Source organism: Bosea sp. 685 (assembly GCF_031884435.1).
GTDB lineage: Bacteria > Pseudomonadota > Alphaproteobacteria > Rhizobiales > Beijerinckiaceae > Allobosea.
In genome coordinates, this window is sequence record NZ_CP134779.1 from 1,294,363 (window position 1) to 1,402,573 (window position 108,211).

Annotated in this window: 119 protein-coding genes and 2 pseudogenes (2 of these 121 running past the window's edge); 56 read left to right on the forward strand and 65 right to left on the reverse strand. The window is 65.7% G+C overall.

The features are described from left to right. A protein-coding gene (locus tag RMR04_RS07215) for an AAA family ATPase (RefSeq protein WP_311913792.1) crosses the window boundary here: on the reverse strand, window positions 1–131 show its start. It extends 892 nt beyond the left edge of the window; the window shows 131 of its 1,023 coding nt (coding positions 1–131); it begins with the start codon at window positions 129–131; the stop codon falls past the left edge of the window. Window positions 132–366: 235 nt separating this feature from the next. Between RMR04_RS07215 and RMR04_RS07220 the strand changes: the two genes are divergently transcribed. The 4 genes from RMR04_RS07220 to RMR04_RS07235 are packed head-to-tail and all read left to right on the forward strand — an operon-like array spanning window position 367 to window position 3,142. After that, window positions 367–957 (forward strand): DUF1285 domain-containing protein, encoded by a 591-nt coding sequence (locus tag RMR04_RS07220; protein WP_311913794.1) that lies wholly within the window; start codon window positions 367–369, stop codon window positions 955–957. After that, window positions 954–1,613, forward strand: a complete 660-nt coding sequence (locus RMR04_RS07225; RefSeq protein ID WP_311913795.1) for a CoA pyrophosphatase — start codon at window positions 954–956, stop codon at window positions 1,611–1,613. Before RMR04_RS07220 ends, RMR04_RS07225 begins: the two co-directional genes overlap by 4 nt. Before the next feature lie 21 nt (window positions 1,614–1,634). Next, window positions 1,635–1,892 (forward strand): DUF6111 family protein, encoded by a 258-nt coding sequence (locus RMR04_RS07230; protein WP_311913796.1) that lies wholly within the window; start codon window positions 1,635–1,637, stop codon window positions 1,890–1,892. Further along, a complete protein-coding gene (locus RMR04_RS07235) occupies window positions 1,889–3,142 on the forward strand; it encodes a CCA tRNA nucleotidyltransferase (protein ID WP_311913798.1) in 1,254 nt (417 codons plus the stop codon). Before RMR04_RS07230 ends, RMR04_RS07235 begins: the two co-directional genes overlap by 4 nt. A 1-nt stretch (window position 3,143) precedes the next feature. Here RMR04_RS07235 and hemF read toward each other — a convergent pair whose 3' ends face one another. Together hemF and RMR04_RS07245 are read right to left on the reverse strand one after the other, a co-directional pair. Then, complete coding sequence (gene hemF / locus RMR04_RS07240) at window positions 3,144–4,013, reverse strand: oxygen-dependent coproporphyrinogen oxidase (RefSeq protein ID WP_311915762.1); 870 nt, start codon at window positions 4,011–4,013, stop codon at window positions 3,144–3,146. A gap of 34 nt (window positions 4,014–4,047) precedes the next feature. After that, window positions 4,048–4,593, reverse strand: coding sequence for a tRNA (cytidine(34)-2'-O)-methyltransferase (locus RMR04_RS07245; RefSeq protein ID WP_311913799.1), 546 nt, complete (start codon window positions 4,591–4,593; stop codon window positions 4,048–4,050). 118 nt (window positions 4,594–4,711) lie between these two features. Here RMR04_RS07245 and RMR04_RS07250 point away from each other — a divergent pair, with 118 nt between their 5' ends. From RMR04_RS07250 to RMR04_RS07285, 8 genes are all read left to right on the forward strand, one after another. Beyond that, window positions 4,712–6,577, forward strand: a complete 1,866-nt coding sequence (locus RMR04_RS07250; protein WP_311913801.1) for an ABC transporter ATP-binding protein — start codon at window positions 4,712–4,714, stop codon at window positions 6,575–6,577. A 222-nt stretch (window positions 6,578–6,799) separates the two neighbouring features. Beyond that, window positions 6,800–7,351 (forward strand): ubiquinol-cytochrome c reductase iron-sulfur subunit, encoded by a 552-nt coding sequence (gene petA, locus RMR04_RS07255; RefSeq protein ID WP_311913802.1) that lies wholly within the window; start codon window positions 6,800–6,802, stop codon window positions 7,349–7,351. Between the two features lie 56 nt (window positions 7,352–7,407). After that, window positions 7,408–8,691, forward strand: coding sequence for a cytochrome b (locus RMR04_RS07260; RefSeq protein WP_311913804.1), 1,284 nt, complete (start codon window positions 7,408–7,410; stop codon window positions 8,689–8,691). A gap of 7 nt (window positions 8,692–8,698) precedes the next feature. Next, complete coding sequence (locus RMR04_RS07265; protein WP_311913805.1) at window positions 8,699–9,580, forward strand: cytochrome c1; 882 nt, start codon at window positions 8,699–8,701, stop codon at window positions 9,578–9,580. 153 nt (window positions 9,581–9,733) lie between these two features. After that, window positions 9,734–10,612: an S-methyl-5'-thioadenosine phosphorylase gene (locus RMR04_RS07270; RefSeq protein WP_311913806.1), complete on the forward strand. Its 879-nt coding sequence runs from the start codon at window positions 9,734–9,736 to the stop codon at window positions 10,610–10,612. Window positions 10,613–10,686: 74 nt separating this feature from the next. Next, entirely contained in the window at window positions 10,687–11,214 is a 528-nt protein-coding gene (locus tag RMR04_RS07275; RefSeq protein WP_069692795.1) for an adenine phosphoribosyltransferase, read from the forward strand. A 4-nt stretch (window positions 11,215–11,218) separates the two neighbouring features. Next, on the forward strand, window positions 11,219–12,325 hold the full coding sequence (gene mtnA / locus RMR04_RS07280) for an S-methyl-5-thioribose-1-phosphate isomerase (RefSeq protein ID WP_311913807.1): 1,107 nt from the start codon (window positions 11,219–11,221) through the stop codon (window positions 12,323–12,325). Beyond that, the gene (locus RMR04_RS07285; protein ID WP_311913808.1) at window positions 12,322–12,966 is read left to right on the forward strand and encodes a class II aldolase/adducin family protein; all 645 of its coding nucleotides are present in this window, start codon (window positions 12,322–12,324) and stop codon (window positions 12,964–12,966) included. The genes mtnA and RMR04_RS07285 overlap by 4 nt, the downstream gene beginning before the upstream one ends. A gap of 16 nt (window positions 12,967–12,982) precedes the next feature. Here the strand turns inward: RMR04_RS07285 and RMR04_RS07290 are convergent, their stop codons facing one another. Then, the gene (locus RMR04_RS07290) at window positions 12,983–13,411 is read right to left on the reverse strand and encodes a hypothetical protein (RefSeq protein ID WP_311913809.1); all 429 of its coding nucleotides are present in this window, start codon (window positions 13,409–13,411) and stop codon (window positions 12,983–12,985) included. A 225-nt stretch (window positions 13,412–13,636) separates the two neighbouring features. On the opposite strand from RMR04_RS07290, the gene RMR04_RS07295 reads away from it, so the two are divergent. Then, entirely contained in the window at window positions 13,637–13,831 is a 195-nt protein-coding gene (locus RMR04_RS07295) for a hypothetical protein (protein WP_311913811.1), read from the forward strand. A gap of 33 nt (window positions 13,832–13,864) precedes the next feature. On the opposite strand, the gene RMR04_RS07300 is transcribed toward RMR04_RS07295, so the two are convergent. From RMR04_RS07300 to RMR04_RS07320, 5 genes are all read right to left on the reverse strand, one after another. Beyond that, window positions 13,865–14,881 (reverse strand): MaoC family dehydratase, encoded by a 1,017-nt coding sequence (locus RMR04_RS07300; RefSeq protein ID WP_311913812.1) that lies wholly within the window; start codon window positions 14,879–14,881, stop codon window positions 13,865–13,867. Window positions 14,882–14,983: 102 nt separating this feature from the next. After that, window positions 14,984–15,157, reverse strand: coding sequence for a hypothetical protein (locus tag RMR04_RS07305; RefSeq protein ID WP_311913813.1), 174 nt, complete (start codon window positions 15,155–15,157; stop codon window positions 14,984–14,986). A 123-nt stretch (window positions 15,158–15,280) separates the two neighbouring features. Further along, a complete protein-coding gene (gene ychF / locus RMR04_RS07310) occupies window positions 15,281–16,378 on the reverse strand; it encodes a redox-regulated ATPase YchF (protein WP_311913814.1) in 1,098 nt (365 codons plus the stop codon). Window positions 16,379–16,383: 5 nt separating this feature from the next. Beyond that, on the reverse strand, window positions 16,384–16,833 hold the full coding sequence (locus RMR04_RS07315) for a PIN domain-containing protein (protein WP_311913817.1): 450 nt from the start codon (window positions 16,831–16,833) through the stop codon (window positions 16,384–16,386). Further along, on the reverse strand, window positions 16,823–17,059 hold the full coding sequence (locus RMR04_RS07320) for a hypothetical protein (RefSeq protein WP_311913819.1): 237 nt from the start codon (window positions 17,057–17,059) through the stop codon (window positions 16,823–16,825). Before RMR04_RS07320 ends, RMR04_RS07315 begins: the two co-directional genes overlap by 11 nt. A 146-nt stretch (window positions 17,060–17,205) precedes the next feature. Here RMR04_RS07320 and RMR04_RS07325 point away from each other — a divergent pair, with 146 nt between their 5' ends. Further along, window positions 17,206–17,802, forward strand: coding sequence for a DUF5666 domain-containing protein (locus RMR04_RS07325; RefSeq protein WP_311913821.1), 597 nt, complete (start codon window positions 17,206–17,208; stop codon window positions 17,800–17,802). Between the two features lie 24 nt (window positions 17,803–17,826). Here the strand turns inward: RMR04_RS07325 and pth are convergent, their stop codons facing one another. The 7 genes from pth to RMR04_RS07360 all read right to left on the reverse strand — a co-directional run bounded on the left by pth (window position 17,827) and on the right by RMR04_RS07360 (window position 23,013). After that, window positions 17,827–18,441: an aminoacyl-tRNA hydrolase gene (gene pth / locus RMR04_RS07330; protein WP_311913822.1), complete on the reverse strand. Its 615-nt coding sequence runs from the start codon at window positions 18,439–18,441 to the stop codon at window positions 17,827–17,829. 167 nt (window positions 18,442–18,608) lie between these two features. Continuing rightward, a complete protein-coding gene (locus RMR04_RS07335) occupies window positions 18,609–19,229 on the reverse strand; it encodes a 50S ribosomal protein L25/general stress protein Ctc (RefSeq protein ID WP_311913823.1) in 621 nt (206 codons plus the stop codon). A gap of 142 nt (window positions 19,230–19,371) precedes the next feature. Continuing rightward, complete coding sequence (locus tag RMR04_RS07340) at window positions 19,372–19,893, reverse strand: GNAT family N-acetyltransferase (RefSeq protein ID WP_311913826.1); 522 nt, start codon at window positions 19,891–19,893, stop codon at window positions 19,372–19,374. After that, the gene (locus tag RMR04_RS07345; RefSeq protein ID WP_311913828.1) at window positions 19,890–20,453 is read right to left on the reverse strand and encodes a VUT family protein; all 564 of its coding nucleotides are present in this window, start codon (window positions 20,451–20,453) and stop codon (window positions 19,890–19,892) included. Before RMR04_RS07345 ends, RMR04_RS07340 begins: the two co-directional genes overlap by 4 nt. A gap of 7 nt (window positions 20,454–20,460) precedes the next feature. After that, window positions 20,461–21,207, reverse strand: coding sequence for a 7-cyano-7-deazaguanine synthase QueC (gene queC, locus RMR04_RS07350; RefSeq protein WP_311913830.1), 747 nt, complete (start codon window positions 21,205–21,207; stop codon window positions 20,461–20,463). A 16-nt stretch (window positions 21,208–21,223) separates the two neighbouring features. Further along, window positions 21,224–22,168: a ribose-phosphate pyrophosphokinase gene (locus RMR04_RS07355; RefSeq protein ID WP_311913832.1), complete on the reverse strand. Its 945-nt coding sequence runs from the start codon at window positions 22,166–22,168 to the stop codon at window positions 21,224–21,226. A gap of 266 nt (window positions 22,169–22,434) precedes the next feature. Then, complete coding sequence (locus RMR04_RS07360) at window positions 22,435–23,013, reverse strand: hypothetical protein (protein WP_311913834.1); 579 nt, start codon at window positions 23,011–23,013, stop codon at window positions 22,435–22,437. Window positions 23,014–23,349: 336 nt separating this feature from the next. Between RMR04_RS07360 and RMR04_RS07365 the strand changes: the two genes are divergently transcribed. The 7 genes from RMR04_RS07365 (at window position 23,350) to RMR04_RS07395 (ending at window position 29,262) form a co-directional block, all read left to right on the forward strand. Next, window positions 23,350–23,619, forward strand: coding sequence for an accessory factor UbiK family protein (locus RMR04_RS07365; protein ID WP_069692782.1), 270 nt, complete (start codon window positions 23,350–23,352; stop codon window positions 23,617–23,619). A 370-nt stretch (window positions 23,620–23,989) separates the two neighbouring features. Beyond that, the gene (locus tag RMR04_RS07370) at window positions 23,990–24,496 is read left to right on the forward strand and encodes a type III secretion system chaperone family protein (protein WP_092167281.1); all 507 of its coding nucleotides are present in this window, start codon (window positions 23,990–23,992) and stop codon (window positions 24,494–24,496) included. Window positions 24,497–24,622: 126 nt separating this feature from the next. Next, window positions 24,623–25,444, forward strand: coding sequence for a pyrroline-5-carboxylate reductase (proC, locus tag RMR04_RS07375; RefSeq protein WP_410492209.1), 822 nt, complete (start codon window positions 24,623–24,625; stop codon window positions 25,442–25,444). A gap of 66 nt (window positions 25,445–25,510) precedes the next feature. Next, a complete protein-coding gene (locus tag RMR04_RS07380; RefSeq protein WP_311913840.1) occupies window positions 25,511–26,254 on the forward strand; it encodes a TetR/AcrR family transcriptional regulator in 744 nt (247 codons plus the stop codon). Window positions 26,255–26,358: 104 nt separating this feature from the next. Further along, on the forward strand, window positions 26,359–28,323 hold the full coding sequence (locus RMR04_RS07385) for a methyl-accepting chemotaxis protein (protein ID WP_311913842.1): 1,965 nt from the start codon (window positions 26,359–26,361) through the stop codon (window positions 28,321–28,323). Window positions 28,324–28,325: 2 nt separating this feature from the next. Next, window positions 28,326–28,679: a tRNA-binding protein gene (locus RMR04_RS07390; protein WP_310148717.1), complete on the forward strand. Its 354-nt coding sequence runs from the start codon at window positions 28,326–28,328 to the stop codon at window positions 28,677–28,679. A 49-nt stretch (window positions 28,680–28,728) separates the two neighbouring features. Further along, a complete protein-coding gene (locus RMR04_RS07395; protein ID WP_311913844.1) occupies window positions 28,729–29,262 on the forward strand; it encodes a GNAT family N-acetyltransferase in 534 nt (177 codons plus the stop codon). Between the two features lie 222 nt (window positions 29,263–29,484). On the opposite strand, the gene RMR04_RS07400 is transcribed toward RMR04_RS07395, so the two are convergent. Next, window positions 29,485–30,396, reverse strand: coding sequence for a pyridoxamine 5'-phosphate oxidase family protein (locus tag RMR04_RS07400; protein WP_311913845.1), 912 nt, complete (start codon window positions 30,394–30,396; stop codon window positions 29,485–29,487). 5 nt (window positions 30,397–30,401) lie between these two features. Next, window positions 30,402–31,025, reverse strand: coding sequence for a glutathione S-transferase (locus RMR04_RS07405; protein ID WP_311913847.1), 624 nt, complete (start codon window positions 31,023–31,025; stop codon window positions 30,402–30,404). Window positions 31,026–31,123: 98 nt separating this feature from the next. On the opposite strand from RMR04_RS07405, the gene RMR04_RS07410 reads away from it, so the two are divergent. Both RMR04_RS07410 and RMR04_RS07415 read left to right on the forward strand, forming a co-directional pair. After that, window positions 31,124–31,798, forward strand: a complete 675-nt coding sequence (locus tag RMR04_RS07410; RefSeq protein ID WP_311913849.1) for a LysR family transcriptional regulator — start codon at window positions 31,124–31,126, stop codon at window positions 31,796–31,798. Further along, window positions 31,792–32,031 (forward strand): LysR substrate-binding domain-containing protein, encoded by a 240-nt coding sequence (locus RMR04_RS07415; RefSeq protein ID WP_311913850.1) that lies wholly within the window; start codon window positions 31,792–31,794, stop codon window positions 32,029–32,031. The genes RMR04_RS07410 and RMR04_RS07415 overlap by 7 nt, the downstream gene beginning before the upstream one ends. 166 nt (window positions 32,032–32,197) lie before the next feature. Here RMR04_RS07415 and RMR04_RS07420 read toward each other — a convergent pair whose 3' ends face one another. Together RMR04_RS07420 and RMR04_RS07425 are read right to left on the reverse strand one after the other, a co-directional pair. Further along, entirely contained in the window at window positions 32,198–32,890 is a 693-nt protein-coding gene (locus RMR04_RS07420; RefSeq protein WP_311913852.1) for an alpha/beta hydrolase, read from the reverse strand. Window positions 32,891–33,018: 128 nt separating this feature from the next. Beyond that, the gene (locus RMR04_RS07425; protein WP_311913854.1) at window positions 33,019–33,942 is read right to left on the reverse strand and encodes a transcriptional regulator GcvA; all 924 of its coding nucleotides are present in this window, start codon (window positions 33,940–33,942) and stop codon (window positions 33,019–33,021) included. Window positions 33,943–34,046: 104 nt separating this feature from the next. On the opposite strand from RMR04_RS07425, the gene RMR04_RS07430 reads away from it, so the two are divergent. After that, window positions 34,047–34,271, forward strand: coding sequence for a DUF1127 domain-containing protein (locus RMR04_RS07430; RefSeq protein WP_311913855.1), 225 nt, complete (start codon window positions 34,047–34,049; stop codon window positions 34,269–34,271). Between the two features lie 131 nt (window positions 34,272–34,402). On the opposite strand, the gene RMR04_RS07435 is transcribed toward RMR04_RS07430, so the two are convergent. The 3 genes from RMR04_RS07435 to RMR04_RS07445 all read right to left on the reverse strand — a co-directional run bounded on the left by RMR04_RS07435 (window position 34,403) and on the right by RMR04_RS07445 (window position 37,217). Beyond that, window positions 34,403–35,692 carry an ATP-binding protein gene (locus tag RMR04_RS07435; RefSeq protein ID WP_410492254.1) on the reverse strand — a complete coding sequence of 430 codons (1,290 nt, stop codon included), beginning with the start codon at window positions 35,690–35,692 and terminating at the stop codon, window positions 34,403–34,405. Window positions 35,693–35,856: 164 nt separating this feature from the next. After that, window positions 35,857–36,585 carry a response regulator transcription factor gene (locus RMR04_RS07440; protein ID WP_311913857.1) on the reverse strand — a complete coding sequence of 243 codons (729 nt, stop codon included), beginning with the start codon at window positions 36,583–36,585 and terminating at the stop codon, window positions 35,857–35,859. A gap of 113 nt (window positions 36,586–36,698) precedes the next feature. Further along, window positions 36,699–37,217 (reverse strand): MarR family winged helix-turn-helix transcriptional regulator, encoded by a 519-nt coding sequence (locus tag RMR04_RS07445; RefSeq protein WP_410492210.1) that lies wholly within the window; start codon window positions 37,215–37,217, stop codon window positions 36,699–36,701. Window positions 37,218–37,407: 190 nt separating this feature from the next. Between RMR04_RS07445 and RMR04_RS07450 the strand changes: the two genes are divergently transcribed. Continuing rightward, window positions 37,408–38,295 carry a branched-chain amino acid aminotransferase gene (locus RMR04_RS07450; protein ID WP_069692769.1) on the forward strand — a complete coding sequence of 296 codons (888 nt, stop codon included), beginning with the start codon at window positions 37,408–37,410 and terminating at the stop codon, window positions 38,293–38,295. Window positions 38,296–38,456: 161 nt separating this feature from the next. Here RMR04_RS07450 and RMR04_RS07455 read toward each other — a convergent pair whose 3' ends face one another. The 5 genes from RMR04_RS07455 to uvrC form a co-directional block, all read right to left on the reverse strand. After that, complete coding sequence (locus RMR04_RS07455; RefSeq protein WP_311913861.1) at window positions 38,457–39,527, reverse strand: DUF1176 domain-containing protein; 1,071 nt, start codon at window positions 39,525–39,527, stop codon at window positions 38,457–38,459. Window positions 39,528–39,539: 12 nt separating this feature from the next. Next, window positions 39,540–39,995, reverse strand: coding sequence for a molybdenum cofactor biosynthesis protein MoaE (locus tag RMR04_RS07460; RefSeq protein WP_311913863.1), 456 nt, complete (start codon window positions 39,993–39,995; stop codon window positions 39,540–39,542). 160 nt (window positions 39,996–40,155) lie between these two features. Then, window positions 40,156–40,407: a molybdopterin converting factor subunit 1 gene (gene moaD / locus RMR04_RS07465; RefSeq protein WP_311915766.1), complete on the reverse strand. Its 252-nt coding sequence runs from the start codon at window positions 40,405–40,407 to the stop codon at window positions 40,156–40,158. 26 nt (window positions 40,408–40,433) lie between these two features. Next, a complete protein-coding gene (pgsA, locus tag RMR04_RS07470; protein ID WP_311913865.1) occupies window positions 40,434–41,045 on the reverse strand; it encodes a CDP-diacylglycerol--glycerol-3-phosphate 3-phosphatidyltransferase in 612 nt (203 codons plus the stop codon). 66 nt (window positions 41,046–41,111) lie between these two features. Then, entirely contained in the window at window positions 41,112–43,241 is a 2,130-nt protein-coding gene (gene uvrC, locus RMR04_RS07475) for an excinuclease ABC subunit UvrC (protein WP_410492211.1), read from the reverse strand. Between the two features lie 227 nt (window positions 43,242–43,468). Here uvrC and RMR04_RS07480 point away from each other — a divergent pair, with 227 nt between their 5' ends. Next, on the forward strand, window positions 43,469–43,798 hold the full coding sequence (locus RMR04_RS07480; protein ID WP_311913869.1) for a hypothetical protein: 330 nt from the start codon (window positions 43,469–43,471) through the stop codon (window positions 43,796–43,798). Between the two features lie 88 nt (window positions 43,799–43,886). Here the strand turns inward: RMR04_RS07480 and RMR04_RS07485 are convergent, their stop codons facing one another. After that, window positions 43,887–44,279: a RidA family protein gene (locus RMR04_RS07485; protein WP_311913870.1), complete on the reverse strand. Its 393-nt coding sequence runs from the start codon at window positions 44,277–44,279 to the stop codon at window positions 43,887–43,889. A gap of 161 nt (window positions 44,280–44,440) precedes the next feature. Between RMR04_RS07485 and RMR04_RS07490 the strand changes: the two genes are divergently transcribed. After that, entirely contained in the window at window positions 44,441–45,457 is a 1,017-nt protein-coding gene (locus RMR04_RS07490; RefSeq protein WP_311913871.1) for an NADP-dependent oxidoreductase, read from the forward strand. Between the two features lie 33 nt (window positions 45,458–45,490). Here RMR04_RS07490 and RMR04_RS07495 read toward each other — a convergent pair whose 3' ends face one another. Continuing rightward, window positions 45,491–45,910: a type II toxin-antitoxin system VapC family toxin gene (locus RMR04_RS07495; protein ID WP_311913872.1), complete on the reverse strand. Its 420-nt coding sequence runs from the start codon at window positions 45,908–45,910 to the stop codon at window positions 45,491–45,493. Continuing rightward, entirely contained in the window at window positions 45,907–46,146 is a 240-nt protein-coding gene (locus RMR04_RS07500; protein ID WP_311913873.1) for a FitA-like ribbon-helix-helix domain-containing protein, read from the reverse strand. Before RMR04_RS07500 ends, RMR04_RS07495 begins: the two co-directional genes overlap by 4 nt. A gap of 146 nt (window positions 46,147–46,292) precedes the next feature. Between RMR04_RS07500 and lgt the strand changes: the two genes are divergently transcribed. The 5 genes from lgt to RMR04_RS07525 all read left to right on the forward strand — a co-directional run bounded on the left by lgt (window position 46,293) and on the right by RMR04_RS07525 (window position 50,412). Next, the gene (lgt, locus tag RMR04_RS07505; protein WP_311913875.1) at window positions 46,293–47,153 is read left to right on the forward strand and encodes a prolipoprotein diacylglyceryl transferase; all 861 of its coding nucleotides are present in this window, start codon (window positions 46,293–46,295) and stop codon (window positions 47,151–47,153) included. Next, window positions 47,150–48,241 carry a class I SAM-dependent methyltransferase gene (locus RMR04_RS07510; protein ID WP_311913877.1) on the forward strand — a complete coding sequence of 364 codons (1,092 nt, stop codon included), beginning with the start codon at window positions 47,150–47,152 and terminating at the stop codon, window positions 48,239–48,241. The genes lgt and RMR04_RS07510 overlap by 4 nt, the downstream gene beginning before the upstream one ends. Window positions 48,242–48,357: 116 nt before the next feature. Next, window positions 48,358–49,122, forward strand: a complete 765-nt coding sequence (pgeF, locus tag RMR04_RS07515; RefSeq protein WP_311913878.1) for a peptidoglycan editing factor PgeF — start codon at window positions 48,358–48,360, stop codon at window positions 49,120–49,122. A 103-nt stretch (window positions 49,123–49,225) separates the two neighbouring features. Further along, window positions 49,226–49,510, forward strand: a complete 285-nt coding sequence (locus RMR04_RS07520) for a hypothetical protein (RefSeq protein ID WP_311913880.1) — start codon at window positions 49,226–49,228, stop codon at window positions 49,508–49,510. Window positions 49,511–49,782: 272 nt separating this feature from the next. Next, on the forward strand, window positions 49,783–50,412 hold the full coding sequence (locus RMR04_RS07525; protein ID WP_311913881.1) for a 2-hydroxychromene-2-carboxylate isomerase: 630 nt from the start codon (window positions 49,783–49,785) through the stop codon (window positions 50,410–50,412). A 94-nt stretch (window positions 50,413–50,506) separates the two neighbouring features. Here RMR04_RS07525 and RMR04_RS07530 read toward each other — a convergent pair whose 3' ends face one another. Both RMR04_RS07530 and RMR04_RS07535 read right to left on the reverse strand, forming a co-directional pair. Further along, window positions 50,507–51,253, reverse strand: a complete 747-nt coding sequence (locus tag RMR04_RS07530) for an SDR family oxidoreductase (RefSeq protein ID WP_311913882.1) — start codon at window positions 51,251–51,253, stop codon at window positions 50,507–50,509. Then, window positions 51,246–52,043: a glycosyltransferase family 2 protein gene (locus RMR04_RS07535; protein ID WP_311913884.1), complete on the reverse strand. Its 798-nt coding sequence runs from the start codon at window positions 52,041–52,043 to the stop codon at window positions 51,246–51,248. Before RMR04_RS07535 ends, RMR04_RS07530 begins: the two co-directional genes overlap by 8 nt. 375 nt (window positions 52,044–52,418) lie before the next feature. Here RMR04_RS07535 and RMR04_RS07540 point away from each other — a divergent pair, with 375 nt between their 5' ends. Then, on the forward strand, window positions 52,419–53,093 hold the full coding sequence (locus RMR04_RS07540) for an outer membrane protein (protein WP_311913886.1): 675 nt from the start codon (window positions 52,419–52,421) through the stop codon (window positions 53,091–53,093). A gap of 210 nt (window positions 53,094–53,303) precedes the next feature. Here the strand turns inward: RMR04_RS07540 and RMR04_RS07545 are convergent, their stop codons facing one another. The 4 genes from RMR04_RS07545 to RMR04_RS07560 all read right to left on the reverse strand — a co-directional run bounded on the left by RMR04_RS07545 (window position 53,304) and on the right by RMR04_RS07560 (window position 56,032). Beyond that, a complete protein-coding gene (locus RMR04_RS07545) occupies window positions 53,304–53,909 on the reverse strand; it encodes a glutathione S-transferase (RefSeq protein WP_311913888.1) in 606 nt (201 codons plus the stop codon). Between the two features lie 44 nt (window positions 53,910–53,953). Then, a complete protein-coding gene (locus tag RMR04_RS07550; protein WP_311913890.1) occupies window positions 53,954–54,805 on the reverse strand; it encodes a 23S rRNA (adenine(2030)-N(6))-methyltransferase RlmJ in 852 nt (283 codons plus the stop codon). 76 nt (window positions 54,806–54,881) lie between these two features. Beyond that, entirely contained in the window at window positions 54,882–55,553 is a 672-nt protein-coding gene (locus RMR04_RS07555) for a ribonuclease T2 family protein (protein ID WP_311913892.1), read from the reverse strand. A 17-nt stretch (window positions 55,554–55,570) separates the two neighbouring features. Next, the gene (locus tag RMR04_RS07560; RefSeq protein WP_311913894.1) at window positions 55,571–56,032 is read right to left on the reverse strand and encodes a hypothetical protein; all 462 of its coding nucleotides are present in this window, start codon (window positions 56,030–56,032) and stop codon (window positions 55,571–55,573) included. Window positions 56,033–56,210: 178 nt separating this feature from the next. Between RMR04_RS07560 and RMR04_RS07565 the strand changes: the two genes are divergently transcribed. Further along, entirely contained in the window at window positions 56,211–56,846 is a 636-nt protein-coding gene (locus RMR04_RS07565; protein ID WP_311913896.1) for a pyridoxamine 5'-phosphate oxidase family protein, read from the forward strand. Between the two features lie 64 nt (window positions 56,847–56,910). Here RMR04_RS07565 and RMR04_RS07570 read toward each other — a convergent pair whose 3' ends face one another. Beyond that, on the reverse strand, window positions 56,911–58,011 hold the full coding sequence (locus RMR04_RS07570) for a TRAP transporter substrate-binding protein (protein ID WP_311913898.1): 1,101 nt from the start codon (window positions 58,009–58,011) through the stop codon (window positions 56,911–56,913). Between the two features lie 104 nt (window positions 58,012–58,115). Then, on the reverse strand, window positions 58,116–59,249 hold the full coding sequence (locus RMR04_RS07575; protein WP_311913899.1) for an iron-containing alcohol dehydrogenase: 1,134 nt from the start codon (window positions 59,247–59,249) through the stop codon (window positions 58,116–58,118). Between the two features lie 140 nt (window positions 59,250–59,389). Between RMR04_RS07575 and RMR04_RS07580 the strand changes: the two genes are divergently transcribed. After that, on the forward strand, window positions 59,390–60,091 hold the full coding sequence (locus RMR04_RS07580) for a FadR/GntR family transcriptional regulator (RefSeq protein WP_311913901.1): 702 nt from the start codon (window positions 59,390–59,392) through the stop codon (window positions 60,089–60,091). On the opposite strand, the gene RMR04_RS07585 is transcribed toward RMR04_RS07580, so the two are convergent. Further along, the gene (locus RMR04_RS07585) at window positions 60,078–60,995 is read right to left on the reverse strand and encodes a DMT family transporter (RefSeq protein WP_311913903.1); all 918 of its coding nucleotides are present in this window, start codon (window positions 60,993–60,995) and stop codon (window positions 60,078–60,080) included. The two genes, RMR04_RS07580 and RMR04_RS07585, sit on opposite strands and share 14 nt — an antisense overlap. Before the next feature lie 147 nt (window positions 60,996–61,142). Here RMR04_RS07585 and RMR04_RS07590 point away from each other — a divergent pair, with 147 nt between their 5' ends. Together RMR04_RS07590 and RMR04_RS07595 are read left to right on the forward strand one after the other, a co-directional pair. Beyond that, window positions 61,143–61,505, forward strand: coding sequence for an ArsR/SmtB family transcription factor (locus RMR04_RS07590; protein WP_311913904.1), 363 nt, complete (start codon window positions 61,143–61,145; stop codon window positions 61,503–61,505). Next, complete coding sequence (locus RMR04_RS07595) at window positions 61,486–62,040, forward strand: SRPBCC family protein (protein ID WP_311913905.1); 555 nt, start codon at window positions 61,486–61,488, stop codon at window positions 62,038–62,040. Before RMR04_RS07590 ends, RMR04_RS07595 begins: the two co-directional genes overlap by 20 nt. A gap of 143 nt (window positions 62,041–62,183) precedes the next feature. Here the strand turns inward: RMR04_RS07595 and RMR04_RS07600 are convergent, their stop codons facing one another. After that, entirely contained in the window at window positions 62,184–62,747 is a 564-nt protein-coding gene (locus RMR04_RS07600; RefSeq protein WP_311913906.1) for a TetR/AcrR family transcriptional regulator, read from the reverse strand. A gap of 120 nt (window positions 62,748–62,867) precedes the next feature. On the opposite strand from RMR04_RS07600, the gene RMR04_RS07605 reads away from it, so the two are divergent. After that, on the forward strand, window positions 62,868–63,524 hold the full coding sequence (locus RMR04_RS07605; RefSeq protein ID WP_311913907.1) for a glutathione S-transferase: 657 nt from the start codon (window positions 62,868–62,870) through the stop codon (window positions 63,522–63,524). 314 nt (window positions 63,525–63,838) lie between these two features. Here the strand turns inward: RMR04_RS07605 and RMR04_RS07610 are convergent, their stop codons facing one another. The 4 genes from RMR04_RS07610 to RMR04_RS07625 form a co-directional block, all read right to left on the reverse strand. Next, window positions 63,839–64,369, reverse strand: a complete 531-nt coding sequence (locus tag RMR04_RS07610) for a winged helix DNA-binding protein (protein WP_311913908.1) — start codon at window positions 64,367–64,369, stop codon at window positions 63,839–63,841. 97 nt (window positions 64,370–64,466) lie between these two features. After that, entirely contained in the window at window positions 64,467–65,456 is a 990-nt protein-coding gene (locus tag RMR04_RS07615; RefSeq protein ID WP_311913909.1) for a TRAP transporter substrate-binding protein, read from the reverse strand. Between the two features lie 35 nt (window positions 65,457–65,491). Next, window positions 65,492–66,808 carry a TRAP transporter large permease gene (locus RMR04_RS07620; RefSeq protein WP_092167224.1) on the reverse strand — a complete coding sequence of 439 codons (1,317 nt, stop codon included), beginning with the start codon at window positions 66,806–66,808 and terminating at the stop codon, window positions 65,492–65,494. Window positions 66,809–66,812: 4 nt separating this feature from the next. Next, complete coding sequence (locus RMR04_RS07625; protein WP_311913910.1) at window positions 66,813–67,412, reverse strand: TRAP transporter small permease; 600 nt, start codon at window positions 67,410–67,412, stop codon at window positions 66,813–66,815. Window positions 67,413–67,598: 186 nt separating this feature from the next. Here RMR04_RS07625 and RMR04_RS07630 point away from each other — a divergent pair, with 186 nt between their 5' ends. Then, window positions 67,599–71,198 (forward strand): hydantoinase B/oxoprolinase family protein, encoded by a 3,600-nt coding sequence (locus tag RMR04_RS07630; protein ID WP_311913911.1) that lies wholly within the window; start codon window positions 67,599–67,601, stop codon window positions 71,196–71,198. Between the two features lie 48 nt (window positions 71,199–71,246). On the opposite strand, the gene RMR04_RS07635 is transcribed toward RMR04_RS07630, so the two are convergent. Next, window positions 71,247–72,041, reverse strand: coding sequence for a class I SAM-dependent methyltransferase (locus tag RMR04_RS07635; RefSeq protein ID WP_311913913.1), 795 nt, complete (start codon window positions 72,039–72,041; stop codon window positions 71,247–71,249). Window positions 72,042–72,154: 113 nt separating this feature from the next. Between RMR04_RS07635 and RMR04_RS07640 the strand changes: the two genes are divergently transcribed. Continuing rightward, on the forward strand, window positions 72,155–72,850 hold the full coding sequence (locus RMR04_RS07640; RefSeq protein ID WP_311913915.1) for an SDR family oxidoreductase: 696 nt from the start codon (window positions 72,155–72,157) through the stop codon (window positions 72,848–72,850). Window positions 72,851–72,868: 18 nt separating this feature from the next. On the opposite strand, the gene RMR04_RS07645 is transcribed toward RMR04_RS07640, so the two are convergent. Further along, window positions 72,869–73,486: a LysE family translocator gene (locus tag RMR04_RS07645; protein WP_311913916.1), complete on the reverse strand. Its 618-nt coding sequence runs from the start codon at window positions 73,484–73,486 to the stop codon at window positions 72,869–72,871. 91 nt (window positions 73,487–73,577) lie between these two features. Between RMR04_RS07645 and RMR04_RS07650 the strand changes: the two genes are divergently transcribed. Continuing rightward, window positions 73,578–74,162 carry a GNAT family N-acetyltransferase gene (locus RMR04_RS07650; RefSeq protein WP_311913918.1) on the forward strand — a complete coding sequence of 195 codons (585 nt, stop codon included), beginning with the start codon at window positions 73,578–73,580 and terminating at the stop codon, window positions 74,160–74,162. 120 nt (window positions 74,163–74,282) lie between these two features. On the opposite strand, the gene RMR04_RS07655 is transcribed toward RMR04_RS07650, so the two are convergent. Further along, a complete protein-coding gene (locus RMR04_RS07655) occupies window positions 74,283–75,224 on the reverse strand; it encodes an IS110 family RNA-guided transposase (RefSeq protein WP_311909627.1) in 942 nt (313 codons plus the stop codon). A gap of 326 nt (window positions 75,225–75,550) precedes the next feature. Beyond that, window positions 75,551–76,408 carry an alpha/beta fold hydrolase gene (locus tag RMR04_RS07660; RefSeq protein ID WP_311913920.1) on the reverse strand — a complete coding sequence of 286 codons (858 nt, stop codon included), beginning with the start codon at window positions 76,406–76,408 and terminating at the stop codon, window positions 75,551–75,553. Between the two features lie 112 nt (window positions 76,409–76,520). Here RMR04_RS07660 and dapB point away from each other — a divergent pair, with 112 nt between their 5' ends. From dapB to RMR04_RS07680, 4 genes and pseudogenes are all read left to right on the forward strand, one after another. After that, window positions 76,521–77,324: a 4-hydroxy-tetrahydrodipicolinate reductase gene (dapB, locus tag RMR04_RS07665; protein ID WP_311913921.1), complete on the forward strand. Its 804-nt coding sequence runs from the start codon at window positions 76,521–76,523 to the stop codon at window positions 77,322–77,324. A 155-nt stretch (window positions 77,325–77,479) separates the two neighbouring features. Further along, the gene (locus RMR04_RS07670; RefSeq protein ID WP_311913923.1) at window positions 77,480–79,147 is read left to right on the forward strand and encodes a methyl-accepting chemotaxis protein; all 1,668 of its coding nucleotides are present in this window, start codon (window positions 77,480–77,482) and stop codon (window positions 79,145–79,147) included. 72 nt (window positions 79,148–79,219) lie between these two features. Then, a pseudogene (locus tag RMR04_RS07675) lies at window positions 79,220–80,310 on the forward strand (ATP-dependent RecD-like DNA helicase). 61 nt (window positions 80,311–80,371) lie between these two features. After that, complete coding sequence (locus RMR04_RS07680) at window positions 80,372–82,330, forward strand: esterase/lipase family protein (protein ID WP_311913925.1); 1,959 nt, start codon at window positions 80,372–80,374, stop codon at window positions 82,328–82,330. A gap of 24 nt (window positions 82,331–82,354) precedes the next feature. Here RMR04_RS07680 and RMR04_RS07685 read toward each other — a convergent pair whose 3' ends face one another. Both RMR04_RS07685 and RMR04_RS07690 read right to left on the reverse strand, forming a co-directional pair. Beyond that, the gene (locus tag RMR04_RS07685) at window positions 82,355–83,119 is read right to left on the reverse strand and encodes an anti-sigma factor (RefSeq protein WP_311913926.1); all 765 of its coding nucleotides are present in this window, start codon (window positions 83,117–83,119) and stop codon (window positions 82,355–82,357) included. Further along, on the reverse strand, window positions 83,116–83,679 hold the full coding sequence (locus RMR04_RS07690) for a sigma-70 family RNA polymerase sigma factor (RefSeq protein ID WP_311913927.1): 564 nt from the start codon (window positions 83,677–83,679) through the stop codon (window positions 83,116–83,118). The genes RMR04_RS07685 and RMR04_RS07690 overlap by 4 nt, the downstream gene beginning before the upstream one ends. A 198-nt stretch (window positions 83,680–83,877) precedes the next feature. On the opposite strand from RMR04_RS07690, the gene RMR04_RS07695 reads away from it, so the two are divergent. The 3 genes from RMR04_RS07695 to RMR04_RS07705 all read left to right on the forward strand — a co-directional run bounded on the left by RMR04_RS07695 (window position 83,878) and on the right by RMR04_RS07705 (window position 87,644). Beyond that, the gene (locus RMR04_RS07695; RefSeq protein ID WP_311913929.1) at window positions 83,878–84,672 is read left to right on the forward strand and encodes a DUF4394 domain-containing protein; all 795 of its coding nucleotides are present in this window, start codon (window positions 83,878–83,880) and stop codon (window positions 84,670–84,672) included. A 207-nt stretch (window positions 84,673–84,879) separates the two neighbouring features. Then, window positions 84,880–86,376: a DUF1800 domain-containing protein gene (locus RMR04_RS07700; RefSeq protein ID WP_311913930.1), complete on the forward strand. Its 1,497-nt coding sequence runs from the start codon at window positions 84,880–84,882 to the stop codon at window positions 86,374–86,376. A gap of 5 nt (window positions 86,377–86,381) precedes the next feature. Next, window positions 86,382–87,644, forward strand: coding sequence for a DUF1501 domain-containing protein (locus RMR04_RS07705; RefSeq protein ID WP_311913932.1), 1,263 nt, complete (start codon window positions 86,382–86,384; stop codon window positions 87,642–87,644). A gap of 153 nt (window positions 87,645–87,797) precedes the next feature. On the opposite strand, the gene leuD is transcribed toward RMR04_RS07705, so the two are convergent. The 6 genes from leuD to RMR04_RS07735 all read right to left on the reverse strand — a co-directional run bounded on the left by leuD (window position 87,798) and on the right by RMR04_RS07735 (window position 91,567). Next, on the reverse strand, window positions 87,798–88,400 hold the full coding sequence (leuD, locus tag RMR04_RS07710) for a 3-isopropylmalate dehydratase small subunit (protein WP_311913933.1): 603 nt from the start codon (window positions 88,398–88,400) through the stop codon (window positions 87,798–87,800). 33 nt (window positions 88,401–88,433) lie between these two features. Then, window positions 88,434–89,066 carry a LysE family translocator gene (locus tag RMR04_RS07715; RefSeq protein WP_311913934.1) on the reverse strand — a complete coding sequence of 211 codons (633 nt, stop codon included), beginning with the start codon at window positions 89,064–89,066 and terminating at the stop codon, window positions 88,434–88,436. Between the two features lie 20 nt (window positions 89,067–89,086). Further along, on the reverse strand, window positions 89,087–89,560 hold the full coding sequence (locus tag RMR04_RS07720) for a metallopeptidase family protein (protein WP_311913935.1): 474 nt from the start codon (window positions 89,558–89,560) through the stop codon (window positions 89,087–89,089). Continuing rightward, window positions 89,560–89,805, reverse strand: a complete 246-nt coding sequence (locus tag RMR04_RS07725; RefSeq protein WP_310148310.1) for a hypothetical protein — start codon at window positions 89,803–89,805, stop codon at window positions 89,560–89,562. Before RMR04_RS07725 ends, RMR04_RS07720 begins: the two co-directional genes overlap by 1 nt. A 25-nt stretch (window positions 89,806–89,830) precedes the next feature. Continuing rightward, on the reverse strand, window positions 89,831–91,249 hold the full coding sequence (leuC, locus tag RMR04_RS07730; protein ID WP_311913937.1) for a 3-isopropylmalate dehydratase large subunit: 1,419 nt from the start codon (window positions 91,247–91,249) through the stop codon (window positions 89,831–89,833). Window positions 91,250–91,390: 141 nt separating this feature from the next. Further along, window positions 91,391–91,567, reverse strand: coding sequence for a hypothetical protein (locus RMR04_RS07735; RefSeq protein WP_158516284.1), 177 nt, complete (start codon window positions 91,565–91,567; stop codon window positions 91,391–91,393). A gap of 173 nt (window positions 91,568–91,740) precedes the next feature. Between RMR04_RS07735 and RMR04_RS07740 the strand changes: the two genes are divergently transcribed. Next, window positions 91,741–92,139: a hypothetical protein gene (locus RMR04_RS07740; protein WP_311913938.1), complete on the forward strand. Its 399-nt coding sequence runs from the start codon at window positions 91,741–91,743 to the stop codon at window positions 92,137–92,139. A 426-nt stretch (window positions 92,140–92,565) separates the two neighbouring features. On the opposite strand, the gene RMR04_RS07745 is transcribed toward RMR04_RS07740, so the two are convergent. After that, on the reverse strand, window positions 92,566–93,039 hold the full coding sequence (locus RMR04_RS07745; RefSeq protein WP_311913939.1) for a GNAT family N-acetyltransferase: 474 nt from the start codon (window positions 93,037–93,039) through the stop codon (window positions 92,566–92,568). Window positions 93,040–93,179: 140 nt separating this feature from the next. Then, on the reverse strand, window positions 93,180–93,575 hold the full coding sequence (gene rplS / locus RMR04_RS07750; protein WP_311913940.1) for a 50S ribosomal protein L19: 396 nt from the start codon (window positions 93,573–93,575) through the stop codon (window positions 93,180–93,182). A gap of 348 nt (window positions 93,576–93,923) precedes the next feature. On the opposite strand from rplS, the gene RMR04_RS07755 reads away from it, so the two are divergent. Together RMR04_RS07755 and RMR04_RS07760 are read left to right on the forward strand one after the other, a co-directional pair. Further along, window positions 93,924–94,712 (forward strand): SDR family NAD(P)-dependent oxidoreductase, encoded by a 789-nt coding sequence (locus RMR04_RS07755; protein ID WP_311913941.1) that lies wholly within the window; start codon window positions 93,924–93,926, stop codon window positions 94,710–94,712. A 9-nt stretch (window positions 94,713–94,721) separates the two neighbouring features. Further along, window positions 94,722–95,087 carry a GatB/YqeY domain-containing protein gene (locus RMR04_RS07760; protein WP_311913942.1) on the forward strand — a complete coding sequence of 122 codons (366 nt, stop codon included), beginning with the start codon at window positions 94,722–94,724 and terminating at the stop codon, window positions 95,085–95,087. Window positions 95,088–95,180: 93 nt separating this feature from the next. On the opposite strand, the pseudogene RMR04_RS07770 reads toward RMR04_RS07760, so the two are convergent. Further along, window positions 95,181–96,082: pseudogene (locus RMR04_RS07770) on the reverse strand (LysR family transcriptional regulator). Between the two features lie 95 nt (window positions 96,083–96,177). On the opposite strand from RMR04_RS07770, the gene RMR04_RS07775 reads away from it, so the two are divergent. From RMR04_RS07775 to RMR04_RS07790, 4 genes are all read left to right on the forward strand, one after another. Beyond that, window positions 96,178–96,897: an SDR family oxidoreductase gene (locus tag RMR04_RS07775; RefSeq protein ID WP_311913943.1), complete on the forward strand. Its 720-nt coding sequence runs from the start codon at window positions 96,178–96,180 to the stop codon at window positions 96,895–96,897. 288 nt (window positions 96,898–97,185) lie between these two features. Further along, window positions 97,186–99,264, forward strand: a complete 2,079-nt coding sequence (locus RMR04_RS07780; RefSeq protein ID WP_311913944.1) for an elongation factor G — start codon at window positions 97,186–97,188, stop codon at window positions 99,262–99,264. Between the two features lie 167 nt (window positions 99,265–99,431). After that, window positions 99,432–101,138, forward strand: a complete 1,707-nt coding sequence (locus tag RMR04_RS07785; protein ID WP_410492255.1) for an AMP-binding protein — start codon at window positions 99,432–99,434, stop codon at window positions 101,136–101,138. A 110-nt stretch (window positions 101,139–101,248) separates the two neighbouring features. After that, window positions 101,249–102,361: a sulfite oxidase gene (locus RMR04_RS07790; protein WP_311913946.1), complete on the forward strand. Its 1,113-nt coding sequence runs from the start codon at window positions 101,249–101,251 to the stop codon at window positions 102,359–102,361. 344 nt (window positions 102,362–102,705) lie between these two features. Here RMR04_RS07790 and mtaB read toward each other — a convergent pair whose 3' ends face one another. Together mtaB and dapF are read right to left on the reverse strand one after the other, a co-directional pair. Next, window positions 102,706–103,980: a tRNA (N(6)-L-threonylcarbamoyladenosine(37)-C(2))-methylthiotransferase MtaB gene (gene mtaB, locus RMR04_RS07795; protein ID WP_311913947.1), complete on the reverse strand. Its 1,275-nt coding sequence runs from the start codon at window positions 103,978–103,980 to the stop codon at window positions 102,706–102,708. Next, the gene (gene dapF / locus RMR04_RS07800) at window positions 103,980–104,864 is read right to left on the reverse strand and encodes a diaminopimelate epimerase (RefSeq protein ID WP_311913949.1); all 885 of its coding nucleotides are present in this window, start codon (window positions 104,862–104,864) and stop codon (window positions 103,980–103,982) included. The genes mtaB and dapF overlap by 1 nt, the downstream gene beginning before the upstream one ends. A gap of 141 nt (window positions 104,865–105,005) precedes the next feature. Between dapF and RMR04_RS07805 the strand changes: the two genes are divergently transcribed. Continuing rightward, the gene (locus tag RMR04_RS07805; RefSeq protein ID WP_311913951.1) at window positions 105,006–105,869 is read left to right on the forward strand and encodes a GyrI-like domain-containing protein; all 864 of its coding nucleotides are present in this window, start codon (window positions 105,006–105,008) and stop codon (window positions 105,867–105,869) included. A gap of 159 nt (window positions 105,870–106,028) precedes the next feature. On the opposite strand, the gene RMR04_RS07810 is transcribed toward RMR04_RS07805, so the two are convergent. From RMR04_RS07810 to RMR04_RS07820, 3 genes are all read right to left on the reverse strand, one after another. After that, window positions 106,029–107,087, reverse strand: a complete 1,059-nt coding sequence (locus RMR04_RS07810) for an MBL fold metallo-hydrolase (protein WP_311913952.1) — start codon at window positions 107,085–107,087, stop codon at window positions 106,029–106,031. A gap of 90 nt (window positions 107,088–107,177) precedes the next feature. Further along, the gene (locus RMR04_RS07815) at window positions 107,178–107,777 is read right to left on the reverse strand and encodes a class I SAM-dependent methyltransferase (RefSeq protein WP_311913954.1); all 600 of its coding nucleotides are present in this window, start codon (window positions 107,775–107,777) and stop codon (window positions 107,178–107,180) included. Between the two features lie 18 nt (window positions 107,778–107,795). Beyond that, on the reverse strand, window positions 107,796–108,211 hold the 3' portion of the coding sequence (locus RMR04_RS07820) for a LysE family translocator (RefSeq protein WP_311913955.1). Its footprint extends 211 nt past the window's final position; only the last 416 of its 627 coding nucleotides appear in the window; its start codon lies off the right edge, out of view — the gene reads right to left on this strand; its stop codon occupies window positions 107,796–107,798.

The window sequence follows — 108,211 nt, forward strand, 5'->3', positions numbered from 1 at the left end:
CCGAAGATGACCTGGCCGATTTCCGTGCGCGCCGCGCCGATGGCGCCGAGCGCGGCCTCGGCCGCCTCGACGATGCCGGTGTCGAGATTGATCGGCGGGTTGCTCTCCGCCGCACGGACTTGCGCCACCATGTCGATCTCCTTCACCCTTGTCGTCGCAGCTTGCGTCTTCTTGTCCCGGCGTCTTCGCTTCCGGCCCGTCTTGAACCCACAAGGCCTTGAGCCGTTGAGTGTGGACGGGTCGCCATGCCGGCTCAAGGGGCCCGATGGCGCAGTGCACATAAACTCCGCTTCACGATTATGTGGAGTTCAAGGCAAAGAACGCGATGCAACCAATATGCCGCATGCGGCGCAGCCGGGGTTTTCGATGACAGAATCAGCCTCCGCCATGGACCGGCTGCTGAGTTCGCTGCGCGACGGCAAGAGCCGCGGACTGCCGCCGGTCGAGCGCTGGAATCCGCCTTTCTGCGGCGATATCGACATGCGCATCGCTGCCGACGGCACCTGGTTCTATCTGGGAACGCCGATCGGACGGCCTGCTTTGGTCAAGCTTTTCTCTTCCGTTCTGCGTAAGGACGGCGCTGATTACGTTCTCGTGACCCCGGTCGAGAAGGTCGGGATCACGGTCGAGGACGCGCCTTTCCAGGCCGTCGAGATGGCGGTGGATGGCGAGGGGGAAGGGCGCTCGCTGGCGTTCCGGACGCAGGTCGATGACCTCGTGAGCGCGGGGCCCGGCCATGCGATTCGCTTCGAGCGCGCGGCCAAGGGCGGGCTCAAACCCTATATCCACGTCAGGCGCGATCTCTGGGCGCGGGTGACGCGGGCCGTGACCTATGACCTGCTCGCGCTCGGCGAGGTGCGTGAGGTCGACGGCTTAGCGATGTTCGGCGTGGCTGCTGGCGGTGCGTTCTACCCGGCCGTGCCGGCCAGTGAGATTGAGGATGGCGAGGCGGAATGACGGCGTTGAACCTGACAGCGGATGCGTTCGCGGCGCTGGCGCGCGAACGGTTGCGCCACGAGCCGCCTGCGCTTGGCGACCTCATCAGCCGTTTGCGCGGCGACCATGAGATGCAGCCCGAAGACCTGCAGTCCGAGCCGTTTGCCATGCCCGACGAGGCGACCGTGATACAGGCGGCGGTGCTGATCGGCATCGTGGCTCGCCCGGAAGGGCCGACTGTGCTGCTGACACGGCGCGCGGCGGCGTTGCGCAGCCATTCCGCGCAGATCGCCTTTCCCGGTGGGCGGGTCGATGCCGTCGATGGCTCGCCGGTGGTCACGGCGCTGCGCGAGGCGGAAGAGGAGATCGGCCTGCCGCGCCAGCAGGTGCGGACGCTCGGCTTTCTCGACGCCTATCTGACCGGCACCGGCTATCGCATCGTGCCGGTGGTCGCGCTGATCGAGCCGCCATTCTCGCTGACGATCAACCGGCATGAGGTCGATGAAGCCTTCGAGACGCCGCTCGCCTTTCTGCTCGACCCCGCCAATCACCATCGCGAGGGACGCCTGTGGGAGGGCCGCCATCGCACCTACTATGCGATGCCGTTCGGGGATCACTATATCTGGGGTGCAACCGCTGGCATGATCCGCAACCTTTACGAACGGCTCGCCGGCTGACCTGACTGGGAAGAAACGCCGATGCTGCGTTCGCTGATCGAGGAGTTCCTGCTCTTCGTCCTGCCTTTCTGCGCCTTTGCGGCTTATCTCGTGCTCAGGCGGCGCAATCCGTTCGATGTCGAGCATTGGAGCCCGCATCTGTTCCGGCTCTCTGTATTGGGGCTTGCCCTGGGTATCGCCTTCTTCTTCGTCGCCGGATGGATCGCGCCGCGCAACCGGGGCGCCTATGAGCCGCCGCATATGGAAAACGGCGAGCTTGTACCGGGACGGTTCAAATGAACGATGCGGCGACAAGGCGGATCGCGGCCTTCCTGGCGCGGCCCGCCGTTGCCGCCGTGCTCGCGGCGCTGAACCCTAAGGACGAGGAGACCCGCATCATCGGCGGGGCCGTCAGGAATCTTCTGCTCGATGAGCCCGTCGGCGATGTCGATCTCGCCACCACGGCGCTGCCGCAAGAGACGATCCGGCTTGGGCGAGCGGCAGGCTATAAGGCGGTTCCGACCGGCCTCGAGCATGGGACGGTGACGCTCGTCCGCGACGGGGCGAGCTTCGAGGTGACGACGCTCAGGCGCGATGTCGAGACCGATGGGCGCCGCGCCAAGGTCGCCTTCGGGCGCGACTTCGCTGAGGATGCGCTGCGGCGCGATTTCACCATCAACGCGCTGGGCCTTGATCGGCATGGCGGCCTTCACGACTATGGCGAGGGGCTGGCGGATCTCGCCGCGCGGCGCATCCGTTTCATCGGTGATCCGGCCGAGCGCATCCGCGAGGATTACCTGCGCATCCTGCGCTTCTTCCGGTTTCATGCCCGCTATGGACATGGGGGCCCCGATCCGTTGGGGCTCGCGGCCTGCATCTTGGGGCGCGCAGGGCTGGAGGGGCTGTCGCGGGAGCGCGTGCGGGCTGAGTTGCTGAAGCTGCTGGTCGCGCCCGGCGCGGTCGGTGCCGTCACAGCGATGGCCAGAGCGGGGCTGTTGATGCCGCTCATCGGCGGCGTGCCCTATCTGTCGCGTTTTGCGGCGACCGTGGGTGGGGATGCGGAGGCGGGAAGGGAGGCGCAGCTCTGCCCTACCTTCCGGCTGGCGGCTCTGGCTGTCGCTGTCGGCGAGGACGCGCTCCGGCTGCGCGAGCGGTTGCGCCTCTCGAATGAGGAGTTCGACAGGGTCGAGCGCATCGCGGCTGCGCTTGAGGCGCTATCGGGGCGTGCCGTTTCGCCGACGATCGCAACCTTGCGTCGCTTGGCGCAGCGGATTGGTGCCGATGCCGTGGCCGCAGGGCTCGTCCTCCTCACGGCGAGTGCCGGAGAGCTGAGGGGGGAGGAAGCGCAGGCGCTGATCGCCGATCTCGACCGGACGCCGCCTTTCCTGCCGAGCGGTCGAGACGTGCTGGCCTGTGGCGTCCCGGCGGGGCCAAAGGTCGGGCGGGTGTTGGAGGCGGCGCGGAGCGCCTGGATAGAGGCGGGGTGCCCGGCCGGACAGGTGGAGCAGGCGGCTTTCGTCTATCGCGCGATCTCCGCCCTAGCCGGCTAGCTCACGGCCATCGGACGGTCGGCGGCAGCGATGAGAGGATCGAGTCGACATTGCCGCCGGTCTTCAGCCCGAAGATCGTGCCGCGGTCATAGAGCAGGTTGAACTCGACATAGCGGCCGCGCCGGACCTGCTGCTCGTGGCGGTCTTCTTCCGTCCAGGGCGTCGCCATATTGGCGCGCAGGATGGCGGGATAGGCGCCGAGAAAGGCTTCGCCGACCGCTTGCGTGAAGGCGAAATCGCCCTCCGGTTCGCCCGACCAGACATAGTCGTAGAAGATGCCGCCGATGCCGCGCGGCTCGTTGCGATGCTTCAGGAAGAAATACTCGTCGCACCATTGCTTGAAGCGGGGATAGTCGGCGATGGGCGCGAAGCGCTCGCAAGGGGCGCGCATCGCGGCGTGGAAGGCGATCGCATCCGGGTCTTCCTGCGAGCGTCGTCGGACCAGGACCGGGGTGAGGTCCGCGCCGCCGCCGAACCAGGGTTTCGTCGTCACCACGAAGCGCGTGTTCATGTGCACGGTCGGCGCATGCGGATTCCAGGGATGGGCGATCAGCGAGACGCCCGTCGCATGGAAGCGCGGATCCTCGGAGGCGCCCGGGATCTGGCCGGCGAATTCAGGCTGGAAGGTGCCATGGACGGTCGAAACATGGACGCCGACCTTCTCGAAGACGCGACCCTGCATCACCGACATGACGCCGCCGCCACCCTCAGTGCCGTCATGATTCCTGCGCTGCCAGGGCGTGCGCACGAAGCGTCCCGGGGTCGAGGCCTCGGGCGGGAAAGGGCCGGTCGCCTCGTCCTCGATCGCCTCGAACGCGGTGCAGATACGGTCGCGCAGGCTGGCGAACCAGGTGGCCGCGCGCGGCTTCATGGCTTCGGCGAACGCGATCGATTCCGCCAGGGTTTCAGCCTCGTATTCGGTCATGCTCGTCACCGTCGTCGCAGGATTTCATCAAAGAGGAGAGGGTTCCCCGCGCCGTTTCTGGCGATGGCGTTGGATAGCCACCGACCTGCCGCAAGGCTTCGCCCAGAACGATGGCGGCCGCAACCGCGACGTTGAGCGAGCGCAAGCCGGAGCGCATCGGCACATGCACGCTCGCCTCGGCCGCCGCATAGACCTCCGGCAGGACGCCGGCCGACTCCCGCCCGACCATGACGATGTCGCCCGGCTGGAAGGCGAAGGCAGTGTGCGTGTTCGCGCCGTCGGTCTCGGCCAGGATCAGGCGGTGGCCGGCCGCCCGCCGCCAGGCGTCGAAGGCGGCGAAGGAATCATGGCGCGCGATCGCGGCGCGTTCGAGATAATCCATGCCCGAGCGCCGGAAATGCCGATCCGAGACGTCGAACGCCGCGGGCTCGACGATGTCGACCGTGACGCCGAGACAGGCGCAAAGCCGGATCATCGTGCCGGCATTCTGCGGGATGTCGGGCTGGTAGAGGGCAAGGCGCAACATGGCTGCTGTCATGGGCTGGCGGCGCGACATGCGTCAAGGACGCTGGCCTTTGCCGCGAGCACGTCCCATATCGGTTCAAGATTTCGACGCCAATCCGGCCCAAAGGAGCGGGCACACCATGTTTGCCGCCTTGTTCCGCTATCTCGAAACCCGCATCGATGTGTTCGCGTCCTTCGACGAGCGCGAGACGCCGCCGCGTGGCGTGTGGCCCTTCATGTGGCACCACATCAAGGGCGTGAAGGGCTGGATGGCCCTGATCATGCTGACGGGGCTCGCCTTCAGCGGCATCGAGGCGTTGATGTATCTGATGGTCGGCTGGTTCGTCGATCTCCTGGCGACGCAGTCGCCGCAGACGATCTGGAGCGATCATGGCTGGCTTCTGGCCGGCGCGGCCTTCCTGCTCGTCGTCGTTCGGCCGATCGTCTATTTCGCCAATCACGCCATCGTCGACCAGGTCGTGGTGCCGCAGATCACCAACCAGATCCGCTGGCGCAACCATGTCTATACGCTTGGCCACGCGCTCTCCTATTTCCAGAACGATTTTGCCGGGCGCCTCTCGGCGCGCGTCATCCAGGCCGGGCAATCGATCCGCGGCGCGACGATCGAGGTCATCGACGACCTCTGGTACGCGTTGATCTTCGTCACGGTGGCGCTCGGCTTCTTCGGCAAGACCAGCCTCTGGCTCGCCTTGCCTGTGGTTGCCTGGATCGCGGCCTATGTCGCGCTGCTGATTTATTTCGTGCCGCGTGCGAAGAAGCGCTCCGAGGCCAATTCGCTCGGGCGCTCCTCGACGACGGGGCGCATCGTCGACGCCTACACCAATATCCTCACGGTCAAGCTGTTCGCACGCGCCGATGCCGAGCGCTCATCTGTGCGTGATTCGCTGACGCGCTGGAATGCCTCCTTCCTGCATCTCTCGCGCCTGATCACCGGTGTCAGCGTCATCCTGCAGACGATGAACAGCTTGCTCGTCGTGGTGACGGCGGGCTTGAGCCTCTGGCTCTGGAGCAATAGCGAGATGACGCCGGGCGCGGTTGCCGCCGCGATCGGCCTCGTGCTGCGGCTGGTGCAGATGTCGGGCTGGCTGATCCATCTCGTGCGCGGCGTCTTCGAGAATATCGGTTCCGTGCAGGAAAGCATGGAAACGATCGCCAAACCCCACGACCTGACCGACGCGCCCGACGCCGTGCCGCTCGTCGTGGACAAGGGCGGTATCCGCTTCGATCATGTGCGCTTCAATTATGGCCGTCAGGGCGGGCTCTTCGAAGACCTGACGCTCGACATCAAGCCGGGTGAACGCATCGGTCTCGTGGGCCCCTCAGGCGCCGGGAAATCGACGCTGGTGAACTTGCTGCTCCGGCTCTATCCGGTCGCTGGCGGGCGCGTCCTGATCGACGGCCAGGATATCGCGCTGGTGACCCAGGACAGCTTGCGCGCGCAGATCGGCATGGTGACGCAGGACAATTCGTTGCTGCATCGCTCGATCGGCGACAACATCGCCTATGGCCGCATCGGCGCGACGGAAGGCGAGATCACTGCTGCGGCCGCGCGCGCCTCGGCCCATGATTTCGTGCAGGGCCTCAGCGATCAGGACGGCCGCCAGGGCTTTGAATCGCGCGTCGGCGAGCGCGGCGTCAAGCTCTCGGGCGGGCAGCGCCAGCGCATCGCGATCGCCCGCGTGCTGCTCAAGGATGCGCCGATCCTGATCCTGGACGAGGCGACCTCGGCGCTCGATTCGGAGGTCGAGGCGACGATCCAGGAACAATTGACCAGCCTGATGCAGGGCAAGACGGTGATCGCGATCGCGCACCGGCTCTCCACGATCGCCGCGCTCGACCGTCTGATCGTGCTCGATCAGGGCAGGATCGTCGATTCCGGCAGCCATGCCGAGCTGGTGGCGCGGGGCGGGCTCTATGCCCGGCTCTGGTCGCGGCAATCGGGCGGGTTCCTGGCCGCCGCCGATCCCGAAATGGTTTCTGTCTGAGGCTGCGCGCCGTCGCCTCCAGCCGCGCTTCGCAAGAGGGTGGGGCGAGCGCACTGCAACAGTAGACTTCGTCCAAACTGCATGCCAAAGAGCGCGACAGTGACGTGCCGTCGCATTGCGGCGGTAACGGGACGCCCGTAAGACCGGATTCAGGCGATAATTTCGAGTCATTCCAGACTCGGATGAATTGCCGGGCCAGAGCGACTTGCAGAGGATTGGATCGTGGCGCACGCGACCGATACGACATCGACCGAAACCACTCGCCGCGACTTCCTCATTCTAGCGACCGGCGCGGCCGGCGTAGTCGGCTTGGGCGCCGTTGTCGTGCCGCTGGTCAGCCAGCTTGCCCCCGACGCGCAGACGATCGCCGCCGGCGCGCCCATCGACGTCGATCTGGCGCCCGTGGCCGAAGGGCAGGGCATCAAGGTGACGTGGCGCGGCCAGATCATCTTCATCCGCAATCGCACCAAGAAGGAAATCGACGAGGCGCTTGCCGTCGATATCACCACGCTCCGCGACCCGCAGACCGACCAGGCGCGGACCAAGCCGGGTCACGAGAAATATCTCATCGTCTACGGCAAGTGCACCCATCTGGGCTGCATTCCCTCGGGCACCGCCTCGGGCGAGCCGAAGGGCGACTATGACGGCTGGGTCTGCCCCTGCCACGGCTCGCACTACGATTCCTCTGGCCGTATCCGACGCGGTCCCGCGCCGCTGAACCTGGGGCTGCCGCCCTATGCGTTCACGACTGACACCAAGATCAAGATCGGCTGACACATGCGCAGCCTGTCGCCTTACCTCGAATACGAGACAGCCCCGAGGCATTCCTCATGAGTGGTCATAGCTCCTACGTTCCGAAGTCGGGCATCGAACGCTGGCTGGATGTGCGCCTGCCGATCGTGCGGCTGCTGCATGATTCGGCCGTGTCCTACCCGACGCCGCGGAACCTGAATTATTTCTGGACCTTCGGCGGCATCCTGACCTTCATGCTGGTGGCGCAGATCGTCACCGGCATCATCCTGGCGATGCACTACACGCCGCTGTCGAGCGTTGCGTTCAATTCCGTCGAGCACATCATGCGCGATGTGAACTATGGCTGGCTGCTGCGCTACCTGCACGCCAACGGCGCTTCGATGTTCTTCGTCGCCGTCTATGTCCACATCTTCCGCGGGCTCTATTACGGCTCCTACAAGGCGCCCCGCGAGGTGCTCTGGATCCTCGGCGTGATCATCTTCCTGCTGATGATGGCGACCGCCTTCATGGGCTACGTCCTGCCCTGGGGCCAGATGTCGTTCTGGGGTGCGACGGTCATCACCAACCTGTTCTCGGCGCTGCCGGTCATCGGCGAGACGATCGTGGCCTTCCTCTGGGGCGGTTATTCGGTCGACAATCCAACGCTGAACCGCTTCTTCTCGCTGCACTACCTGCTGCCGTTCATGATCTTCGGCGTAGTGATCCTGCACATCTGGGCGCTGCATGTCGTCGGGCAGAACAACCCGACTGGCGTCGAGGTCAAGAACGTCGCCAAGGACACCGTGCCGTTCACGCCCTATGCGACGATCAAGGACATCTTCGCGATGGTGTGCTTCACCTTCGTGTTCTCCTATTTCGTCTTCTACCAGCCCAATTTCATGGGCCATGCCGATAACTACATCCCGGCCAACCCGTCGGTGACGCCGCTGCATATCGTGCCGGAATGGTACTTCCTGCCGTTCTACGCGATCCTGCGCGCCATCCCCGACAAGCTCGGCGGCGTGGTCGCCATGGGCTCGGCCATCGTGGTGCTCGCCTTCCTGCCCTGGATCGACACCTCCAAGGTCAAGTCGATGAGCTATCGCCCGATCGCGCGGCAGCTCTTCTGGGCCTTCGTGGCGGTCTGCATCGGCCTCGGCTATCTCGGCGCCATGCCGGCCGAGGGCGGCTATGTCACCGCCTCGCAGATCTTCACGGTGCTGTATTTCGGCTTCTTCGTCGCCCTGTTCATCATCGGCCTGTTCGAGCGGCCACAGCCGCTACCGAGTTCGATCGCCGACTCCGTGCTGGACACGCTGAAGGGTGGCTCGGGAGCGCGCCTGGCCACCGCCACCGCTTCAGAACCGAACGCCAAGGGCTGACGAAACCATGACGACCACTTCGTTTCGCCTGGCTTTCGCCGGCCTCGCTGCGGGCCTCTCGCTCTCCCTGACGATCTCGTCGGCGCTCGCCGCCGAAGGGCGCGTCGAGCCGCCGGCGCAGCGCTGGTCCTTCTCCGGGCCTATCGGCAAGTTCGACCGCGCCCAGCTGCAGCGCGGCTTCAAGGTGGTGAAGGAAGTCTGCGCCAACTGCCATTCGATGAACCTGATCCCGCTGCGCACGCTCGCACAGCCTGGTGGCCCGGAGTTCACGACCGGCCAGGTGGCGGCGTTGGCTGCGACCTATACGGTCAAGGACGGGCCCAACGAGCAGGGCGAGATGTTCGATCGGCTGGGCCGCCCCGCTGACCGGTTCCCATCGCCTTTCCCGAACGAACAGGCTGCTCGCGCGGCCAATGGCGGCGCCTACCCGCCGGATTTCTCGGTGCTGGCCAAGGCGCGCACCTATGAGCGCGGCTTCCCGCGCTTCATCTTCGACATCTTCACCCAATATCAGGAGCAGGGGCCCGACTACATCCATGCCCTGCTGACCGGCTACAAGGATGCGCCGCAGGGCTTCCCGCCGCTGCAGCCAGGGCAGAACTACAACGAGTACATGCCCGGCCATCTGATCGCGATGCCCAAGCCGATTTCGGACGGGCAGGTCGAGTATCCCAAGGGGCCGGACGGTAAGTCACCAGTGCCGGAGACAGTCGATCAGTATGCCAAGGATGTCTCGGCCTTCATGGTCTGGATGGCCGAGCCGCATCTCGAGACACGCAAGCGTATCGGATTGCAGGTGATGGCCTTCCTGCTGATCTTCGCGGGGCTGCTCTACTACACCAAGAAGAAGGTCTGGGCGCGCATGCCCGACGGTTCGCCGCTTCACTGAGCGGTCCGCGACAATCAGGAAAGGCCCCGGTGACGGGGCCTTTTTCATTATGGTGGGTTACGTGTCGGCTGCCCGGTTGTCGTCACAACCGTCATACAAAGCTGATCTGTCCTGCATATTGGGGCCGTACCGTCTGACATCGAGGAAGCACGCATGAGCGAAGCCGTTCTGGGAATCATCGGCGGATCGGGCATCTACGATCTGCCGGGCCTGACCGATCTGCGCGAGGAGCGCATTGAAAGCCCCTGGGGCGAGCCTTCCGACGCCCTGCGGATCGGCTATATCGGCAAGACCAAGATCGTCTTCCTGCCGCGCCATGGCCGTGGCCACGCGATTCCTCCCTCCGAGATCAATTACCGCGCCAATATCGACGTGCTGAAGCGCGCCGGCGTCACCGATCTCGTCTCGCTTTCGGCCTGCGGCTCCTACAAATCGGAGCTTTATCCCGGCCTGTTCGTCCTGGTCGACCAGTTCGTCGATCGCACGTCGCGGCGCGAGAGTTCCTTCTTCGGCAAGGGCTGTGTCGCCCATGTCTCCTTCTCGCATCCGGTCGGCCCGGTGCTGCAGGCACGTATCGCCGACGCCGCCACAGCGGAGGATCTCGCCTTCGTGCGTGGTGGCACGCTGGTGACGATGGAAGGCCCGCAATTTTCGACCTATGCCGAATCCCTGACCTATAAGGGCCTCGGCTATGATCTGATCGGCATGACTGCGATGCCCGAGGCCAAGCTCGCCCGCGAGGCCGAGATCACCTATGCGACTGTAGCAATGGTCACGGATTTCGACTGCTGGCATCCCGAGCATTCGATCGTCGACGTCGCCTCGGTGATCGCGGTGCTGCATGGCAATGCCGAGAAGGCGCGCCGGCTGGTGGCGCGGCTGGCGCAGGACTTTCCGGCGGAGCGCGAGCCCTGTCCGGCCGGCTCGCACAACGCGCTCGAACACGCCATCATCACCGCGCCGGACTATCGTGACCCGGCCTTGCTGGCGAAGCTCGATGCGGTTGCCGGGCGGGTGCTCAAGGCCGGCTGAGCTGTGCGCTCTTGACGTCGGGCCTCTGAGGCCCGACCAAGACGGCGCTGCCATTCCGTTCGAGACGGTCTTTCATGAACCTCGCTGATACGATCCGCGCGATTCCGGACTATCCCAAGCCCGGCATCATCTTCCGTGACATCACCACGCTCTTGGGCGATGCGCGCGCCTTTCGCCGTGCCGTGGACGAGCTGGTCCAGCCTTTCGCCGGGCTGAAGATCGCCAAGATCGCCGGCATCGAGGCGCGCGGCTTTATTCTCGGGGGCGCGGTCGCGCATCAGCTTTCGGCCGGCTTCATCCCCGTGCGCAAGAAGGGCAAGCTGCCGCATGAGACGGTCAGCGTGACCTATCAACTCGAATACGGCACCGACGAGATCGAGGTGCACAAGGACGCGGTCAAGCGCGGCGAGCGCGTGCTGCTGGTCGACGACCTGATCGCGACCGGGGGCACGGCGGAGGGGGCGGTCAGCTTGCTCTCCAGCCTGGGCGCCGAGGTCGTGGCTGCCTGCTTCATCGTCGATCTCCCGGATCTGGGCGGTGCCGACAAGGTCAGGCGGCTCGGCGTGCCGGTGCGCACGCTGGTCTCCTTCTCCGGACATTGAGCCCATGAAGATCCACGGCCAGCCCTATCGCACGATCTGGCTTGCACAGGATGGCTGGCGTGTCTGCGTCATCGACCAGACCAGGCTGCCCTTCCGTTTCGAGACGGTGACGCTGGGTTCCGTCGAGCAGGCGGCCGACGCGATCCGAACGATGATCGTGCGCGGCGCGCCCTTGATCGGTGCGACGGCAGCCTATGGCGTGGCGCTGGCGATGCGGAGCGATCCGTCCGATGCCGCATTGGAAGCCGTGCTGGCGCTGCTGGGCGCGACGCGACCGACCGCCGTCAACCTGCACTGGGCCTTGAACCGCATGCACATCCGGCTCGTCGGCCTGAAGCCCAGGGTGCGTGCCCAGGCAGCGTATACCGAGGCTGCCCTGCTTTGCGATGAGGACGTCGCGCTCTGCCGGTCGATCGGCGACCATGGCCTGCCGCTGATCCGCGAGATCGCGTCGCGCAAGCCTGCCGGCGAGCCGATCAATATCCTGACCCATTGCAATGCCGGCTGGCTCGCCACCGTCGACTGGGGCACGGCGCTGGCGCCGATCTACCGCGCTCATGATGCTGGCCTGCCCGTCCATGTCTGGGTCGATGAGACCAGGCCACGCAACCAGGGCGCGGCGCTGACGGCTTATGAACTCGGCGCTCATGGCGTGTCCCATAGCGTGATCGTCGACAATGCCGGCGGGCACCTGATGCAGCGCGGGCAGGTCGACATGGTCATCGTCGGCACCGACCGCACGACCGCGACCGGCGATGTCGCCAACAAGATCGGCACCTATCTCAAGGCGCTCGCGGCGCATGACAATGGCGTGCCCTTCTATGTCGCGCTACCTTCGCCGACGATCGACTGGAGCCTGCATGATGGTTTCAGCATTCCGATCGAGGAGCGCGCGGCGCGCGAGGTCACGCATCTTTCAGGCCTGGATGAGGCTGGCGAAGTTGCTTCGTTCCGCGTCGTTGCGCCCGGCAGCCCGGCGGTGAATCCCGCCTTCGACGTCACGCCCGCCCGGCTCGTGACCGCGCTGATCACCGAGCGCGGCGTCGCGCCGGCTACAGTCGAGGGGCTGGCCGCTCTCTTTCCGGATCTCGCGCGCGGAGCCGCAGCATGAACGAGGCAGATCTGCGCGCGGAGATCGTCGCGGTCGCCCAGGCGATCGACAAGGCCGGCTTCTGCCCGTCGAAATCCGGCAATGTCTCGGCGCGTTTTGGGGATGGCCTGCTGATCACGCCATCGGGCCTGCCCTATGCGCAGACGACGCCCCAGGACCTGATCCATCTCTCGCTTGAGGGGGCGGTCCTCGGCGGGGCGCGCAAGCCCTCTTCGGAATGGCCGTTTCATGTCGAGATCTACAAGGCGCGGCCCGATGCTCAGGCGATCGTGCACACGCATTCGCCGCGCGCGACTGCGCTCTCCTGCACGCGGCGCGGCATCCCGGCCTTTCACTACATGATCGCGCTCTGCGGCGGGGCCGATGTCCGCTGCGCGCCTTACGCCACCTTCGGCACGCCGGAACTGGCGCAGAACGCGGTCAGAGCTCTGGAGGGTCGCAAGGCGGTCCTGCTCGCCAATCACGGCGTCATCGCGCTGGGCGGGTCGCTTGCGGGCGCGCATCAGATCGTGGCGGAGGTCGAGAACCTCGCCGGGCAGTATCTCGACATCCTGGCGGCGGGGCTGGAGCCTGTCATCCTCGACGAGGCCGAGATGGCGCGGGTGAGCGCGAAATTCGCAGGCTACGGCAAGGTCGGCTGACGTCCGTCATCCGGCTTTAGCGCGACAGCTCGGTGCGCAACGCCGCCGAGATGAAGGGGTTCCTGTTCAGGTTAGCCCACATCTCCGGCTCCGCTTCGCGGGCGTAGCGGTTGAAGGTCACGATTGTCCAAGGCTGGCTTGGAGCAAATGATGTGCCGCGCGCCGGTGACACCACCCCGTCGCTCGCCGCCTGCTTGTCGATCTGCTGCATGCGGAAGATCCAGAAGGCGAGCGTCGTGTCGAAGATACCCTCTCGGCTGATGGGCAGGGATTTCCCCTTGATGCCGAATTGCTTGACCTTGGGATGCCGCTGAAACATGACGCAGAGCGTATTCAGCAATTCGACATCGGTTTGAAGGTTGGGCTCATTGAAATTCGGGCCGACACGGTTGGTTACATTCCAGATGAAGGGTAGCGTTCCCTTGAGCAGCAGTTTCTGCGCCATCGTTCAAACCCCAAGGACCGCGTCACGGATCTTAAATCTCCTATGAAGAAGGATGATTGCCAAGCGTAAAACGTTAGGCCAAGGCCGGCATCAGGCCCTGTGCGCGATGCGTGTCTGACTATCGCCGCCCGGCAACGGGAACAAGCCTGGCCGCTCCGGCGTCCTTTGCCCGAACGCTTGTCACGGACCGTGGCGTGCGGCGCAGAGATGGATGGAGACCAACCGATGTCTGATACGGAAATGGCGCTGGATGACCGCATTGCCCTGGCCCGCCGCAACATCTCGGAGCTGACGGATCAGGCGACGAGTGCCTCGGGAGCGGCAGCGGAAGAACGCTTGGCCGACCGGATCAACGAACAGCAGGATTTGCTCGATCGGTTGCTGCAGGAGCGTGAGGCGCTGGCAAAAAAGAAGGGCTGATCGCCTGCCAGCTGCGTTGCCGTATGTGCTGGTTCAGGCTGGTGATTTGCGCTCCACGAAGGCGCAGCCGTCGAAGCTGAAGACCTCTTCGCCATGCTGGTTCACCCCGGTGTTGTGGTGGAAGAACAGGCCCCATTGCGGGCGCGAGGCGCTGGTGCGCTTGTCGGTGATCGCGGAGTGATAGGTGATGCGGTCGCCGACGAAGACCGGCTTCGACCAGCGCAGGTTGTTGAAGCCGGGCGAGGGGCCAAGGCGCGGTGCCGTCTCGGGGAGGCTGGCCGCGATCTGGCGCTTGCGATGGGCGACCATCGCCGCCATCCAGACCGAGCCGGTATGCCAGCCCGACGCGGCAAGGCGCCCGAAGGAGCTCTTGGCAGCGGCTTCCGCATCCATGTGGAAGGGCTGCGGATCGAAGGAGCGGGCGAAGCCGACGATCTCTTCATCCGTGAACAGGAAGCTGCCGAGTTCGTGGCTGCTGCCGATCTCCATCTCCTCGAAGAAACGCGCCGGCTCGTTCTCCCCGCGAGGCTCTTCGAGCGGGCTTTCGACGGCTGGGCGGACATAATGCGGGGGATGGGCCAGCCAGTTGCCGGGATGCGGCGTGACGGATGAACCGCGACGACCGAACATGATCCAGTTGGTCTGTTCGAGCACGGGTTCGTCGCGCTGGTTCAGGAGCTCGAAGCGGAAGCGCACCAGCCCCATCTCCGGCCGTGAGCGCGAAGCCTTGCTTTCGAGCACGGTGCGGCGCGCGCTCAATCTATCGTCCGGCTTGACCGGCCGCAGCCATTTGACCTCTTCGATGCCGGGCGCGCCCATCGCGGTCGAGCCGAGCAGGACGTTTTCCGCGATCAGCCGCATCAAGAGCGAACAGCTGTGCCAGCCCGAGGCTATCAGGGTTCCGACGAAGCTCTGCTTGGCGGCGATTGGGTCGGTGTGGAAGTCCTGGGCGTCATAGCGCGAGGCATAGGCGATGATGTCGGATTGCGAGACACTGAGGCTGCCGGCCTGCGCCGTCTCGCCCGCAATGAAATCCTCGAAGCAAATCATGAAGCGCGACCCTCGGCTTGCAATGTGCCGAGGGTGTATCACGTCAAAGCCGGGGCGGAAGTCCCGTCCGCGCAAAGGTTGCGCTCAGTTTGCGCGCGCCGGTCACAGATGCCGGGGTTGATGCTTCGTATCGGTTTCATCGTCCCGGCGCCCGGTGACCAGCCAGATGATCAGGCCGAATGCCACGCCCAGGCCAAGGACTAGTTCGTTGGAGGCCATTGCCAGGACACCGGCAAAGCCGCTCGCTGTTTCGAACACGGTCTCGAGAGTGTCCATTGGAACCTCCCTTGCTGCGTCCATCAGATATCGGCCTGCCGAAGAGGCAATTCAACTTACAGTTTCGTCATCTTTCATGAGCGGGGCGCATAGCTGCCCCGCCCGCCGGTCCGGGAAGCCGGCTCAGTTGGCGAAACGGAAATGCAGCACGTCGCCGTCGGCGACGACGTATTCCTTGCCTTCGAGCCGGAATTTTCCGGCCTCGCGCGCCCCGGCCTCGCCCTTGTTGGCGATGTAGTCGGGATAGGCGATCGTCTCGGCGCGGATGTAGCCCTTCTCGAAATCGCTATGGATCACGCCGGCGGCGGCGGGGCCCTTGGTGCCCTTCTCGATCGTCCAGGCGCGGGCTTCCTTTGGGCCGACGGTGAAGTAGGTCACGAGGTCGAGCAGGGTGTAGCCGGCGCGGATGACGCGGTTGAGGCCAGGTTCCCCCAGGCCCACTGCCTCCAGATAATCCTTCTGGTCGGCTGCCGGCAGCACGGCGATCTCGCTCTCGATCTTGGCCGAGACCACCACCGCAACGGCGTTCTCCTCGGCGGCGCGGGCCTTGACCAGCTCGGAGAAGGCGTTGCCTTTGTCGGCGCTCGCCTCCTCGACGTTGCAGACATAGAGCACGGGCTTGGAGGAGAGCAGGCCGAGCGTCTCGAAGGTCTTGCGCTCGTCGGCTGCGACCTGCACCAATCGGGCAGGCTTGCCCTCGCGCAGCAGCACGAGGCAGCGATTCATCAGATCGGCCAGTTCCTTGGCTTCCTTGTCGCCGGTCTTGGCCTTCTTCTCCAGCGGCAGCACGCGTTTCTCGAGGCTTTCGAGATCGGCGAGCATCAATTCGGTCTCGATGATCTCGATGTCGTTGATCGGCGCGACCTTGCCCTCGACATGGGTGATGTCGCCATCCTCGAAGCAGCGCACGACATGGGCGACGGCGTCGCATTCGCGGATATTGGCGAGGAACTGGTTGCCGAGGCCTTCGCCTTTCGAGGCGCCGCGCACCAGGCCGGCGATGTCGACGAAGGTCAGCCGTGTCGGGATGATCTCCTTCGAGCCCGCAATGGCGGCGAGCTGCTCAAGCCGGTCGTCGGGCACGGCAACGTCGCCGACATTGGGCTCGATCGTGCAGAAGGGATAGTTCGCGGCTTGTGCCGCCGCCGTCTGCGTCAGCGCGTTGAACAGGGTCGACTTGCCGACATTCGGCAGGCCGACGATACCGCATTTGAAACCCATGATGGTCAGTTCGCTTTGAAGAAGGCGTCGGGATCGACGCGGAAGGGGTTGATGATCGTCAGATCGCCATAGCGGGTCTCGTGGCCCATGTCTTCCGACAGGAAGTAGCGGCAGCCCTCGGCGGTGGCCCAGGCGAGCAGCAGGCAATCAAACCATTGGTAGCCAAGGCGCTGGCGAACCGACCAGGCGAGCGCGACATGCGAGGCTTGGAGGCCGGATTCGCCGAAGCGCCGCAGTTCGTCGACCCGACTTCTGGCGGTGGCCAACGGCACGGATTCGTTGCGAAGGACCCAACGGGTCAATTCGTTCAGGACTTGCAGATTAACGATGAGTCGACCACCGACGGCCAGTTCCCGGAGCCACCGCACGGCGACTGCGCGCTTTTCTCCCGCGTTCTCGTCGCGCGCATAGATCAGCACATTGGTGTCGACGAAGACGCGGCCTTCAGCGATCATAAATCTGGTCACGCGTCGGAGCGTTGCCGTTCTCGTCGGTGAGATTCCAGAGCGGGCCAGCGAGGAAACGTTCCAGCGCCGCTGCATCGGCGCGCGTCTCGTCGGGGCCGATCTGACGGTCGAGCAGCGCGCCGACGAATTTCGACATGCTTTTGCCCTCTCGCGCTGCCGCCATACGCAGGCGCGCGAATGTCTCTTCGGGCAGGGTTACGGTCAGGTTCTTCATTTCAAAGCTCTGCAGACACGGATATCGTGTTTCCGTGTTTCCGTGTCAACATTGCGCTTTGGTGTTGGTCACGCGAACGTGCATGGCTGCATGGTTTCTGCCGGTGCAGGAATGCTCAGCCACGTTTCGATCCGACGGATAATCCCATGCGTTCTCTCGCTGCTGCCTGCGTTGTTCTCGGCCTCACCGTCGCGGCACAAGCCCAATCGCCGACGACGCGCGTCCGGGGTACGGTCGAACGGGTCGAGGCTTCGGCCTTGAGCCTCAAGACCCCGGCAGGGGATGCCGTCATGGTTGCCCTGGCGCCGGGCTATGCGGTCGGCGGCGTGGTCAAGGCCTCCGTCGCCGACATCAAGAAGGGCGGCTTCATCGGTGTCGGCGCGCGGCCGCAGGCGGACGGGTCGCTGCTCGCCGTGCAGGTCTTCATCTTTCCCGAGGCGATGCGCGGCACCGGCGAGGGCCACAGGCCCTGGAGCGTCCTGCCCGAATCGACCATGACCAACGCCACGGTGGCGGAGACTGTGTCCCGCGTCGACGGCGCCAATATCGTGCTGAGCTATCCCGGTGGCGAGCAGAAGGTGACGATCACCGCCGACGCCAACATCATCATGGCGGCGCCGGCGCAGGTCTCGGATCTCGTGCCCGGCGCGCAGGTGGCGATGAGCGCCGTGAAGCAGGCCGATGGCAGCCTGAGCGCCAACCGCATCACGATCGCCAAGGCCGGCGCGCAGTTGCCGCTGTGACGGGCTGAGGCCTCGCCCCCCGATCTATTCGGGGGTCTTTTCGCCAAGCCGCTTCACTGACGCATGGCCGCGCGCATCCATGAAGAGATGCACCTTGTTCTGGAAGCCGGCATCGTCATGGGCGGCGAGCAATGTCGCATTGTCGGCGCAGGCAATGCAAAGATCCTCGACCCAGGGCTGCTCGGCCTTGCCGAAATCGTTCAGCACATAGGCGTGGACGAGCTCCTTGAGGCCGGGATGGCCGATGCCCATCCGCACACGGCGATACTCGTTGCCGATCGCGGCCGTGGTCGAACGCAGGCCGTTATGGCCGGCATTGCCGCCGCCGAGCTTCATGCGCAGCTTGGCAGGGGCGAGGTCGAGCTCGTCATGGAAGACGATGACGTCCTCAGGCGCGACCTTGAAGAAGCGCGCCGCCTCGCCGATCGCGCGGCCGGATTCGTTCATATAGGTCTGCGGCTTGAGCAGAATGACCTTTTCGGAGCCGATCGTCGCTTCGCAGGCTTCGGCCTGAAAACGTGCGCGCCAGGGCGATGCGCGATGCGCGCGGGCGATCGTCTCGACCGCCATGAAGCCGATATTGTGGCGGTTGCGGGCATAGCGCGCGCCTGGATTGCCGAGGCCGGCGAAAATCAGCATGGGGCATTTCCAGCGTCAGAGCGTGATGCCAAACCGAAGGCCCGCGTCAGCAAATAGCGGGAGCCGGCTTTCGGACAATATCCGGCTCTAGTGCAGTTTCAGGGCCTCAAACGCAAAACGGCCGGGCAAGCCCGGCCGCCATGCATGCCTCACGGCAGGGAGTGGACTCAGGCCGCCGGCTTGGCGGCGGCGTCAGCCGCCTCGGCCGCATCGGCTTCCTCGTCGACCGACGGCGGCACGATCGTGACCAGCGTCAGATTCTCGCGCGAGGTCAGCGAAACGCCGGCCGGCAGCTTGAGGGCATCGACATGGATCGAATCGCCGATATTGAGACCGGCCACCGAGATCTCGAGGAATTCGGGGATGCTCTCGGGAGAGACGTCGATCTCGACGGCATGCTCGACAATCTGCATCGCGCCGCCAGCCTTGAGGCCGGGGCAGGCGTCCTGGCCGACGACGTGGACCGGCACTTCGACCTTGATGGTCTGGCCCGCCGCGACGCGGAGGAAATCGACATGGATCGGGAAATCCTTGACCGGGTCGAGCTGATAGTCGCGCGGGATGACGCGCGTCTTCTTGCCGTCGACGCTGACTTCGAACAGCGTGGTCAGGAAATGTCCGGCATAGATCAGGAGGCGGGTCTTGTTGGCGTCGAGAGCGATGGCTTCGGGAGCAGCGCCCCCACCATAGATCACGGCAGGTGTAAGGCCTTGACGACGAACTGCACGGGCGGCCCCCTTGCCGACCTGTGCGCGCGCCGAAGCCTCGATTTGCTTCACGGCGGTCATGATTTTAGTCCTTGCTTCAAATGACAAGGCCGCCAGTTGGCGGCCTCTTTCGGTTCGCGCCCGTGCCTCCAAGGGTGTCAGTCGGGCGCTGGCAGGCTCATAAGGGAAAAGGGCGGAGAGGACAAGCCTGCGGCCGCACTTGTCACGATGGCGGAAGGGCGCGCGCGAAGGTCATGATGGCGGCTGTTCCCGAGAAACCGTCTGCGAGTTCGATGGCTTCGTCGCCATTGTGCCGAAAGCCTCGCCCCTCATAGAACGCAATGGCCCATGGACTTGATCTCAGAGCTCTTGCTTCAAGTATCGAAACCAAAGCCAGATCGGCGATAACGGCCGACAGAAGCCGTGTCCCGAGACCTAAGCGCTGCTGTCCCGGATCAACATACATGCCCCAAAGAAAGGCCTTTTGGCCTCGTTCCGCGGCGATCGCGGTTCCTACGAGCCGCTCTCCGCATAGAGCGCAATAGCCTCGTTCGCCATTGCCAGGCAGCATGCCGGAAAGGCCCTTCCGATCAAGCCCCGACAGCATGGCGTCCAGCACCTGCGATCCAAGACTTGATCCGTAGGTGCTCGTCCAAACGTATCGCCAAAATGCCAGAAGCCGCTCTTCGTCGCCGCGCTCGATAGAACGTATGCGGATATCGTCTACTGGCGTCAGTTCTCTCAAGCCGGCATCAACCCCAGCCGCTCATCGCGGCGGCGCAGCAGATGCATCAACGGCAGCGCGAACAGCACCATCCAGGCTTTGCCGATGATCTGGCCGGCGACGAAATCCAGGCTGCCGAAGGCGAGCCAGAGGAAGACGATGCTGTCGACGATGAGACCGACAACGCTCGAGGCGACGACGGCGGTGACGAAACGGCGGCGCTGAAGCGGCGTATAGACCGCGAAATCCGCCAGCTCGGAGATGAGGAAGGCGGCGACCGAGGCGACGACGATGGCGGAGGGGGCGAGGAAGGCGGAGATCGCGGCGCCGACGGCGATCGCGCCGAGGCCGGCGACGGGGCCGAGCCGGCGCTGGACGATGTCGCGCAGCACGAGCGCCAGGCCGATCATCAGCACGCCGCTCGGTGCGGCGATGCCGGGCGCGACCGGCACGAGGCAGGGGCCATTGGGCACGCAGACCGTGCCGAGATTGCCGATCAGCCAATTCGCGGCGGGGATGGTGAGAGCGAAGAGGGCGAGGGCAACGAGACCCTCGGTGCGGCGCTGCTGGTCAAGTGTCATGGCTTGGTTAAGTATCCTGGCTTGGTCCGGTGTCGTCTGGAGAAATCAGATAGGCAGAGTAGCCGTTGGCGCGCAATTCGCAGGCCGGGCAATGGCCGCAGCCATGGCCCCAGGCATGGCGCGTTGCCCGGTCGCCGAGATAGCAGCTATGGCTGTCCTCGACCACCAGATCGAGCAAGGGCTGTCCGCCGAGCGCCTTGGCCAGAGCGAAGGTCTGCGCCTTGTCGCGCCACATCAGCGGCGTGTGCAGCACGAGCCTGCGGTCGAGTCCAAGGCCGAGCGCGACCTGCATCGCCTTGATGGTGTCGTCGCGGCAGTCGGGATAGCCGGAATAGTCGGTCTCGCAGACGCCGAGCACGATGTGCCTGCAATCGCGGCGATAGGCCAGCGCCGCGGCGAAGGAGAGGAAGATCAGGTTGCGGCCCGGCACGAAGGTGGTGGGAAGCCCGGTCTCAGCGAAGGCGATCTCGGTCTCGCGCGTCAACGCCGTATCGGAGATCGCGCCCAGCGCCTTGAGGTCGATGAGATGATCTGGGCCGAGCCGTTCCGAATGGAGCGTGGACAGGGCGGGCAGCTTGTCGCGAATGGTCTGCCGGCATTCCAGCTCGACGCGATGGCGCTGGCCGTAGTCGAAGCCGACGGTCTCGACGCTGGCGAAGCGCTCCAGCGCCCAGGCGAGCGCGACGGTCGAATCCTGGCCGCCGGAGAACAGCACGAGCGCCCGGCTTTCACTGGCTGAGGCCGTTGTCGCCATCAGACCACTCCTTGCCTCAGTCGAACAGGCTGGAGACGCTCGATTCACTCGCCGTGCGCTCGATCGCCTCGCCCATCAGCGAGGCGATCGAGATGACGCGGATATTGCGCGCCACCTTCACGGCCTCGGTCGGCAGAATGGAATCGGTGATCACCAGTTCCTTGAGCTTGGAGTTGGCGATGCGCGCCACCGCGCCGCCCGACAGCACGCCATGGGTGATGTAGGCGTAGACTTCCCTTGCGCCCTGGTCGAGCAGCGCTTCGGCGGCGTTGCAGAGCGTGCCGCCGGAATCGACGATGTCGTCGAGCAGGATGCAAGAGCGCCCCTCAACCGAGCCGATGATGTTCATCACCTCGGATTCACCGGGGCGGTCGCGGCGCTTGTCGACGATGGCCAGCGGCGCGTCGATGCGCTTGGCGAGGGCACGAGCGCGGACCACGCCGCCGACATCGGGCGAGACCACCATGGCGTTCTTCCAGTCGAGCCGCTCCTTGATGTCGCGCGACATCAGGGGGGCGCCAAACAGGTTGTCGGTCGGGATGTCGAAGAAGCCCTGGATCTGGCCGGCATGGAGATCGAGCGTCAGCACGCGGTCGACGCCGGCATGGGTGATCAGGTTGGAGACGAGCTTGGCCGAGATCGGCGTGCGGCCGGACGCGCGGCGGTCCTGCCGCGCATAGCCGAAATAGGGGATCACCGCCGTGATGCGCCTGGCCGAAGAGCGGCGCAGTGCGTCGGTGATGATCAGCAACTCCATCAGATGGTCGTTGGTCGGGAACGAGGTCGACTGGATGATGAAGACATCCTGGCCGCGCACATTCTCCTGGATCTCGACGAAAACCTCCATGTCGGCGAAGCGCCTGACGGAGGCCTTGGCGAGCGGAATGCCGAGATGCGCGCAGATCGCCTCCGCGAGCGGCCGGTTGGAATTGCCGGCGACGACTTTGATCGAAGAGGGCATGCCGGGGCGCACCGTTTGAGACTTGGCTGGGCTGGACCAGCACGAAGCTGGCTCATTTCGCAGGGCTCATAACAGCGAGATGACAGCGAGTCGACCGCTGCACTGCAACAGAAGCGTGCAAAACCGCCTATCCGTGGGTACTTCATCACGATTGCGCCGCGCCAGGGTCGCTCAAGCCTCTGGCCGAGGCGCGGTCGCAACTCGACCGTCAGCGCAATATCAGGATCTAGCTGGCGGAGGCGGAAGGCGCCGAGCCCGCCCGAATTCTAGAGCTTTTTGCCGCCCGTTGCCGAAGCGGTCTTCGCTCCTGCGGCCGTCTTGGCTCCCGCGGCCGTCTTGCCCTTGGTCTTGTCGCTGGGATTTAGCGCCTCCACTGCGGGCGCCGTCACCAGGAAGCTCGCGATCGCATCCATGGATTCGGAGGCTGCCTTGGCGACGATGGTCTGGTCGAGGCCGGCCCAGGGATCGTCGCCGCCGCCACGCTTGCCGAGGCTCTCGCCCTGGACGCGCTGGGCCCGCTTCTTGCCCGCATCATAAACATCCCAGACGAAGGCGAGCGAGGTCTGGCCATCCTCTGTCGGCTGTGCCGTGAGGTAGCCGCGCACCCGGAAGCGGGCGGGCTTGTCGCCGGGCACGATCTCCATGCTGCGCTCGGCTGCCGCTTCGCCGAGCAGGCCGGCAAAGCGTGTCGTCACCGAATCGGGTGCGCCGGTAATGCTCTGAACCGAGACGGGCACGCCGGGCGCATCGACCCGCTGCCGTGCCGCCGTCGTGGTTTCCTGGCAGCCCGCGAGTGCAAGCGCTGCCACCGGCCCCAGGACGAGGCCGCTCAAACGTTGGATCATGACGCCTCCGCTCGGTTGGTTCGAGCTTGGATTGCTGTTCCCTGCGCCGCAGGTTGTAAGCTCAACGGATGGCGAGGTCCAGTTCGGGGAGATTCAGGGCCTCAGTGCGGTTTTCGCCCGTGAAACAGACCCGTCCCAGGCGTGTCGCCGGCCCGGGTGTCGAATCGATCAGAGCCCTGTGAGGCGGTTCCGAGGCGGGCCGATCTCGTCGTTGAGAGCTCGGGCGGATGCGGCATAGCGGTCGGCATGGGGCGGTGCGCGAAAGATTGCGGGTTTTGCCCTTGTCGCCCATATGTGGGCCAGCGCGGGCTGAAAGGCCCCTTTTCGGAGAGCCCCATGGTCACCACCAGCAACCGCTTCCTCGACGACATCGCCCGTCTCGCCACGGATGCCGCCGGCGCGGCCCAGGGCGTGCGCCGCGAGGTCGAGACCGTCGTGAAGACGCAGATCGAGCGCCTGCTGCGCGATATGGATGTCGTCACCCGCGAAGAGTTCGAGGCTGTGCGCGAGATGGCGCTGCTGGCGCGCGAGGAAAACGACAAGCTGGCGCAGCGCCTCGCCGCGCTGGAGGGCAAGAAGGCCAAAAGTCCTGAAGCCAAGTCCTGAGCCTGGTCCTGAAGCCAAGTCCTGAGCCAGGCCCTGAGGTCTCGCCTTGAGCGTTTCGCGTCCTGCGTGCCGTTAGGTCGCGCCATCCACAACCATGTGCTGTGGACAGGCGCGGCCGGGTCTTGAGCCGCGCCCCCGAATCCGGGGAGCTTCACGCCGTGTTGGGAGCGTCACAGCGCCTGCGCTATCGTCGAGGAAGAGAGTTGATTCGACGGTCGGTCCCGCGCCTCGGGGTCTGCCGCCGGAAACGGGGCGCAGACCAGCGCGCTCCGGCAGTCGGGTTGTGTCCGTTGCGCTTTCCAGTCGCCGTGTTCCCGTTCTCGAACGTGTCGGACCGCTTGAGCGGATGTCGACAGTTGGACCTTAGGGCATGATGGATCTTGACCTGGACGCTGAACTCGACCGGCCTTCCAACCCCCTCGACCTGATCGAACGCTTAGCCGCTCTCAACAACTGGACCTTCGACCGTGACAGTGACGACGAACTCTCCGTCGCGGTCACGGGCGGCTGGGCCGATTACCACGTCGCCATCACCTGGCTCGCCGAGGTCGAAGCGATCCATATCGCCTGCGCCTTCGACCTGAAGGTGCCCGATCGCCGCCGGGCCGAGGTGCTGCAGCTCGTCAGTCTCGTCAACGAGCAGCTCTGGCTCGGCCATTTCGACCTCTGGAGCTCGGAAAACGTGGTGATGTATCGCCACGCTCTCCTGCTCTCGGGCGGGGCGGAGCCGACCGACGAGCAGGCCGCTGCGCTGATCAAGGCGGCGATCGACGCCTGCGAGCGCTACTTCCAGGCCTTCCAGTTCGTCGTCTGGGCGGGAAAGACGGCCAAGGAAGGCCTCGAAGGCGCGATGCTGGAGACGGTCGGCGAGGCCTGAGCTTTCGGGCCGTGTGCGTCATGGCCGGGCTTGACCCGGCCATGACGCGACGAGAAGGCTGTCCTGTAGGAGATTCTCGGGGCAAGCCCGAGAATGACATTGCCTTTGACCCGCGAGAGAATGCCCATGTCCAGCTCGTTGCCGCAAACCCTCGTCCTCATCGGTGCGGGCAAGATGGGGGGCGCGATGCTGGAAGGCTGGCTGCGCATCGGCATGAATCCGGCCGGCATCAGCCTGATCGACCCCAAACCCTCCGACGAGATGGTGGCGCTCGCGACCGAGAAGGGCATGGTGCTCAACCCCGCGGCCGGCGCCATCGCCCCGGCCGAGGTCGTGGTGCTCGCGACCAAGCCGCAGATGCTCGATACCGCAGCACCCGCCGTCCAGGCCTTCATCCATCCCAGGACGCTGCTGATCTCGATCCTCGCCGGCAAGACGCTGGGCGATCTCGCCGCGCGCCTGCCGAACGCGAACGCGCTGATCCGCGCCATGCCGAACCTGCCGGCCTCGGTGCAGCGCGGCGCCACGGCGGCGGCTCCCGGCCCCGGCGTCAGCGCGGCGCAGCGGGCGATGGCCGACGCGCTGCTCGGCAGCATCGGCAAGGTCGAGTGGCTCGACAATGAGAACCTGATCGATGCCGTGACAGCCGTCTCCGGTTCGGGGCCGGCCTATGTCTTCCATCTCGTCGAATGCCTGGCGGCGGCGGGGGCGGCGGCGGGCTTGCCGCCCGAGATCGCCGAGAGGCTGGCGCGCGCCACGATCGAGGGGGCGGGCGAGATGCTGTTCCAGTCATCGCTTTCGCCTGCGACCCTGCGCCAGAACGTGACTTCGCCGGGCGGGACCACGGCTGCGGCCCTCGAGGTCCTGATGGCCGATGACGGGCTCAAGCCCCTGATGGGCCGGGCGGTGGCTGCCGCTAAACGTCGCGCCGAGGAGCTTTCGGGCTGATCGGCCTTTCAACGGTCGCGATCGGGGCCTAGTTTTATCCGATCGCGTCGCGAGAGGAGATCTCCTATGGCCCGCAAACCCGTTTCCCCGACATCCGAAACCGCAGCACCTCCGAGCGATCCGCGCAAACGGGCGATCGAGGCGCTGATGCGTCTTTCCGCCGATCGCGCCTGGAGCGAGATCGAACTCGGCGACATCGCCACGGAGGCGGGCCTGCCGCTCGCCGGTCTGCGCAGCCTCTTCCCCTCGAAGCTCGCCATGCTCGGCGGGCTGACACGTCTCGTCGATGACGCCGTGCTGGCGGGCTCTTCCGACGATCTCGCGGGCGAGCCCATCCGCGAGCGGCTCTTCGACCTCGTGATGCGCCGGCTCGACGCACTCGCACCCTATAAGACGGGTCTGCGCCGGATCATGCCGGCCATCCGGCGCGATCCGCTGACGCTTGCGGCCCTCAACCGCGGTGCGGTGAATTCCTGGCGCTACATGCTCGCCTCGGCCGGCATCCCGACCGAGGATGCGCTTGGCGGTCTGCGCGTGCAGGGCGCGGTGCTGTTGATGGCGCGCGTCGGCGAGACCTGGCTCGGCGATGACGAGCCCGAGCTCTCGCGGACGATGGCGCGGCTTGATCGCGAATTGAAGACGGCGGGTGCGATCATGGCGCGCGTCGAGGACGTCCACAGGCTCACCGCGCCGCTGCGCGGACTGGCCCGGGCGCTCTGCTCAGGCAAGCGGCCACATATCCGCCGCCGGGAACGCAGCGAGGAGCGCCAGCGCGGCGGCGATGCCGAGGATTACGCGCCCGCGATCTGAGGCCTGCCGGAAACATGGCGAAAACGAGGCATCGTTAAGCGGCCCTTAGCCATTTCACGCAAGTGTGGGGAATCTCACTTTGCGCGGGGGGCGCGGTGTCGCCGATGAAGAAACTTGCCATGTTGTCGATCGGCCGCTCCTTCGGGCTGGTCGCGATCCTCGCCGCCATCATCGCCATCGGCAGTGTGAGCTTCACGCTGTTCGAGGCGCGCAAGGAGATGATCAATCTCAAGCGCGCCGAGATGAAGAATGCGGTCGAAGCCGCAGCCTCTACGGTCAACAGCTATCTCGCGCGCGCCGAGAAAGGCGAGCTGAAGGAGGCCGATGCCAAGAAGATGGCGATCGACGCGATCTCCAGCGCCCGCTTCGACAACGGCAACTACTATTTCGTGATCAATTTCGACAACATCAGCGTCTCGCATGCCAACAAGAAGATCGAGACGACGGACATGTCGCCGCTCAAGGATGCGACCGGCAAGTTCTTCGTCAAGGACATGATCGAATTGGCCAAGACGAAGGGCGCCGGCTTCATCGACTATGGCTGGACGAAGCTGGGCGACAAAGAGCCTTCGCTCAAGATTTCCTATGTCATCGCCGTGCCGAAATGGCAGTGGGCGATCGGCTCTGGCCTGCATGTTCACGATGTCGATGCCGCCTTCAACAGCGTGATCGGCGATGTCGCCAAGGTGCTGGTGCCGCTCGGCCTTGTGATGCTCGGCGTCGTGATTTTCCTCAGCCGCCGTGCCTCGGGCATGCTCGCTTCGACCGCCAAGACGATGAACGGCCTTGCCGCCGGCGATCTGCAGGCCGCGATCGCGCATCAGGAACGGTCCGACGAAGTCGGTTCGATGGCGCGTGCGCTCGTCGTGTTCCGCGACGCCGGCCTAGCCAAAGCCGGGATGGAGGCCGACAAGACCCGCGTCGAAGCGCAGGCCAATGCCGAGCGCGACGCGGCCGACAGCGAACGGCGGCACAATGAAGCCGAACGCGCCGAGGCGTCCAGGACGCAGGAGGGTGTCGTCCAGGCGCTCGGCGCCGGGCTTGAGCGGCTCGCCGAGGGCGACCTGACCTACCGGATCAACGAGGCCTTCAGCGCCGACTACGCCAAGCTGAAGGACGATTTCAACGCCGCCATTGCCAAGCTGCAGGAGACGATGCGGCAAATCGCGACCAATACCGAGAGCATGAAGGCGGGCTCGGTCGAGATCAGCCAGGCGGCCGACGACCTCGCCGGGCGCACCGAGCAGCAGGCCTCTTCCGTCGAGGAAACCGCGACGGCGCTGGACGAACTGACCGCGACCGTGCGCCAGACCGCCGAGAGCGCTCGCCTTGCCAGCCAGGCAACGAGCCAAGTCAAGACCGAGGCCGAGCAGTCGACCTCGATCGTGCGCGACGCGGTGCACGCCATGGGCGGCATCGAGAAGTCGGCCGACGAGATCTCGCAGATTGTCGGCGTCATCGACGAGATCGCCTTCCAGACCAATCTGCTCGCGCTGAATGCCAGCGTCGAGGCGGCTCGCGCCGGCGATGCCGGCAAGGGCTTTGCCGTCGTCGCCTCCGAGGTGCGTGCGCTGGCGCAGCGCTCGGCCGAGGCGGCCAAGGAGATCAAGGGCCTGATCTCGGCCTCGAATATCGAGGTCGAGAAGGGCGTCACGCTGGTCGGCCAGACCGGTGGCGCGCTGCAGCGCATGGCCGAGGAGATCACGCGCGTGACCTCGCTGGTCGCCGAGATCGCCAGCGCGGCGCAAGAGCAGGCGGCCGGCCTCCAGGAGGTCAACTCCGCCGTCAACGAAATGGACCAGGCGACGCAGCAGAACGCCGCCATGGCCGAGCAATCGACCGCCGCCGCGCATTCGCTCTCGCAGGAGGCGGACAAGCTCGGCGGGCTCGTGGCGCGCTTCCAGCTCGGCGGCGATGTCAGCGGGCTCAAGGCCATGGCCAAGACGATGCAGGCGGCAGTGGCCGCCGCACCGCGCGCGGCAGTACCCAGGCCCGCGCGGACCACAGGCGCCGCTGGGGCGGCGACCATGTCAAAACGCGACCATGACAAGGCTTGGGAGGAATTTTGAGCATCTCTTCGGAACCCGCCGCCACGATCGGCTTCGACGATTTCCTCAAGGTCGACATTCGTGTCGGCACGATCGTCGAAGCCGCGCCCTATCCCGAGGCACGCAAGCCGGCGATCAAGCTCGTGATCGATTTCGGCGGCACGATCGGGCTGAAGAAATCTTCGGCCCAGATCACCAAGCATTACCGACCGGAGGATCTGCCCGGCCGGCAGGTCCTCGCGGTGGTGAACTTCCCGCCGCGCCAGATCGGCAAGTTCATGTCCGAGGTCCTGACGCTCGGCGTGCCGGACGCCGATGGCGAGGTCGTGCTGCTCGCGCCGACCCTGGCCGTGCCGGATGGCGGGCGGCTATATTGAGCCTGCAGCGCGGTTCTGCAGGAAAGGCGCGATCTTGCTTGAAAGTCACATGTCGGAGCATTCGCAGCAGCATGAGGCCGTGGCCTCCCGCCGGTCCAGCCGCCTCGTGCTGCGTATCCCGCGGCCTGACGATCTCGATTTCGTGGTCGCGCTCTTCCAGCGGCCCGAGCTTGTGGCGCATCGCCCGCATCCGGCTCCCGACACGCCCGCGGCCAGCGCCGAGCGTCTGGCCCGCGACATCGCGCATTGGCGGCAGCATGGCTTCGGGCGTTGGGCGATCGAGCAATCGGGAACGCCGATCGGCTTCGGCGGTCTGACGGTGAAGCCGGGCGTCGACAGCCTGAACCTGTCATACCACCTTGACCCCGCTTCCTGGGGGCAGGGCTTTGCCTCAGAGTTCGTGGCGGAGGCTCTGGCGGTCGCGTTCGGCCCGCTGCGGGCCGGCCGTGTCATTGGGCTGGTGCGTCCGGCCAATCCGGCCTCGCGCCGCGTGCTCGAGAAATCCGGCTTCATCTTCGAGCGCGAGATCATGCTCGACGGTGCACCGACGCAGCAATTGGCGCGGTATCCGCAGGCGGATTGAAGCGGGCGATGACGTCTAGTCTGGCGATGCTCACCTGAACCACGCCGTCATTCCGGGGCAGGCCGCAGGCCTGAGCCCGGAGCCCAGAACCGATGCGCTTGATCGTTGAGGCTCGCCATACGAGCGCGTTATCGAAAACCCGTATCGGTTCTGGGTTCCGGGCTCTTCGCTGACGCGAAGCCCCGGAATGACGGCTGCGGTCCCGAGCAAAGCCAGCGCGCTCTAAGCCCAGATGCCGGTCCCAAGCGTGGTCGCGGCCGGTTCAGGCGGCGACCAATGCAGCGGCAGCGCGGCGTGACGCCGCCAGCCACTGGTGACATGCAGGCGCCAGATCCGCTCGGCGCCGGTCAACCGCGTGACCTCGAGCCCCGACCAGACGATCTCGACGCGGCCCTGAAGCTGCAGCATCGCGCCGTTCTCGAAATCGATGAAGAGCAGCGAGGCGCGGGGATCGCGCAGCAGATTGCCGAGCGTGTTGAAGTAATTGTTGCCGGCGAAATCCGGCACGCTCAGCACCTCGCCATCGATGCCGACGAAGCCCGGCCTGCCACCGCGATGCGAGATGTCGAGGCCGCCAAGCTTGCGAACCTCGCTCGTGCTGGCGACGAAGAAGGTGTCTGAACGGCGGATCAGGGCGCGCGCCGCGTCATCGAGCTGCGAGATGATCTCGGTCGAGCCGCCTGCCGCATGCTCGACCGCTTGCGGCGTCCGGGCCTGGATGTATTTGGCGCAGTTGCCGAAGCTCTGCCTCACCGCGACCGAGAAGCCGCCGGGATCGCGCGCCGTGATCAGGCCGTTGGCGCGGTTGCGCCGGCGCGTCGGGAATTCGAGGCCGAGCAGACCGATCGGCTGGCCCGGCTTGAGGTGAAGGGCGGCGGGATCATCCAAAGCGGGGAGGGCGCGGATCGAGAGCGTCGTCGGTGCCGGGCTGCGGATGAAGCCGGGCTCGCCGCTCAGCACGGTTGCGATCGGATGGCCCGTTTCGTCGCCAAGCGCGGCGAAGAGCAGCGGCAGCTGCCCGAAGAAGATGCGGTGCTGTTCCGGCATCAGGTCGCGGATGCCGGCACCGCGAGAACCCGCTCCGGCGAGGGCCTGCGCCTCAAGCTCACCTGGATGGAAGGGCGTGCCGTCCATGGCGCTCAACTCGCCTTGGGCAAGGGCGAGGCGGGCATCGCCTTGAAGAAGGGCAGCGCCTCGATCCGGGCAATCCAGCCCCGCAAGGCCGGATAGGGCGCCAGCGATATGCCGCCCTCCGGTGCATGCGCGACATAAGAAAAGCAGGCGAGGTCGGCGAGCGTCGGGTGATCGGCGGCAAGGAAATCGCGCCCAGTCAGGTGCTCCTCCATGAAGCCGAGCAGCTTGCTGGCGATCCGGCCGGCGCGCGCGGGGTCGTCGACCACGCCGAATTGCGCGATCAGGCGGGCACTGCCCGGCCCATGCATGACCTCGCCCGCGGCGATTGAGAGCCAACGCTGCACTTGCGCCGCCGCGACCGGTTCCTCCGGCAGCCATTGGCTGCCCGCGCCATAGCGCTTGGCGAGATAGACCATGATCGCGTTGCTGTCGCAGAGCGTCAGCGTGCCATCCTGCAGCACCGGGATCTGCTGCAGCGAGTTCAGCTTGCGGAAGGCGTCGCCGCGGCGGATGTCGGCGGGTGCGGCGGCAAGCTCAAAGGGCAGGCCGAGCGCCAGCAGTAGCAACTCGACGCGATGGGCATGGCCGGAGAGCGGTGTGCCGTGGAGAACGATCCGGGGGTGTGTCATCGGAACCTCGCTGAAGAACGGCCCGAATGTGATCGTTTCGGCTTCAGGCGAAAATCCGCTATCCATTGACTTCAGAATTTCACAAACTGGAACAATCCGTGGATCGTCTCGACGAGCTTGCGATCTTCGTCGCCATCATCGATGCCGGCAGTCTTGCGGAGGCGGCGCGGCGCTTACGCCGCTCGCGTCCGGCCGTGACGCGCGCGCTTGCCGGGCTCGAGGAGCGTGCCGGCGCCAGGCTGATCGCTCGCACCACCCGCCAGCTCACGCCGACGGAGGCCGGGCAGGAGCTGGCGGTCGCGGCGCGGCGCATGCTGGCGGATTACGAGGGCGCGTTGGGCGGCGTGGCGTCGGCGCCGGTTCGCGGCTTGTTGCGCGTGACCGCGCCGCTTGCCTTCGGGCGGCGGCATGTGACGCCGCTGGTGGCGGAATTCCTGGATCTGCATCCCGAGGTGCGGGTCGAGCTCGTGCTGGCCGATCGCAATCTCGATCTGATCGAGGAGGATCTGCACGTCGCGCTCCGGATCGGGGCGCTGCCCAACTCGCGATTGGTCGTGCGCAAGGTCGGCGAGGTCAGGCGCGTGCTGGTGGCGGCGCCAAGCTACCTGCAACGCCGACCCCCGCCCAAGCGTCTTGCCGACATCGCAGGGCACGACATCATCGCCAGTGTCGGCGCCGGCAGCGATCTGGTCTGGCGTTTTGGGGGAGGGGGCGGTCCTCGCGCATCGCGATCACGCCGCGCCTCATCATCAACGAGGTCGAGGCGGTGCTGATCGCGGCGCGCGCCGGGCGTGGCCTGGCGCGGTTGCTGTCCTATCAGCCGGCCGACGATCTGGCGGCCGGCGTGCTCGTTCGTCTGCTACCGGAATTCGAGCCGCCGCCGTCACCGGTCCAGCTCGTGGTGCCGAGCGGCCAGCGCCTGGCGCCGAAGGTGCGCGCCTTCATTGATTTCGCGGCTTCCCGCCTGCTGCATTTGAGCGTCATCCGGCCGGAGCACGGCCATTGACGCCGCGACCTCCGGCTCTCATCTAAAAGTGAGAGCAGGATCAATGCGAAAAACCGGTGCCCGCTTTTTCGCATCCTGCTCTAGCTTTTTGTTTTGACGCGTTTCCCCCGCGCAAACGCTTCGCGTTTGCGCGGGGGAAACGGTATCCACTGCGCTCGAAAACGCTCTAACGCAGCGATCCCGCAAAACCCGTGATCGCGGAGACGACGGCGCCTTCGCGGCCGATGAAGCCGTGATAGGCGCGCGCCTGGCAAGGATCGCCCGTCGAGGTGCCGCCATCGATCCAGACCGTCCTGGCGCGGTTGCCGGCCCAGCTCTGGAAGGGCGCGACTGAGTCCGCCAGCGTCAATCGGCAGCTATCCTGGCGATGATGCACGACCAGCGTCGGCGGCAGGCGCGCGGGATCGCCCAGCGTGGCGCGGACATCATCGAGCATCGACGAGACGAAGACGACACCGTCGGGCCGCGACGCGAGCAGGCCTGGAACCTTGAGCGAGCCCCGGCTCATCGCGACGACGATGACGCGCGGCGCGATGCTGCGCATCAGCTCGACCGCCTTGCTCGGGTCGGCGTCGCCATCGACGAGAATGCTGGCAATGCCGCTGCGGGCATAGGCGCCGCGCATGCGCACGATCCAGTTGCCTTGCCGGGCGACATCGCCGCCGCTGCTTATGCCGACATAGCCGTCGCCGCCGGTCAGCAGGATAAGCCCGGCCCTGGCCTTGCCGGCGGGCTTGTTGAGCAAGGCTCGTCCGCCGCCGAACAGGCCGCCGCCGAGTTCGACAACCTCTTCGGCCGAAGCGGTGCAGGGCAGCGCTAGCAGCAGCGCCGAGAGCAGGAGCATCTTCGTCGTCGCCATCATCCGTTCCCCCTGTCCCCGATCGGGAAGCTGTGGTTCGCTCACCGGAAGCCATGATGCGACGAGGTGAGGCCGGACGCTACTGCCATTCGAAGCGTTAGCCGTGGTCGACTGGCTGCCCGCAGTGATCAGCGCAAATCGGCGTGCTTGGCGGCCTCTTCGCGGATCCAGCCGCGGAACGCGGCGATTGCGGGCCGCTCCGCGGAGGCCTCGGGGCAGACCACATAATACTGGAAGGAGCTCTGCAACTGTTGCGGAAACGGGCGAATAAGGCGCCCGGCGTCGAGATAGTCGCCGATCAGGGCGCTCGTCGCCAGCGCGATGCCCTGGCCGGAGGCTGCCGCCTGCAAGGCGAGGAAGGTGTGCGAGAAGCGCGGGCCGTGTGTCGCGTCGATGTCGTCGACACCGGCGAAGGCGAGCCATTTTGGCCAGGTGACGTAGTCCGGGATGCCCTCCGCATGCTCGTGCAGCAAGATGTGGTGGCGCAGATCCGAGGGCTGTCGCAGCGGGCGGTCCGGATCGTTGAGCAGCGCCGCGTTGCAGACGGGAAAGAAACTCTCCGCCATCAGCAGTTCCGAGTGCAGGCCCTGGTAGCCCCCGGGCCCGTAGCGGACCGCCACATCGACGTCCTCGCGCGCGAAGTCGGTCAGGTGGAGCGAAACCGAGATGCGAACCTCGAGCTCGGGATGGCGCTGCTTGAGCGTGCCGAGTCGCGGGATCAGCCAGCTCAGGGCGAAGCTTGGCATGGTGCTGACCGTCAGGACGTTCGACGCATCGGGCCGCAGCGCCCGCGCCGTGGCCTCGTCGAGCTGGTCGAGTAATTGTGAGATCGAGGCGGCATAGCGCTGTCCGATCCCCGTCAGCGCGATGCCCTTGCTCGGCAGCCTGACAAACAGAGGCCGCCGGAGCCAGGCTTCAAGCGCCTTCACCTGCTGGCCGACTGCGCTGGCGGTGACGGCGAGCTCGTCGCCTGCCCGCTCATAGTTGAGGTGTCGTGCTGCGGCCTCGAAGGCGCGCAAGGAAGTGAGGGGCGGGAGTTGGCGGCGGGTCATCGCATGGCCAAGTTTTGCTTGGGCTGGGGCGAAGAACTTCTCATTTGCTTACAGGCTCCACAACCCCCAATTTACGGGCGGGAAATCTATCACAGGAGGCCGCCATGCCGGCCATGATCGCCACAGAAAATCTTGCCTTCGCCACACACCGCATCACGCACGGGCTTTCCGGCCTGTTCCTGCGCATAGAGGATTGGCTCACGGCGCGGGCCAGCGCGCGAGCGCTCTACCGCATGGACGATTTCGCGCTCTCGGACATCGCGCTGTCGCGCAGCGATGTGGAGCGGGTGAACGAGACGGCCCGCTGGGCGTTCTGGCGCCGCCGGTAGCCGCGGGCCCGGCTACCGCGAGACATACAAGAATAACAGATCGTCCCGGCTGCCGTCGGGACGATCTTGCGTTTGCTGACAGGCTTCCGGAGATGATCTGCCGGGGCGCATAGCGCCCTAACAGCCTCTGGTCAGACGGGCAGCCGTACCGTCGCCCGCAATCCGCCCAGACCCGAATCCGCCAGGATGATGTCGCCGCCATGGGCGCGGGCGATGTCGCGGGCGATGGCGAGGCCGAGCCCCGTACCGCCGCTGTCGACATTGCGGGCCTCGTCCAGCCGGAAGAAGGGGCGGAAAACCTCCTCGCGCTGCTCGGGCGCGATGCCTGGGCCGTCATCCTCGACCATCACGATCAGGTAGCGCGCGTCATGCGTAGCGCGGATGGCGATGCGGTCGCCGAAGCGGGCGGCGTTGGAGACGAGGTTGGTCAGCAGGCGGCGAAAGGCGTCGGGCCGGATCACGACGAGCGGGTCGCCGACGACCTCGAGCTCGGTCTGGTGGCCCTGCCTTTCGGCGTCGAATTTCAACTCCTCAAGCAGAGCGCGGATGTCGGTTTCGACCGCCGCTTCGCCGGCGTCGCCGCGCGCGAAGGCGAGATAGTCCTCAAGCATGCGGCTCATTTCATCGACATCCTTCTCCAAGGCGTCGATTTCGGTCGAGCGCTCAAGAAGTGCGAGCGAGAGCTTGAAGCGGGTCAGGATGGTGCGCAGGTCGTGGCTGACGCCGTTCAGCATCGTCGTGCGCTCGCCGATGGAGCGTTCGACGCGGCGCTTCATCTCGATGAAGGCGTTGCCGGCGCGGCGGACCTCGCGCGCGCCGCGCGGGCGAAACTCGGCGTCACGGCCCTTGCCGAAGGCCTCCGCCGCATCGGCCAGCTTGAGGATCGGCCGGATCTGGTTGCGCAGGAACAAGACCGCGATCGTCAGCAGGATCAGCGAGGTGCCGAGCATCCAGAGCAGGAAGATGTGGCTGTTCGAGGCATAGGCCGAGTTGCGCCGCGTCAGCACGCGCATCACATTCTTGCCGAGCTTGATCCTGATCTCGATCAGACTGGAGCGGCCGACCGTGTCGAGCCAGAACGGCCGCGCCACCTGCTGGCTGAGCTCGGTCGAGAGCGCGTTGTCGAGCAGCGAGAAGAAGGGCCGCGGGCCCGGCGCCGGCAGATCGGAATCGGGCAGGATATCGACATCCATGCCGAGCCTGTCGGCTGCGATACGTGACAGGATCGTGGTGTCGGCGTCCTGCGGATAGCTCTCATAGACGTCGATCAACATGGCGATGTCGGCTGAGACGGCCGAGGACAGGCGCTGCGTCACGGTCTGCCAATGCCGCTCCATGAAGACATAGGCGATGACGGATTGCAGCAGAACGACCGGTGCGATGACGATGACCAGCGCGCGCGGATAAAGCCCCTTGGGCATGTAGCGCGCGACGCCGTGCAGCGGCCGGCCGGCGGCCTTCAGGATCGGTTTCAGCGTGCTGCGCAGGCTGGCGCGCCAGCGCGCCCACGCCGCCAGCGCCCGGTTCAGGCCCAGCCCTGCCGCCCGGGTCAGGCGCGACCGGCGATCGGCGGGCTGCACGGGTGTCACGCGCGATCCGTTACGAGACGATAGCCGACGCCGCGCACGGTTTGCAGATAAAGCGGATCGGCGGGGTCGCGCTCGACCTTGCGGCGCAGACGGTTCATCTGCACGTCGACGGTGCGGTCATTGGCGGCGCTGCCCTGGGCGGCGAGCTGCTCGCGCGGCACGACCTCGCCGGCGCGCTCGGCCAGTGCGGTCAGGATTTCGCGCTCGCGCTCGGTCAGGCGGATCATCTCCTCGCCCTTGTGCAGATCGCCGCGCGCCAGCCCGTAGACGAAGGGGCCGAAGCGGACGAAATCCGGGCGCGTCGCGGATTGCGCGGCATCGACGACGATGCTGCGCTTGAGGATGTTGCCGAGCCGCAGCAGCAATTCACGCGGCTCGAAGGGCTTGGCGAGGTAGTCGTCGACGCCGAGTTCTAACCCGTTGATGCGGTCCTTGCTGTCGGCGCGAGCGGTCAGCATCAGGATCGGGATGGCGGAATCGGAGCGGAAGCGCTTGGCGAAATCGAAACCGTTCTCGCCCGGCATCATGATGTCGAGCACGATGGCGTCGAAGACGAAGCTGGTCAGCCGCGTATCGGCTTCCGCGGCGCTGGCCGCGGTGGTGATGCGGTAACCATTGTCGCCGAGGAAGCGGCCCAGCAAATCGCGCAGGCGGCGGTCGTCATCGACCACGAGGATATGGGGCGCTTCGTCGGGGAGCGGTTGTCGCGCGCTGGCGGCGGCCATCGGCTGTTCACATCCTTGTTTTCGGGCCGGAACGGCGCCCGGCATGCCGGTCAGGCCATCCTTCTGGCACGCCATGGTGACGCTGGCGTGTTGCTGGCCCGCGGCCCCCTCGCTCATCGAGGCTTGGCGAGGAATCCCAGCACTTTGTGGCGTTCCGACGCGTCGATCAACCCCGCGAGATAGCGTGCGACGATTGGGGCAGCCTCGGGACCGACGCCGTCGAGTGCGGCGTTGATGCGCTTGGCCTGCAATTGCACCAGGCTGAGTGCGAGTTTCTCGCCCGCCGGCGTGCTGTGGAGATGGCGCTGGCGCTTGTCCTGGACGCCGGTGCGCTGCTCGACATAGCCGGTCTCGACCAGCTCCTTGAGGACACGGTTCAGGCTCTGCTTGGTGATCTGGAGGATGTCGAGCAGTTCGGCGATCGTGAGGCCCGGCCGGCGCAGAACGAAATGCAGTACGCGATGATGGGCCCGTCCGAAGCCGTATTCGGACAGGATGCGGTCGGGATCGCCGACGAAATCGCGATAGGCGAAGAACAGCAATTCGATCAGATCGAAGGGCACCTCTTCGGTCATTGCCGGGGCTTTGGCCGGGTCGATCGGTCGAGCATGCGTGTCCGTCACCAGAAGCATCTCCGCTATACGTCAGTGATGTTGACATATCTCAGACGTAAGATTACCGGTCAAGCGTGCACGGCGACGGAATATGTCGCAATAGGCCGCTGTCGCGCATTTTTCGGTCCGGACTTGCGCGCTTTGCGCCGTTGTGGCGGTGTTTGGTCGAACCGGACGTTCAAAATCGGATGTGCAAGAGGAGCACCCCATGTCAGTCATTCCTTTCGACCAGCGCGACGGCGTCATCTGGTTCGACGGCAAGCTCGTGCCGTGGAAGGATGCCAAGGTGCACGTACTGACCCATGGGCTGCATTACGGCTCCTGCGTGTTCGAGGGCGAACGCTCCTATGACGGCGTCATCTACAAGGGCACCGAGCATTCGCAGCGCTTCCACAAATCGGCCGAGATCATGGATTTCACGATCCCTTATTCGGTCGCCGAGCTCGACGCTGCCAAATATCTCTGCCTGAAGGAAAACGGGCTGAAGGACGCCTATATCCGTCCGGTCGCCTGGCGCGGCTCGGAGATGATGGCGGTGTCCGGCATGAACAACACGATCCATACCGCGATCGCGGTCTGGGAGTGGCCGAGCATGTTCGACATGGCGCAGAAGCTGAAGGGCGTGCGCCTCGACGTGGCGACCTATCGCCGGCCCGATCCGGCCTGCGCCCCGGTCCATGCAAAGGCGGCGGGCCTCTACATGATCTGCTCGCTGTCGAAACATAAGGCCGAGCGTGCCGGCTATGCCGATGCGATGATGCTGGATTGGGAAGGCAATGTCGCCGAATGCACCGGCGCCAACATCTTCTTCATCAAGGACGGCGTGGTCCACACCCCGCTGGCCGACCGCTTCCTCAACGGCCTGACCCGCCAGTCGGTGATCGAGCAGTGCAAGAAGCGCGGCTTCGAGGTGGTCGAGCGCCGCATCCGCCCGGAAGAGCTGGAGAGCTTCAACGAGTGCTTCATCACCGGCTCGGCTGCCGAGGTGACGCTGGTCTCCGAGATCGGGCCTTACTCCTTCATCACCGGCAATATGGGCAAGGTGATCATGGAGGATTATTCTGCCGCGGTCAGGCCGCAGTCCAAGGCGGCGTAAAGGCTGCAAGCCTCAAGCACGACCGTCATGCCCGCCTTGTGGCGGGCATCCACGTCTTGAACGCGGACTTCGAAGACGGAAGACGTGGATGGTCGGGACAAGCCGGACGATGACGGGGTTGGCTCGACAATGCCGCTTGGCCCCACCGGCATGCAGCCGATCTACTTGGCGACCTTCACTTCGCTGCGAAACAGCGTGATCCAGTCGTCGCCGATCAGACCCTTGCATTCGTCCATCGCCTGGAACGTGGCCAGCACGAAGCTTGACCCGGTCCAGGCATAGCTGCCGCTGGCGCCGCAATCGCCTATGCCCCGGCCCTTGCTGAAGAAGCTGACCTGCCCGCTGGCGGGGTCGAACGCGGCGTTGACGAGGAGATTGTCCTTGCCGCCGTCGAGCTGCGGAAACACGGCCTTGCGCGCCTTGGCGACATCCATGCCCGGCACGATCCAGAAGCCCGTCGAGAGATTATAGGCGCCACGCGAGCAGAGCAGGCCGACGAGCCGTGTCGCTGCATCCAGCGGCCAGGCGTTCTCGGTATCGTCTACATCCTCGGGATTGTCCTCGCAGGCGTCGGGATCGAGCTGCTTCAGCTGCTTGCGCAGCGCCACGGTCAGCGCCTTCGCCGCCTTGGGCGGGATGGCGGGCAGAGCCGATCCCTTCGCCGTGATGACGGGCAGCGCCGGCGCGGCCGGGATGGCCGTGCCTGGACCTTTGCGGACCAGCGCTGAAGTGGTGTTGAGCCTTCCCTGCTGCTCGTCGATCCAGAGCATCGCGGCGACTGAGCCGGCGAGCGAGACGCCATAGCTCTTGCCGGAGAGCCTCACTGTGAGCTTGGCGCCTTTGCGCGCAGCCGAGATCAGCGCCTCGGTTTCCATGGGCGAGAGCGCGATCGTCGCGTTCTCTTCGTCGACTATCGCGGCTGTGAGGCGCTTTCCGGCCGCGGGGAAGGGCGCGCCGTCGATCGCGAGATCGGCCGCCAGCGGGGCTTTCAGCTTTTCGCTCCGGACCTTGATCGCGAGGTTTGCGGTGCCATCCGGCCCGGCCGGCCGTTCGAGCTTGAGGAAGGCAATCTGTTCCTCTGCCTCACCCGGCAGGGACAAGGCCGTGCAGCTCTTGACGTTGTCGCAACCGGCAACCCAGTCGCGGAATGTTTTGCTCGCCGGGTCGGCGGCCCAGGCAGCGCCTGACAGCAGCAGAGCGAGAGCCAGCCCTCCAGCCAAAGAATGTCCCAACCGAACCATATCCTAGTCCCAGCGTTGCGCTGCGGTGTCGTCTTCCGCCTTGGCCTCGACCCAGCCGCCGACCGTGCCGTCGACCAGATGCTCGCGTTTCCAGAATGGTGCGCGGGTCTTGAGATAATCCATCAGGAACTCGGCCGCCTCAAAAGCGGCGCGGCGATGGGCGGAGGCCGCAATCACCAGCACGATCTGCTCGCCCGGCGCGACCAGCCCGTGGCGATGGATCGCAACGAGGCCCCGGAGCGGCCAGCGCCCCGCCGCCTCCTCGGCGACGCGGGCGATCTCGGCCTCAGCCATGCCGGGATAATGCTCCAGCTCGAGCGCCTTCAGTCGCCCGCCCTCGTCGCGGCAGAGCCCGGCGAAGCTGACGACGGCGCCGATATCGCTGCGGCCGGCCGTGAGCGCCGCGATCTCGGCCGAGAGATCGAAATCCTCGCGCTGGATGCGGATGACGGGCGTCATGGCTCCACCTGTCATTCCGGGGCCGCGCGCAGCGCGGAACCCGGAACCCATGACTGGGCGTAGTGGATTGGATTGCGCATCGACAGAGGCTCACCCGGTCGTGGGTTCCGGGTTCGCGCCTTCGACGCGCCCCGGAATGACAATGGGGCGGCGCGCACCATCATCCCCCCGTCATCGGCGGGAAGAAGGCGATTTCGCTGGCGCCAGTGATCACCGCATTCGGCTTGACGTGGTGGTGGTCGATCGCGGCGCGCACGATCGCCTCGTTCTCGAAAGCGGCCTCGTAGCCCTCGTCGCGGGTCTTCAGCCAGCGCACCAGATCGGCGATCGTCTCCGTACCGGCAGGCGGCGCGACGGTCTCCTCGGAGACACCAATGCGCTCGCGAACCCAGGCGAAATAGACCAGCTTCACAGTGCGAGCCTGGGTTGGCGCTTGCGTCATGGCGTGCGCGTATCTTCCTCGACGAGGTGGCGGATGCCGGCGTTGAAATAATCCCAGCCGGTATAGATCGTCAGTCCGGCCGCGATCCAGAGCATGACGATGCCGATCTGCGTATTGTGAGGCAGCACCGTGTCGCCCGCGGGGCCGGCGACGAGGAAGCCGAGCGCCAGCAATTGCGTTGCGGTCTTCCATTTCGCGACCCTGCTGACGGGCACGCTGACTTTCAGCTCCGCCAGGAATTCGCGCAGGCCCGAGACCAGGATCTCGCGGCAGAGAATGACGATCGCGGCCCAGATCGCCCAGCCCTTGATCGTCTCGGTATGGACCAGCATCAGGAGCAGGGCGCAGACGAGCAGCTTGTCGGCGATGGGATCGAGCATGCGGCCGATCGCCGATTGCTGGCTCCAGGCGCGTGCGATCCAGCCGTCGAGATAGTCGGTGACGGCTGCCAGCACATAAACGGCGAGTGCGATCCAGCGGACCCAGTCGTCCTTGGGCCAGAACAGCAGGCCGACCAGCGCCGGAATCGCCAGGATCCGGCCGTAGGTCAGGAGGTTTGGCAGCGACCAGGGGCCCCGCCGCCTTATGGCTTCTGGAAGAATCGTCACGGGCACCACCAAAGCAGTGCGGTTGTGACAGCGTCAACACGCAAGGATGCGAGGTCGCAAATACGTTCAAGCATCATGAAAGAATTCATGCACGGCCTTCGCGGTGGCGGCGTTGACGCCGGGGGTGCGCATCAGGTCGTCGAGCTTGGCGCGCTGGATCGCCTTCACCGTGCCGAAATGCAGCAAAAGCGCGCGTTTGCGCGAGGGGCCGATGCCGGGAATCTCGTCGAGCGGGTTCGTCATCGTGTCGCGCTTGCGCTTGGCCCTGTGGGTGCCGATGGCGAAACGGTGCGCCTCGTCGCGCAGCCGCTGGATGAAATAGAGCGCGGGATCGCGCGGCGGCAGCTTGAAGGGCTCGCGGCCGGCCATGAAGAAGGTCTCGCGCATGGCGTTGCGGTCGGCGCCCTTGGCGATGGCGACGAGCGGAATGTCGGTTGCGCCGAGCTCGGCCATGATTTTCCGCGCCGCTTCGAACTGCCCCTTGCCGCCGTCGACGATGACGAGATCGGGGCGGGAGGGGAAGGCGATGTCGTCGGCCTCATCCTCCCGCGCCGCTTGTTGGGGCGCTTCCCTTCCCCCTTGTGGGGAAAGGAGAGGGATGGGGGGCGTACCGCTTGGTGAGCCCTCGCCAAGCGGTACGCCCTCCACCTCCAGCTCCTCCCCACCAGGGGGAGGAGAGTCGGTCGAGGTTGTCGGATTCGTACCCGCTTCCTTCGCCAACCGCGCGAACCGCCGCTGCAGCACCTCGCGCATCATGCCGAAATCGTCGCCCGCGATGGTGTCGGCCGAGATGTTGAAGGTGCGGTAATGGCTCTTCATGAAGCCGTCCTTGCCGGCGACGATCATGCCGCCGACCGCATTAGTGCCCATGATGTGCGAGTTGTCGTAGACCTCGACGCGGCGCGGGGGCTTCTCGATGCCGAAGGCGGCGCCCAGCGCCGCCAGCAGCGATTGCTGGCCGGCATTGTCGGCGAGCTTGCGGGAGAGCGCCTCGCGGGCATTCTTCTGGGCGTGGGCGACGAGATCGTATTTCTCGCCGCGCTTGGGTGCGGCGACCTCGACCTTGCGGTTGGCGCGGGTCGAGAGCGCCTGGGCGATCAGCTCGATCTCCTCGACAGGGTGGGAGAGCAGCACGAGGCGCGGCGGCGGCTTGTCGTCGTAGAACTGGCTGACCACGGAGGCCAGGACCTCCGCCGGGGTCAGGCTCTTGTCGGCGCGCGGAAACAGCGCCCGATTGCCCCAGTTCTGGTGGTTGCGGAAGAAGAAGATCTCGACGCAGAACTGCCCAGCCTGCTCGTCGATGGCGAAGACGTCCGCCTCTTCGACATCTTGCGTGTTGATGTCCTGCCCGGCCTGCACGGCCGAGAGCGCCGCGAGCCGGTCGCGATAGCGCGCCGCCTTCTCGAATTCGAGCTCCTCGGCAGCCTCCTGCATGCGGGCGGACAAGGTCTGCTTCACGGTCGATGAGCGCCCCGACAGGAAATCGCGGGCCTGGCTGGCGAGGCCCTGATAGTCGGGGATCGAGATCTCCCCAGTGCAGGGTCCGGAGCAGCGCTTGATCTGGAAAAGCAGGCAGGGTCGGGTGCGGTTCTCGTAGAATGAGTCGGTGCAGGAGCGCAGCAGGAAGGCTTTCTGGAGCGCATCGATGGTGCGCGTCACCGCCCAGACCGAGGCGAAGGGGCCGAAATAATCGCCCTTGCGCTGGCGCGAGCCGCGATGCTTGGCGATCTGCGGCGCCTCGTGGTCGCCGCTGAGCAGGATATAGGGGAACGACTTGTCGTCACGCAGCAGCACATTGTAGCGCGGCCGCAATTGCTTGATCAGGTTGGATTCGAGCAGCAGTGCCTCGGCTTCGGTGCCGGTGGTGACGAACTCCATATTCGCCGTCTCGGCGATCATGCGCGCGACGGCGTTGGTGTGGGCCATGCCGCGGGCATAGGCCGTGACCCGGTTCTTCAGGTTCTTGGCCTTGCCGACATAGAGCACCTCGCCGGCACGATCGAACATGCGGTAGACGCCGGGCTTGCCCGGCAGATGCCTGGCGAAGCCGGCGATCACCTCGATGCCGTGCTTTAGCGCGCCGGGAGTTGCCTCTGTGAGATCAGCCGCAGGCGCGGGAAGCGGGAGGCTTTCCTCCTCATCCTCCATCTCGGCATCCGGCAGGTCGTCTGGACGTTCGCGATTCATGCCACGCATGTAGGACGTGATGCGGGTTTCGTCATGTCAGGAGCGTGCGATTCTCGATTTCGGCGGCCGACCCTTCGAGAGATTGCATTGAGGCATCGCCTGTCCCAAAAGTCGATTCCGGGCTGGTTCCCAGGCTCGGAGCGCCAAAGAAGCATGGGGCGATCCTCTCCGTCGTCATTGGCCGATATAAGGCCGGTCGATTCCTCAGCTTCGAGACAGAACGGAAAGCTCAGCTCATGTGGCAAGATCTCAAGGCGCGGCTGGGTGGCCTTGTCCTCATCGCACTCGGGCTGGGCCTGGGCTGGTACTTCGTCCTGGGGCCGCTTCAGGAAGCTCGGCAGGGCGTGCCGGAAGTGCGGTATTTCCTCAAGATCTTCGCGATCGTGCCGCTTTGCATCATCTGCGGACTGGGTTTCGTCCTGTTCGGGGAGAGGCTCAAATATGCCGACGCTTCACGTCAGAACCTGACCGCGACCGGCTGGTTCATGTTCGTGCTCATCGCGGTGGCGACCGCGGCCGGCTTCTGGTGGTTCAAGGAGCAGTTCGCGGCGCTCGGCTATCGCTGAGCGTTGAAGAACGAATGGCCGCCTCGCCCATGCGGGCGGCCAAATCCAGGCGACAGGCTTCAGCAAGCAGACAGATCCAACGGCGCGCTCACACTGCGGCGATGCAGTCGATCTCGATGTCGAACGGCCCGAACCAGGCCGGCACGCAGAGAAAGATGCGGGCTGGCGGGTCCTTGGGAAAGTAGCGCGCATAGACCGCGTTCACGGCCGCGAACTGTTCGACTGAGGTGCAATAGACATTGCATTTCAGCACATTCTCCAGCGACGAGCCGGCGGTTTCGAGACAGAGTTTCATCTGGTCCAGGACGATCTCGGTCTGGCGTTCGACCGAGGCCTGGAGGATCTCGCCGGTCGCCGGATCGAAGGGCGGAATGCCGGAGAGATAGAGCGTGTCGCCATGGCGGACCAGTGTCGAGACCGGCACCTTCAGGCGCTCGCCCCAGCTCGAGAACGGTTCGACGCGGATGATTTCTCGTTTCATGGGGCGGCTCCGAGCCTTGCTTTCGGGGGTGTCTTGCGTTCGGGGAATTCTTGCGTTCCGGGGTATCTTGCGTTCCGGCGCTGTTGTGCAGAGCTTAGAGGAAACCGGCGTCGTTGCGACGCCGAACGCTACGGCCTGCGCCGAAGGATGGGAGATCGATCATGACCGCAGAGGACAACCAGCGCATCGTTCTGGCCTCCCGCCCCACCGGCCGGCCGCGCCCGAGCGATTTCCGGCTTGAGCACGCCGCGATTCCTACGCCGGCTGACGGACAAGTGCTGTTGCGTATCCTCTATCTCTCGCTCGACCCCTATATGCGCGGGCGGATGAGCGCTGCGAAATCCTACGCCGCGTCCGTCGAGATCGGCCAGGTCATGGAAGGCGGCACGGTCGCGGAGGTGCTGGAGAGCCGCCATCCCGACTTCAAGCCCAGCGATATCGTGCTCTCCCATTCCGGCTGGCAGTCCCATGCGGTGGCTGGCGGCCCTCATCTGCGCAAGCTCGATCCCACTGTGGCGCCTGTTACGACAGCGCTGGGTGTGCTCGGCATGCCGGGTTTCACCGCCTATGCCGGCCTTTTGACGATCGGCCAGCCCAAGCCGGGCGAGACCGTGGTCGTGGCGGCGGCGAGCGGGCCGGTCGGCTCTGCCGTCGGCCAGATCGCCCGGATCAAGGGCGCTCGCGCCGTGGGCATCGCCGGCGGCGAGAGGAAATGCGCCTTCATCCGCGAGACCTTCGGCTTCGATGCTGTCATCGATCACAGCGCTCCCGATTTTGCGGCGCAACTGGCGGCGGCCTGTCCCGGTGGCGTCGACGTCTATTTTGAGAATGTCGGCGGCAAGGTCTGGGACGCGATCTTTCCGTTACTGAATACGTTTGCCCGGATCCCGGTCTGCGGCCTTGTCGCCCAGTACAACAGCGAGGGCGATTTCGAAGGACCCGACCGGCTGCCGGTCGTCATGCGCCAGGTGCTGTCCAAAAGCCTGACGATCCGTGGCTTCATCCAGCGCGAATTCGTCGCGCAGCGCCCGGCTTTCGAACAGGAGATGCCGCGCTGGATCGCTGACGGCGCGTTGAAATACAAGGAGGACATCGTCGAGGGGCTGGCCAATGCGCCCGAGGCCTTCATCGGCCTGCTCGAGGGTCAGAATTTCGGCAAGCTGATCGTCAAAATTTGAGAGCCGCCCGACGGGACATCTCTCAAGCGACCTTCATATCGTCCACGGATTGACTACAGGCACGCCAGCCGCTTCGAAGCGGGTGGTGTCGCGCGTTGCAACGGTCAAACTGTGAGCTGCCGCGATCGCCGCGATGTAGCCATCGACGGTGGCGATCGCCTTGCCGTTCGCGCGCGCCTTTGCGCGCAGGGATGCGTAGGCGCTTGCGGCTGAGATGTCGAAAGCCAGAATGCGGCCCTCGAACAGAGGCAATACGTCCCGCTCCAACCGTGTCTGAAGCTGGCTCCTGCGCCGTCCGGCGGGAAGCGCAGCAATCCCGAACAGAAGCTCCGCGAGCCCGATTGCCGACAGGCAGAGCGTTTCGATGGCCTGCGCATCGAGCCAGCGCAGCACTGCTGGGTCTGGGTTTGCCTTGAGCGGCTCGGAGACGACGTTGGTGTCGAGCAAGATCATTCGAAGCGCATCGGCTCGGAGATCGATCTGTCTCGAAGGCCATCCGTTTCGAAACCGCCAATCTCCTGGCCGATCTCGGCGAGTAACGAGCCGAGCTTGACGGGGGCGGGCGAACTGACCGCGGCATCGAGAATGAGCCGAATCTCCGCTTCTGTGCTGCGGCCGTGACGAGCCGCCCGCAGTTTCAGCGCCCGGTGGGTTTCCGCAGAGAGCTGGCGAACGGTGACGGATGGCATTGTCAGCATCCTTTCCGATAATATCAATGCTATCATTATATCATCAATGATTGCATTGTCGATCCCACTATCCTGGGCGCGGCCCCCTTGACCCTGCCTCATTCAGATGGCCATCAACATCCGCCCGTCCACCGGACCCTTTGCCCATGCCCGTCTTCGCCATTCCCTTCCCGGTGATCGACCCGGTTGCGCTGTCGATCGGCCCGCTTACGGTGAAGTGGTACGGGCTCGCCTATGTCGCGGGTCTGCTCGGCGGCTGGTGGTATTCGCGCCGGCTGGTCTCGGCTGATCCGCTTTGGGCCGGGAGGTCGCGGCCGAAGGCGGAAGAGCTCGACGACATGATATTGTTCGTGGCGCTCGGTGTCGTGCTCGGTGGGCGGCTCGGCTTCGTGTTGTTCTACGATCTGCAGCGCTATCTCTCCCGCCCGCAGGACATCATCGCGATCTGGCAGGGCGGCATGTCCTTCCATGGCGGACTGCTTGGAGCGGCGACCGGCCTGTGGCTGTTTGCGAAACGGCGCGGCTATCCGGTGCTGGCGATGTTCGATCTCGCCTCCGCCGTCGTGCCGATCGGTTTGTTCCTCGGCCGCATCGCCAATTTCATCAATGCCGAGCTTTGGGGGCGGCCGGCGCCCGGGCTGCCCTGGGGCATGGTCTTCCCCAATGCCGGGCCGCTGCCGCGCCATCCGAGCCAGCTCTACGAGGCTTTTGCGGAGGGCCTGCTGCTGTTTATCCTGCTCGCGCTGGTCGTGAGGCTTGGCGGCTTGAAGCGGCCGGGGCTGGTCGCTGGCGTCTTCGGCATGGGCTATGCGGTTGCGCGCATCGTCTGCGAGTTCTTCCGCGAGCCCGATCCGCAGCTCGGCTTCCTGTTCGGCGGCAATGTCGACGCGCTGAGTGGCGGCGTCACCATGGGCATGCTGCTCTCGCTGCCGCTCTTCCTCGCCGGACTCGCGCTGGTGCTGCGGGCGAGGCGCGCCCATCAGACGTCAGCCGGCTCTAGCGCGTGAGTGCGCTCAAGGCCGAGCTTGCCGGCCTGATCCGTGAGGAGGGACCGATCAGCGTCTCGCGCTACATGGCGCTCTGCCTCGGCCACCCCAGCCATGGCTACTATATGAAGCGCGATCCCTTCGGCGCGCAGGGTGATTTCACGACCGCGCCCGAGATCAGCCAGATGTTCGGCGAGCTGATCGGGCTCTGGGCGGCGCATGTCTGGCAAGCGATGGGCGCGCCGGCCTCGCTGCGATTGATCGAGCTCGGGCCGGGGCGCGGCACGCTGATGGCCGACGTCCTGCGCGCGACGAAAATCGTTCCCGGCTTTCGCGAGGCTGCCTCTGTCCACCTCGTCGAGACCAGCCCGGCGTTGCGCGAAGTGCAGGCGCGAACACTGGCAGGATTGGCCGCACCGGTCTGGCATGACGGCATCGCGACGGCGCTGGATGGCCCGGTGCTCGTCCTCGCCAATGAATTCCTCGACGCACTGCCGCTCGACCAGTTCGTGATGACGCCGCAGGGCTGGCGCGAGCGTCTGGTCGGGCTCGATGCAGCGGGCGAACTGGGCTTTGGCCTGTCGACGGTCGACGCCGGGCCGTCGCCGGCTGCGCCGCAGGGCGCGTTTCTCGAGCAGCCGCTTGCGGCGCTCGATATCGTCGCAGTGCTTGCCCGTCATCTTGCCGAGGCAGGCGGGGTGGCGCTGCTGATCGATTATGGCTCAATCCGGTCCGGCTTTGGCGACACGCTCCAGGCGATGAAGAGCCACGCCTTCACGCCGCCGCTCAGCGAGCCGGGCGAGGCCGATCTTACCGTCCATGTCGATTTTGCGCGTGTGGCGCAGGCCGGCCTGTCGTCGGGCGCAGCGGCGCATGGTCCTGCGACCCAGCGTGATTTCCTGCTGGCGCTGGGCTTGGGCGCGCGCGCGCAGGCGCTGTCGCACAAGGCCAGCCGCGACCAGGGGGCGGCGATCTCTGCCGCTTTCGACCGTCTCACCGAACAGGGCGCGACCGGCATGGGCGAATTATTCAAGGTTTTGGCGCTATCGCATCGGAACCTGCCGCCGCTGCCCGGATTTGACCTTCATCGGCTGCCAGAGCAGGCCTGAAGCCCGCTGCCCTAGAGCTCACTCTTCGATGAGAGACGGATTCAGATTTTGGATGGGATCACTCTGTGGTTCCATCCAAAATCATCCGGCTCCAGCAGATGCAACCGGATCCGACGATGTTCATCACCTCCCCCGATCTCGCCAATGAAACCGGCATCCGCCACGCCTTCTTCACCCGCGAGGGTGGCGTCTCGACCGGGATCTTCGCGTCGCTGAATGGCGGTCTGGGCTCGTCGGACGAGCCTGCGGCCATCGTCGAGAACCGGGCGCGCATGGCGGCCCATCTCAAGGTCGCGCCCGATCATCTGGTCAGCCTCTACCAGGTGCATTCGGCCGATGTTGAGGTCGTGACCGGTCCCTGGCCGGGCGAAAAACCCAAGGCGGACGCGATGGTGAGCGCGGCCCATGGCGTTGCGCTCGGGGTGTCGAGCGCCGATTGCGGGCCGATCCTCTTCGCCGATAGCGAGGCGCGCGTCATCGGCGCGGCGCATTCCGGCTGGAAGGGCGCCTTCACCGGCGTCGTCGCCGCGACGGTGACGGCGATGGAGAAGCTCGGGGCAAGGCGCGAGCGCATCCTGGCCGTGCTTGGCCCGACGATCAGCGCCAAGGCCTATGAGGTCGGTCCCGAATTCGTCGAGCGCTTCAAGGCCATGAATCCGACCTATGCGCGCTTCTTCGCGGCCTCGGAGCGGCCGGCCCACGCCATGTTCGATCTGCCCGCCTTCATCGGGCTTCGGGCGCAGGAAGCCGGCATCGGCCGCTTCGTCGATCTCGGCCTTTGCACCTATAGCGACGAGCAGCGCTTCTTCAGCTATCGCCGCACGACTCACCGCTCGGAGGCGGATTATGGCCGGTTGATTTCGGCGATCACGCTCGATTGACCGGTAAGGGCGAGTATTTTCCCTTGTTTCGATCAGGAGTTGCATAGATTCGCGGACGGAGTCATCGTTCCCGTGCCACGTGGGGTGGCATCTTGGGGGGAACATGGAACAGATCTTGATGAACCTCGTCGCCGGAGCCATCGGCGGAAACGCAGCGGGCAAGGCCACTCCGACCTTCGATCTCGGCACATTGGGCAATACCATCTCCGGCCTCGTCGGCGGCGGCGTCCTCGGCCAGATCATTCCGCTCGTCCTGCCAGCCCTCGCAACGGCGGTGCAAGGCGGCAGCTTCAGCGTGGGCAGCATCGTCACCAACCTGATCGCCGGCGGCGCCGGCGGCGCCATCCTGACCGCCATCATCGGCGCAGTGAAGAACAAGGCGGCCTGAGCCGCCTGCGGCGGCTGGTCTGGCGGGCTGCCGCTGGAAAGATACGAGGCTGATTTTATCCGACACGAGAGCAATTTCCGATCCGATTGGATCGGAAATTGCTCTTTTTACGCGTTTTCTTCACGCGAACCGGTAGCCACTTCGCTCGAAAACGCTCTAACGCAGCAAGGGCGCGCTCCCAGAGTCCATAACAGCCTCTCGATTGGGCGCGCCCTTGTTTCGTCGTACCGAAGGATCGTAGCTTCGTTTGCCTCCAACGAGTTGAGACAAGCATGCCCCGCTCCATCGATTATTATTTCACGCTGCTCTCGCCCTGGACCTATCTCGGTCACTCCGCTTTCGTCGCGATGGCGCGGCGGCATGGCTGCACGGTCGTGTACAGGCCGACGCCGCTGCGCATGGTTTTCGACGAGACCGGCGGCCTGCCTTTGCCGAAGCGTCATCCGGTGCGCCAGCGCTATCGCATCCTCGAACTCCAGCGCTGGCGCGAAAAGCGCGAGCTGCCGCTGGTGCTCTATCCGCAGCATTTCCCATTCGACGTCTCGCTGGCGGACCGGGTCGTGATCGCGATTCGGGAAGCGGGGGGCGATCCTTCCGTTTTCGTGGGAGAGGTGCTCGCCGGCGTCTGGGCGCGGGATGAGGATTTGTCGCAGCGGGATCTGATCGCCGGTATCGCCGATGCGGCGGGCTTCAATGGTGCCGCTCTGCTTGAGACCGCCGACAGCGAGGCCGTGCTTCAGATCTATGCGGCGACGATCAACAGCGCCATCACCGCTGGCGTCTTCGGCGCGCCGAGCTATGTGCTGGATGGCGAGGTGTTTTGGGGGCAGGACCGCCTCGAATTGCTGGACGATGCCTTGAGTAGCCAGCGCGCGGCCTATCGCGACGATGCGCAGGTCTGAATCCGTCTCTCATTATGTGATAGAGAACGCGTTGTCCGATCAGGTTGCATCGCAACCTGATCGGCGCGTGCCCTAGCGGCGCGCGGGCGGATGCTCAGCTGACGATATCGGGCGTACGCCAGCCGAGATGCTGGCCGGCGTCGACCGCGATCATCTGTCCGGTCACCGAGCGTGCCCGGGCGAGGTAGAGCACGGCCTCGGCGATCTCCGCCGCGTCGACCTTGTGCCGGAGCAGGGTTCCGGCGATCTCCGCTTCCATCAGCGCGGCGCCATCATGCGAATTGGGCAGGGTCGGGCCGGGGCCGACGGCGTTGACGCGGATATGCGGCGCCAGCGCCTGAGCCATGGTCTGCGTCGCCGTCAGCAGGGCGGCTTTGCTCAGGGTGTAGGAGTAATATTGCGGCGTCAGTTTCCAGACGCGCTGGTCGATGATGTTGATGATCGCGCCATCGGTCCCGGCGGGCAGGCGGTTGGCCATTGCGCCGGCGAGCACCGAAGGCGCGCGCAGATTGATCGAGAACTGCCGGTTCCAGGTCGGCACGTCGATGGTGCGGACATCGTCGAGCAGGAAGCTTGATGCGTTGTTGACGAGCAGGGTGACCGGGCCGAGCACCGCCTCTACCGCTGGCAGAATCGCTTCGACAGCAACGGGATCGGCAAGGTCGGCGGGAATCACACAGGCCTGGACGCCTTGTGCCACCAGGCTGGCGGCCAGCGCGTCCGCCTCCTCGCGTGCGCTGCTGCAATGGATCGCGACGACATAGCCCGCCTCCGCCAGGCGCTCGACGATGGCGCGGCCGATCCGCTTCGCGCCCCCGGTGACCAGTGCGACCTCAGCCATCGCGGCCATCCGCGGGTTTCGTTGAGGCGCGACGTTGCAGCCGCCGCTCCCAATGCTTGGCGACGCGGAGATAACGATAGAAGGCGTAGTTCATCGCCGTCATGAAGCCGTAGACGCCGCGCAGCGCATGGCGACGGCCGATATAGGCCTTGATGAAGTTGGCGGGAAATTCTGCGACGAGCCGGAACACGGACAAGGTCGCGTTGCGCCGGTCGAGATCGTCGGCCTGCGCGTCGCTATAGCCGTTGAGCTTGTCCATCTGCTCGCCGAGCGACCGGACGGAATAGTGATGCACCGTGCCCTTCAGCCGCGCGACGCGGGCATCCGGCGCAAGATCGACGCGGTCATGGACCGGTGAGGGCGAATAGCGGCCCTTCGCCTTGCGGTAGAGCCGCACCGGCGAAAGCGCGTAAGCGAAGCGATGCGGCGCGGGCTCGCCGGGGAAGATCTCAGCGATGCGCAGCTTATAGGCGTCGGCGGCGGGCTGGCCCTGGCTGAAGAGCTCCGCGATCTCGGTCGCGAGATCGGCCGGCACGACTTCGTCGGCATCGAGATTGAGCAGCCAATCATGGCGGCAGAGATCCTCGGCGAAGCGCTTCTGCGGGCCGTAACCCGGCCAGGGATTAAAGACGACGCGCGCGCCGAGGCCTTCGGCGATGGCCTGGGTGCCGTCTGTCGAGCCGGAATCGACCACGAGGATGTCGTCGCTCAGCGCGCGAACAGCCTCAATTGTCCGTGCGATGCGATCGGCCTCGTCGCGCGTGATGATGAAAATCGAAAGAGGCGGCACCCGCGGTATCTCATTCTGTGATTGGTCGTTTCCGGCTTAAGCACGCGTCGCCGATACCGGCAAGCGGGTCGGTGAGAGCCCTGCGCCAGGAGCAGTGGAACCTTACGACAAGACCGGCGCTATGCGTTTGGAAGGGTGGGGCGTTTCAAAAGTGTATTAGTATTCAATTTACTATTCAGCGTGCTTTAACAGTGATTAATCTGGATTAATGCTTTTGCCGTAGTCATCCCCATTCGTGCCGCATTTCTGCCTCGGTCTGCAAGCCTGATGTGCTTCCAACGCAACAGACAAAGGCGCGGGATCGTCTTATATACGGTTCATCGAATTCACCCGCCGCGCCTCAAGCCGGCACTAGCGACGACTAAGGAGTATACCATGAAGAACTATCTGCTTTCGAGCGTCGCGGCTCTGGGCCTCGTCGCCGCCGGCGCCGCCTCCGCCGCTGACCTGCCGTCCCGCAAGGGCCCGGTCGTTGCCCCGATCTACGCTCCGATCTTCACCTGGACCGGCTTCTACGTCGGTGTGAACGCCGGCTACGGCTTCGGCAACTATGACGTCAAGGGCGCCGCCACCAACACGCTCGGCGATCCCGATGGCTTCGTCGGCGGTGGTCAGATCGGCTACAACTACCAGATCGGCCAGATCGTTCTCGGCCTCGAGACCGACCTGCAGTACTCGGACATGAAGTCCAGCCGCGTGAACACGATCGGCGGCACCAACAAGGGCGAGCTCGAGTACTTCGGCACCGTCCGCGGTCGCGTCGGCTATGCCATGGACCGGTTCCTGCCCTACGTCACCGGCGGTTTCGCCTATGGCCAGAACAAGATCACGGTCAGCGGTCTCGGCCTCTCCACCTCCGACGACGCCACGCATTACGGCTACACCGTCGGTGCTGGTCTGGAATACGCCTTCACCAACAACCTGACCGCCAAGGTCGAATATCTCTACACGGACCTCGGCGAGAAGCGCTACTTCACCAACGCTGGCGTCGGCACCAAGGTCAGCAACGACTTCTCGGTCATCCGCGCCGGCCTGAACTACAAGTTCTAGTCTCAATCCCCTCACGGGGCTTGATGAACCCGGTGGCTTCGGCCACCGGGTTTTTTGTTGTCTGGAGCGCTGTCGTGTTCGGGCTTGCGTCATCCTGACACGCGCCTCGGAAGGCGAGGGTCTAAGACGGAAAACGCGCCGTCATCCCGGATGACAGCGCGTTTTCAGCAGAAGACAGGCCGCGTTTGCGGCGCCGAGTCGCGGGGTCGTTCAGCCCTTGAAGCGGGTCGCCTCGAAGGCCGGCACCTTCGCCGCGAAGGCATCGAGCCAGGCGACAAGCGCCGGATACTCGGCGCGCCATGTCCCGGCGAAGCGCAGATCGAGATAGCCGAGCGCGCAGGCGAGCGCGATCTCGCCGATGCGCGGCCGGTCGGGATAGGCGGGAGGCGTGACTTCCAGGGCGATGAGCGCCCGCGAGACCTTGCCCGCCTGATTGGCGACCCATGCCGCGTTGCGGCCTTCCTCGGGACGGAAGCGGGTCTCATAGACTTGCAGCAGCGCCGCGTCGCAGATGCCGTCGGCCAGCGCCTGCAGGCGCTGTTGCGGGAACCTGGCCTCACCGGCCGGGATGATTTTGCCGCCACCGGCGAGATGGTCGAGATAGTCGACGATGACGCGCGAATCAAACAGCGTCGTGCCGTCCTCCAGCACCAGCGTCGGGATCTTGCCGAGCGGGTTCTGCTGGCGCAGCGGGTCGGCCGGGTCGTTGGTGTCGGCGGCGACGATCTCGATTGTGTCCATCAGGCCGAGTTCGAGCGCGGCGATCTTGACCTTGCGGCCGAAGGGAGAGGCGGGCGAGGAGCGCAAGGTCAGCATCGGTCGTATCCTGGTCGTGGGAGAAAGGCAGGCAAAGGGGTTGGTCAGCCGTCCGGGCGGATCGGCTCGCAAAGGTAGCGTGGGCTCGGCCCCTGCGCGAGACGTTCGGTCAAGGCAGGCAGCAAAATCGCGGCCTCCTCCGCCAGTTTCCAGGGCGGATTGACGACGAGCAGGCCCGTCGCGCTCAGGCCTCCGGCGGCTTCGGGGCGATCGACATCGATCTCGAGGCGCAGCAGCCGCCCGATGCCCGCAGCCAGGATGGCGCTGGTGAGATTGGCGACGGCGACGCGGTCCTTGACCGGATACCAGAGCGCATAGATCCCGTTGGGCCATTTGCGGTGAGCGGCGATGAACTCCGCCTCCAACGTCGCGAATTCGTCCTTCTCCTCGAAGGGCGGGTCGATCAGCACGAGGCCGCGTCGTTCCTTCGGCGGCACATTGGCGCGCAGGACGTTCCAGCCGTCGATCGCCAGCGCCTTGCAGCGCGAATCGCGCCCGAGTACGGCGGCGAGCTTCTTATGCGTGTGCTCGTGCAGTTCGGCTGCGATCAGACGGTCGTCGGCGCGCATGGCGTGGCGGCAAAGCCAGGGCGAGCCGGGATAGGCGTCCGCGCCATAAAGCGCGCGCGCTCCGGCAAGCGCATTGCGCCAGGGCTTCAGCAGCTCTTCGACGGCCGGCGATAGCGGCGAACGGTCGATCCGGGCGACGCCGTCCTTCCACTCATGGGTGCGCAGCGCTTCTTCCGAGCCGAGATCGTAGCGGCCGGCTCCGGCGTGGGTGTCGATGACGCGATAGGGCGTGTCCTTGGCGTTCAGATGCGCCAGGATGCGTGTCAGCATGACATGCTTGAGGACGTCGGCGAAATTTCCGGCGTGGAAGCCGTGACGATAGTTCATCGCGCGCTCTTACGCGGGTTTTGCGTCCGTGTCAGCGCCAGTGAGATCGTCGGCTTCGCCTCCTCGCAATGACGACTCAGCGCGGCGCGACGACAGTGATGTCGCGGGTGCGGCAGCCGGAACGATCGACCTCCTGGCAGGTCTGGAAATTGCGCAGATCCTTGCTGAAGCAGATGCGCACCTCCTGCAGCACGCCGCGCTTGCAGCCGACCGACATCATATCGGTGCGCAAGCCCGGATTGGCGGCCACAAAAGCGCGCTCGATGTCGAGCGCCGTCCAGTTCTGGTCGCTATCGGCTTTCGCCAGGGTGGGCGGGATCGCGACCTTGTCGCGGGCGCGGCGGATATCGGCGAAATAGTCGCTCGGGCTCGAGCCCGAGCAGGTGCCGTGCTTGCGCCATTCATAGCGGGCGAGGCTTTCGCTCGGGAATAGGCCTTGCGCCTGGTCGAACACCATGCGCGACGGGGTGCGGCCGGACGGGCCGCAATCGCTGGGGTAGCCGCGCTCATATTGCGGCCACAGGCCATGCACGACGAAGCGCAGATTGGCGCCGCTGGCGCATTGCTCGCGATTGCGGTCGCTGCCGCCGTCGAGTTCGCAGAAGCCCGGCGACCAGGACAGCGCCAACACATAGAAATCGAAATCGCCAGGCTCGGCGCCGCGGTTGTTGCGGCCTTGCGCCAGTGCCGGCAGGCCAGAAAGAATCAGGCCGGTAAGGAGCGTGGCGATGAGGCGCAGCATGGTCATGGCGCGCGGTCAGCCGTTCAGGGCCGCGCCATCTTGCAGTCCGGCGCATAGGAGCGATGCCGGTCGAGCCCGTTGACACACCAGTTGACGTTCCAAGTGTAGCCGAACAGGCCGAGGCTCTGGCGCACGGAATAATCGACGCGGTGCAGGCTGCCATCGTTCAGCGCGACGCGCCCGGTGCAGAAGCGGCGCGGGATGAAGTCATCGCCCCAGGGCCTGAAGGCGACAGGCGCGATGCGGTCATAGGTCACGACCTGGAGCGGCCCCCAGAACTTGGCCTCGCGCGAGTTGAACCAACTGCTGAGCTGGCCCAGCACCGCAGGATCCTCGCAGGCCGGCAGATTGCCGTCCATCGGGATGACACGGTTCTCGGCGATGTCGGACGGCGCGACATGCCGGCGGCTCGATGCCTCGGCAGGCAGTACAGCCGTCAGGCAAGCGAGAGAGAGCAGGGCGGTTCGCAGCAAAGCGCGGCGCATGGGAGCAAAGCCTCGTGCAGGTGGGCGAGATTATGGTGCACGATGGCTGGCGGCGGAGTCGGGGTCAAGGCGCTCGCATGCGCATTGGGCCTGCTGGGCATGCGCTGTTGCATTTCGATCCGGTCTGGCGCGGCCGGGCCGGATCGTGGCAACTTCGTCAAGTGCGCAGGAGGATGGAATGACCGCGACCTTCGATGATCCCACGGCCCGGATCGAGGATCCGGCCGAGTTGCGGAGCCATGTGGGAGCGGTCGCTCCGCTCGCCGAACGCAAGGTCTTGAATCATCTCGACCAGTTCTGCCGCGACTTCATCGCGCTCTCGCCCTTTCTCGTGCTGGCGAGCGCGGACGAGGCCGGGCGCGCCGATGCCAGCCCGCGCGGTGATGCGCCCGGATTCGTCCGCGTGCTGGACGACAACACCCTGCTGATCCCGGACCGGCGCGGCAACAATCGGGTCGACAGTTTCGCAAACATCCTGTCGGCGGCCGGCGTCGGCCTGATCTTCATGGTGCCGGGCATCAGCGAGACCTTGCGCGTGAATGGACCGGCACGGGTGACGCGCGACCCGGCGCTGCTGGAGCCGTCGACGGTTCAGGAACGGCCACCGACGACCGGGCTCCTGGTCGCGGTCGAGGAGGCATTCTTCCATTGCGGGAAGGCGCTGATCCGCTCGAAGCTCTGGGACCCGGCATCGCAGGTCGAGCGCGGCAGCTTCCCGACGCTTGGCCGCATCGTCGCGGAGCAGACCAAAGTGATCGGAGTCGCGGAGCTGGAGGCGACCCTGGACGAGGGTTATCGCACCCGGTTGTATTGAGGGATGCCGGACGAGCGTGGTCTCCGGGCCGCGTGCGATGCGCCCCGGAGCTTTGTGCTGTTCGTCAGCGGCGGCTGCGCGAACGGATCTGGTAGGCGTCGTAATTGAACTCGGCGACCTGTTGCCAGAGCAATTGCTCGTTGCGATACGCCATCATGTGGTCATGCAGCTTCTTGAACATCGGGTTCTTGGCGCCGATCTCTTCGTAGAGTTCGCTCGCCGCCTTGGCGCAGGCATCCAAGATCTCGGGCGAGAAAGCCCGCAACTGCGTACCCGACGCGATCAGACGCCTGATCGCAGCGGGGTTGACGTCGTCATATTTGGCGATCGTCAGGGAATTGGCCTGATGCGCGGCGGCGACGAAGATCGCCTTGTCGGTGGCGCTGAGTTCGTTCCATTTCGACCGGTTGATCATCAACAGGATGGCCGATGCGCCTTCCCACCAGCCGGGGTAGTAATAATAGGGCGCGACACGGCTGAAGCCGAGCTTCTCGTCGTCATAGGGCCCGACCCATTCCGCTGCGTCGATGGTGCCGCGTTCCAGCGCCGGATAGATGTCGCCGGCGGCGATCTGCTGGGGCACGGCGCCGAGCTTCGCGATGACCTGGCCGGCGAGGCCGCCGATCCGCATCTTGAGGCCCTTGAGATCGTCGACCGTTTTGATCTCCTTGCGAAACCAGCCGGCCATCTGGGCATTGGTGTTGCCGATCGGCAGGCCGATCACGTTGAACTGAGCCAGCAGTTCATTGAAGAGCGCGAGCCCGCCACCCTGGAAGAACCAGGCATTCTGTTGGCGCGTGTTGAGGCCGAAGGGGACTGCCGCGCCGAAGGCGAAGGACGGATCCTTGCCGACATAGTAAAACGAGGCGGTGTCGCAGCATTCGACGGTGCCGTTCTGGACGGCGTCGAGCGCCTGTAGGCCCGGGACGATTTCGCCCGACGCGAAATGCTGGAGCTGGATGCGGCCTCCCGACATGTCCGAGACGGCCTTGAGGAAGATGTCGCCAGCTCCGAAGACGGCGTCGAGCGCCTTCGGGTAGCTCGACGCCATCCGCCAGTTGACCGCTGCCGCGGTCTGCTGGGTCTGGGCCGAAGCGGCCGCCGTGGCGAGGGCCGCACCTGCGCCGGCCAAGCCCCCCACAAGCATATCACGTCTGTTGGTCATCTCGATCTTCTCCCTTTCTCGGCCCTTCAGGTCTTGGTGTCGGCGGGCCTTGTGCTCGACGGTGCGCAGGCCGATATGGCCCGCGCGGTATGCGACGGAGGGGCTCAGCCGAAGGAGGCCTCCAGCATGGCGGCATAATCGGCGGCGCTTGCGGCGCGCGGGTTGGTCGCGCTCGAATGGTCCTTGGTCGCCGCCTCGGCGATGGCGGGAATCACGCCATGCGGCAACCCCATCTCCGAAAGGCTTCCCGGCATGCCGAGATGCCTGACCAGATCGGCGATCCAGGCCGCAAGATCGGTCTCGGCCGGCAGGCCGAGCGTGGCGCGGATCATGGCGTATTTCGCTTTTGCTTCCGGCTCGTTGAAGCGCAGCACCGCTGGCAGCAGCACGGCGTTCAGCGTACCGTGATGCAGCGAGACCTCCTTCAGCCCGCCAAGCGGGTGGGAGAGTGCATGCACGGCCCCCAGCCCCTTCTGGAAGGTCAGGCCGCCCTGAAGAGCCGCCATCATCATTTCCTTGCGGGCTTCGCGGTCGGAGCCGTCCTTGACCGCGCGCGCAATGAAGGCGACCGCGCGCTTCAGGCCATCGAGCGCGATCGCCTCAGCCGGGGGATTCTCACGCGGGCTGAGATAAGTCTCGATGCAATGGGTGATCGCATCCATGCCCGTGGCGGCTGTGAGCCAAGCGGGGAGCCCCAGCGTCAACTCGGGGTCGCAGATCGCCAGCCGCGGGATCAGATGGGGCGAGATGAAGCCGAGCTTGCGCCCGTCGTCGAGCGTTACCAGTGCGGCGCGGCCAACCTCGCTGCCGGTGCCGGCGGTCGTCGGCACCGCAACGACTGGAGCTACAGCGGGCGTGATCCTGCCGATGCCGCCGAGAATCGCCGCATAGGTCTCTAGTTTGCCGTCATGGGTCGCGAGCAGGGCGACGGCCTTGGCGAGATCGATCGGCGAGCCGCCGCCGATCGCGACAAGGCCATCGCAGCCATGCTGCCGGTAGATGGCCAAAGCGGCGAGCGTCGCGCCCTCGGTGGGGTTGGTCGGCGTTGCGTCGAAAAGGGGGGCCGCTGCGAGCAGGGGCGAGTGCGCGCAGATGCCGGAAATCAGTCCGGCGCCGACGATTCCCTTGTCGGTGACGATCAACGGTCTGGTGATGCCGAGCCCGGCAAGATCGGCCTCGATGCCGGCGATTTCGCCAAAACCGAATTTCACGGACGTGAGATAGGTGATCAAAGCCATGATGGTCCTCGCCAGGTGTCTGCGACCATGCGCATGGTCTACGCTGCCCTGCCGGGCTTTGGTCTTACCGGTATGGCCACGAATTGACATGCGTCACCGGTGCCGTCAACGGCTATGATGGGATGAGGGGGGAGAGGACCATGCGCGTCGAGAAGGACAGGCGGCCGGTCACCACTCAGCTGGTCCAGCAGATCCGTCGTCTGATGGCCGAGACCGGGCTGAAACCGGGCGACCGCGTTCCACCGCAGCGCGAGTTGGCGCAGCGGCTGGGCGCGAGCCGGCCGACCGTGCGCGAGGCGGTCCTGCAACTGGAGGGAATGGGCCTGATCCGGATAGAGCCGGCCCGCGGCGCCTTCGTCGCTGAGGGCTTCGACCGGCCCGACGCCGACCTCACGGGCTGGACCTTCGAGCAGCGCTTCTCCGAGGTTGAAATCTACCAGCTTCGCTTTGCGCTGGAGGGCTTCACGGTCAAGCTCGCCGCGCGCCATGCCTCGCAGGACGATATCGCTCGCCTCTCCCAACTGAACGAGGCGATGCGCGAAGCGATCGAGCAGGCTCGATTCCTCGATGCGATGGAATGTGATTTCGCGCTGCACATGGCCATCGCCGAGATCGCGGGCAACCGCTCTATCAGCGACATTATAGGCCTTTACCGGCCGATCATCACCCGGACCCAGCGGCCGCCGGTCCTGGAACCCGGTCGCCTGTCAGAGGCTTTCAACGAACATGGCGCCATCCTGCGCGCCCTGAGCCGGCGCGATGGAGAAACCGCCGCCATCGCGATGCGCCATCATATCGTGCAGTCTTCGGACCGGATGAAGGTGCCCTTCATCGCGAGCTGAGGTCAGGCGAGGAGGAGATTTCGACCTCCTTCGCAACGAGCTGCGTCGCCGTACGGCGTTCGAGCAGGAGCAGGGCAAGCCCGGCCGCGACGATCAGGGCCGAGCCGAACAGCATCGCCGGCGTCGGCCAGTCGCCGAAGACGAGCCAGCCGAAGAGCAGCGCCCAGACGATCAGCGTGTACTGATAGGGCACGACGACCGAGGCCTCGGCGAGCTTGAGCGAGCGCGTGACGAAGAGATGCGCGACCATCGCGACGACGCCGAGCAGGCCAAGAAGCGCGGCATCGGTCAGCGTCGGCGTGACCCAGCCGAAGGGCAGCAGGACAAGCCCCATGATCAGCGCGCCCAGCGTCTGCCAGGCGACGAGGGTGACGTCGGGTGTACCGCGTAATTGCCGCCCGGCGATCATCATCGCCGCGAACAGGAGGCTGCCGGCGAGCGCGATCAGAGCCGGCAGCGAGAGGCTCGCACTGGTCGGATTGAGCGCGATCGCGACGCCGATGAAGCCGGCCGCAGCGGCAAGCCAGCGCGCGGCGTCGACGCGCTCGCCGAGCAGGAGCGCCGCCAGCACCACGACCCAGACCGGGGCCGCGAGCCAGATCGTCATCGTGTCCGCCAGCGGCAGATAGGAGACGGCGAGATAAAACAGCGCGACCTCGCCGGAGCCGAAGAGCACGCGCAGGAGCTGAAGGCCCGGTCGTTCGGGCCTGAGCGTGCGCATCACGCCCTGCTTGAAGACGAAAGGCAGCAACAAGGCGAGCCCGGCAGCGCTGCGCAGCAGCAGCACCTGGCCGACCGAATAGGTGGCGACCAGCCATTTCCCCATCACGTCGTTGAGCGAGAACATCAGGATGCCGATGAGCATCATGACGATGCCGTTCAGGGTCGCGTTTCGTGAAGGCATGGCGGACGGCAGGCAGCTCCGGAGCGGGGCCGCTGCTTTGGCGCAGAGACGGGCTCAGCGCAATCCTGCGGTGCAGCATGGCGCATGCGCATTCGATGACGATATTTTATTATTGACTTAATTAAGTAAATGACGAATTATCGGGGCATGGATCGTTTCGCCGCCCTCGCCGAGCCCACACGCCGCAGCATCGTCGAGATGCTGGGGCAGGGCGCACTGTCTGCAGGCGAGATCGGGGCGCGGTTCAAGGTCAGCGCACCGGCGATCTCGCAGCATCTCAAGGTGCTGAAGGAGGCCGGGCTGGTCAGGGTCGAGGTCAGCGGCCAGCGCCGCATCTACCGGCTCGATCCCGCGGGGCTCGACGAGTTCGACGCCTGGGTGCGCAAGGTTCGCGGCTTCTGGGGGCCGAAACTCGACGATCTGGAGCAAGAACTGGCGAAAGCCGAGAAACAAGAACTGGCGAAAGCCGAGACAACGAAGGGAGAGAGCGATGCAAATAGCGACACATGAGTATGGCGTGGTTCTGGAAAGCGGCGCGGTGCGCTTCGAGCGGCTGCTGCCGGGCCCGATCGAGCGGGTCTGGGCTTATCTGGTCGAGGGCGACAAGCGCGCGACCTGGTTCTGCGGCGGCGAGACCGAGCCGCGGATCGGCGGCCATGTCGCGTTGTTCTTCAAGCATTCCCAGATCACCAAGGAGCCGCCGCCCGAAGGCGCCCGCAAGATGAACGACGAGGGCGCGCTGATGGGTGGCACGATCACCGCATGGGAGCCGCCGCATCGCTTCGCCTTCAACTGGGTCGGCATGGGCGATCCCGACTCGGACGTCGAATTCGTGCTGTCGCAGGCCGGCGACAAGGTCCGCCTCGTGCTGACGCATCGCAGGCTCGCGACGAAGGACCGGATGGCGATGGTCTCCAGCGGCTGGCACCTGCATCTGGGCCTGCTCGAGGACCAGCTCACGGGGGCGAAGCCACGCGGGTTCTGGTCGCTGCATGAGGCGCTGAAGGCGGAGTATGTGGAGCGGCAGAAGGGCGCGGAGGCGTAGGGAGCGATCCTCGGCTTAAGGCGTCTCAGGAGCGGTCCGGCGGGATGCCGGGCCGCTTCGCGTCGCGCGAGGTGGGTTTGCGAGCCGTTGCGGACACGGTTTCGAATCAGTCGCAGCGGCCGGGCCATGGAAGATTCTGCCGTCTACGCCGGCAGAAGTCCCGCCGCGCGATAGCTGTCGATCAGCCCGTCATAGAGAGAAAGATCCGAGCGGCTCCTCGCAATCAGTTGGGCGCCGACGATTGCCGCGAAGATGGCGCGAGCTCGCCCTTCACTCTTCTCGGATCCGACGATGGCGGCTGCGGATAGGAGCCTGCTCAGCCAAGCCACATTGACATCGGCAAAGGTCTGGACCTCTTTTTTCACCGCGCCCGGAAGGCCGTCATATTCGGCGGCCATGAAGCTGCAGAGGCAGATGCGATTGTCGTTCTCGAGCGCCTTGCGAAAAATATCGGGATATTGGCGCAGGCAGCGGATCGGATCCGAGGTTTCGGCCAGCATAGACTCGAGACCTGCAGCTGTGTCCTCCCAGTAGCGTCTCGCTACTGCCGCGCCGAGATCGGCCTTGCTCGGGAAATGATAATGGATGCTAGCGGCCTTGATGCCCACGTCTTCCGCGAGTTCGCGGAAGTTCAAGCCGCCATAGCCATGCGCCTGCGCAGTCCTTCTGGCGGCCGCCAGGATGGCCTCCCGAGAGCTTGAACTCATTTCGCTTCCTCACTGCTCCGCAGCTAGTTGCCTACCAAGTGACAGATAGGCGTTGACCGGCGAAGTGTGAAGCTCTACGTAGTCGTCTACCAAGTGACAGGTAGACAAAAGGAAGCGGCGATGAAGATTTACGATTGGTCCACCGGGCCTTACCCCGCCCGCGTCCGCATCGCTTTGGCCGAGAAAGCGCTCCGATCGCGCGTCCAGTTCGTGTCGGTCGATCTCTGGAAAGGCGAGCACAAGACGCCCGAATTCCTCGCCAAGAACTATTCGGGCACGCTGCCGGTGCTCGAACTCGAGGACGGGACCTTCATTGCCGAGTGCACCGCCATTACTGAATACCTCGACGCGCTTGATGGGGCTCCGACGCTCACCGGCAGAACACCGCGCGAAAAGGGCTTGATCCATATGCTGAGCAAGCGCGCCGAGCTGGAGTTGCTTGACGCCGTCAGCGTTTACTTCCACCACGCCACACCGGGGCTTGGACCCGATGTCGAGATTTATCAAAACGCCGAGTGGGGCTTCCGTCAGCGCGACAAAGCCCTGAAAGGCATGCACTATTTCGATGGCATCCTGAAAACACAGCCATTCGTCGCCGGTGAGGCCTTCTCGATGGCGGACATCACGGTCATAGGCGGCTTGATCTTTGCCGGGCTCGTGGAGCTGCCGGTGCCTGCGGAGTGCGAGGCTCTTCAAGCCTGGTACGCAAGGATGCAGGAGCGTCCCAGCGTAAAGAACCGGGTGACGATGTCAGAGCCGGCCGCGGCGTCTGTTTGAAATCTGTTGTCTGAACGGGTCTATCGGCACGCAGCAGCACCTGCGACGGCCCCCGGCCCCGCGCATTCCCTTGGACACGCATAAAGGCAGAGCTGAAGCTCTCGCGGCCGGTGGCCAGCGGGGCTTTCGGTGTGGGCGCGCTCCCCTTCCCCCCCTGGCGGGGGAAGGTGGATCGGCGAAGCCGAGACGGATGAGGGGGCGCTGTGAGCTTTCCGCCTCAGCGTAACACGCCCCCAACCGGACAGGGCACGGCGCCCCCTCATCCGGCGCTGCGCGCCACCTTCTCCCGCCGGGGGAGAAGGGAAAGAGCCGCTTTACAGGCTCGCCGCCGCCCGCGCCGCCTGGTCGTAATGGCCCGAGAGCGAGCGCATCGCGGCGGCGATCTCGGAGAGGCGCGCCGGGTCCAGGCCGGTGCCGAGCACTGATTTGACCAGGAGCTGCTCGCGGATCTGGGCGTAGCGCTTGCAGGCGTCTTCGCCGGCCTGGGTGACCTGGACGGTCTTTTCCTTGCCCTTGCGGCCGCCCTTCAGGAGTTTGAGGCGTTCGAGCTTCTTGAGCGAGTAGTTCACCAGATGCGTGTCCTCGATATTGAGGACGAGGCAGATATCGGCGAGGCGCTTGGGTTTGCTGCGATGGTTGACGTTGTGCAGTACCAGCACGTCGAGCTGTGACAGATCGGCGAGGCCGGCCGCCGCCATGGCGCGCACGATCCAGCGCTGGAAGGCGTGCGCCGTCATGTTCATGGCGAACTCGAACTCCGACAGCGCCGGCATCGCGCCCGAGGCGAGGTGGCCGGAGGAGACGATGGGTCCGAGGTCGTCGGGGGAGGGATTGGACTCTGGCATTTTGCGACCGCTCGTCATTCTCGGGCGGCGCGGTCGCGCCAACCCGAGAATCTCCTGCAAGAGATGGTCGGCTCAAGGCCGACCATGACGGTGTTCCTCACATCTTCTTATAGGAGTCGACGATCGCCTGGCCGTCGGTGCCGGCCTTCTTCAGCCAGTCGGCGGTCAGGGTTTCGCCAGCCTTCTTGAAGCCGGCGGTGAGCGCGGGCGTGGGCTGCAGGATCTTCAGGCCCTTGGCCTTGAGCTGGTCGAGATACCAGTTGGTCTTGTCTTCCCAGGCCTTCCAGCCGCGCGCTTCGGCGGTCGCGGCGGCTTTCAGGATCGCCTCCTGCGTCGGCTTGTCGAGCGCCTCGAAAGCCGCCTTGTTGACGAAGGTTGCGTCCTTCGGGATCCAGGCCTGCACATCGTAGAAATGCGTCAGCGATTCCCAGACCTTGCTGTCATAGCCGGTGCCGCCCGAGGACATGAACGAGTTGACCACGCCGGTTGCCAGCGCCTGGGGCAGCTCGGCCGCCTGGATCGTCACCGACTGCATGCCGAGCAGTTCGCCCAGGCGCGCGGTGCCGACATTGTAGGAGCGCCATTTCAGCCCCTTCATGTCCTCGATCGTGTTGAGTTCCTTCTTGGCGTAGACGCCTTGGGGCGCCCAGGGAACCATGAAGAGCAATTGCAGGCCCTGGGCTGCGAGCTTCTTCTCCACCGCGGGCTTCGAGGCTTTGTAGAGCTTCATCGAGTCCGCGAAGCTGGTGGCCAGGAACGGTACCACGTCGATGCCGAACAGCGGGTCCTCGTTCTCGTGGATCGAGAGCAGCACTTCGCCCATCTGGGCTTGCCCGCTCTGCACGGCGCGCTTGATCTCCGGCGCCTTGAACAGCGATGCGCCGGGGTGGATGGTGATGATGAGCTTGCCTGACGTCGCGGCCTCGACGTCCTTGGAGAAGGCGACGAGGTTCTCGGTGTGCGGGTTGTCGGACGGGTAGGCGCCCGGCAGGTTCCATTTGGTTTGGGCTGTGGCGGGGGCTGCGAGCGCGAGCGCGCTGATGCCGAAGGCGAACGCGGCGGCGGCCAGGGTTCTGCGGCTGATCATGATGCGTATCCCTCTCTGTTGTTCGGCTTTTTTGGTCAGTCCGGGAAAGCGAGCTTCGGCAGATAGAGCACGATCTGCGGGAAGGTGGTGATGATGATCACGGCGACGTTGAGCAGAAGAAAGAACGGGAAGGCCGCCTTCGCCACCGTCATCGTGTCCTTGCCGCTCATGTTCTGCAGCACGAAGAGGTTGAAGCCGACGGGCGGGGTGATCTGCGCCATCTCGACATGGATGATCAGGTAGACGCCGAACCAGACCAGGTCGAAGCCGGCCTCCTTGACCATCGGCAGCACGATCACGGCGGTGAGCACGATCATCGAGATGCCGTCGATCAGGCAGCCCAGGATGATGTACATGCAGGTCAGCGCCAGCACGAGCATATGTGGCGAGAGTTGCTGGCCCTTGACCCATTCGGCGAGTGCTGCCGGGATGCCGGTATAGGCCATGGCGGCGGTGCAGAACGCGGCGCCGGCCAGGATCAGCATGATCATGCAGGTCAGCCGCGTCGCGCTCATGATGCTTTCGAGCAGCGTCGGCCAGGTCAGCGTGCCGCTCCACCAGGCGAGCAGCAGCGCGCCCATCACGCCCCAGGCGGCGCATTCGGTCGCCGTGGCGAAGCCGAGCACGAGCGAGAGGAAGACGAGCGCGATCAGGATGAGGCAGGGCGCGAGCTTGGCCGATTCCCTGAGCTTGGTCAGGAACGGCATGACCGGGTCGCGCGGCGGTGTCTTGTCCGGGTTCAGCAGCGACCAGATGATGACGTAGCCCATATAGAGCGCCATCACGAGCGCGCCGGGCAGGAAGCCGCCGAGGAAGACCTGCAGCACCGAGACATTGGCCGTGACCGCATAGACCACCATCGGGATCGAGGGTGGGATCAGCAGGCCCAGTGTTCCGGAGCCGGCGAGCGAGCCCAGCGCCATGCTGTCGTCGTAGCCGCGCTTCTTCAATTCGGGCAGGGCGATCTTGCCGATCGTCGCGCAAGTCGCCGCCGATGAGCCCGAGACGGCGGCGAAGATGCCGCAGCCGATGATGTTGGTATGGATCAGCCGGCCCGGCAGCCATTGCAGCCAGGGCGAGAGGCCCTTGAACATCTGCTCGGAGAGGCGGGTGCGGAACAGGATCTCGCCCATCCAGATGAAGAGCGGCAGCGCTGCCAGCGTCCAGGAGGCCGAGGCGCTCCAGACCGTGGTGGCGAGCACCTGGCCGATCGGGATGTTGGTGGTGATGACCATGGCGAGCAGGCCGACGAGGCCCAGCCCCACCGCGATCCAGACGCCGCTGGCGAGGATGGCGATGAGGAAGCCGAGCAGCACCATCGAGAGTTCGGGCAGGCCGAGAGCGGGAAACATGGTCTCAGACTCCCCCGCCCGAAGCGACGCGTTCGATAAGTTCCTCGGGCGTCGCTGCCGGCTCCTTCTCATAGGTCGGCCGCCGGCCGGAGGCGACGATCAGCCATTCGTCGAGAATGGCGATCAGCAGGATCGCAAGCCCGGCGACGAGGCCGAGCTGCGGGATCCAGAGCGGGATCGAGACGACGCCGGTCGACATGTCGAAGAAGCGCCAGGAATCATAGGCGAGTTGGCCGGCCTGCCAGGTAAAGTAGCCGATGAAGGCCGCGGCGATCGTCAGCGAGAGCAATTCGGCGATGCGCTTGGGCCGGCCTTGCAGTCTTTCGAGCAAGAGCCCGACGCGGATCATCTCGCCGCGCTTGAAGGTGTGGGCGAGGCCGAGGAACGCCATCGCCACGAGCGACCATGAGGTGAAGTCGTCGCCGGAGGGTACGTTGAGATTGATCTCGCGGCCGATCGAGAGGAGCATCATCAGCCCGAAGATGGCGACGAGGAAGGCGCCGGCGGCGTAGCCTGCGGCGAGGTAGAGGAAATCGAGCGCGCGACGGATCACTCCGGCCTCATTGCGACGCGCGTCGTCGATTGTCAGGGCTGACCCCGTCATTGCATCCTCCTGCTTCGTGAGAGCCCGGTATGCTCGGGCTCCAGATCCGCCTGGCCCCTCTGCCATGTTCCGGTCACAATTGGGATCGTAGCCGCCGAATCCTGCTTGTCAACGTTTCATCGGCAATTTATCGATGAAACGTCATCGGGCCTCTCGCCCGCTTGTTCGCGCCGAGGGAGGCTTCACATGACGACGGGTCGCTGGGATTTCTGGATCGACCGTGGTGGCACCTTCACCGATGTGATCGGCCGCGATCCCTCAGGCAAACTTCACGCCAGGAAGCTGCTCTCGGAGAATCCGGGCGCCTATCGCGATGCGGCCGTGCAGGGCATCCGCGACCATCTCGGGCTGAAGACGGGAGAGCCGATCCCAGCCGGGCTGATCGACGAGGTGCGGATGGGCACCACGGTCGCCACCAACGCGCTGCTCGAGCGCAAGGGCGACCGCACGCTGCTGGTCATCACCAAGGGTTTCCGCGATGCCCTGCGCATCGGCTACCAGGCGCGGCCCGACATCTTCGCCAAGGAGATCGTCAAGCCCGAGCAGCTCTATGACGCCGTGGCCGAGATCGACGAGCGCGTGCTGGCCGATGGCGAAGTCGAGCGCGCGCCCGACGAGGCCGCGATCCGCGCTGCGCTTCAGGCGCAGTTCGATGCCGGCTTCCGCGCCGTCGCGATCGTCTTCATGCACGCCTATCGCTATCCCGCTCATGAGCAGGTCGCGGCCCGCATCGCCCGCGAGATCGGCTTTCCGCAGGTTTCGGTGAGCCATGAGGTCTCGCCGCTGATCAAGCTGGTCGGGCGCGGCGATACGGCGGTGGTTGACGCCTATCTCTCGCCGATCCTGGGCCGCTATGTCGCGCAGGTCTCGGAGGAACTCGACATCGCCCGCACCGGCGCGCGCTTGATGTTCATGATGTCCTCGGGCGGCCTGACTGCCGCGGAGCTGTTCCAGGGCAAGGACGCGATCCTCTCCGGCCCGGCCGGCGGCGTCGTCGGCCTTGCCGAGACCGGCCGCTCGGCCGGCTTCGACAAGGTCATCGGCTTCGACATGGGCGGCACCTCGACCGACGTCGCCCATTTCGACGGCGAGTATGAGCGCGCCTTCGAGACCGAGGTCGCCGGCGTGCGCATGCGCGCACCGATGATGCTGATCCACACGGTCGCGGCCGGCGGCGGCTCGATCCTGCATTATGACGGCGCGCGTTTCCGTGTCGGGCCCGATTCCGCCGGCGCCAATCCGGGGCCGGCCGCCTATCGCCGTGGCGGGCCGCTCGCGGTGACCGATGCGAACGTCATGGTCGGCAAGCTGATCCCGGCCTATTTCCCGCCGATCTTCGGCGAGAAGCGCGATCAGCCGCTCGATGTCGAGACCGTCAAGACGAAGTTCGCGGCGCTCGCGGCCGAGGTCGGCGATGGGCGCAGTCCTGAGGAGGTCGCTGACGGCTTCATCCAGATCGCGGTCGCCAACATGGCTGAGGCGATCAAGAAGATCTCGGTCCAGCGCGGCTACGACATCACCCGCTATGCGCTGAACTCCTTCGGTGGCGCCGGCGGGCAGCACGCCTGCCTGGTGGCCGATGCGCTCGGCATCAAGACCGTGCTGCTGCATCCGTTCTCCGGCCTGCTCTCGGCTTATGGCATGGGGCTCGCCGAAATCCGCTCGACCCGGACCGCGGCGCTCGATGTGCCGCTCGACGATGGGGCGAAGGCTGCCATCGCAGGCGTTGCCGACAAGCTCGCGGCCGAGACCCGCTCCGAACTGACGGGGCAGGGCGTGCCGACTGAGGCGATCGCCATCCATACCAGAGCCCATATCCGCTATGCCGGCACCGACACCGCGATTGCCGTCGCGGCCGGCACCCGCGCCGAGATGAGGCAAGCCTTCCAGCTCGCGCATAAGGCGCGCTTCGGTTTCATGGACGAAACCAAGGCGCTGGTCGTCGAGGCGGTCGAGGTCGAGGCCGTCGGCGGCGGGGCGAAGTTCGAGGAGGCGTCGGCGCCCGAGAGCGCCGGCGAGCCGGCAGCAGCCGAGCGAACCCGCCTCTTTTCGAAGGGGCAGTGGCATGAGGCGGCAATCGTGCGCCGCGAGGCGATGTCTCCCGGTCAGCAGATCGCGGGGCCGGCCATCATCATCGAGCCCAACCAGACCGTCGTGGTCGAGGAGGGCTGGTCGGCCAAGCTCACGGCCAAGGACCATCTCGTGCTGGTGCGCTCGAAGGCGCTGGTCCAGAACGCCGCGATCGGCACCAAGGCCGATCCGGTGATGCTGGAGATCTTCAACAACCTGTTCATGTCGATCGCCGAGCAGATGGGCGTGACGCTGCAGAACACGGCCTATTCCGTGAACATCAAGGAGCGGCTCGACTTCTCCTGCGCCGTCTTCGACACCACGGCCTCTCTCGTCGCCAACGCGCCTCACATGCCGGTGCATCTGGGCTCGATGGACAAGTCGGTCGAGACCGTCATCAAGAACAATCCGGTGATCAAGCCGGGCGATGTCTACTGCCTGAACGCGCCCTATAACGGCGGCACGCATCTGCCCGATATCACCGTCTGCACGCCGGTCTTCGACGAGGCGGAGAAGGAGATCCTGTTCTGGGTGGCGAGCCGCGGCCATCATGCCGATGTCGGCGGCGTGGCGCCTGGCTCGATGTCGCCGCTGGCGACGCATATCGAGGAGGAGGGCGTCTATATCGACAATTTCAAGATCGTCGATCAGGGCCGTTTCTGCGAGGATGATCTCGTCAAGCTCCTGACCGGCGCACGCTACCCCGTCCGCAACGTCGTCCAGAACGTCAACGACCTGAAGGCTCAGATCGCCGCCAATGAGAAGGGCGTGGCCGAGCTCAGGAAGATGATCGCCTCCTTCGGGCTCGAGGTGGTCCAGGCCTATATGGGCCATGTCCAGGACAATGCGGCCGAGAGCGTGGCGCGGCTTTTGACCAAGCTCCACGACGCCGAGTTCACCTATCCGATGGACCAGGGTTGCGCGATCAAGGTCAAGGTCACGATCGATCGCGAAAAGCGCGAGGCGACGGTCGATTTCACCGGCACTTCGGGGCAGCGTGGCGACAATTTCAACGCGCCGGCCCCGGTGACGCGCGCCGCCGTGCTCTATGTCTTCCGCGTCATGGTCGATGATGCGATCCCGATGAATGCCGGCTGCCTCAGGCCGATCAGGATCATCATCCCGGAGGGGTCGATGCTCTCGCCACGCTATCCGGCCGCCGTGGTGGCGGGCAATGTCGAGGTCAGCCAGGCGGTGACGAACACGCTGTTCGGGGCGCTGGAGGCGATGTCGGCCTCGCAGGGCACGATGAACAACCTCACCTTCGGCAATGACGAGTACCAGTATTACGAGACGATCTGCTCGGGCTCGCCTGCGGGGCCTGGCTTCAACGGCACCTCGGGCGTGCATGTCCACATGACGAACTCGCGCCTGACCGATCCGGAAATCCTGGAGACGCGTTTCCCGGTCGTGCTGGAGGATTTCCACATCCGGGCCGGCTCCGGCGGCAAGGGGCAGTGGAGCGCCGGCGACGGCACCAGCCGCACCATCCGTTTCCGCAAGACCATGGACTGCGCCATCCTCGCCTCGCATCGCAAGGTCCGCCCCTTCGGCGTGAAAGGCGGCGAGGCCGGGCAATTGGGCAAGACAACGGTGCGCAGGCTGTCCGGCGTGGTCGAGGAGCTGAAGCCCTCCGATCAGACGCTGCTGCAGGCCGGCGAGGCGGTGACGGTGATCACGCCGACGGCCGGGGGATATGGCAAGCCGAAGGGATGAAGGATTGCCCGCGTCTTGCCGTGTCGGGGGACGATGCGTTGCGCCTGCTCATGAATGGGCTGGCGTCGTGCCTTTCACGGCATTGGCCCGCGCGACATAGGAGACCTGGCCGTCGCGCCCGGCGGTCAGGTGTGCTTTGACCCTCTCCTTCAGGAGCGCGACATCGCTTGGCGCCATTGCGGCGATCGCGCCACTGATCGCGGAGCTGAGCAGGCAGATCCTCCAGAACTCGTCGAAATCGGCAAAGTCGCGTTGCACCGTGATCTCGCGCGTCTCGACATTGATCAGGCCGGCTTCCGTCCAGAGCCGCGCCAGGGCGTCGATCCGCGCGATGTCGGCCTGTGGCGGACGCAGCGGCTCGAACCCGAAGGCCCTCATCTCCGCCTGGATCGGCTCGAGCGGGAAGCCGCCGCCGGGAATGTCCCAGGCATAAGCCGCGACCAGCCCGCCGGGGCGCAAGACCCTGACCATTTCCGCGACGCCTTTGACAGGGTCGGGAACGAAGAAGATCACCAGCGCCATGATGGCGGCATCGAAATCCCCGGCCGCAAACGGCAGCGCCATTGCGTCGCCAAGCGCGAACTCCGCCAGCGCGGCGACGGGCCGCGTCCGCGCGAAAGCCAGCTGCCCGGGCGATGGATCGATGCCCTTCAGCATGGCGGGCGCACAGCGATCGAAGATCAGCTGGGTCGAAGCGCCGTTGCCACAACCCACATCGACCCAGCGCAGGCCCGGGGCCGGGGCGAGCCAATCGAGGAAGACGTCGCCGGCGAGCCGGCTCCATTTGCCCATCATCTGCTCATAGGCCGCTCCGTCATCGAAGCGAATCTGCTGCTGGGTCATTGGGACATCCTCTCACCTGCGATGGGCGGCGAACCATCGGACTGGAAAGAAGCGGCAGCAAGGCTACAGTCCCTGACAGCCTCTAACTCCAGAGACCCCCACGGAGACACCCCATGCCCCAGACCTGGATGATCACCGGCGCCAATCGCGGCATTGGGCTGGCGCTGACCATGGAATTGCTGCGCCGTGGCGACCATGTCGTGGCGGCGGCGCGCAATCCCTGGGGCGGGGCGCTGGCGGAACTCGCGGCCGAGCACACATCGGCGCTGATCCCGCTCGAGCTCGACGTCACCTCCGATGACAGCGTCGCAGCGGCGAAGGCCGCGCTCGGCGATCAGCGGCTCGATGTGCTGGTGAACAATGCCGGCCTCTATGGCCCGCGTGACAAGCAGAGCGGGCTGAGCGTCGATTTCGACGCCTGGCGCGAGGTCTTCGAGGTCAATGTCTATGCGCCCTTGCGGGTGGCGCAGGCCTTCCTGCCCAATGTCGAGGCCGGCGCCGGCCGCAAGATCGCGACCATCTCCAGCCGCATGGGCTCAATCGGCAGCAATCCGTCGGGCTCGCTGATCTACCGCTCGTCCAAGACGGCGGTGAACATGGCCATGGTCGTGTTCGGCAACGCCATCCGCGAGCGCGACGTCAGCGTGCTCCTGTTCCACCCCGGCTGGGTCCAGACCGATATGGGTGGCGGCGCGGCCGACATCTCGCCGGCTGAGAGCGCCTCCAGCCTGATCCGCACGATCGATGCGTCGGGGATGGCCGAGACCAACAGCTTCCGGAGCTGGACGGGCGAGACGATTCCCTGGTGAGGCGTCGCTCGCGGCCGCTCAGCTCGCGCGCGCCGAGGCGAGCCAGAGGCCGCCGCCGATCAGGAAGCCGCCGCTGACCTTGGACAGCAGCCGGATGCGCTTCTGCGAGAGCAGGCGTCCGGCCCGGCTGGAGAGCAGGGCGTAGGCACTGTCGCTGATTGCGGCGAAGAGCATGGCGGTTGCGCCCATGATCGCGATCTGGGTGAGATGATCGCGGCTTGCGTCGAGAAACTGCGGAAAGAAGGCGCCGAAGAAGAGCAGCGTCTTCGGATTGCTGAGCGCGACCAGCACGCCCTGCAGGAAGAAGCCACCGCGCGGCGCCTTGGCTGGTGCTGCGCCGTCCTCACTGCCGCCGGCTGCGCGGAACATCTTCCAGCCCAACCAGATCAGATAGGCCGCGCCGGCAAGGCGCAGCCAATCGAACCAATGACCCATCGCCGCGATAACCGAGCTCAGGCCGATACCGACGATGCCGATCATGATCGCGAGGCCGGCTTGCGTTCCCGCCACATTCTGGAGCCCGGCGCGGCTACCGTGCTTGAGGCTGTTGGCGATGATCAGCGTGACGGTCGGGCCTGGCACGATGATGATGACGAGACAGGCGATGAGATAGGCGGCGTAGAGTTCGAGCGACATGGCGGCTGGTCTCCGATGGGACCGGCTCTTGCTCTGCCGCTCCGTCATGCGAGTCTAGCCCTGCGCTCTGTCGGGGGGAAGAGAGGCTGGAATGGGTGCAACCGGTTTCAAAGTCGTCCCGCTGACGCGGGAGCGCTGGCCCGACCTCGAAGATCTCTTCGGCCCCAAAGGGCCTTGCTATGGCTGCTGGTGCAATCATTTCCGCATGTCGCAGAAGCAGCGCATGCCCCTGCTGGGCGAGGGCGCGCGGCTGCTGTTCGAGGAGCGGGTGCGAAACGGGCCGCCGCCCGGCCTCCTCGCTTTTGAGGGCGACATGCCTGTCGGCTGGCTGCAGGTCGGCCCGCGCGCCGATATTCCCGAATGGAACAACCCGCGCCGCGCCTCGACGCCGTTGGCGGACGCGCCCGCCGAGGATGAGCGCAACTGGGCGGCCTCCTGCTTTTTCGTGCGCAAGGGCTTTCGCGGCAAGGGCGTGACCGCCGATCTGCTCGACGGAGCGATCGGCTTCGCGCGTGACAGCGGCGCGCGGCTGCTCGAGGCCGCGCCGATGGATCACGAATTCAAGCGCAGCAGCGAGGGGTTCTATGTCGGAGCCGAACGTGTCTTCCTGCGGGCGGGCTTCAGCGAGGTCGCGCGGCAGAAGGAAGGCCGGCCGCTGATGCGCCTGGTCCTGTGACGGCTTTTCAGAGCTTGGCCTGAAATGAACCGAGCCATATCAGGGGCTTGCGATCGCTTGCTGTCACCCGCACCGTCATCCTGGACAAGCCGCGTCAGCGGCGCAGAGCAACTGTCATGTTCAGCTTGCTTTGTTGTTGAATTGCCAGGGTTTTTGATTGCGCGCCATGGCGTTGAGAACGACGAGGATACGTCTGGCGAGTGCGATGAGGGCGACTTTGGCGGCTTTGCCGGCTTTGCGCAGGCCGTCATAGATGGCCTTGGCCCAGGGATTGTGGAGCTTGGCTGCGAAGGCGGCGAGGTAGAGGCTGCGCCGCAGGGCGTCGCGTCCGGCTTCGATGTGGCTGATGCCGCGGGATTTGCCGCTGTCGTACGGATAGGGAGCGACGCCGGCCAGCGCCGCAGCCTTCCTGGCGTCGATATGGCCGAGTTCAGGCATCTCGGCGAGGAGGACCCGGATGGTGTTGGGTCCGATACCGGTCATGCTGTCGAGGAGCTCGGCCTTGGCGCTGAACTCCTCATCGGCTGCGATCAACACTTCGATGGCGGCCTGGGCTTGCTTCACGGTACTGCGGATGGCGTCCATCTCGGTCTCGATCACGCGGCGCAGGGCCTCGACCTCGATGTGATCGAGGCGGTTCTGCAGGCGCAGGAGGTAGGCTTGCGCCCGGGCGATCTCACGCGACCAGAGCGTCAGCTCCTGCTGCGAGAGGCTGGGCTTTGGGAAGGGCCTGGCCTCGTGGGCGACGAGGAAATCGGCGATCAGGCGGGCATCGAGCGGATCGGTCTTGGCGCGGTTGCCGCGTGCCTTGGCGAATTGACGGCAGCGCCAACTATCGACCATCAGCACGGTGAAGCCCGCCTCGCGAAACAGGCTGACGGCAAGCCGTTCATATCCGCCGGTCGGTTCCATGCCGACGGTGGTGAAGCCGGCCTGCAGCAGACGCTTGATCTGCGCCAGGATGGCCGGCGCGGTATTGTCGATCCGCACGACCTTGCTGGCGATGGCAAGGTCGAGCCAGCCTTTGGAAACGTCGATGCCGACGGGGCTGTTCTGTGTCATGGTCATAAGCATCCCAGGCTTGGAAGCGAGGTCAAAAGCCCCGTGCAACTGTTCGGACTGGCTTGGGTGCGGCCGACTGCTCTTGCTCTGTTCAACCTCTTGAGGGCTGACCGGGATCTCGGCATCTCGACCGCGCCGGCTGGGGATGGCCGTCCCCGGCCGGCCAAACCATCTTACACAGTCTGCCTTTCCAATCCGGGATCCATCGTAGAGCGCAGTTCCCTACGATGGATCCCGGGTCGAAGCTTCGCTTCGCCCAGGATGACGGCGCATGGGTGATCGAGGCAGAGCCATTGAAATCTCTGGGTTCATTTCGGGCCAGACTCTCAGGCGTCGGCGAGAATGAAGTTCCGCAGCACTTCGAGGGTCCGTTCGGGATCGTCCGGGACAATGCCATGGCCGCAGCCCGCGAAGCGCTCGAAACGGAGATGTTCGGGTGGAAGGCTGCCCGCGATCGTCTCGCTGAAGGCGATCGGCATGATCGGATCGTCCTCTCCGCCCATGACCAGGACCGGGTAATTCAGATTGGCTAATGCAGCGCGAAAATCAAAGCGCCCCTGTTCGTTGTTCGGACCGTTGAACCGGACGCCCGTTTCGTTTCGGGAGATGAGCCGTGGCAACCACTCGGCGGGCCCGCGCGCTCGGGGTGTGTAGAGCGGTACGCATATCTCCCGATAAATCTGGCGGGTTCCGTCCGACGGATTCGACCAGTAGGCCTTCGCTGCCGCACCGGCTTTCGTGCCGCCGAATCTCTCGAATGCCGCATAGATTGTCGGGAAATCGACTTTCGCTGCCGTGCTGATCAGGATCAGCTTGGCCGCATGCTCCGGATACCGCGTGGCGTAGGACTGGGCCACGAAGCCGCCGAACGAGGTGCCGAGCACGATGGGCTTTTCGATGCCGAGCGCATCGCAGAGGCCTTTCACGTCATCGCCCCATTGCGCGAGCGTCCAGCTTTCGCGCGGACCGTCCTCGCTGCGTCCGCAGCCGCGATGGTCGTAATAGATGATCTGCGCGATGTCGCTCAGCGTGGAGAAGGCGGGTTTGTAGATGCTGTGGTCGGCGCCGGGGCCGCCATGCAGCAGGATCAGCGTCGGCTTTTGCCGCATGCGCGGGCCGTCGGGTACCAGGCCCGAGCCTTCGACGTCGACATAGAGCCTGATGCCATTGACCTTGACGAACATGGCCGCGCTCCCTTGCCTCAGGCGCATTCCCTTGCCTCGGGCGATGGAGCGACGATAGTCACGCCCTGGATTCGCTCAAGCCCGCGGTTCCGCCGTTATAAGGACCCCACACATGATCCGCATCACGCTCGCCGGCTGCACCGGCTGGGTCGGCAAGGCGCTCGTCGCGGCGATCATGGCCGCGCCCGATCTCGAATTGGTCGCCGGCGTTTCGCGCAAGGCTGCGGGACGCGATCTCGGCGAGGCGGCTGGGCTTTCCGCCAACGGCCTGCCGGTGTTCGCCAGCATGACTGAGGCACTGCGCGTGCCCTGCGATGTGGTGATCGACTACACCAAGCCCGACAGCGTGAAGGGCAATGTGCTCGCGGCGGTCGCGGCCGGACGCCATGTCGTCGTCGGTGCATCCGGCATGACGGGCGAGGACTATGCCGAGATCGACATGGCGGCGAAGGCTAAAGGCGTCGGCGTGCTCGCCGCCGGTAATTTCTCGATCACCGCGACATTGCTGCGCCGCTTCGCCCGCGAAGCGGTCAAATATGTTCCCGATGTCGAGATCATCGACTACGCTTCGCCCTCCAAGCCCGACACGCCGTCCGGCACCGGGCGCGAGCTGGCCGAGACGCTCGGGGCCGAGCGCATGGCCGCGACCTCCAAGCCGGTCTCCGAGCTCGGTGGCGTGCGCGAGACACGCGGCGGCGCGATCGGCGCGCCCCATCCGGTGCAGGTCCATTCGGTGCGGATGCCCGGCTTCGTGCTCTCCTGCGAGGCTGTGTTCGGGCTGCCCGACGAGCGTCTGGTGATCCGCCACGATGCCGGCACATCGGCAGCGCCCTATGTCGGCGGGACCTTGCTGGCGGCGCGTCGCGTCTCCGATCAGACCGGCCTGAGGCGCGGGCTCGACAGCCTGATGGGCTGATGAAGTCGCTGCGAGGGGGCGGCGCCGCGCAAAGGTCGATAACTGGCTAAATAATTGATATTATTTGATTTAGCTGCGCTCTGTTAACCGCTCGTTTGTCCGCCTCTGCGAAACCTCGCGCCAATCCGGCGAGAGTGGCTTTGGCGATGCGGCGAGTGGGTTTGACGGCGAAGATCACGCTGCTGTTCGCGCTGCTCGGCCTCGCGGCGGGGCTTGGTCTGTTCAGCGCGGTGAAAGGCCTCGACGAGGTGCGCGAGATCGACCGGCAGGCTTTCACCAGCCTGGCATTGGCGAACAAGGCCGCCTTGCTCTCGAACCGGGTGGCGAATGCGTCCTTGCTCAGCCAGTTCGACGAGACGGCCAGCCCGCGCGCCGTCGAGGCGGCGCTCGATACGCTGGACGGCGCTGTCGATCTCGTCGATGCGGCGCGGGCGAGCCTGCTCTCGGCCTTGCCGGACGCGATCCGCCAGGCCAACGCGACACTCGACCCGAACATCCACACCTTCATCGCCTTCAAGAAGGATATCGTCGAGATCGGCCGGCGTATCTCGCCCAAGGCCGCCTTGCTTGAAGCGAGCGCCGATGCGGCCCGCGAGAACGTCCGCCAGATCATCTCCGTCACCTCCAAACTCACCGATGATCTCGACAAGCGTGCGCAGATCAGTGCCGCGCAGGCGGGCGCATTGGCCCAGGCGCTGCGCCTGCGCGTGATCGTGATCGCGCTGTGCCTGCCGCTCGGCGGGGCATTGCTGGCGGTCTATCTGCTGCGCACCCATCTGACGCGGCCCCTGCGCGAGTTGATGGCGGCGATCGGCGTCGCGACGTCCTCGTCGCAGGTCATCGAGGTGCCGCATGTGCATCGGCGTGACGAGATCGGCCAGCTTGCCCGCACGGTGCGGACATTGAGCGAGGTCCGCACCACCCTGGTGACGCGCGAGGCCGAGGCCGATCTCGCGCATTCGCATGCCGGTGCGCGGACGCAGGAACTCGGCCGGATCGCCGAGGCCTTCGAGGACAGGATCGGCGTCCTGCTGGCCGATATCGCGGGGCTCAGCGAGGTGCTGCACGGCGCGCTGCAGGAAGCGGCTGTGCGCGCCCAGCAGGTTTCGGCGGCCTCGGGCACGGCGGCGACCGCGGTCGAGGGGGCCGGCGCGGATGCGCTAGGTATCACCGAGGCGGCCTTGCGGCTCGAACATGTCGTTGGGCAGATCAACAGCGAGGTCGGCCGGGTTTCGCAGACGGCCTCAGTGGCGAACCGGGACGCGGCGGGCGCCGTCCATCTGGTCGGCCGCCTGACCGAGAACGCGGCCCAGATCCGCGATGTCGTCGGCCTCATCGAGGCGATCGCGCGGCAGACCAATCTCTTGGCGCTGAACGCGACGATCGAAGCGGCGCGCGCCGGCGTGCATGGGCGCGGTTTTGCCGTGGTCGCCAATGAGGTCAAGGCGCTCGCCGGCCAGACGGCCGATGCGACGGCGCGGATCGTGCGCCGCATCGGCATGGTCAACAGCGCCTTGTCGGACGCGGCCCAAGCGGTTTCGGGCATTGTAGCCAGCGTCGGCGCGGTCGAGCAGACCAGCACCGAGATCTCGACCATGGTCGGTTCGCATGCCGAACTGCTCGGCTCGCTCGGCGATACGGTCGCGCGGATCTCCTCCGTCACGGGTGCTGCCGCCGGCGCCATGGCCGAGATCGCCATGGCCAATGCGCAATCGGTCGCCCAGGCCGATATGGGCGCGGCCGGCGCCCGCGATCTCGATGCCCGCATCGCGGCGCTGCAGGGCGAGGCCGAGGAGTTCGTCCGTCGCCTGCGCGCAGCCTGAAGTCACGCTTGCCATTCCGGCGCGACTCGCGGCGTTGTGCGGCATGATCCGGACCCATCCATTTTCCCGCCAATGAACTGGTCGCCGCAGCAGGATGCCGCGCTCACCGCGGTCGCACGCTGGCTCCAGGCCGGCGAGCCGCAGCTTTTCCGGATGTTCGGCTATGCCGGCACGGGCAAGACCACCTTGGCGCGCCATATCGCCGAGGCCGTTGACGGCGATGTCGTCTTCGCCGCCTTCACCGGCAAGGCCGCGCTCGTCCTGCGCAACAAGGGCTGTGTCGGCGCGCAGACGATCCATTCATTGATCTACCGCTCGCGCGGCGTCGAGGAGGAGAGCCCGACCTTCGTGCTCAACCGCGAGAGCGTCGCGGCCAAGGCCAAGCTGATCATCATCGACGAATGCTCGATGGTCGACGAGGATCTCGGCAAGGATCTGCTCTCCTTCGGCACGCCGGTGCTGGTGCTGGGCGATCCGGCGCAGCTCCCCCGGTCAAGGGCGGCGGCTTCTTCACCGAGGTCGAGCCCGACGTCATGCTGACCGAGGTGCATCGCCAGGCCGCCGACAACCCGATCGTGCGGATGTCGATGATCATCCGCGAGGGTGGCCGGCTCGATGTCGGCGATTACGGCCAGAGCCGCGTCATCCGGCGCGATGAGGTGACGCCCGAGATCGTGCTCGGCGCCGACCAGGTGCTGGTCGGCATGAACAAGACGCGGCGCAACTACAATGCCCGCATGCGCCAGCTCATGGGCCGCACTGAGACGGTTCCTGTCGCGGGCGAGAAGCTGGTCTGCCTGCGCAACGACAAGAGCAAGGGCCTGCTCAATGGCGGCTCATGGATCGTGCAGGAGCTGAAGACCTCGAAGAAGGGGCTCGTCACCATGCGGGTGACGCCGGAGGACGACACCGGCGGCAAGCCCGTCAAGGTTTCGGTTCTGCCGAATTTCTTCGACGGCACCGAGGATGAGGTGCCTTGGGAGTTGCGCAAGCATACCGACGAATTCACCTTCGGCTACGCGCTGACCGTCCATAAGGCGCAAGGTTCGCAATGGGACGATATCGTCCTGTTCGACGAAAGCTTCGCCTTCCGCGAGCACCGGGCGCGGTGGCTTTACACCGGCCTGACACGGGCGGCGGAGACGATCACGGTGGTTGTCTAGGGGCGTTGCTTCGCCGGAAAGTTGACCTTAGGTTAGGTTGTGTCGACAGCCTGGGGGCGGCATGAACCTGATCCATCATCTGGTCGCACCTGCCAGGCCGGACGCGGCAGTACCGCGCCTGCTCGTCGTCGTGCTGCACGGTTTCGCCGGCGCCGCGGCCAACCGCCCCTCAATGGTGAGCGCCATCGCTGGGGTCTTCTCGCAGGCTGCGATCTACGCGCCGGAGCTGCCTTATCGCAGCCAGTTCTGCGACGAGGCCATGGTCGATATCGTCGCGTGTCTCGCAGACGAGATTTCCAGGCATTTCGCCCGCGAGAGCTATGACGACATCATCCTGGTCGGGCACTCGACGGGCGCGCTGGTGGCGCGAAAGCTCGTTCTCGTCGCCTGGGGCATGGCTGAGGATGTGAAGGTCGCCTGGCCGGCGGGGGCCGACCGCCTGCCCTGGGCCAAGGCGATCAACCGGCTGGTTTTCCTCGCGGCGATCAATCGTGGCTGGACCTTCAACTCCGCCATCGGTTTCTGGGACGGGTTTTTGTGGCGCGTTGGCACCAATTTTCTGCAATTGCGCGGCTGGCTGAAGAGCTCCAAGGACAGGAGCCGGCAGGCGACGATCCTGCAGATCCGGCGCGGTTCGGCCTTCCTAGCGGCGACACGCCTGCAATGGCTCGAGTTGATGGCCGACCCGGCGCGCAAGCGCGAGAAGGAGCTTTTGATCGTCCAGGTGATCGGCACGGTCGACGACATCGTTTCGCCGGAAGACGCTGTCGATCACGTACTCGACTCGACCTTGCCGGTCGATCGTACCCGTTCGGATGAGAGCGTCTGGGCCCGTTTCTTCATGCTGGAAATGCCGCAGACGAGCCATGTGCAGGCCTCGGTTTTGTTCCCTGTGCAGGGGCCCGACGATGCCGTCCATGCCGAGCGGCGTGCCGTGCTGAAGGCTGCACTGGAGGAAAGCGCCGATGCCCTGATCCGCAACCAGCATTTCATCCGGCGCCGCCATATGGAAGACGACCTGCCGCCGCTGCCCAATCCTGCGATCCGGGACGTCGTCTTCGTCATCCATGGTATTCGCGACAAGGGCTTCTGGACCAAGAAGATCGCGCGCAAGATCAAGGAGCTCGCCGGGAAAAAGCCGCTCGACCTGGCAACGCTGTCAAAGCCGGAGCGGGAGGCGCTCGCGCCGCGACTGAGAGGCCTCGACAAGCCCAAGCGCGACCTGCTCATCCGCTCGATCACAGCGAGCTATGGTTATTTCCCGATGGCGCCTTTCGTCCTGCGTTGGCTCCGGCAGGAGAAGGTCGAATGGCTGCTCGATCTCTATGTCGAGACGAAAGCGCGCTATCCGAATGCGACGTTGCATTATGTCGGCCATTCCAACGGCACTTATCTGCTGGCTGGCGCGCTCGATTGCTGTCCGCGGGTCAGGTTTGAACGTGTCGTCTTTGCAGGAAGCGTGGTCCGGCGCGACTATCATTGGCCGAAGTGGCTCGGGGAAGGCGAGAACGCGCCGCCCGGCGCGCGGATCAAGGCGGTGATGAACTATGTCGCGACGGCCGATTGGGTTGTCGCGATCTTTCCGAATGCACTGCAGCGCTTCGTCTCCGTCGATCTCGGCAGCGCTGGCCATGATGGATTCGATGCTGAGCCCGACCATCCGCGGATGCTCGACATCCGCTATGTCGAAGGCAACCACAGTGCCGGCATCAAGGAAAGTCAGTGGGACGAGATTGCCAGTTTCGTGCTCGAGGGTACGTTGCCGTTGGTGAAGGGCCAGCAACCGCCCTTAGGACAGGAGAATCCCGATTATCGCACGGTACAGGACGGCTACACGCTCAACCTTGCTGACAACGCGTTTCGCATCATCTGCGTCGCGGTTTTCTTCGCGGCGCTGATCGTCGTGCTGCCGCTGGCCGCGGCAGTCGTGTTCGATATGGGGCCGCTGTTTTCAGCGATGCTCGGCATGTTGAGCCTGCTATTGGCCCTCTTGATCAAGGCTGTGCTGTTGCGCTTCTGAGGCGGCGTGCCTGCTTCTGACGCTTCACAACGCCTGCGCCGTCGTCCCCTTCGCCACCACCGGCCCGGTCGGCCGGCCGGTCGGCGAGCCTGTAGCGGCTTCGATGGTGATCTCGAAGAGCTGGTCCTTGCCAAGCGGGAGCTGGTCTAGCCGGAGCGGCGTCGTGCGGGCGCGCTCGATCAGCCCGACCGAGCGCGGCCCGACGGCACGGTCCCAGAGCGTCCAGATTTCGAGCGCCTTGCCCTCCGGCACATGGATTGCCTGCAGCGGCACCATCTCGACGCGGCCATCGGCGAAGGTGTTGACCACGGCCGCCGCGACGCTGGCCTCGGTCAGCAGCACAGCCACCATGACCGGCTGGCGCCTGGCCCGGTCGAGCGCCCCGTTGAGGCCGATGGCAAGCAGGATGGCCGCGAGCGCACCGGCAAAGGCCGCGCCGCGCCAGACGAAAAGGCTGTTCCACCAGGCCGACAGGCGGCTGCCGGCGGAGGCCTTGCCCAGGATTGTCGTCGCCGCCGCTCGCGCCGGGGCTGCGTTCTGCGCCAGCGTCGCCAGTTCGGCTTCGATTTGGCTCCATAGCGCTGGCGAGGGGGTAAGCGGGGTTGCCGTCGCGTCGATGCTGGCGAAATGGCGGCGCCAGCTCTCGACGGTTGCCGCGAGCTCGGGATCGCTTTCGAGCTGCTGCTCGAAGGCTGCGAGCTCGGCCCCCTCGATCAAGCCGAGAACATATTCGCCGGCCAAGGCGTCGCGCTCGGCTTGCGTCAGGTTGATGTCGGCGGAGGGGCTCATCCGAGGCACTCCTTCAGCGACATCAGCGAGCGCCTGATCCAGGATTTCACCGTGCCGATCGGCATGTTCAGCCTGCCGGCAATCTCGCCATGGGTCAGGCCCTGGACGAAGGCGAGCAGCACGATGCCGCGGCGCTGCGCCGGCAGCGTCTCGAGGCAGGTGCGCAGGGCTTTGGCGTCCGACAGCTTCGACATGACAGTCTCTGGATCGTCCTCTTCGCTCGCCATCTCCTCGGCGACAGGTTCTTCACGCGTTTCGGTGCGCTTCTCGTTGCGCAGGATCGAGAGCGAGCGGTTGCGCAGGATCGCGTAGATCCAGGTCAGGCCGCCGCCGCGCGCTGGGTCGAACCGCGCCGCATGCCGCCAGATCAGGACAAAGGCGTCCTGCACCGCCTCCTCGGCCAATGCGCGACGCTTCAGCAAACGCAGCGCCACACCCAGCATACGCGCGGACTCGGCATCGTAGATGCGCCGGAGCGCAGATTTATCGCCGGAAGCACAGGCACGCAGCGCCGTTTCAATCTCTGCAGTCTTTGCTGTCAGCGTGGCGTCGCTCGCCATTCCGGTCTCCCTTGCTGGCGCAACGCCCTGCCGGCCACGGCCCAGCCTGTTGTTACACATCTCAGACCGCTTCGGATGCGCCAAGATTCTTTATTTTTCCCGCCGCATCCGCAAACGGGAACGCGGCGTTGTCGCATCCGAGTGCTGCGGCCGGACAGAGGCCGGCGGCACCGGAACAGACAACCGGAGGATAACGGCATGGACCGCAACACCCGCCTTGCACTGATTGCTTCGACGATTCTTGGCGCATCCCTTATCGCGCCGCTGGCTGCCCAGGCCGGCATGCTGGCCGCGCTCAGTGGCGACGACACCCTGACGATGATCGACACCGCGACCCTGAAGGCCGGCAAATCGATGAAGGTCAGCGGCATTACCGGCAAGATCGCCGGCATCGACGTGCGCCCGGCCGATGGCATGCTCTATGCGCTGACGGTCGACGGCACGATCTATACGGTCGATGCCGCCGGCAAGGCGACGATGAAGTCCAAGATGGACACCGTGCTTTCGGCTACTGCCATGGCCACCGTCGATTTCAACCCGGTCGCCGACCGCATGCGCGTCATCGGCTCGGACGGCACCAATCTTCGCGTCAATGTCGATGACGGCAAGACCACGGTCGATGGCAAGCTGAAATTCGCCGAGACCGACATGCATAAGGGCGAAGCGCCGATGATCGTCGGCGGCGCCTATATCAATTCGGTGAAGGGCGCCAAGGAGACGACGCTCTATGACATCGACGCCAAGATCGGCGGCTTGATCAAGCAGGCGCCGCCCAATGATGGCGTGCTCGGAGCGGTCGGCAAGCTCGGTGTGATGCCGAAATCCATCGCCTTTGATATCGAGACGGCGGCGGATGGAACCAATACCGGCTGGCTGCTGGCGGACGGCGCCCTGCACAAGGTTGATCTCGCCACCGGCAAGGCGACAATGGTTGGACAGGTCACTGGGCTGAACGCGCCTGTGCGTGATGTCGCGGCGCTTCCGGCTTCTTAAGTCCGGGACGATCTGATCCGGCCATTCGGGAGGGCCGCCGCCTCGCAAGGGGTGGCGGCCCTCTTCGTTTTTCGTCCTCTGGCCCGGACGTCAGATAGGGGCGTCGCCATCGCCATCAAATGGCGCGATGTCCCTCTGCTTTTCGCCATTATTTGCATCGACCTTGTATCGTGATGTTTCGGTCGAATCGCGATCGGAGATGCATAGATGGCGACCCCGGACGACAGCCGCGCCGGCGGCATCGGGCTCCAGCGTTTCGGCCTTGGCGCAAGGCCGGGGCAGCCGCGCGATCAGCGTGGTGGGGCGCGTGAGCGCATTCTCGCGGAGGTCTCGCGCGGCGGTGTCGCGCAGCCGCTGAATCCGCCCTTTTCGGGCGCTGCCGAGATCGGCTCGGCGCTCTTCGCCTTCGAGGACAGAGAGCGCATGGAGCGCGAGGCGAGACTTGCCGCCGGGCAGGCGCAGGCCATGCAGGCCGCCGCCGCGCCACCAAATCCGCAGGCCGTGCAGAACCCGCAAGCTCCGGTCACTCCACAGCCCCCGGCCGGTCAGCAAAACCAGATGGCGCAGCCGGCCAAGCCGCCCAATGAGCCGTCGCTGCCCTTCAAGACCTATCGCGATGAGATCGTCGCCCGGGTTCAGCTCGCGCTTGAGGCCGAGAGCGGTTTCGCCGAGCGTTTGGTGATGTTCTGGTCGAACCATTTCTGCATCGCGGCGACCAAGAGCAATATCGGTCGCAGCATGGCGGGGGCCTATGAGCGCGAAGCCATCCGGCCCCATGTCTTCGGCCGTTTTGAGGAGATGCTGCTCGCGGCCGAGAGCCATCCGGCCATGCTCGATTTTCTGGACAACCGGCTCTCGATCGGGCCGGGCTCGCCCGCCGGAAAACAGCGCGGGCGGGGCCTGAACGAGAATCAGGCGCGCGAAATCCTCGAACTGCATACGCTCGGCGTCCATGGCGGCTATTCCCAGGCCGATGTCACCAATCTCGCTCGCGTCATCACGGGCTGGACCATGGTCGGGCGCGAGGCGGTGCTGGGCTTTCCCGGCTCCTTTGCCTTCAACATCGGTTTGCACGAGCCCGGAGCGCAGCCTCTGCTCGGCAAGCAATATGCTCAGCAGGGCATGGGCCAGGGGCTGGCGGCCTTGACCGACCTTGCGCATCATCCAGCCACCGCCGATTTCATCGCGCTGAAGCTGGCGCGGCATTTCGTGGCCGACGAGCCGCCGCCTGCTCTGGTCGCCTCGCTGTCGGAGGTATTCCGCCGGACGCAAGGCGATCTCGCCGCCGTCTCGCGCGCATTGCTCGAATCGAACGCGGCCTGGAATGCCGAGCCGACCAAGATCCGCTCGCCGCAGGAGTTTTTGATCGCGAGTTATCGCGCGCTTGGCCGCAAGGCCGATCCCGGTCAGATTCTCGGGCCTCTCGGTGTGATGGGCCAGCCCTTCTGGCAGCCTTCGGGACCCAATGGTTATCCCGACACGAACTCCGCCTGGGCCTCGGCCGAAGGCATCAAGACCCGCATCGATGTCGCCGCCGGCTGGGGTCGGCAGGCGGCCGGCAGCGTGCCCGATCCGCGCGCGCTGACCGAGGATATTCTTGGCCCGCTCGCCTCGCCCGAGACCCGCCAGACCGTGGCGCGGGCGGAAAGCAAGCCGCAGGCGCTGGCGCTGCTGCTGATGTCGCCCGAGTTCCAGCGGAGGTGAGCCCCATGACTGATCACTCCAAGGCGGATCTCGACGACGATTGCGAAGCAATGACGCCCTCGCGGCGGGCGGTTCTCGGCGCGGCGGGCGCGCTCTTCGCCTGGTCCTTCGTGCCGAAATTCGCCTATGCGGCGGCGGGCAGCCGTGATCCGCGCTTCCTGCTCGTGGTGCTGCGCGGCGCACTTGACGGCCTCTCGGCCGTGCCGCCGATCGGTGATCCCGACTATGCCGGGCTGCGCGAGGGGATCGCTTTGACCAAGGACGGTCCCGACGCCGCCTTGCCGCTCGATGGCTTCTTCTACCTGCATCCGGCCATGCCGAACCTGGCGCGGCTCTACGGTGCCGGCCAGGCTTCGATCGTGCATGCGGCGGCGACGGGCTATCGCGATCGCTCGCATTTCGACGGGCAGGACGTGCTCGAAAGCGGGCAGGCCGGTCCCGGTCACACCGAGAGCGGCTGGCTCAATCGCTTGATCGCGAGCCTGCCGCCCGGCGAGACGGTGTCGCGCCATGGCGTGCTCGGCGTCGGCGTGGTGCCGCCTTTGGTGGTGCGCGGCTCGGCGCCGATCCTGGGCTGGTCGCCGCCGCGCATGGCGCGCGCGGGGCCCGATCTGATGCAGCGCCTGTCCGACCTCTACGGCCAGCGCGATCCCGGGCTGGCGCGCGCGCTCTCGCAGGCGATCGAGACAGAGGGCATCGCGCTCCGCAGCAGCATGAATGGCGATATGCGCGGCGGTGGTGGCCCCGACAGCGCCGACGGCATGAAGCGCATCGCCGAGGGTGCGGCGGGGCTGGTCGGCGCCGATGACGGGCCGCGCATCGCCGCGCTCGCCTTCGAGGGCTGGGATACGCATGCCAATGAGGGTGGCGCCAAGGGGCGTCTGGCGCAATTGCTGGGTGGGCTGGACGGCGCGCTGGCGGCTTTCGAGCAAGGGCTCAAGCCGGTCTGGAAGGACACGGTGGTGATGGTGGTCACCGAGTTCGGCCGCACCGCGAAGGTCAACGGCACGGTCGGCACCGACCACGGCACCGGCACGATCGCCTTCCTCGTCGGCGGCGCGGTCAAGGGTGGGCGGATGGTCGTGGACTGGCCGGGGCTGAAGCCCGAGCAGCTCTACGAGAAGCGCGATCTCAAGCCGACGACGGACATCCGTGGCGTGGCCAAGGGCGTGGTGTCGGAGCTGTTCGGGCTCTCGGGGCCGGTCTTGGCGGAGAGGGTGTTCCCGGGCACCGGCGAGCTTGCGCCGATGCGGGGGCTGGTCGGGTGAGTCCTTCTCCCCTCGGGGGAGAAGGTGGCACGGCGAAGCCGTGACGGATGAGGGAAGTTCCTCATTCAAGACAAGAAAAAGGGCCGCTAACGCGACCCTTCCCTCATCCGTCTGCTGCGCAGACACCTTCTCCCCCAAGGGGAGAAGGAAAGTCTAAGCCCATTCGCGCTTGGCGAGCTTTTTCTCGAAAGCCTGGATCTTCGGGGCCTTCTCCATGGTCAGGCCGATATCGTCGAGGCCGTTGATCAGGCAGTGCTTGCGGAACGGGTCGAGGTCGAATTTTACCGTGCCGCCGTCGGGGCCCTTGATCTCCTGCTTTTCGAGATCGACCGTCAGCGTCGCGTTCGAGCCGCGATCGGCGTCATCGAACAGCTTCTCCAGATCCTCCGGGCTGACCACGATCGGCAGAATGCCGTTCTTGAAGCAGTTATTGTAGAAGATGTCGGCGAAAGAGGTCGAGATCACGCAGCGGATGCCGAAATCGAGCAGGGCCCAGGGCGCGTGCTCACGCGAGGAGCCGCAGCCGAAATTGTCACCGGCGACCAGGATTTCCGACTTGCGGTAGGCCGGCTGGTTCAGCACGAAATCGGGGTTCTCCGAGCCGTCCTCCTTGTAGCGCATCTCGGCGAACAGGGCGGTGCCGAGCCCGGTGCGCTTGATCGTCTTGAGGTACTGCTTGGGGATGATCATGTCGGTGTCGACATTGATCACCTTCAGCGGGGCAGGTGTCGAGGTCAGCGTGGTGAAGGGCTGCATGGCGGGAACTCCGATGGGTCTTTCTGGCTGTGACTAGAGCTGCGAGGTCAGCAGCTTGAAGCTGGCGAAGGTGAAGAAGGCGGCGAGACAAGCCTCCGCGCGGCGGCGGATTCGGCGATAGCCGGAGATCATCGAGGCGGTCGAGAACAGCACCGCGTAGAACTGGTTGATCCCCAGCGAGATCAGCATGCAGCCGGCAATGATGGCGTAGAGCACGACCGACGGCGTATCGGGGCGCAATCCCAGCGCGATGATCGCCGTCCAGCTCAGGATCGCCTTGGGGTTGGTCAGGTGCATGAGGTAGCCGCGCAGGAAGCTGCGGCGCCCCGAGACGGCGGCTTTCGGCGGCGGCATCTCGACCCGCATGGCCGAGCGCGCCGAACGCCAGGCCAGGAACAGCAGATAGATCCCGCCGACGATCTTGATGGTGTAGAGCGCTCCGGGATGGGCCACGACCAGGCCGGTGACGCCGATCGCGGCTAGAATTCCCCAGGTCAGCGAGCCGGCGGTGACGCCAAGCGCCAATATGGCGCCCGCATCCCGGCCGCGTTCCATCGAGGTCGCCATGACGACGAGGTTGCTGGGGCCGGGGCTGGCGACAGCCAGGAAGAAGGCCGAATAGACCAGCGCCAGATCAGGCAGGTGACGGATCAGATCGTCGATCATCGAGTGCTCCGCTGCATCGTCTAGCGCTCCGCCTCGGCTTCGATGGCGTCCATGTCGTCGTCGGAAAAGCCGAAATGATGGCCGATCTCGTGGACCAGCACGTGGGTGACGATCGCGCCCAGGCTCTCGTCGTTCTCGGCCCAGTAATCGAGGATGGGGCGACGGTAGAGATGGATGGTGTTGGGCATCTGGCCGGTCTGCGGGGCATAGCCCTGCTGCGGCAGGCCGATGCCGCTGAAAAGGCCGAGAATGTCGAAGGGGCTCTCTGCCTCGAGCTCCTTCAGCACCTCGTCCTCGGGGAACTCGGTGACGTTGAAGACGACATCGCTGCAGAGCGCGCGGAATGCATCCGGCAAATGGTCGAACGCCGCCTGCGCCAAGACCTCGAATTCGGCGATGGAAGGCGCTTTCGCGCCATCCCAACCGATGCTGGAGCTGGCTTGCGCATGAGCGCTCGCACCGGTCGTGGCCGAGACTGAAGGTACGCTTCCCATCACCAGATCTTCAATTGATGGCCGAGCCAATAGGCCAACGCGATCACGCCAAGCAGCGACAGGGACCGACCGATGCGCCGGCCCCAGAGCTCGATCTTGTCGCCATCGGGCGCATCACCGCCGGAAAAATGCTCGGCGGCGCGGCCCATGGAGGAACCGAGCAGGCTCTCGCTGTCACGCTTGACGCGATCGAGCGCGGCCTGGGCTTCGGCGGCGCGGGCGGTTTCGCGGGGGTCGTTCGACATGCTCGTTAACCCCGCTTACCGGGTCTCATCCCAACTGCCTGACATCGACGAAGTGGCCGGCAAGCGCTGCGGCCGCCGCCATCTGCGGCGAGACCAGATGCGTCCTGCCCTTGTAGCCCTGGCGGCCCTCGAAATTGCGGTTCGAGGTCGAGGCGGCGCGCTGGCCCGGCTTGAGCTGGTCGGGGTTCATCGCCAGGCACATCGAGCAGCCCGGCTCGCGCCATTCGAAGCCGGCGGCGAGGAAGATCTTGTCCAGCCCTTCCTGCTCCGCCTGCTGCTTCACGAGGCCCGAGCCCGGCACGATCATGGCGTAGTCGAGCGATCCCGCGATCTTCTTGCCCTCGACGATCTTGGCGACGGCGCGCAGATCCTCGATGCGGCCATTGGTGCAGGAGCCGATCCAGATCACGTCGAGCGGGATGTCGGTGATCTTGGTGCCGGCGGTCAGGCCCATATAGTCGAGCGCGCGCTGCTTGGATGTGCGCTTGGTCTCGTCCTCGATCAGGGCGGGATCGGGCACTGCGCCCGCGACCGAGATGACGTCCTCAGGGCTCGTGCCCCAGGAGACGATCGGCGGCAGGTTGTTGGCGTCGAGCCGGACAATGCGGTCGAAATGCGCGCCCTCGTCGCTGTAAAGCGTCTCCCAATAGCGCAGCGCCGCCTCCCAGGCCGCGCCCTTGGGCGCCTTGGGACGGCCGTTCAGATAGGCGAAGGCCTTCTCGTCAGGCGCGACCATGCCGGCGCGCGCGCCGCCCTCGATCGACATGTTGCACAACGTCATGCGGCCCTCCATCGAGAGGGCGCGGATGGCGTCGCCGGCATATTCGATGACCGAGCCGGTGCCGCCGGCCGTGCCGGTCTCGCCGATGATGGCCAGCGTGATGTCCTTGGCGGTGACGCCCTTGGCGAGCGTGCCGTCCACCTGGACGAGCATGTTCTTGGCCTTCTTCTGGATCAGCGTCTGGGTGGCGAGCACATGCTCGACCTCCGAGGTGCCGATGCCATGCGCCAGCGCCCCGAAGGCGCCATGCGTCGAGGTATGGCTGTCGCCGCAGACGATGGTGGTGCCGGGCAGGGTGAAGCCCTGTTCGGGGCCGATGATGTGGACGATGCCCTGGCGGATATCGAGCTCGTCGAAATACTCGACGCCGAATTCCTTGGCGTTCTTCGCGAGAGCCTCGACCTGGATGCGACTTTCTTCCTCGACGATGCCCTTTGACCGGTCCGTCGTCTGGATGTTGTGGTCGACGACGGCCAGCGTCTTGTGCGGGGCATGGACCTTGCGACCGGTCATGCGCAGGCCCTCGAAGGCTTGCGGGCTCGTGACCTCATGGACGAGGTGGCGGTCGATATAGAGCAGGCAGGTGCCGTCCTCCTGCTGGTCGATGATGTGGTCGTCGAAGATCTTGTCGTACAGCGTGCGCGGGGTGGCGTTGGACGTCATGACGTGGTGGCCTCTGTCGGATACCGAGAATTTTTGCGGATATCGGGAATGTCTTGCGGATATTGGTGATTTCTTGAAGGGGTCCGGCTCATGCCGGAGGGCGCAGCGCAACGGCCTGTCGCCGGCCGAAAACAGCCGGTCTCAGGCGCGCGTAAGGCCTGCGGCGATCGACGCCGTGAAACGTCCGAAGAAGCGCCAGGGCAGGCGGGCGTGATCGTCGAGCGCGACAAAGTCCTGCGTCGTCGGTAGGGCAGGCAGATGGCCTTCACCCTGGACGGCGCAGACGCGCAGCATCGATCGATCGGAACGCAGTGACATGAGGGAGTGTCTAGCAGTTCTAAGGTGGCGCGACAATCGAGATGCGAGCTTGCGAGATACAGCCGCGCGTGGAGCGCATGCCGCGATGGGATAGATGCCTCGCGACCGCCATGCTGATAAGCAGGGATCGGTGCGCCCGAGCTGGAGCTCAGGCGACGAAGCGAGGTGTGGCCATGCTCAGATCCTTTCCCTTCATGGTGCTGGCGGTGCTGGTATATGCCGTCGTCATCGCCGTCATGGGGCAGCCACTGGGGCGCGAAGTCCTCGGCTTCGGCCTGCCGTCGGGCGTGCGCTTTTCGCTGACGGTGAGCGAGCTCCTGCTTTTCGTCGCGACGATCGTCTTGTTCTTCGAGGTCATGAACGCGGCCAGCGCCAAGACGAACTCGATTCTCAATCACGGCCTGTCGATGCTGGTCTTCCTCGCCTGCTTCCTTGTCTTCCTGCTGCTGCCGGCCTTCGGCACCGGGACGTTCCTGATCATCACGCTGATGTGCCTGGTCGATGTCGTCGCCGGCTATTCGATCAGCATCCTGACGGCCCGGCGCGACATGACCTTCGGATCGCAGGAGTAGACTTCGCCCGCCTGCCTCCACAGGGCGTCATCCCGGAACTCCGCGGAGTTTATCCTTGGGCCGATCGAAGACCGGACCCCGGGGGCTGCGTCCGGGATGACGGCGCGGGTGTTTTGACCGGGTCCGGCTCATGCCGGAGGGCGCAGCGCAACGGCCGGTCTCAGGTGCGCGTAAGGTCTGCGGCGATCGACGCTGTGAAACGTCCGAAGAAGCGCCAGAGCAGGCGGGCGTGATCGTCGTGCGACAAAGTGCTGCGTCGTCGGCCGGGCAGGCAGTCGGCCTTCACCCTGGACGGCGCAGACGCGCAGCATCGATCGATCGGAGCGCAGTGACATGGGGGAGTATCCCGCAGTTCCAAGGTGGCGCGACAATCGAGATGCGGCCTAGCGAGATACAGCCGCGCGTGGCGCGCATGCCGAAGCCGATTCACAGCTCCATATGGACGATTTCGATCGGGTCTCCGCCCTGCCCATGGGAGAAGAAGCCCTTGCCGGTGGTTCGGAAGCCGTGTCGCCGGTAGAAGCCCTCGGCATTGACGGTCGCCTCGACCTTGACGGGGCCGGCGTGGCCTTCGCGGGCCTGTTCGATGCCGAGGCCGAGCAGGCGTTTCCCCAATCCGGAGCCTGCGGCGTCGGGGCGGAGAAACAGGCGGGTGACCTCGCCGGGCTCGGCATCGACGAAGCCGATGACCGCGCCCTGCCGCACGGCGACGATCATCCGTCCGTTCGCGATCAGCGCTTCGTAATAGGCGGGTGTGCGGGCGCCCATCCATCCCGCGAGCTGATCCGCCGAATAGTGCTCCTTGCCGAGCGTCGCGATGGACACATGCGTGATCTCGAACACGGCTTGCGCGTCGCCCGCCTGCGCTGGCCGCAATGCGATGTCTTGGTCTGCCGTCATCCCACGCCTCGTCTCACGTCCATTTGCCGCCAGCGCATCGAACAGGATGCGGTTTCGCCCGGCAAGATGGCGCCGCTCAAAACAAAAACGCGGCCCCGAGGGACCGCGTTTTCCAAATCTCTCGCGATGAAGCTGTAAGCTTACTTCGCGGCGGCCTTGGGGGCCTTCGGCGCGCGGGGCTCGACGCGCTCGGCGATACGGGCCGACTTGCCGCGGCGATCGCGCAGGTAATACAGCTTGGCGCGGCGCACCTTGCCCTTGCGGATGACCTTGATGGAATCGATGTTCGGCGAGTAGAGCGGGAAGACGCGCTCGACGCCCTCGCCATAGGAAATCTTGCGGACGGTGAAGGCCTCGTTCAGGCCGCCGCCATTGCGCGCGATGCAGACGCCTTCATAGGCCTGGACGCGGCTACGCTCGCCTTCCTTGACCTTGACGTTGACCTGCACGGTGTCGCCGGGCTGGAAGTGCGGGATCTCGCGGCCTTCGCTGAGCTTGGCGATCTGCTCTTTGTCGAGCTGTTCGATGATGTTCACGGGTCTCTCCAATAGCCGTTGTCGCGCTTGAGCTGCGCGGGCGTTCGGCACGCTGTTTTCAGTTGTGAGCGGGCCATACAGCAGAGTCGGGCGCTTGTCGAGCTAGAGCCGGATGATTTCAGATGGAATCACAAGGTGATCCCATCTGAAATCTGAATCCGTCTCTCATCAAAGAGTTAGAGCAGGTTCAATGCGAAAAACCGGTTCCCACTTTTTCGCATCCTGCTCTAGCCTTTCGCAGAGCGGCTTGGCCGGCCAGAGAAGACGAGGCTTGGCGCCGCTTGGCGAGGCCCTTGCCGACGTGCATAGCGGTACGCAACAACAATGACAGTATCAGGGTCGGAAAACATGCCTGAAAACCTCCACAAGATCGCCCTCGTCACCGGCGCCGCGCGCGGCATCGGGCTTGCCACCACCAGGCGCTTTCTGTCCGAGGGCTGGCGGGCCGCGCTGCTCGATATCGACGCAGAGACTTTGGACAAGGCGATGGCCGAGCTGGCGCAGCCCGAGGCGACGCTGGGGCTGGCCTGCGATGTCTCCGATCCTGCCGCGGTAGCAGTTGCCTTCGCGGCGCTGACAATCCGCTTCGGCCGACTCGATGCGCTGGTCAACAATGCCGGCACGGCCGTGTTCAAGCCGCTGCTGGAGACCACTCATGAGGAGTGGCAGCGGGTCCTGGCGGTCAACCTGACCGGGCCGTTCCTGACAACGCAGCTTGCCGCCCCCCTGATGGCCGATACCGGCGGCGGCGCGATCGTCAATATCACCTCGATCTCGGGCCTGCGTGCCTCGACGCTGCGTGTCGCCTACGGCACCAGCAAGGCCGGGCTCGCCCATCTCACCAAGCAGCAGGCGGCGGAGCTCGCCAGCTTGGGCATCCGCGTCAACGCAGTCGCACCCGGCCCGGTCGACACTGCCATGGCCAAGGCGGTGCACTCGGCTGAAATCCGGGCCGACTACCGCGACGCCATTCCGCTCGCGCGCTACGGGCTGGAGGAGGAACTGGCCGAGGCGATCTTCTTCCTGTGCAGCGACAGGTCGAGCTACATCACCGGGCAGGTGCTGGCTGTTGATGGCGGGTTCGACGCGGTCGGGATCGGGCTTGCGACGCTGCGGGGGGAAAGGCGGAATCGGTAGAGGGTGGTCATGAACACGGACCCCGCCAGCAGCCTTCAGCTGCGCTTGAGAGCTGACCTGAAGGCCGCGATGCGCGAGCGGCGCGGCGGCGAGATCTCCTGCCTGCGTTCGCTCATTGCCGCGATCGACAATGCGCAGGCCGTTCCGCTCGGCGAGCTTCACCAGACCTATGTCGTTCGCCAATTCGGCGACGATGCCGTGGAGGTGCCGCGAAAGGTTCTGTCGGATGCGGAACTGGATGGGCTAATCGACCGGGAGATTAGTGACAGGACGGCGGCGGCCCGGGAGCTGCGCGAGCTCGGCCAGGCTGAACGGGCCGCGCGGCTGGCGGAGGAGGTCGCCATCATCGATCGCTACGTTTCGGCGAGGCGTTGAGGGCACGGTTCGCAACAGGCGTGCCGAGCAAACCTGTCCGCATTCCGCCGGCCTGAAGCGTGGGCACCGAGCGCTGTCCACAAGACCTCGCCGTCAAGCTGCGAGGCTGAACGTGATGAAATCCAGGAAAGCGCGCACCTTGCCCGGCAACTGGCGGCGCGACGCATAATAGGCATGGAGCGGGAAGCGCTCCTCCGCCCAATCGTCGAGTACGGTGACCAGACGCCCACTGTTCAGCCAGGGCTCGAGCCCCAGTTCAAAGCTCTGGAACAGGCCCAGCCCCGCCTCGCAGGCGGCCAGCGCCGCGGAAGGATCGTCCAGTACCAGGCGGCCGGCGACCGGGACTTCGATCGCCTTGCCGCCACGATGGAATTCCCAGGTGAACGGCCGCCCGGACTGCGGATCCCGGAACAGGATCGCGTCATGCCGGGCGATGTCGGCGGGCGCGCGAAGAGGGGGCGGCCGGCCAGGTAAGCCGGCGTGGCGACCGTAAGGACCCGTGTGTCCAGGAACTTGCGGGCGATCAGGCCTGAAATCGGCGGAGGGCCGAAGCGTATGGCAAGGTCAACGCCGCCAGCGAGCATCTCCTCAAAGGCGTTGGTGACCCGAAGCTCCAGCGAAAGCTCCGGATAGCGTGCCAGTAGCGCCGGCAGTCGCGGCGCGAGCACGATGCGCGCGAACCACGGATCAACGCTCAGTTTCAATCGCCCGCGAACCTGGGTGGCGTCGTCGGCGGCTGTCTCGGCAGCCTCCGTGATGGCGGCAAGGAGCGGCGCCACCTCGGCATGGAAGCGCGCACCGGCTTCGGTGAGAGCCACCATACGAGGATGCCGGTCAAACAGCCGGGCCCCAACCTGCGCCTCCAGCCGCGCCACGGCTCGGCTCACCCCCGATGGCGTCAACCCGACAGCTTCCGCCGCGCGGGCAAAGCCGCCGTTTTCCACGACGGCGGTCATCACACCGACGCCTGAGAGCAAACGCGCGTCAAATGCCATGAGTGAGTCTCCGTCAACATTGCGGTGACAAAGATGCGTTGGATTCCGGGTTGGGCAAAGTGGATCTTGCGTCTTCCCATCCTCAGGAGTTCGCCATGACCTTGAATGAACAACGCATTGTCGTGCTCGGCGGCACGTCCGGCATAGGCTTCGCGGTCGCGAAGGCCGCCTCTAAAGCGGGAGCCCAGGTCGTGGTCGGCTCAAGCTCCCAGACGCGGGTTGCGGCGGCGGTCGCCGCCCTGGGGGCGGACGCCGAAGGACGGACAGTCAACCTCTCCAACGAGACGGCAACGCGAGCGTTCTTCGAGGAGGTGGGTGAGTTCGATCACCTCATCTACACGGCGGGAGAGCCGTTGCAGCTTCTCGGATTGGAGGCCGATCTCGCCGAGGTTCGCCGATTCTTCGAGCTTCGATACTGGGGCGCGCTCGCCGCGGCGAAATACGGGCGCAAGACGATCCGGGAAGGCGGCTCCCTGGTGTTCACCTCCGGCACGGCGGGGGCTCGGCCGCTTGGCCCCGGCTGGGCGGCGGCGTCGAGCATCTGCAGCGCGATGGACGGGCTCACCCGGGCGCTCGCCGTGGAACTGAAGCCCTTACGGGTGAACTGTGTGGCGCCCGGTGTCGTGAAGACCGACCTTTGGGCCGGCATGGGCGAGGCCGAACGCGACGCCTTCTATGCTGCTGAGGCCGCACGCCTGCCTGTCGGCCACGCCGGCGAGGTGGAGGAGATTGCGGAAAGCTACCTCTACCTCATCCGCCAGACCTATGTGACGGGCCAAGTGCTCTACGTCGACGGCGGGGGCCTCCTCGCTTAATCGCTGCGCCGCGGCTACCCGCCCGAGCAAGCCAGGCGCGATCCGGCCGTGGCGTCTCACGCGCGTCGCGGCGCAGCAGACAATTTACTTGCGCCGCCTCCCGAACGGCGCGAACCTGCTCCCCGAAATCCCTCTTCGACGGCCGCCCGACCCTTGTCGGGCCTGTGCGACCGCCGCCTTTCCGGCGTGGGCGCTTCACTTGACTTCCCGTGCCGGTTCCTGCCGCGTCGGAGCCCTGAGCCCAACGGCTTTTCGCCCCTTCGCGGCCAATGACCGAAGGAGGAAGCCATGGCTGCGACATCCCGGAACGAAGGAAACGCAAACGGAATCAGAGGCAGGGGCCCGCGATGCATCGCCATCGTCGGCCCCTTCCAGAGCGGCAAGACGACGCTGCTCGAAAGCATCCTAGAGCGCTGCGGCGGCGTCTCCCGCGCCGGCTCGGTCAAGACCGGCAACAGTGTCGGCGATGCGAGTGCGGAGGCCCGCTCGCATCAGATGAGCACGGAGCTCAACGTCGCCTCCGTCGAATTTCTCGGTGAGCGCTTCCAGTTCGTCGATTGCCCCGGCTCCGTCGAATTCCTGCACGAGATGCGCCATGTCCTGCCGGTGGTCGACGCCGCGGTGGTGGTCTGCGAGGCGGATGACCGCAAGGCGCCGGCGCTCGAACTCGTGCTGCGCGAGCTCGAGGAAGCGGATATTCCGCGCTTCCTGTTCCTGAACAAGATCGACACCGCCTCGCGCCGGGTCCGCGAGACGCTCGGCATCCTGCAGCGCGCCTCGCGCACGCCATTGCTGCTGCGCCAGATCCCGATCTGGCAGAAGGGCATCGCGGTCGGCTTCATCGATCTCGCGCTGGAGCGCGCCTTCATCTACCGCGAGCATGCGCCCAGCGAGATCGTGCCGCTGGGCTCCGAGGAGGCCGGGCGCGAGAAGGAAGCGCGCTTCTCGATGCTGGAGAAGCTCGCCGATTACGACGACGCGCTGATGGAGGATCTGCTCGGCGACATGGAGCCGCCGCGCGACCGCATCTTCGACGATCTCGCGCGGGAATTGCAGCACCGCCATGTCGTGCCCGTATTGATCGGCTCGGCCGAGCGCGGCAATGGCGTGACGCGCCTGCTCAAGGCGCTGCGGCACGAGGCTCCCGACCTCAGTGAGACGCGCGGACGCATCGGCGTCGTGGCCGAAGGCGCGCCGCTCGCGCAGGTGATGAAGACCTGGCATTCCGGCCAGGGCGGCAAGGTCTCGCTTGCCCGCATGCTGCGCGGCAGGTTGGCGGAGGGCGACGTCGTAACCTCGTCGGGCGGCGTCGAGGCGCGGATAGCCGGCGTGCTTGCGGTCAAGGGCGTGGAGCAGACGCGCAAGCCGGCGGCGGAAGAGGGCGAGATCGCCGCCTTCGCGCGGCTCGAGGGCGTGGTGACCGGGGATGCGCTGACGCTCGGCAAGCTGCGCGCCAGCGTGGTGAGCTCGGTCGCGCCGCCCGAAGCGGTGCATGCTCTGGCCGTCGCGGTGAAGGACCGCAAGGACGATGTCAGGCTGGCGGCGGCGCTAGCGCGATTGGCGGAGGAGGATACCGCGCTTTCGATCACGCAACTGCCGGAGTTCGGCGAGATGCGCCTGTCCGGCCAGGGCGAGATGCATCTGCGCGTCACGCTGGAGCGGCTTGCCGGCCGCTATGGCGTGTCCGTCGAGAGCGGCCCGCCGCAGATCGGTCATCGCGAGACCATCCGGGGCAAGGCCGGCGCGCGCGGTCGGCACCGCAAGCAGAGCGGCGGGCATGGGCAATATGGCGATGTGGTGCTGGAGGTCGCATCGCTGCCGCGCGGCGAGGGCATTCGCTTCGTCGATCGCATCACCGGCGGCGTGGTGCCCCGGCAATATATCGCCTCTGTCGAGGCCGGCGCGCGTGATTTCTGCCAGAACGGGCCGCTCGGCTTTCCGTTGGTCGATATCGAGGTGACGCTGACCGACGGCTCCTATCACACGGTCGATTCCTCCGACATGGCGTTCAGGCAGGCGGCGCGTATCGCCATGGGCGAGGCCGTGCCGCAGGCGAAGCCCGTGCTGCTGGAGCCGATCCTGGCTGTCGAGGTGGTAATCCCCTCCGAAGCGATGTCGCGGGCCTCGGCCATCGTCTCGAGTCGGCGCGGGCAGATCCTCGGCTATGATTCGCGGCCGGGATGGCGTGGCTGGGACCAGATCAATGCGCTGATCCCCGAGGCGGAGATGCCGGGGCTGATCGTCGAGCTGCGCTCGGCGACGGCCGGGGTCGGTTCGTTCAGCGCGCGTTTCGACCATCTCGCCGAACTCGCCGGCAAGCCGGCCGAGGCCATCGTCGCCTCGCATGCCCTGGCGCAGGCACGATGAAGGGCCTGTGATCTGAAAAGTTCATATCTAAACCTTTTGGCGTATTCTTGGGGGCGGACGCTTGCGTCCGCCCGCTCGGTTCCGCACTGTATGGTCATGAAAAAACACTGGCACGGCTGCTTCTGCGGTCGCAAAGCCGGCGAGATGGGAGGATGACCATGAATGCGATGAGCGCCGCCGCGGCGAAGCCTGACCCGCGTCCCTGGTTGGCGCAATATCCCGCCGCCGTGCCGCCGGAGCTCGATGCGAACAAGGTCGGCACATTGGCCGATCTCGTCCACGCCGCCTGCACGACCTATGCCGCACGCCCGGCCTTCGAGAGTTTCGGCAAGACGATCAGCTTCGCCGAGACTGGCCGCGCCGCGCAGGCCTTCGCCGCCTGGCTGCAGGCGCAGGGCTTCAAGAAGGGCGACCGCATCGCGTTGATGATGCCCAACATCCTGGCCTATCCGGCGACGATCTTCGGGGCGCTCATCGGCGGCTTCACCGTCGTCAACATCAACCCGCTCTACACGGCGCGCGAGCTGACCCACCAGCTCAACGATTCCGGCGCGCGCGTATTGGTGGTGATCGAGAATTTCGCCCATGTCGTCGAGGAGGCGAAGCCCAACCTCAAGCTCGAGGCGATCGTCATCGCCACTGCCGGCGACCTGATGGGCTTCAAGGGCACGATCGTCAATTTCGTCGCCCGCAAGATCAAGAAGGTGGTCAAATCCTTCAATCTGCCGGGCTCGATTGCGCTCAAGGGCATCCTGGCCGGACCGGGCGTGATGGCGCCGGTAACGGTTACTCCCGACGATGTCGCCTTCCTGCAATATACCGGTGGCACGACCGGTGTCGCGAAGGGTGCGACGCTGACGCATCGCAACGTCGCCTCCAATGTCGAGCAATGCGCCTTGTGGCTGGGCTGGGCACTGGAGCCGCCGCTGGGCCGCAGCGACTACCAGCACGTCATGGTCACGGCCCTGCCGCTCTACCACATCTTCGCGCTGACCTGCTGCTGCCTGTTCATGCTGCGCATCGGCGCCAAGGGGCTGCTGATCGCCAATCCGCGCGACATCGCCGGCTTCGTCAAATTGCTGAAGACGAGCCGGATCACGCTCTTCTCCGGCGTCAACACGCTCTACAACGCATTGGCGAACCATCCGGAGATCCGCCAGGTGAATTTCGAAGAGCTGCGCTTCGCGGTTGCCGGTGGCATGGCGACGCAAGCTGCTGTCGCCCGGCACTGGAAAGAGGTCACAGGCCGGCCGATCGTCGAGGGCTATGGCCTGTCGGAGACCTCGCCGGTGGCCTCCGCCAACCGGCCCGACATTTCCGAGTTCACCGGCACAATCGGCTATCCGCTGCCCTCGACCGATTTCGCCATCCGCGATGCCGAGGGCCACGACATGGCGCCTGGCGAGCCTGGCGAGATCTGCATCCGTGGGCCGCAGGTCATGGTCGGCTACTGGAATCGGCCTGACGAGACGCAGAAAGTGATGACCGCTGACGGCTATTTCCGCTCGGGCGATGTCGGTGTGCTGTTGCCTGACGGCCAGATCAAGATCGTCGACCGGATGAAGGACATGGTCCTGGTCTCGGGCTTCAACGTCTATCCCAACGAGGTCGAGGATGTGCTTGCCAGCCACCCCGGCGTGCTGGAGGCAGCCGTGATCGGCCTGCCCGACGAGCATTCCGGAGAGGCCGTCACCGCCTTCGTCGTCAAGAAGGACGAATCGCTGACGGCCGAGGCCCTGCGCGCCTTCTGCAAAGACAGCCTGACCGGCTACAAGGTGCCCAAGCAGATCGTCTTCCGCGACAGCCTGCCCAAGACCAATGTCGGCAAGGTGCTGCGCCGCGCGCTGCGCGAGGAGGTCGCCTCCCACAAATGAGATGGTCGGCAGCTTGATCGCGCGAAGGGCGATGGCTAGTTTGCCCCGCCGAGGCCGTAGGCCTGCGCCATCCGCCGCACGCGTCCGCGCGCCGACGAAAAGGTTGCTGATTGCCCCGTCGCCTTCTCGAACTCCCGCTGCTGCGCCGGCTGAAGCCCGGGCTCTATGTCCATGACGAGGAGGCGCTGAACGCGGAGCCGGCGCTCGATTTGCTGGCCGAGCCGATCACCCCCGTCGATGCCTTCTTCATCCGCAATAATGGCGATCTGCCCGAGACAGGGCCGACTGAGGCCTGGCGGCTGACGATCGATGGCGAGGTCGAGCGGCCGCTGGTCTGGTCGATCGCCGATCTGCGCGCGCGCTTCGAAACCGTCACCGTCACCGCCGTGCTCGAATGCGCCGGCAATGGCCGCTCGCAATTCTCGCCCGCGACCGACGGTCTGCCCTGGCGGCTCGGCGCCGTCGGCTGCGCGCGCTGGACCGGCGTCAGGCTGAAGGATGTGCTGGAGGTCTCCGGCGTGAAGGTGGGCGCCGTCTATACCGCGCATTACGCGCCCGACCGGAACTTGTCGGATCCGTCGCGGCCGGCCTTGTCGCGCGGCTTGCCGATTGCCAAGGCGCTGGCGGCGGAGACGCTGATCGCCTTCGCGATGAATGGCGAGCCTCTGCCGCCGCTGCATGGCGGGCCGCTGCGCATCGTCGCGCCCGGTTTTCCGGGCTCGGCCTGGCAGAAATGGCTCGACCGGATTTCGCTGCGCGATGTCGAACATGACGGCGAGAAGATGCGCGGCACGGATTATCGGATGCCCATGACGCCGGTGAAGCCGGGCGAGGCGATCGATCCGGCCCGATTTTCCGTCATCACCGACATGCCGGTGAAATCGCTGATCACGGCGCCGACGCATGGGTTCAGCGTCGCGGTGGGTTCGATCCTCGTCGTCGAGGGCTTTGCCTGGAGCGGGGCGATCGCGCTGGCGGGTCTGCGCGCCTCCTGCGATGGCGGGGCAAGCTGGCTCGAGGCGGAACTTGGGGATGGCGAGGGGCCGTTCGCCTGGCGGCGCTTCCGCTTGGGTTTCACCATCGAGCGGGCGGGGCCGCTTTCGGTCATGGCGCAGGCGCGCGATGTCGAGGGGAATGTCCAGCCTTTCGAGACGACATGGAATCCGCGCGGCTACTGCAACAATCAGATGCAGCGCGTTTCAGGTCTGGCCTTCGGCGTCTGAGTCTCGGTGACGAGCGCGGGCACTGAGCCGCGTGCGAAGCCGTCTCCCATCAAAGAGTTAGAGCCGGATGCGAAAACCGGTTCCCACTTTTTCGCATCCTGCTCGAGCGATTGAACCGGATCGCCTCTCGTCGCGACCAATGGCCGGGCCTTCGTGTCGGAGGCTCCCGCCGCTCCGGCCGCGCCCCCTCCCAATGGTGGCCGGGGCGGCGATCTAGAGCGTTTTCGAGCGAAGTGGACACCGGTTCCCCCGCGACAAACGCGAAGCGTTTGCGCGGAGAAAACGCGTCAAAACAAGGAACTAGAGCATTTCCGCGATTCGGAGAAACGCGGAAATGCTCTGTATCAGGCGGCGAGCAGCGCCTTTTCGTCCGCCTCTTGCGCCAGGACGGCCACGATCTCGCCGGGCGCGACGTCGCGCTGGAAGCGCACCAGCGTGAAATCCTCGGCGCGGCCGGTGTTGCCGCGTTCGGTCAGCACCGAGAGCGGCCGGCCGAGGCGGGCGTCGAGATGCTGCCGGTGGGCGTCGCGAGCGGCTTCGCGCAGGCGGCTCGCCCGTTCCGAGACGATGCCCCCCGGCAATTGCGGCATGCGCGCGGCCGGTGTGCCCGGGCGCGGCGAATAGGGGAAGACATGGACGAAGCTCAGGCCGCATTCCTCGACCAAGGAGAGCGAGCGCGAGAACATCGCCTCGTCCTCCGTCGGGAAACCGGCGATCAAATCGGCGCCGAAGACGATGTCGGGCCGCAAGACCCGCATCTCCGCGCAGAAGCGGATCGCATCCTCGCGGCCGTGCCGACGCTTCATCCGCTTCAGGATCAAATCGTCTCCGGCCTGCAGCGAGAGATGCAAATGCGGCATCAGGCGCGGTTCGGTCGCAATCGCCTCGCGGAGTTCGTCATCGACTTCGACCGCATCGATCGAGGAGAGGCGCAGGCGCGGCAATTCGGGCAAGGCGCGCAAGATCGCCTGCACCAGCCGGCCCAAGCTCGGCGCATCCCGCAGGTCGCGGCCATAGCTCGTCAGGTCGACGCCCGTCAGCACGATCTCTCTCGCGCCGGCTTCGCTCAGCCGGCGGCATTGCGCGACCGCCTCGGTCAGCGCGAGCGAGCGCGAATTGCCCCGGCCGAACGGGATCACGCAGAAGGTGCAGCGATGGTCGCAGCCGTTCTGGATCTGGACGAAGCCGCGTGTATGGGCGGCAAAGCGGCCGGTTCGGGCATCGGACAGGGTCGTCTGCGCCATGATGTCGGAGACGGCGATCTTGTCGTCGGCTGCGGCCTCGGCGTCGCCGAGCAAGCTGTTGGAGCGGGCGAGCGCCGCCCAGGTCTCGGGCCTCATCTTCTCGGCATTGCCGAGAACGCGCGCGGTTTCCGGCATGGCGGCGAAGCGGGCGGGCTCGATCTGCGCGGCGCAGCCCGTGACCACCACCGGCCGGCCAGGCTGCTCGCGCTTCAATCGACGGATCGCCTGCCTGGCCTGGCGCGTCGCCTCACTGGTGACGGCGCAGCTGTTGACGATAGCGAGGTCGTCGAGGCCGGCCGCCTGCGCCCGCTCGCGGATCGCCTCGCTCTCGACGATGTTGAGGCGGCAGCCGAAGGTGACGACCTCCAGCGCCATCAGGCCGCCCTCTCGAACCAGTCCGGCTCGATCACGCCTTCCCATTCGAAGGCGACCGGGCCGGTCATCAGCACATGGCCGTCGCGCTCGCGCCATTCGATGGTGAGATCGCCGCCGGGCAGGCTGACGACCGCCTTGCGGGCGGATAATTCGCGCCGCACCGCTGCGACTAGGGCCGCGCAAGCGCCCGAGCCGCAGGCCTGGGTGATGCCGGCGCCGCGCTCCCAGACGCGCAGCACGATGTGATCGGGCGCCGTCACCGCCGCGAGCTCGATATTGGCGCGGTCGGGGAAGATCGGATGGTTCTCAAGCAGCGGCCCGATCTGCTCCAGATTGAAGCGATAGGGATCGTCGACGAAGAAGACCGCATGCGGGTTGCCCATGTTGACCGCGCAGGGCGTATGCAGGATCGGATCGTCGATCGGGCCGATCTGCAATTCGAAATGGGCGGTGTCGTGGAACGGTTCGGCGAGCGGGATCTCGTCCCAGGCGAGGCGGGGCGCACCCATGTCGACGGTGAAGACGAGCTCGCTCTCGCGCACAGCCGGCAGGAGGCCGGCCTTGGTCTGGAGCGTCAGCCGGGTCTTCGACGGATTGCCCATGGCAGGGTCGGCCATCATCGCCCAGGCGACGCAGCGCGTGCCGTTGCCGCAGGCGCCGGCTTCCGAGCCGTCGGTGTTGTAAATCCGGATATAGGCGTCTGTACCGGGCGTCAGGGCGTCATGCAGCACCATGAGCTGGTCGAACCGGGCGCCGGGTTGCGCTGCGATGGCACGCGCATCGGATTCGCTGACGCGCAGCTGTGATCCGCGCAGGTCGAGCACGGTGATCTGGTTGCCCAGACCGTTCATCTTCAGGAACCGGCGGGTTGCCAGAGCGTTCATTCGGTCACACGTCCACAAACTACGGCGTCTATGAGGGAGCCGACGCGAAAAAGCCACCCTTCGCCCGTTCCTGCGTGAAGGTGGACATTCTATGTTGCGCTGCAAGGGCGCGAATCGTTCTTTTTGGTCAGGACCATGATGATGCGGATTTCCCGGATTGGTGTTCTGGCGCTCGCAGCGCTGCTTGGTGCCTCCATGCCTGCCTTCGCGCAGACGCGTGTCGCGCCTCCGACGGCTGTTGAGTCCGCCCCGCTCGCGCCGCCGCCGGGTGCGGCTGCTCCTGCGCAGGCGCAGGCCGCCCCGTCCGTTCCCGAGCCGCAGCCGGTTCAACCGCCCCCGGTGCTGCAGGGGCCTGCCGCGCCGCAGCCCGTCCAGCCCCCGCCGGCGTCGCCGCTTCCGCCCGAGCCGCAACCGGTCCAGCCGCCTCCGACCCTGCCGGCCCCCGGTCCGGCGCTGCCGGTGCCGCCCGTGCCGCAGCAGCAGGCGGGCCTGCCTGATCCGAACGCGACGCTCGCCGGCAAGCGGGGCGATTCGAGCGATGTCGACGCCGTCCTGCTCGTCTCCAAGCCGGTGCTGTCGCTTGCCGGCCAGTCGAGCTGGGATCAGGGCTTCCAGCGCCTGAGCGAGAGTTTCAAGATTCTGCGCGAGGAGGCGGCCAAGGCTGGGCTGCCGATCGCCGGCCGGCCGCTGACGCTCTTCGTCGAAACCGACGACAATGGTTTCCGCTTCGAGGCGATGCTGCCGGTCGGGCAGGCGCCGGAGGGGGCGCGGACCTCGGAATTCGCGCGCGGCGTCAAGGTCGGCCTGTCCCCGGCTGGACCCTCGCTGCGCTTCGTCCATGTCGCGCCCTATGACGACATCGATTCGACCTATGAGACGATCACGGCCTATCTCGAAGCCAAGAGCATCGTGGTGAAGGACGCCTTCCTCGAGGAGTATGTCAGCGATCTGAACGATCCGGGCGATCCGAACCTCGAGATCAACGTCTACGTCCAGCCGCGCTGAGCGCGGGGCGTATTCGGGCCTGAAGCGTCATTCTCGGGCTTGCGCCCTGAGAATCGCATGACCAGCTGGCTGAAATCGGAGATGGTCGGGTCAAGCCCGACCATGACGCGCTTCGGATCCCGGGTCTCCGCTTCACCCGGGATAACGCGGTGGACAAGCTTAAGCCGTCCAGCTCAGCCCTGGCCGCATCGGCCTGAAGCGCTCCTCCGGCAGGCCGGCTTGCGCCAAGGCCACTTTTAGCGCCTCGGGCGGGCGCTCGATGCCCTCGTCGGTGAGCTGGAACGTGCCCCAGTGATGGCCGATCGCCTGGCGCGCCTTAAGCGAGGTCATCACCTTCACGGCCTCTTCCGGGTTCATGTGATTGTCCGACATGAACCAGCGCGGCTCATAGGCGCCGATCGGCAGCACGGCGAGATCGAACGGGCCATGCTCCTGGCCGAGCCGCTCATAGAGCGAGCCGTCATGATAGCCGGTGTCGCCGATATGGAAGACCTTCGTTCCGCCGGTCTCGATGACGAAGGAGCACCACAGCGCCATGCGCCGGTCGAGCGCGCCGCGCGCCGACCAGTGATAGGTTGGAACCAGCGTCGCCGAGACCGCATCCGACAGAGCGACGCGCTCGCCCCAATCATGGACCTGTGTCAGGGCGTCGGGAATGCGCGCCTTGACGATGGTGTCGTTGCCGAGCGGCATGATCATGCGCGGCATGTCGCGGGCATGGATGCGGGCCAGCGTCGCGAGATCGAGATGGTCGTAATGGTTATGCGTGATCAGCACGATGTCGATCTTCGGCAAATCGTCGAAGGCGACGCCAGGCTCATTCACGCGCTTGGGGCCGACAAAGGAAAACGGGCTGGCGCGCTGCGCATAGACCGGGTCGATCAGCAGGTTCAGCCCCGCGACCTGGTACAGGAACGAGGCGTGGCCGAGATGGACGATGCGAACGCCCTCGACGCGCGCCGGCGGCTTGTCCTGCGGCGGGGCCGGGTAATGCTCGGGAAAGGCCTCGCGCTCGCGTTTGGAGGTCTGCCATCTCCAGATGTCGAGCAGCCCCTTGGTGACGGGGCGCCCGTCGCTGAAGCTCAAGCCGTCGAAATGGGCTGTGACAGGGCCCTGGTAATAGGGATTGCGCGAGCGCGTGAGCGTCGCCCAGGCGGCGCCCGTCGAGCCGAGCAAAGCGGTGAGGCCGAGGAAGGAGAGGAGCTTGCGGCGATTCATGGGGTCAGAAGTGGGGCGTGAGTGCGCTGGATCAAGTCCGGTGATCCTGATGCATGCCGATGCCGACGCCCAGAGGGGGATGGCTCGTCGTCACGGCATCTTGAATGCGAGCACATGCAGCCACCGGGTCGGCTCGCCATCATAGCCGCCGCCCATGTCCTCGTCGATGTCGAGCTTGCGCCAGCAATCGGCGCCGTATGCGCCGTGCAGCCAGTCCGATGACGGGTAGTTGTAATAGCGCCCGAAGCGATCACGGCCCTCAGCGGTGCCAGCCTTGAAGCTGGCATAGAATACACCGCTCGGTTTCAGGGCAGCCTGCACCTTGCCGATGATCGCCGAAAGAGCCTGGCGCGGCACATGCAGCAGGCAGGCATTGGCCCAGACACCGTCGAAGGCATCGCTCTCGTCCAGATCCTCGAACAGCAGCACCTCGACTGGCCGCCCGAGCCGCCGCGCGGCCTGGCTCGCCAGTTCCGGCGAGCCATCGGTCGGTGTCACCGCGAAGCCGCGCGCCAGCAGGGCCTCGCTGTCCTGCCCACCACCGCAGCCGAGTTCGAGAACGCTGCCGCCGGCCGGGAGTGCCGCTGCAAAGGCGGCTATCCGCGCATGCTCGGCCGCGCGCGAGCGACCGGCATAGGCCTGCGCCTCGGCGGCGTAGAAATCGAGGGTTACGGGATCGCGGCCGGTCATGCTCGACACATCTCGTCGTCAGCGCGTACCGGTTCGCATCGCGACGGTCGCGATGCCAGCGCCGATCAGTAGGGTGCCGCCGGTCTTGTTGATGATGCCGAGTGCGCGGGGGCATTTTACGATCGAACGGGCGCGAGAGGCGACCAGCGCGTAGCCGAAGGCGTTGGCGGCGGCGAGCGTCACGAAGGTCGCCTCGAAGATCAGCATCTGCGTCCAAAAATCGGCATTCGGATCGAGGAACTGCGGCAGGAAGGCGACGAAGAAGGTGATGCTCTTGGGATTCAGGGCGGTTACCAGCCAGGCATGGCCGAGCATCTTCAATGACGAGACCGCATCCTCGCGCGGCTTCGCGTCGAGCGTGCCGCCGGCGCGAAACAGCTTGATGCCGAGCCAGATCAGGTAGGCGGCTCCCGCCCATTTCAGCGCCGTAAATA

Coding starts and splice junctions, on each gene's coding strand:
- RMR04_RS07530 (WP_311913882.1), bottom strand. CDS start 51,253: ATGGCTGAGGTCGCACTGGTCACCGGGGGCGCGAAGCGGATCGGCCGC.
- lgt (WP_311913875.1), top strand. CDS start 46,293: ATGCCCGTCTTCGCCATTCCCTTCCCGGTGATCGACCCGGTTGCGCTG.
- RMR04_RS07235 (WP_311913798.1), top strand. CDS start 1,889: ATGAACGATGCGGCGACAAGGCGGATCGCGGCCTTCCTGGCGCGGCCC.
- RMR04_RS07295 (WP_311913811.1), top strand. CDS start 13,637: ATGTCTGATACGGAAATGGCGCTGGATGACCGCATTGCCCTGGCCCGC.
- RMR04_RS07575 (WP_311913899.1), bottom strand. CDS start 59,249: ATGGCTTTGATCACCTATCTCACGTCCGTGAAATTCGGTTTTGGCGAA.
- leuC (WP_311913937.1), bottom strand. CDS start 91,249: ATGACGTCCAACGCCACCCCGCGCACGCTGTACGACAAGATCTTCGAC.
- hemF (WP_311915762.1), bottom strand. CDS start 4,013: ATGAAGCCGCGCGCGGCCACCTGGTTCGCCAGCCTGCGCGACCGTATC.
- RMR04_RS07290 (WP_311913809.1), bottom strand. CDS start 13,411: ATGGCGCAGAAACTGCTGCTCAAGGGAACGCTACCCTTCATCTGGAAT.
- RMR04_RS07230 (WP_311913796.1), top strand. CDS start 1,635: ATGCTGCGTTCGCTGATCGAGGAGTTCCTGCTCTTCGTCCTGCCTTTC.
- RMR04_RS07285 (WP_311913808.1), top strand. CDS start 12,322: ATGAACGAGGCAGATCTGCGCGCGGAGATCGTCGCGGTCGCCCAGGCG.
- RMR04_RS07660 (WP_311913920.1), bottom strand. CDS start 76,408: ATGTTCGTCAAGGTCAATGGCATCAGGCTCTATGTCGACGTCGAAGGC.
- RMR04_RS07270 (WP_311913806.1), top strand. CDS start 9,734: ATGAGCGAAGCCGTTCTGGGAATCATCGGCGGATCGGGCATCTACGAT.
- RMR04_RS07760 (WP_311913942.1), top strand. CDS start 94,722: ATGAACACGGACCCCGCCAGCAGCCTTCAGCTGCGCTTGAGAGCTGAC.
- RMR04_RS07545 (WP_311913888.1), bottom strand. CDS start 53,909: ATGCTGACCTTGCGCTCCTCGCCCGCCTCTCCCTTCGGCCGCAAGGTC.
- RMR04_RS07755 (WP_311913941.1), top strand. CDS start 93,924: ATGCCTGAAAACCTCCACAAGATCGCCCTCGTCACCGGCGCCGCGCGC.
- RMR04_RS07620 (WP_092167224.1), bottom strand. CDS start 66,808: ATGTTTCCCGCTCTCGGCCTGCCCGAACTCTCGATGGTGCTGCTCGGC.
- RMR04_RS07715 (WP_311913934.1), bottom strand. CDS start 89,066: ATGATCGACGATCTGATCCGTCACCTGCCTGATCTGGCGCTGGTCTAT.
- RMR04_RS07615 (WP_311913909.1), bottom strand. CDS start 65,456: ATGATCAGCCGCAGAACCCTGGCCGCCGCCGCGTTCGCCTTCGGCATC.
- RMR04_RS07265 (WP_311913805.1), top strand. CDS start 8,699: ATGACGACCACTTCGTTTCGCCTGGCTTTCGCCGGCCTCGCTGCGGGC.
- RMR04_RS07805 (WP_311913951.1), top strand. CDS start 105,006: ATGCGGATTTCCCGGATTGGTGTTCTGGCGCTCGCAGCGCTGCTTGGT.
- pgeF (WP_311913878.1), top strand. CDS start 48,358: ATGTTCATCACCTCCCCCGATCTCGCCAATGAAACCGGCATCCGCCAC.
- RMR04_RS07785 (WP_410492255.1), top strand. CDS start 99,432: ATGAGCGCCGCCGCGGCGAAGCCTGACCCGCGTCCCTGGTTGGCGCAA.
- RMR04_RS07225 (WP_311913795.1), top strand. CDS start 954: ATGACGGCGTTGAACCTGACAGCGGATGCGTTCGCGGCGCTGGCGCGC.
- RMR04_RS07740 (WP_311913938.1), top strand. CDS start 91,741: ATGCTCAGATCCTTTCCCTTCATGGTGCTGGCGGTGCTGGTATATGCC.
- RMR04_RS07595 (WP_311913905.1), top strand. CDS start 61,486: ATGCAAATAGCGACACATGAGTATGGCGTGGTTCTGGAAAGCGGCGCG.
- RMR04_RS07395 (WP_311913844.1), top strand. CDS start 28,729: ATGTCGGAGCATTCGCAGCAGCATGAGGCCGTGGCCTCCCGCCGGTCC.
- RMR04_RS07635 (WP_311913913.1), bottom strand. CDS start 72,041: ATGACCCAGCAGCAGATTCGCTTCGATGACGGAGCGGCCTATGAGCAG.
- RMR04_RS07630 (WP_311913911.1), top strand. CDS start 67,599: ATGACGACGGGTCGCTGGGATTTCTGGATCGACCGTGGTGGCACCTTC.
- RMR04_RS07720 (WP_311913935.1), bottom strand. CDS start 89,560: ATGGGAAGCGTACCTTCAGTCTCGGCCACGACCGGTGCGAGCGCTCAT.
- RMR04_RS07680 (WP_311913925.1), top strand. CDS start 80,372: ATGAACCTGATCCATCATCTGGTCGCACCTGCCAGGCCGGACGCGGCA.
- RMR04_RS07775 (WP_311913943.1), top strand. CDS start 96,178: ATGACCTTGAATGAACAACGCATTGTCGTGCTCGGCGGCACGTCCGGC.
- mtaB (WP_311913947.1), bottom strand. CDS start 103,980: ATGGCGCTGGAGGTCGTCACCTTCGGCTGCCGCCTCAACATCGTCGAG.
- RMR04_RS07360 (WP_311913834.1), bottom strand. CDS start 23,013: ATGATCCAACGTTTGAGCGGCCTCGTCCTGGGGCCGGTGGCAGCGCTT.
- RMR04_RS07580 (WP_311913901.1), top strand. CDS start 59,390: ATGCGCGTCGAGAAGGACAGGCGGCCGGTCACCACTCAGCTGGTCCAG.
- RMR04_RS07355 (WP_311913832.1), bottom strand. CDS start 22,168: ATGCCCTCTTCGATCAAAGTCGTCGCCGGCAATTCCAACCGGCCGCTC.
- proC (WP_410492209.1), top strand. CDS start 24,623: ATGTCCAGCTCGTTGCCGCAAACCCTCGTCCTCATCGGTGCGGGCAAG.
- RMR04_RS07305 (WP_311913813.1), bottom strand. CDS start 15,157: ATGGACACTCTCGAGACCGTGTTCGAAACAGCGAGCGGCTTTGCCGGT.
- RMR04_RS07260 (WP_311913804.1), top strand. CDS start 7,408: ATGAGTGGTCATAGCTCCTACGTTCCGAAGTCGGGCATCGAACGCTGG.
- RMR04_RS07690 (WP_311913927.1), bottom strand. CDS start 83,679: ATGGCGAGCGACGCCACGCTGACAGCAAAGACTGCAGAGATTGAAACG.
- RMR04_RS07570 (WP_311913898.1), bottom strand. CDS start 58,011: ATGACCAACAGACGTGATATGCTTGTGGGGGGCTTGGCCGGCGCAGGT.
- RMR04_RS07385 (WP_311913842.1), top strand. CDS start 26,359: ATGAAGAAACTTGCCATGTTGTCGATCGGCCGCTCCTTCGGGCTGGTC.
- RMR04_RS07320 (WP_311913819.1), bottom strand. CDS start 17,059: ATGAAGAACCTGACCGTAACCCTGCCCGAAGAGACATTCGCGCGCCTG.
- RMR04_RS07555 (WP_311913892.1), bottom strand. CDS start 55,553: ATGACCATGCTGCGCCTCATCGCCACGCTCCTTACCGGCCTGATTCTT.
- RMR04_RS07365 (WP_069692782.1), top strand. CDS start 23,350: ATGGTCACCACCAGCAACCGCTTCCTCGACGACATCGCCCGTCTCGCC.
- RMR04_RS07705 (WP_311913932.1), top strand. CDS start 86,382: ATGACTGATCACTCCAAGGCGGATCTCGACGACGATTGCGAAGCAATG.
- RMR04_RS07695 (WP_311913929.1), top strand. CDS start 83,878: ATGGACCGCAACACCCGCCTTGCACTGATTGCTTCGACGATTCTTGGC.
- RMR04_RS07610 (WP_311913908.1), bottom strand. CDS start 64,369: ATGCCAGAGTCCAATCCCTCCCCCGACGACCTCGGACCCATCGTCTCC.
- RMR04_RS07815 (WP_311913954.1), bottom strand. CDS start 107,777: ATGACCGGCCGCGATCCCGTAACCCTCGATTTCTACGCCGCCGAGGCG.
- pth (WP_311913822.1), bottom strand. CDS start 18,441: ATGCTGATTTTCGCCGGCCTCGGCAATCCAGGCGCGCGCTATGCCCGC.
- RMR04_RS07300 (WP_311913812.1), bottom strand. CDS start 14,881: ATGATTTGCTTCGAGGATTTCATTGCGGGCGAGACGGCGCAGGCCGGC.
- RMR04_RS07625 (WP_311913910.1), bottom strand. CDS start 67,412: ATGACGGGGTCAGCCCTGACAATCGACGACGCGCGTCGCAATGAGGCC.
- RMR04_RS07645 (WP_311913916.1), bottom strand. CDS start 73,486: ATGTCGCTCGAACTCTACGCCGCCTATCTCATCGCCTGTCTCGTCATC.
- leuD (WP_311913933.1), bottom strand. CDS start 88,400: ATGCAGCCCTTCACCACGCTGACCTCGACACCTGCCCCGCTGAAGGTG.
- RMR04_RS07685 (WP_311913926.1), bottom strand. CDS start 83,119: ATGAGCCCCTCCGCCGACATCAACCTGACGCAAGCCGAGCGCGACGCC.
- RMR04_RS07440 (WP_311913857.1), bottom strand. CDS start 36,585: ATGGCCGCCGCCAGCGCGCGACAACCGCTCCCCGACGAAGCGCCCCAT.
- RMR04_RS07525 (WP_311913881.1), top strand. CDS start 49,783: ATGCCCCGCTCCATCGATTATTATTTCACGCTGCTCTCGCCCTGGACC.
- RMR04_RS07500 (WP_311913873.1), bottom strand. CDS start 46,146: ATGCCATCCGTCACCGTTCGCCAGCTCTCTGCGGAAACCCACCGGGCG.
- RMR04_RS07590 (WP_311913904.1), top strand. CDS start 61,143: ATGGATCGTTTCGCCGCCCTCGCCGAGCCCACACGCCGCAGCATCGTC.
- RMR04_RS07380 (WP_311913840.1), top strand. CDS start 25,511: ATGGCCCGCAAACCCGTTTCCCCGACATCCGAAACCGCAGCACCTCCG.
- RMR04_RS07275 (WP_069692795.1), top strand. CDS start 10,687: ATGAACCTCGCTGATACGATCCGCGCGATTCCGGACTATCCCAAGCCC.
- dapF (WP_311913949.1), bottom strand. CDS start 104,864: ATGAACGCTCTGGCAACCCGCCGGTTCCTGAAGATGAACGGTCTGGGC.
- mtnA (WP_311913807.1), top strand. CDS start 11,219: ATGAAGATCCACGGCCAGCCCTATCGCACGATCTGGCTTGCACAGGAT.
- RMR04_RS07540 (WP_311913886.1), top strand. CDS start 52,419: ATGAAGAACTATCTGCTTTCGAGCGTCGCGGCTCTGGGCCTCGTCGCC.
- RMR04_RS07640 (WP_311913915.1), top strand. CDS start 72,155: ATGCCCCAGACCTGGATGATCACCGGCGCCAATCGCGGCATTGGGCTG.
- RMR04_RS07405 (WP_311913847.1), bottom strand. CDS start 31,025: ATGACACACCCCCGGATCGTTCTCCACGGCACACCGCTCTCCGGCCAT.
- RMR04_RS07725 (WP_310148310.1), bottom strand. CDS start 89,805: ATGTCGAACGACCCCCGCGAAACCGCCCGCGCCGCCGAAGCCCAGGCC.
- RMR04_RS07605 (WP_311913907.1), top strand. CDS start 62,868: ATGAAGATTTACGATTGGTCCACCGGGCCTTACCCCGCCCGCGTCCGC.
- RMR04_RS07435 (WP_410492254.1), bottom strand. CDS start 35,692: ATGCCCAAGGGGCTTTATCCGCGCGCGCTGGTCATCGTCATCGCACCG.
- RMR04_RS07345 (WP_311913828.1), bottom strand. CDS start 20,453: ATGACACTTGACCAGCAGCGCCGCACCGAGGGTCTCGTTGCCCTCGCC.
- RMR04_RS07425 (WP_311913854.1), bottom strand. CDS start 33,942: ATGACCCGCCGCCAACTCCCGCCCCTCACTTCCTTGCGCGCCTTCGAG.
- ychF (WP_311913814.1), bottom strand. CDS start 16,378: ATGGGTTTCAAATGCGGTATCGTCGGCCTGCCGAATGTCGGCAAGTCG.
- RMR04_RS07220 (WP_311913794.1), top strand. CDS start 367: ATGACAGAATCAGCCTCCGCCATGGACCGGCTGCTGAGTTCGCTGCGC.
- RMR04_RS07370 (WP_092167281.1), top strand. CDS start 23,990: ATGATGGATCTTGACCTGGACGCTGAACTCGACCGGCCTTCCAACCCC.
- RMR04_RS07485 (WP_311913870.1), bottom strand. CDS start 44,279: ATGAAACGAGAAATCATCCGCGTCGAACCGTTCTCGAGCTGGGGCGAG.
- RMR04_RS07520 (WP_311913880.1), top strand. CDS start 49,226: ATGGAACAGATCTTGATGAACCTCGTCGCCGGAGCCATCGGCGGAAAC.
- RMR04_RS07480 (WP_311913869.1), top strand. CDS start 43,469: ATGTGGCAAGATCTCAAGGCGCGGCTGGGTGGCCTTGTCCTCATCGCA.
- queC (WP_311913830.1), bottom strand. CDS start 21,207: ATGGCGACAACGGCCTCAGCCAGTGAAAGCCGGGCGCTCGTGCTGTTC.
- RMR04_RS07600 (WP_311913906.1), bottom strand. CDS start 62,747: ATGAGTTCAAGCTCTCGGGAGGCCATCCTGGCGGCCGCCAGAAGGACT.
- RMR04_RS07780 (WP_311913944.1), top strand. CDS start 97,186: ATGGCTGCGACATCCCGGAACGAAGGAAACGCAAACGGAATCAGAGGC.
- RMR04_RS07420 (WP_311913852.1), bottom strand. CDS start 32,890: ATGGCGACGACGAAGATGCTCCTGCTCTCGGCGCTGCTGCTAGCGCTG.
- RMR04_RS07585 (WP_311913903.1), bottom strand. CDS start 60,995: ATGCCTTCACGAAACGCGACCCTGAACGGCATCGTCATGATGCTCATC.
- RMR04_RS07460 (WP_311913863.1), bottom strand. CDS start 39,995: ATGACGCCCGTCATCCGCATCCAGCGCGAGGATTTCGATCTCTCGGCC.
- RMR04_RS07490 (WP_311913871.1), top strand. CDS start 44,441: ATGACCGCAGAGGACAACCAGCGCATCGTTCTGGCCTCCCGCCCCACC.
- RMR04_RS07335 (WP_311913823.1), bottom strand. CDS start 19,229: ATGACCGCCGTGAAGCAAATCGAGGCTTCGGCGCGCGCACAGGTCGGC.
- RMR04_RS07445 (WP_410492210.1), bottom strand. CDS start 37,217: ATGCTTCTGGTGACGGACACGCATGCTCGACCGATCGACCCGGCCAAA.
- RMR04_RS07325 (WP_311913821.1), top strand. CDS start 17,206: ATGCGTTCTCTCGCTGCTGCCTGCGTTGTTCTCGGCCTCACCGTCGCG.
- RMR04_RS07810 (WP_311913952.1), bottom strand. CDS start 107,087: ATGAATCGCCGCAAGCTCCTCTCCTTCCTCGGCCTCACCGCTTTGCTC.
- RMR04_RS07400 (WP_311913845.1), bottom strand. CDS start 30,396: ATGGACGGCACGCCCTTCCATCCAGGTGAGCTTGAGGCGCAGGCCCTC.
- RMR04_RS07745 (WP_311913939.1), bottom strand. CDS start 93,039: ATGACGGCAGACCAAGACATCGCATTGCGGCCAGCGCAGGCGGGCGAC.
- RMR04_RS07700 (WP_311913930.1), top strand. CDS start 84,880: ATGGCGACCCCGGACGACAGCCGCGCCGGCGGCATCGGGCTCCAGCGT.
- RMR04_RS07495 (WP_311913872.1), bottom strand. CDS start 45,910: ATGATCTTGCTCGACACCAACGTCGTCTCCGAGCCGCTCAAGGCAAAC.
- RMR04_RS07315 (WP_311913817.1), bottom strand. CDS start 16,833: ATGATCGCTGAAGGCCGCGTCTTCGTCGACACCAATGTGCTGATCTAT.
- RMR04_RS07655 (WP_311909627.1), bottom strand. CDS start 75,224: ATGACACAGAACAGCCCCGTCGGCATCGACGTTTCCAAAGGCTGGCTC.
- RMR04_RS07735 (WP_158516284.1), bottom strand. CDS start 91,567: ATGTCACTGCGTTCCGATCGATCGATGCTGCGCGTCTGCGCCGTCCAG.
- RMR04_RS07245 (WP_311913799.1), bottom strand. CDS start 4,593: ATGTTGCGCCTTGCCCTCTACCAGCCCGACATCCCGCAGAATGCCGGC.
- uvrC (WP_410492211.1), bottom strand. CDS start 43,241: ATGCGTGGCATGAATCGCGAACGTCCAGACGACCTGCCGGATGCCGAG.
- dapB (WP_311913921.1), top strand. CDS start 76,521: ATGATCCGCATCACGCTCGCCGGCTGCACCGGCTGGGTCGGCAAGGCG.
- RMR04_RS07430 (WP_311913855.1), top strand. CDS start 34,047: ATGCCGGCCATGATCGCCACAGAAAATCTTGCCTTCGCCACACACCGC.
- RMR04_RS07450 (WP_069692769.1), top strand. CDS start 37,408: ATGTCAGTCATTCCTTTCGACCAGCGCGACGGCGTCATCTGGTTCGAC.
- RMR04_RS07550 (WP_311913890.1), bottom strand. CDS start 54,805: ATGAACTATCGTCACGGCTTCCACGCCGGAAATTTCGCCGACGTCCTC.
- RMR04_RS07250 (WP_311913801.1), top strand. CDS start 4,712: ATGTTTGCCGCCTTGTTCCGCTATCTCGAAACCCGCATCGATGTGTTC.
- RMR04_RS07560 (WP_311913894.1), bottom strand. CDS start 56,032: ATGCGCCGCGCTTTGCTGCGAACCGCCCTGCTCTCTCTCGCTTGCCTG.
- RMR04_RS07650 (WP_311913918.1), top strand. CDS start 73,578: ATGGGTGCAACCGGTTTCAAAGTCGTCCCGCTGACGCGGGAGCGCTGG.
- RMR04_RS07565 (WP_311913896.1), top strand. CDS start 56,211: ATGACCGCGACCTTCGATGATCCCACGGCCCGGATCGAGGATCCGGCC.